Annotated in this window: 102 protein-coding genes, 2 tRNA genes and 2 pseudogenes (2 of these 106 only partly in view); 66 read left to right on the top strand and 40 right to left on the bottom strand. The window is 69.7% G+C overall.

What is annotated here, in order from left to right; translation table 11 throughout:
• The 4 genes from ABZ855_RS23470 to ABZ855_RS23455 form a co-directional block, all read left to right on the top strand.
• Positions 1–1,343, top strand: partial view of a 2Fe-2S iron-sulfur cluster-binding protein gene (locus ABZ855_RS23470; protein WP_360809824.1) — the 3' portion only. 313 nt of this gene lie to the left of the window's left edge; only the last 1,343 of its 1,656 coding nucleotides appear in the window; the start codon falls outside the window, past its left edge; its stop codon occupies positions 1,341–1,343.
• Positions 1,340–3,649: a molybdopterin cofactor-binding domain-containing protein gene (locus tag ABZ855_RS23465; RefSeq protein ID WP_360809743.1), complete on the top strand. Its 2,310-nt coding sequence runs from the start codon at positions 1,340–1,342 to the stop codon at positions 3,647–3,649. The genes ABZ855_RS23470 and ABZ855_RS23465 overlap by 4 nt, the downstream gene beginning before the upstream one ends.
• Entirely contained in the window at positions 3,646–3,801 is a 156-nt protein-coding gene (locus ABZ855_RS23460; RefSeq protein WP_360809741.1) for a hypothetical protein, read from the top strand. The genes ABZ855_RS23465 and ABZ855_RS23460 overlap by 4 nt, the downstream gene beginning before the upstream one ends.
• A gap of 160 nt (positions 3,802–3,961) precedes the next feature.
• Entirely contained in the window at positions 3,962–4,945 is a 984-nt protein-coding gene (locus ABZ855_RS23455; RefSeq protein ID WP_360809739.1) for an SUKH-4 family immunity protein, read from the top strand.
• Between the two features lie 61 nt (positions 4,946–5,006).
• On the opposite strand, the gene ABZ855_RS23450 is transcribed toward ABZ855_RS23455, so the two are convergent.
• Positions 5,007–5,081, bottom strand: a tRNA-Cys gene (locus ABZ855_RS23450).
• Positions 5,082–5,297: 216 nt separating this feature from the next.
• Between ABZ855_RS23450 and ABZ855_RS23445 the strand changes: the two genes are divergently transcribed.
• From ABZ855_RS23445 to ABZ855_RS23420, 6 genes are all read left to right on the top strand, one after another.
• The gene (locus ABZ855_RS23445) at positions 5,298–6,758 is read left to right on the top strand and encodes an MFS transporter (RefSeq protein ID WP_360809737.1); all 1,461 of its coding nucleotides are present in this window, start codon (positions 5,298–5,300) and stop codon (positions 6,756–6,758) included.
• Between the two features lie 42 nt (positions 6,759–6,800).
• Entirely contained in the window at positions 6,801–7,001 is a 201-nt protein-coding gene (locus ABZ855_RS23440; protein ID WP_360809735.1) for a CopG family transcriptional regulator, read from the top strand.
• Positions 6,998–7,387: a type II toxin-antitoxin system death-on-curing family toxin gene (locus ABZ855_RS23435; RefSeq protein ID WP_360809733.1), complete on the top strand. Its 390-nt coding sequence runs from the start codon at positions 6,998–7,000 to the stop codon at positions 7,385–7,387. The genes ABZ855_RS23440 and ABZ855_RS23435 overlap by 4 nt, the downstream gene beginning before the upstream one ends.
• A 125-nt stretch (positions 7,388–7,512) precedes the next feature.
• Complete coding sequence (locus ABZ855_RS23430; RefSeq protein WP_360809731.1) at positions 7,513–9,324, top strand: DEAD/DEAH box helicase; 1,812 nt, start codon at positions 7,513–7,515, stop codon at positions 9,322–9,324.
• A 328-nt stretch (positions 9,325–9,652) separates the two neighbouring features.
• A complete protein-coding gene (locus ABZ855_RS23425) occupies positions 9,653–10,294 on the top strand; it encodes a helix-turn-helix domain-containing protein (protein ID WP_319206773.1) in 642 nt (213 codons plus the stop codon).
• Between the two features lie 586 nt (positions 10,295–10,880).
• Entirely contained in the window at positions 10,881–11,672 is a 792-nt protein-coding gene (locus ABZ855_RS23420; RefSeq protein WP_360809729.1) for a S16 family serine protease, read from the top strand.
• A 114-nt stretch (positions 11,673–11,786) separates the two neighbouring features.
• On the opposite strand, the gene ABZ855_RS23415 is transcribed toward ABZ855_RS23420, so the two are convergent.
• Positions 11,787–13,523 (bottom strand): RICIN domain-containing protein, encoded by a 1,737-nt coding sequence (locus ABZ855_RS23415; protein ID WP_360809727.1) that lies wholly within the window; start codon positions 13,521–13,523, stop codon positions 11,787–11,789.
• 295 nt (positions 13,524–13,818) lie between these two features.
• Between ABZ855_RS23415 and ABZ855_RS23410 the strand changes: the two genes are divergently transcribed.
• The gene (locus ABZ855_RS23410; protein WP_360809725.1) at positions 13,819–14,865 is read left to right on the top strand and encodes a LacI family DNA-binding transcriptional regulator; all 1,047 of its coding nucleotides are present in this window, start codon (positions 13,819–13,821) and stop codon (positions 14,863–14,865) included.
• Positions 14,866–14,869: 4 nt separating this feature from the next.
• Here the strand turns inward: ABZ855_RS23410 and ABZ855_RS23405 are convergent, their stop codons facing one another.
• The 3 genes from ABZ855_RS23405 to ABZ855_RS23395 all read right to left on the bottom strand — a co-directional run bounded on the left by ABZ855_RS23405 (position 14,870) and on the right by ABZ855_RS23395 (position 16,219).
• Complete coding sequence (locus tag ABZ855_RS23405) at positions 14,870–15,058, bottom strand: hypothetical protein (RefSeq protein WP_360809723.1); 189 nt, start codon at positions 15,056–15,058, stop codon at positions 14,870–14,872.
• 13 nt (positions 15,059–15,071) lie between these two features.
• Positions 15,072–15,671, bottom strand: coding sequence for a helix-turn-helix domain-containing protein (locus ABZ855_RS23400; protein ID WP_360809721.1), 600 nt, complete (start codon positions 15,669–15,671; stop codon positions 15,072–15,074).
• A 68-nt stretch (positions 15,672–15,739) separates the two neighbouring features.
• Positions 15,740–16,219: an Lrp/AsnC family transcriptional regulator gene (locus tag ABZ855_RS23395; RefSeq protein ID WP_360809822.1), complete on the bottom strand. Its 480-nt coding sequence runs from the start codon at positions 16,217–16,219 to the stop codon at positions 15,740–15,742.
• Positions 16,220–16,356: 137 nt separating this feature from the next.
• Here ABZ855_RS23395 and hppD point away from each other — a divergent pair, with 137 nt between their 5' ends.
• Positions 16,357–17,502, top strand: coding sequence for a 4-hydroxyphenylpyruvate dioxygenase (gene hppD, locus ABZ855_RS23390; RefSeq protein ID WP_360809719.1), 1,146 nt, complete (start codon positions 16,357–16,359; stop codon positions 17,500–17,502).
• Positions 17,503–17,512: 10 nt separating this feature from the next.
• On the opposite strand, the gene ABZ855_RS23385 is transcribed toward hppD, so the two are convergent.
• Positions 17,513–18,958, bottom strand: coding sequence for a tetratricopeptide repeat protein (locus ABZ855_RS23385; RefSeq protein ID WP_360809717.1), 1,446 nt, complete (start codon positions 18,956–18,958; stop codon positions 17,513–17,515).
• A gap of 92 nt (positions 18,959–19,050) precedes the next feature.
• On the opposite strand from ABZ855_RS23385, the gene ABZ855_RS23380 reads away from it, so the two are divergent.
• Positions 19,051–20,457, top strand: a complete 1,407-nt coding sequence (locus ABZ855_RS23380) for an FAD-linked oxidase C-terminal domain-containing protein (RefSeq protein WP_360809715.1) — start codon at positions 19,051–19,053, stop codon at positions 20,455–20,457.
• Between the two features lie 19 nt (positions 20,458–20,476).
• Here the strand turns inward: ABZ855_RS23380 and ABZ855_RS23375 are convergent, their stop codons facing one another.
• Positions 20,477–20,965, bottom strand: a complete 489-nt coding sequence (locus ABZ855_RS23375) for an SsgA family sporulation/cell division regulator (RefSeq protein WP_360809820.1) — start codon at positions 20,963–20,965, stop codon at positions 20,477–20,479.
• A 279-nt stretch (positions 20,966–21,244) separates the two neighbouring features.
• On the opposite strand from ABZ855_RS23375, the gene ABZ855_RS23370 reads away from it, so the two are divergent.
• Together ABZ855_RS23370 and ABZ855_RS23365 are read left to right on the top strand one after the other, a co-directional pair.
• On the top strand, positions 21,245–22,753 hold the full coding sequence (locus ABZ855_RS23370) for an RDD family protein (protein WP_360809713.1): 1,509 nt from the start codon (positions 21,245–21,247) through the stop codon (positions 22,751–22,753).
• Positions 22,754–23,029: 276 nt separating this feature from the next.
• Positions 23,030–23,725: an RDD family protein gene (locus ABZ855_RS23365; RefSeq protein ID WP_360809711.1), complete on the top strand. Its 696-nt coding sequence runs from the start codon at positions 23,030–23,032 to the stop codon at positions 23,723–23,725.
• A 116-nt stretch (positions 23,726–23,841) separates the two neighbouring features.
• Here the strand turns inward: ABZ855_RS23365 and ABZ855_RS23360 are convergent, their stop codons facing one another.
• Positions 23,842–24,129 (bottom strand): hypothetical protein, encoded by a 288-nt coding sequence (locus ABZ855_RS23360; RefSeq protein ID WP_360809709.1) that lies wholly within the window; start codon positions 24,127–24,129, stop codon positions 23,842–23,844.
• Positions 24,130–24,485: 356 nt separating this feature from the next.
• On the opposite strand from ABZ855_RS23360, the gene ABZ855_RS23355 reads away from it, so the two are divergent.
• The 3 genes from ABZ855_RS23355 to ABZ855_RS23345 all read left to right on the top strand — a co-directional run bounded on the left by ABZ855_RS23355 (position 24,486) and on the right by ABZ855_RS23345 (position 28,227).
• Entirely contained in the window at positions 24,486–26,843 is a 2,358-nt protein-coding gene (locus tag ABZ855_RS23355; RefSeq protein ID WP_360809707.1) for an immune inhibitor A domain-containing protein, read from the top strand.
• A 122-nt stretch (positions 26,844–26,965) separates the two neighbouring features.
• A complete protein-coding gene (locus ABZ855_RS23350) occupies positions 26,966–27,328 on the top strand; it encodes a hypothetical protein (RefSeq protein WP_360809705.1) in 363 nt (120 codons plus the stop codon).
• 416 nt (positions 27,329–27,744) lie between these two features.
• The gene (locus tag ABZ855_RS23345; RefSeq protein ID WP_360809703.1) at positions 27,745–28,227 is read left to right on the top strand and encodes a pyridoxamine 5'-phosphate oxidase family protein; all 483 of its coding nucleotides are present in this window, start codon (positions 27,745–27,747) and stop codon (positions 28,225–28,227) included.
• 18 nt (positions 28,228–28,245) lie between these two features.
• Here the strand turns inward: ABZ855_RS23345 and ABZ855_RS23340 are convergent, their stop codons facing one another.
• Together ABZ855_RS23340 and ABZ855_RS23335 are read right to left on the bottom strand one after the other, a co-directional pair.
• Entirely contained in the window at positions 28,246–28,830 is a 585-nt protein-coding gene (locus ABZ855_RS23340) for a nicotinamidase (protein WP_319206801.1), read from the bottom strand.
• Positions 28,831–28,980: 150 nt separating this feature from the next.
• On the bottom strand, positions 28,981–30,321 hold the full coding sequence (locus ABZ855_RS23335) for a nicotinate phosphoribosyltransferase (RefSeq protein ID WP_360809701.1): 1,341 nt from the start codon (positions 30,319–30,321) through the stop codon (positions 28,981–28,983).
• 144 nt (positions 30,322–30,465) lie between these two features.
• Between ABZ855_RS23335 and clpS the strand changes: the two genes are divergently transcribed.
• The 6 genes from clpS (at position 30,466) to ABZ855_RS23305 (ending at position 33,477) form a co-directional block, all read left to right on the top strand.
• Positions 30,466–30,774: an ATP-dependent Clp protease adapter ClpS gene (gene clpS / locus ABZ855_RS23330; RefSeq protein ID WP_053741646.1), complete on the top strand. Its 309-nt coding sequence runs from the start codon at positions 30,466–30,468 to the stop codon at positions 30,772–30,774.
• 42 nt (positions 30,775–30,816) lie between these two features.
• On the top strand, positions 30,817–31,422 hold the full coding sequence (locus ABZ855_RS23325) for a DUF2017 domain-containing protein (protein WP_360809698.1): 606 nt from the start codon (positions 30,817–30,819) through the stop codon (positions 31,420–31,422).
• Between the two features lie 86 nt (positions 31,423–31,508).
• Complete coding sequence (locus ABZ855_RS23320; protein ID WP_360809696.1) at positions 31,509–31,931, top strand: M67 family metallopeptidase; 423 nt, start codon at positions 31,509–31,511, stop codon at positions 31,929–31,931.
• 79 nt (positions 31,932–32,010) lie between these two features.
• Entirely contained in the window at positions 32,011–32,109 is a 99-nt protein-coding gene (locus tag ABZ855_RS23315; protein WP_107090850.1) for a putative leader peptide, read from the top strand.
• A gap of 122 nt (positions 32,110–32,231) precedes the next feature.
• Positions 32,232–32,510: a MoaD/ThiS family protein gene (locus tag ABZ855_RS23310; RefSeq protein ID WP_319206814.1), complete on the top strand. Its 279-nt coding sequence runs from the start codon at positions 32,232–32,234 to the stop codon at positions 32,508–32,510.
• Between the two features lie 16 nt (positions 32,511–32,526).
• Positions 32,527–33,477 carry a cysteine synthase gene (locus tag ABZ855_RS23305; protein WP_360809693.1) on the top strand — a complete coding sequence of 317 codons (951 nt, stop codon included), beginning with the start codon at positions 32,527–32,529 and terminating at the stop codon, positions 33,475–33,477.
• A gap of 27 nt (positions 33,478–33,504) precedes the next feature.
• Here ABZ855_RS23305 and ABZ855_RS23300 read toward each other — a convergent pair whose 3' ends face one another.
• A complete protein-coding gene (locus ABZ855_RS23300) occupies positions 33,505–33,972 on the bottom strand; it encodes a type II toxin-antitoxin system PemK/MazF family toxin (protein ID WP_319206818.1) in 468 nt (155 codons plus the stop codon).
• A gap of 205 nt (positions 33,973–34,177) precedes the next feature.
• Here ABZ855_RS23300 and ABZ855_RS23295 point away from each other — a divergent pair, with 205 nt between their 5' ends.
• On the top strand, positions 34,178–34,930 hold the full coding sequence (locus tag ABZ855_RS23295; RefSeq protein WP_360809690.1) for an MBL fold metallo-hydrolase: 753 nt from the start codon (positions 34,178–34,180) through the stop codon (positions 34,928–34,930).
• Positions 34,931–35,197: 267 nt separating this feature from the next.
• Positions 35,198–38,716: a DNRLRE domain-containing protein gene (locus ABZ855_RS23290; protein ID WP_360809688.1), complete on the top strand. Its 3,519-nt coding sequence runs from the start codon at positions 35,198–35,200 to the stop codon at positions 38,714–38,716.
• A gap of 129 nt (positions 38,717–38,845) precedes the next feature.
• On the opposite strand, the gene ABZ855_RS23285 is transcribed toward ABZ855_RS23290, so the two are convergent.
• Positions 38,846–40,096, bottom strand: a complete 1,251-nt coding sequence (locus ABZ855_RS23285) for a PTS transporter subunit EIIC (RefSeq protein WP_360809686.1) — start codon at positions 40,094–40,096, stop codon at positions 38,846–38,848.
• A 203-nt stretch (positions 40,097–40,299) separates the two neighbouring features.
• Here ABZ855_RS23285 and ABZ855_RS23280 point away from each other — a divergent pair, with 203 nt between their 5' ends.
• From ABZ855_RS23280 to rdgB, 4 genes are all read left to right on the top strand, one after another.
• The gene (locus tag ABZ855_RS23280) at positions 40,300–40,533 is read left to right on the top strand and encodes a PTS glucose/sucrose transporter subunit IIB (protein ID WP_360809684.1); all 234 of its coding nucleotides are present in this window, start codon (positions 40,300–40,302) and stop codon (positions 40,531–40,533) included.
• A 91-nt stretch (positions 40,534–40,624) separates the two neighbouring features.
• On the top strand, positions 40,625–41,362 hold the full coding sequence (gene rph / locus ABZ855_RS23275) for a ribonuclease PH (RefSeq protein WP_360809682.1): 738 nt from the start codon (positions 40,625–40,627) through the stop codon (positions 41,360–41,362).
• Between the two features lie 167 nt (positions 41,363–41,529).
• Positions 41,530–41,961: a hypothetical protein gene (locus ABZ855_RS23270; protein ID WP_360809680.1), complete on the top strand. Its 432-nt coding sequence runs from the start codon at positions 41,530–41,532 to the stop codon at positions 41,959–41,961.
• Positions 41,962–42,025: 64 nt separating this feature from the next.
• Positions 42,026–42,628 (top strand): RdgB/HAM1 family non-canonical purine NTP pyrophosphatase, encoded by a 603-nt coding sequence (gene rdgB / locus ABZ855_RS23265; protein WP_360809678.1) that lies wholly within the window; start codon positions 42,026–42,028, stop codon positions 42,626–42,628.
• A gap of 49 nt (positions 42,629–42,677) precedes the next feature.
• On the opposite strand, the gene ABZ855_RS23260 is transcribed toward rdgB, so the two are convergent.
• The 4 genes from ABZ855_RS23260 to bcp all read right to left on the bottom strand — a co-directional run bounded on the left by ABZ855_RS23260 (position 42,678) and on the right by bcp (position 44,727).
• Positions 42,678–42,750, bottom strand: a tRNA-Leu gene (locus ABZ855_RS23260).
• Positions 42,751–42,802: 52 nt separating this feature from the next.
• A complete protein-coding gene (locus ABZ855_RS23255; protein WP_360809676.1) occupies positions 42,803–43,471 on the bottom strand; it encodes an HNH endonuclease in 669 nt (222 codons plus the stop codon).
• Positions 43,468–44,121, bottom strand: a complete 654-nt coding sequence (locus ABZ855_RS23250; protein ID WP_360809674.1) for an HNH endonuclease signature motif containing protein — start codon at positions 44,119–44,121, stop codon at positions 43,468–43,470. Before ABZ855_RS23250 ends, ABZ855_RS23255 begins: the two co-directional genes overlap by 4 nt.
• 138 nt (positions 44,122–44,259) lie before the next feature.
• Positions 44,260–44,727: a thioredoxin-dependent thiol peroxidase gene (bcp, locus tag ABZ855_RS23245; protein ID WP_360809672.1), complete on the bottom strand. Its 468-nt coding sequence runs from the start codon at positions 44,725–44,727 to the stop codon at positions 44,260–44,262.
• A gap of 143 nt (positions 44,728–44,870) precedes the next feature.
• On the opposite strand from bcp, the gene ABZ855_RS23240 reads away from it, so the two are divergent.
• Entirely contained in the window at positions 44,871–45,203 is a 333-nt protein-coding gene (locus ABZ855_RS23240) for a DUF3618 domain-containing protein (protein ID WP_360809670.1), read from the top strand.
• Between the two features lie 21 nt (positions 45,204–45,224).
• Positions 45,225–45,581, top strand: coding sequence for a co-chaperone GroES (locus ABZ855_RS23235; protein WP_319206838.1), 357 nt, complete (start codon positions 45,225–45,227; stop codon positions 45,579–45,581).
• A gap of 56 nt (positions 45,582–45,637) precedes the next feature.
• Here the strand turns inward: ABZ855_RS23235 and ABZ855_RS23230 are convergent, their stop codons facing one another.
• On the bottom strand, positions 45,638–49,018 hold the full coding sequence (locus ABZ855_RS23230; RefSeq protein ID WP_360809668.1) for a transglycosylase domain-containing protein: 3,381 nt from the start codon (positions 49,016–49,018) through the stop codon (positions 45,638–45,640).
• A gap of 211 nt (positions 49,019–49,229) precedes the next feature.
• Here ABZ855_RS23230 and ABZ855_RS23225 point away from each other — a divergent pair, with 211 nt between their 5' ends.
• The 5 genes from ABZ855_RS23225 (at position 49,230) to ABZ855_RS23205 (ending at position 55,389) form a co-directional block, all read left to right on the top strand.
• The gene (locus tag ABZ855_RS23225) at positions 49,230–50,030 is read left to right on the top strand and encodes an ABC-2 family transporter protein (protein ID WP_360809666.1); all 801 of its coding nucleotides are present in this window, start codon (positions 49,230–49,232) and stop codon (positions 50,028–50,030) included.
• A 106-nt stretch (positions 50,031–50,136) separates the two neighbouring features.
• Positions 50,137–50,943 (top strand): ABC transporter permease, encoded by an 807-nt coding sequence (locus ABZ855_RS23220; protein ID WP_360809664.1) that lies wholly within the window; start codon positions 50,137–50,139, stop codon positions 50,941–50,943.
• 16 nt (positions 50,944–50,959) lie between these two features.
• Positions 50,960–51,979 carry an ATP-binding cassette domain-containing protein gene (locus ABZ855_RS23215; RefSeq protein WP_360809819.1) on the top strand — a complete coding sequence of 340 codons (1,020 nt, stop codon included), beginning with the start codon at positions 50,960–50,962 and terminating at the stop codon, positions 51,977–51,979.
• A gap of 45 nt (positions 51,980–52,024) precedes the next feature.
• Entirely contained in the window at positions 52,025–52,696 is a 672-nt protein-coding gene (locus tag ABZ855_RS23210; protein WP_360809662.1) for a DUF1707 domain-containing protein, read from the top strand.
• A 410-nt stretch (positions 52,697–53,106) separates the two neighbouring features.
• Entirely contained in the window at positions 53,107–55,389 is a 2,283-nt protein-coding gene (locus ABZ855_RS23205) for a hypothetical protein (RefSeq protein ID WP_360809660.1), read from the top strand.
• Between the two features lie 118 nt (positions 55,390–55,507).
• On the opposite strand, the gene ABZ855_RS23200 is transcribed toward ABZ855_RS23205, so the two are convergent.
• The gene (locus tag ABZ855_RS23200) at positions 55,508–56,857 is read right to left on the bottom strand and encodes an SGNH/GDSL hydrolase family protein (protein ID WP_360809658.1); all 1,350 of its coding nucleotides are present in this window, start codon (positions 56,855–56,857) and stop codon (positions 55,508–55,510) included.
• 193 nt (positions 56,858–57,050) lie between these two features.
• Between ABZ855_RS23200 and ABZ855_RS23195 the strand changes: the two genes are divergently transcribed.
• Both ABZ855_RS23195 and ABZ855_RS23190 read left to right on the top strand, forming a co-directional pair.
• Positions 57,051–58,412: a DUF445 domain-containing protein gene (locus ABZ855_RS23195; protein WP_360809656.1), complete on the top strand. Its 1,362-nt coding sequence runs from the start codon at positions 57,051–57,053 to the stop codon at positions 58,410–58,412.
• 97 nt (positions 58,413–58,509) lie between these two features.
• On the top strand, positions 58,510–59,004 hold the full coding sequence (locus tag ABZ855_RS23190; protein WP_360809654.1) for a hypothetical protein: 495 nt from the start codon (positions 58,510–58,512) through the stop codon (positions 59,002–59,004).
• A 50-nt stretch (positions 59,005–59,054) separates the two neighbouring features.
• On the opposite strand, the gene ABZ855_RS23185 is transcribed toward ABZ855_RS23190, so the two are convergent.
• The gene (locus tag ABZ855_RS23185; RefSeq protein WP_360809652.1) at positions 59,055–59,366 is read right to left on the bottom strand and encodes a hypothetical protein; all 312 of its coding nucleotides are present in this window, start codon (positions 59,364–59,366) and stop codon (positions 59,055–59,057) included.
• Between the two features lie 188 nt (positions 59,367–59,554).
• Here ABZ855_RS23185 and ABZ855_RS23180 point away from each other — a divergent pair, with 188 nt between their 5' ends.
• The gene (locus ABZ855_RS23180) at positions 59,555–61,573 is read left to right on the top strand and encodes an FAD-dependent oxidoreductase (protein ID WP_360809650.1); all 2,019 of its coding nucleotides are present in this window, start codon (positions 59,555–59,557) and stop codon (positions 61,571–61,573) included.
• An 871-nt stretch (positions 61,574–62,444) separates the two neighbouring features.
• On the opposite strand, the gene ABZ855_RS23175 is transcribed toward ABZ855_RS23180, so the two are convergent.
• Positions 62,445–63,377: an endonuclease/exonuclease/phosphatase family protein gene (locus tag ABZ855_RS23175; RefSeq protein WP_360809648.1), complete on the bottom strand. Its 933-nt coding sequence runs from the start codon at positions 63,375–63,377 to the stop codon at positions 62,445–62,447.
• 337 nt (positions 63,378–63,714) lie between these two features.
• Between ABZ855_RS23175 and ABZ855_RS23170 the strand changes: the two genes are divergently transcribed.
• The 3 genes from ABZ855_RS23170 to ABZ855_RS23160 all read left to right on the top strand — a co-directional run bounded on the left by ABZ855_RS23170 (position 63,715) and on the right by ABZ855_RS23160 (position 68,171).
• Complete coding sequence (locus ABZ855_RS23170; RefSeq protein WP_360809646.1) at positions 63,715–64,464, top strand: hypothetical protein; 750 nt, start codon at positions 63,715–63,717, stop codon at positions 64,462–64,464.
• Complete coding sequence (locus ABZ855_RS23165) at positions 64,461–67,355, top strand: DUF6493 family protein (RefSeq protein ID WP_360809644.1); 2,895 nt, start codon at positions 64,461–64,463, stop codon at positions 67,353–67,355. The genes ABZ855_RS23170 and ABZ855_RS23165 overlap by 4 nt, the downstream gene beginning before the upstream one ends.
• 243 nt (positions 67,356–67,598) lie before the next feature.
• Positions 67,599–68,171 carry a dihydrofolate reductase family protein gene (locus ABZ855_RS23160; protein WP_360809642.1) on the top strand — a complete coding sequence of 191 codons (573 nt, stop codon included), beginning with the start codon at positions 67,599–67,601 and terminating at the stop codon, positions 68,169–68,171.
• A 22-nt stretch (positions 68,172–68,193) separates the two neighbouring features.
• On the opposite strand, the gene ABZ855_RS23155 is transcribed toward ABZ855_RS23160, so the two are convergent.
• Positions 68,194–68,493, bottom strand: a complete 300-nt coding sequence (locus tag ABZ855_RS23155; RefSeq protein WP_360809640.1) for a hypothetical protein — start codon at positions 68,491–68,493, stop codon at positions 68,194–68,196.
• A 152-nt stretch (positions 68,494–68,645) separates the two neighbouring features.
• Complete coding sequence (locus tag ABZ855_RS23150; protein WP_360809638.1) at positions 68,646–69,311, bottom strand: TetR family transcriptional regulator; 666 nt, start codon at positions 69,309–69,311, stop codon at positions 68,646–68,648.
• 104 nt (positions 69,312–69,415) lie between these two features.
• Here ABZ855_RS23150 and ABZ855_RS23145 point away from each other — a divergent pair, with 104 nt between their 5' ends.
• Together ABZ855_RS23145 and ABZ855_RS23140 are read left to right on the top strand one after the other, a co-directional pair.
• Entirely contained in the window at positions 69,416–70,318 is a 903-nt protein-coding gene (locus ABZ855_RS23145; protein WP_360809636.1) for an SDR family NAD(P)-dependent oxidoreductase, read from the top strand.
• Positions 70,319–70,371: 53 nt separating this feature from the next.
• On the top strand, positions 70,372–71,127 hold the full coding sequence (locus ABZ855_RS23140) for a hypothetical protein (protein ID WP_360809634.1): 756 nt from the start codon (positions 70,372–70,374) through the stop codon (positions 71,125–71,127).
• On the opposite strand, the gene ABZ855_RS23135 is transcribed toward ABZ855_RS23140, so the two are convergent.
• From ABZ855_RS23135 to ABZ855_RS23115, 5 genes are all read right to left on the bottom strand, one after another.
• A complete protein-coding gene (locus ABZ855_RS23135) occupies positions 71,128–71,325 on the bottom strand; it encodes a hypothetical protein (protein WP_360809632.1) in 198 nt (65 codons plus the stop codon). It lies immediately after the preceding gene.
• 123 nt (positions 71,326–71,448) lie between these two features.
• A complete protein-coding gene (locus tag ABZ855_RS23130) occupies positions 71,449–71,931 on the bottom strand; it encodes an NUDIX hydrolase (protein WP_360809630.1) in 483 nt (160 codons plus the stop codon).
• 10 nt (positions 71,932–71,941) lie between these two features.
• Positions 71,942–72,460: a hypothetical protein gene (locus tag ABZ855_RS23125; RefSeq protein ID WP_360809628.1), complete on the bottom strand. Its 519-nt coding sequence runs from the start codon at positions 72,458–72,460 to the stop codon at positions 71,942–71,944.
• A gap of 200 nt (positions 72,461–72,660) precedes the next feature.
• Positions 72,661–72,861 (bottom strand): DUF397 domain-containing protein, encoded by a 201-nt coding sequence (locus tag ABZ855_RS23120; protein ID WP_360809626.1) that lies wholly within the window; start codon positions 72,859–72,861, stop codon positions 72,661–72,663.
• A complete protein-coding gene (locus ABZ855_RS23115) occupies positions 72,861–73,706 on the bottom strand; it encodes a helix-turn-helix transcriptional regulator (protein ID WP_360809624.1) in 846 nt (281 codons plus the stop codon). Before ABZ855_RS23115 ends, ABZ855_RS23120 begins: the two co-directional genes overlap by 1 nt.
• A 202-nt stretch (positions 73,707–73,908) precedes the next feature.
• Between ABZ855_RS23115 and ABZ855_RS23110 the strand changes: the two genes are divergently transcribed.
• Positions 73,909–74,565 carry an ATP-binding protein gene (locus ABZ855_RS23110; RefSeq protein ID WP_360809622.1) on the top strand — a complete coding sequence of 219 codons (657 nt, stop codon included), beginning with the start codon at positions 73,909–73,911 and terminating at the stop codon, positions 74,563–74,565.
• Between the two features lie 4 nt (positions 74,566–74,569).
• On the opposite strand, the gene ABZ855_RS23105 is transcribed toward ABZ855_RS23110, so the two are convergent.
• Positions 74,570–77,731: a DUF3427 domain-containing protein gene (locus ABZ855_RS23105; protein WP_360809620.1), complete on the bottom strand. Its 3,162-nt coding sequence runs from the start codon at positions 77,729–77,731 to the stop codon at positions 74,570–74,572.
• Positions 77,732–77,890: 159 nt separating this feature from the next.
• On the opposite strand from ABZ855_RS23105, the gene ABZ855_RS23100 reads away from it, so the two are divergent.
• The 3 genes from ABZ855_RS23100 to ABZ855_RS23090 all read left to right on the top strand — a co-directional run bounded on the left by ABZ855_RS23100 (position 77,891) and on the right by ABZ855_RS23090 (position 80,077).
• A complete protein-coding gene (locus tag ABZ855_RS23100; RefSeq protein ID WP_360809618.1) occupies positions 77,891–78,418 on the top strand; it encodes a YDG/SRA domain-containing protein in 528 nt (175 codons plus the stop codon).
• Positions 78,419–78,582: 164 nt separating this feature from the next.
• The gene (locus ABZ855_RS23095) at positions 78,583–79,149 is read left to right on the top strand and encodes a dihydrofolate reductase family protein (RefSeq protein WP_360809616.1); all 567 of its coding nucleotides are present in this window, start codon (positions 78,583–78,585) and stop codon (positions 79,147–79,149) included.
• 97 nt (positions 79,150–79,246) lie between these two features.
• Positions 79,247–80,077, top strand: coding sequence for a transglutaminase-like domain-containing protein (locus tag ABZ855_RS23090; RefSeq protein ID WP_360809614.1), 831 nt, complete (start codon positions 79,247–79,249; stop codon positions 80,075–80,077).
• Between the two features lie 84 nt (positions 80,078–80,161).
• Here ABZ855_RS23090 and ABZ855_RS23085 read toward each other — a convergent pair whose 3' ends face one another.
• From ABZ855_RS23085 to ABZ855_RS23075, 3 genes are all read right to left on the bottom strand, one after another.
• Positions 80,162–80,743 carry a dihydrofolate reductase family protein gene (locus ABZ855_RS23085; RefSeq protein WP_360809612.1) on the bottom strand — a complete coding sequence of 194 codons (582 nt, stop codon included), beginning with the start codon at positions 80,741–80,743 and terminating at the stop codon, positions 80,162–80,164.
• Between the two features lie 205 nt (positions 80,744–80,948).
• Positions 80,949–81,752 carry a DUF4253 domain-containing protein gene (locus ABZ855_RS23080; protein WP_360809610.1) on the bottom strand — a complete coding sequence of 268 codons (804 nt, stop codon included), beginning with the start codon at positions 81,750–81,752 and terminating at the stop codon, positions 80,949–80,951.
• Positions 81,753–81,812: 60 nt separating this feature from the next.
• The gene (locus ABZ855_RS23075) at positions 81,813–83,066 is read right to left on the bottom strand and encodes a serine hydrolase domain-containing protein (protein ID WP_360809608.1); all 1,254 of its coding nucleotides are present in this window, start codon (positions 83,064–83,066) and stop codon (positions 81,813–81,815) included.
• A 193-nt stretch (positions 83,067–83,259) separates the two neighbouring features.
• Between ABZ855_RS23075 and ABZ855_RS23070 the strand changes: the two genes are divergently transcribed.
• Positions 83,260–84,966 carry a serine hydrolase gene (locus ABZ855_RS23070; protein ID WP_360809606.1) on the top strand — a complete coding sequence of 569 codons (1,707 nt, stop codon included), beginning with the start codon at positions 83,260–83,262 and terminating at the stop codon, positions 84,964–84,966.
• Positions 84,967–84,975: 9 nt separating this feature from the next.
• Here ABZ855_RS23070 and ABZ855_RS23065 read toward each other — a convergent pair whose 3' ends face one another.
• On the bottom strand, positions 84,976–87,540 hold the full coding sequence (locus ABZ855_RS23065) for a hypothetical protein (RefSeq protein ID WP_360809604.1): 2,565 nt from the start codon (positions 87,538–87,540) through the stop codon (positions 84,976–84,978).
• 253 nt (positions 87,541–87,793) lie between these two features.
• Here ABZ855_RS23065 and ABZ855_RS23060 point away from each other — a divergent pair, with 253 nt between their 5' ends.
• A complete protein-coding gene (locus ABZ855_RS23060; RefSeq protein WP_360809602.1) occupies positions 87,794–88,735 on the top strand; it encodes a hypothetical protein in 942 nt (313 codons plus the stop codon).
• A gap of 261 nt (positions 88,736–88,996) precedes the next feature.
• On the opposite strand, the gene ABZ855_RS23055 is transcribed toward ABZ855_RS23060, so the two are convergent.
• Together ABZ855_RS23055 and ABZ855_RS23050 are read right to left on the bottom strand one after the other, a co-directional pair.
• Positions 88,997–90,016: an SEC-C domain-containing protein gene (locus ABZ855_RS23055; protein WP_360809600.1), complete on the bottom strand. Its 1,020-nt coding sequence runs from the start codon at positions 90,014–90,016 to the stop codon at positions 88,997–88,999.
• Positions 90,017–90,144: 128 nt separating this feature from the next.
• Positions 90,145–91,620 carry a beta-1,6-galactanase gene (locus ABZ855_RS23050; protein ID WP_360809598.1) on the bottom strand — a complete coding sequence of 492 codons (1,476 nt, stop codon included), beginning with the start codon at positions 91,618–91,620 and terminating at the stop codon, positions 90,145–90,147.
• 217 nt (positions 91,621–91,837) lie between these two features.
• Between ABZ855_RS23050 and ABZ855_RS23045 the strand changes: the two genes are divergently transcribed.
• The 4 genes from ABZ855_RS23045 to ABZ855_RS23030 all read left to right on the top strand — a co-directional run bounded on the left by ABZ855_RS23045 (position 91,838) and on the right by ABZ855_RS23030 (position 94,999).
• Positions 91,838–92,680 carry a class E sortase gene (locus tag ABZ855_RS23045; RefSeq protein ID WP_360809596.1) on the top strand — a complete coding sequence of 281 codons (843 nt, stop codon included), beginning with the start codon at positions 91,838–91,840 and terminating at the stop codon, positions 92,678–92,680.
• Between the two features lie 79 nt (positions 92,681–92,759).
• Entirely contained in the window at positions 92,760–93,083 is a 324-nt protein-coding gene (locus tag ABZ855_RS23040; protein ID WP_360809594.1) for a DUF6412 domain-containing protein, read from the top strand.
• A 166-nt stretch (positions 93,084–93,249) separates the two neighbouring features.
• Entirely contained in the window at positions 93,250–94,032 is a 783-nt protein-coding gene (locus ABZ855_RS23035) for a YidC/Oxa1 family membrane protein insertase (protein ID WP_360809817.1), read from the top strand.
• Positions 94,033–94,141: 109 nt separating this feature from the next.
• Entirely contained in the window at positions 94,142–94,999 is an 858-nt protein-coding gene (locus tag ABZ855_RS23030; RefSeq protein ID WP_360809592.1) for a fumarylacetoacetate hydrolase family protein, read from the top strand.
• Here ABZ855_RS23030 and ABZ855_RS23025 read toward each other — a convergent pair.
• The 4 genes from ABZ855_RS23025 to ABZ855_RS23010 all read right to left on the bottom strand — a co-directional run bounded on the left by ABZ855_RS23025 (position 94,986) and on the right by ABZ855_RS23010 (position 99,363).
• On the bottom strand, positions 94,986–96,536 hold the full coding sequence (locus ABZ855_RS23025; RefSeq protein WP_360809590.1) for a condensation domain-containing protein: 1,551 nt from the start codon (positions 96,534–96,536) through the stop codon (positions 94,986–94,988). The genes ABZ855_RS23030 and ABZ855_RS23025 overlap by 14 nt on opposite strands.
• A gap of 184 nt (positions 96,537–96,720) precedes the next feature.
• Complete coding sequence (locus tag ABZ855_RS23020) at positions 96,721–97,608, bottom strand: LLM class F420-dependent oxidoreductase (protein ID WP_360809588.1); 888 nt, start codon at positions 97,606–97,608, stop codon at positions 96,721–96,723.
• A 133-nt stretch (positions 97,609–97,741) separates the two neighbouring features.
• On the bottom strand, positions 97,742–98,284 hold the full coding sequence (locus tag ABZ855_RS23015) for a heme-degrading domain-containing protein (RefSeq protein WP_360809586.1): 543 nt from the start codon (positions 98,282–98,284) through the stop codon (positions 97,742–97,744).
• Entirely contained in the window at positions 98,281–99,363 is a 1,083-nt protein-coding gene (locus ABZ855_RS23010) for a Gfo/Idh/MocA family oxidoreductase (protein ID WP_360809584.1), read from the bottom strand. The genes ABZ855_RS23015 and ABZ855_RS23010 overlap by 4 nt, the downstream gene beginning before the upstream one ends.
• Before the next feature lie 140 nt (positions 99,364–99,503).
• Here ABZ855_RS23010 and ABZ855_RS23005 point away from each other — a divergent pair.
• The 10 genes and pseudogenes from ABZ855_RS23005 to ABZ855_RS22960 form a co-directional block, all read left to right on the top strand.
• A pseudogene (locus ABZ855_RS23005) lies at positions 99,504–99,890 on the top strand (winged helix-turn-helix transcriptional regulator); the annotation flags it as partial.
• Between the two features lie 516 nt (positions 99,891–100,406).
• A pseudogene (locus ABZ855_RS23000) lies at positions 100,407–101,060 on the top strand (ROK family protein); the annotation flags it as partial.
• A gap of 152 nt (positions 101,061–101,212) precedes the next feature.
• Complete coding sequence (locus ABZ855_RS22995; RefSeq protein WP_360809582.1) at positions 101,213–102,028, top strand: hypothetical protein; 816 nt, start codon at positions 101,213–101,215, stop codon at positions 102,026–102,028.
• Between the two features lie 161 nt (positions 102,029–102,189).
• Positions 102,190–102,969: an HAD-IIA family hydrolase gene (locus ABZ855_RS22990; RefSeq protein WP_006373991.1), complete on the top strand. Its 780-nt coding sequence runs from the start codon at positions 102,190–102,192 to the stop codon at positions 102,967–102,969.
• Positions 102,970–103,121: 152 nt separating this feature from the next.
• Entirely contained in the window at positions 103,122–103,742 is a 621-nt protein-coding gene (locus ABZ855_RS22985; protein ID WP_360809580.1) for a hypothetical protein, read from the top strand.
• A gap of 6 nt (positions 103,743–103,748) precedes the next feature.
• Entirely contained in the window at positions 103,749–104,426 is a 678-nt protein-coding gene (locus ABZ855_RS22980; RefSeq protein ID WP_360809578.1) for a class F sortase, read from the top strand.
• A 531-nt stretch (positions 104,427–104,957) separates the two neighbouring features.
• Positions 104,958–105,989, top strand: coding sequence for a glycoside hydrolase family 6 protein (locus tag ABZ855_RS22975; RefSeq protein ID WP_360809576.1), 1,032 nt, complete (start codon positions 104,958–104,960; stop codon positions 105,987–105,989).
• Between the two features lie 343 nt (positions 105,990–106,332).
• Entirely contained in the window at positions 106,333–107,031 is a 699-nt protein-coding gene (locus tag ABZ855_RS22970) for an SDR family oxidoreductase (protein ID WP_360809574.1), read from the top strand.
• Positions 107,032–107,185: 154 nt separating this feature from the next.
• Positions 107,186–108,016, top strand: a complete 831-nt coding sequence (locus ABZ855_RS22965; protein ID WP_360809572.1) for an enoyl-CoA hydratase/isomerase family protein — start codon at positions 107,186–107,188, stop codon at positions 108,014–108,016.
• Between the two features lie 244 nt (positions 108,017–108,260).
• Positions 108,261–109,328: an alkene reductase gene (locus ABZ855_RS22960; RefSeq protein ID WP_360809570.1), complete on the top strand. Its 1,068-nt coding sequence runs from the start codon at positions 108,261–108,263 to the stop codon at positions 109,326–109,328.
• 314 nt (positions 109,329–109,642) lie between these two features.
• Here the strand turns inward: ABZ855_RS22960 and ABZ855_RS22955 are convergent, their stop codons facing one another.
• Positions 109,643–111,211 carry a long-chain fatty acid--CoA ligase gene (locus ABZ855_RS22955; protein WP_360809568.1) on the bottom strand — a complete coding sequence of 523 codons (1,569 nt, stop codon included), beginning with the start codon at positions 111,209–111,211 and terminating at the stop codon, positions 109,643–109,645.
• A 160-nt stretch (positions 111,212–111,371) separates the two neighbouring features.
• On the opposite strand from ABZ855_RS22955, the gene ABZ855_RS22950 reads away from it, so the two are divergent.
• Positions 111,372–111,962 (top strand): TetR/AcrR family transcriptional regulator, encoded by a 591-nt coding sequence (locus tag ABZ855_RS22950; protein ID WP_360809566.1) that lies wholly within the window; start codon positions 111,372–111,374, stop codon positions 111,960–111,962.
• 56 nt (positions 111,963–112,018) lie between these two features.
• Here ABZ855_RS22950 and ABZ855_RS22945 read toward each other — a convergent pair whose 3' ends face one another.
• Positions 112,019–112,979, bottom strand: partial view of a kelch motif-containing protein gene (locus ABZ855_RS22945; protein WP_360809564.1) — the 3' end only. It continues 977 nt past the right edge of the window; only the last 961 of its 1,938 coding nucleotides appear in the window; its start codon lies off the right edge, out of view; its stop codon occupies positions 112,019–112,021.

The raw sequence follows: 112,979 nt of genomic DNA, 5'->3' as shown, positions 1-112,979 counted from the left end.
GCTACGACCAGAGCTCCACGGGGCAGTGGGCCTTCGAGCAGGGCACCGGCGGGCCCGAGGGCGCCGCTCCCGGCGTCCCCGGCCGCGAGGTGACCGGGGAGTGGCGGATCCCTGTCGCCGGTGGTGACCTTCCGGACGAATCCGGCGAGTTCAGTGCCTCGGCGCTGGTCGAGCAGTGGGGCGGCACCCCGCCCGCCACGCTCCCCGGCGGCGCGCCCGCGCCCTGGGCGACGGAGGGTGCGGGCCAGTCCTGGGCGCCCGCGCCCGAGCCGGAGCAGCAGCCGGAGTCGCGGCCGGAATCGGAGACTTCCGATCGGACGACGGGCGCCGGAACGACGTACGCGCCCGAAACCGCGCACGAAACGGGCGGCGCCGGTCGCGCGGCTGACGAGATCGGTCACCCGGCGGACACCTCAGGTCGCACCGCCGCCGAGGCCGGTCACCCGGTCGCCGACGAGGATCAAGGCCCCGCCGCGGTCGTCCACGACCCCGCCGAAGCCCCTGACGGCCCCGCAGAGGCCGCCGTGGAGCCCGACCCGCCCGCCAGGCCGGGAGCCTCGCCGGAGGCCGCTGAGGAGCCCGCGACGGGCGAGCCGGACGCGGACTCGGAGGCATCGGGTGCCACCGCGACCGCCGAGCAGCCCGCCGCCGAGCCCGAAGCGGCCGAGGACGCCCCCGGCCCGCCCGGCGAGGAACACCCCCTCGCCTCCTACGTGCTGCGCGTCAACGGCTCCGACCGGCCCGTCACCGACGCCTGGATCGGCGAGTCGCTGCTCTACGTACTGCGCGAGCGCCTCGGCCTCGCCGGCGCCAAGGACGGCTGCTCCCAGGGCGAGTGCGGGGCCTGCAACGTCCAGGTCGACGGACGCCTCGTCGCGTCCTGCCTGGTGCCCGCGGTCACCGCCGCGGGCAGCGAGGTGCGCACCGTCGAGGGCCTCGCCGACGGCGGACAGCCCTCGGACGTCCAGCGGGCGCTCGCCAAGTGCGGTGCCGTGCAGTGCGGTTTCTGCATCCCCGGGATGGCGATGACCGTGCACGACCTCCTTGAGGGCAACCCCGCCCCGACCGAACTGGAGACGCGCCAGGCCCTGTGCGGCAACCTGTGCCGCTGCTCCGGCTACCGGGGCGTCCTGGAAGCGGTCCGCGAGGTCGTCGCCGGACGCGAGGCGCAGGCCGCCGAGGCCGACGGCGAGGACGGCGAGGCCCGCATCCCGCACCAGGCCGGACCGGGCGGCGGCGGCGTCAACCCGTCCGCGTTCGACGCCCCCGGCTTCGAGCCCGCCCGGAACCACGACTCGCACGCGTATGACCAGACTCACGGCCAGGACGGAGGCCAGACGTGAGCAACGAAGCCGCCACCGCGACCACGGCCGCGGAGGCAGCCCCCGACGCGGAGGCACTCCCGCACGGCCTCGGCGTGTCGCTGCCCGCCGCCGACGCGCGCGCGAAGACGGAGGGCACGTTCCCCTATGCGGCCGATCTGTGGGCCGAGGGCCTGCTGTGGGCCGCCGTACTGCGCTCACCGCACCCGCACGCGCGCATCGTCTCCATCGACACCGCCCACGCGCGCGAGATGCCCGGCGTACGGGCCGTCGTGACGCACGAGGACGTGCCCGGCGTGGAACTGCACGGGCGTGGCCGGGCCGACCGCCCGATGTTCGCCTCCGAGGTCGTACGCCACCACGGGGAGCCCATCGCCGCGGTCGCCGCCGACCACCCGGACACCGCGCGCATGGCGGCGGCGGCGATCTTCGTCGAGTACGAAGTACTCGACCCGGTGACCGACCCCGAACAGGCCTTCGAGGCCGAACCGCTGCACCCCGACGGCAACCTGATCCGGCACATCCCGCTGCGCCACGGCGACCCCGAGGCGGCCGGCGAGATCGTCGTGGAGGGCCTCTACCGGATCGGCCGCCAGGACCCGGCGCCCATCGGCGCCGAGGCGGGCCTCGCCGTACCGCGCCCCGACGGCGGCGTGGAGCTCTACCTCGCCTCCACCGACCCGCACGCCGACCGCGACGCCGCCGCCGCCTGCTACGGCCTGGAGCCGGAACGGGTGAAAGTGGTCGTCACCGGGGTCCCCGGCGCCACCGCCGACCGCGAGGACCAGGGCTTCCAGCTCCCTCTGGGCCTGCTGGCCCTCAAGACCGGCTGCCCGGTGAAACTGACGGCGACCCGCGAAGAGTCCTTCCTGGGCCACGTCCACAGACACCCCACCCTCCTGCGCTACCGCCACCACGCGGACGCCGACGGCAAGCTGGTGAAGGTCGAGGCGCAGATCCTGCTCGACGCGGGCGCGTACGCGGACACCTCCGCCGAGGCCCTCGCGGCGGCCGTGTCCTTCGCCTGCGGCCCCTACGTCGTCCCCAACGCCTTCATCGAGGGCTGGGCCGTACGCACCAACAACCCCCCCTCCGGCCATGTGCGCGGCGAGGGCGCGATGCAGGTCTGCGCGGCCTACGAGGCCCAGATGGACAAGCTCGCGAAGAGACTCGGCGTCGACCCGGCCGAGCTGCGGCTGCGCAACGTGATGGCCACCGGCGACGTACTCCCCACCGGCCAGTCCGTCACCTGCCCGGCCCCCGTCGCCGAACTCCTCCAGGCCGTACGGGACTTCCCGCTCCCCCCGCTCCCCAAGGACACCCCCGAGGACGAGTGGCTGCTGCCGGGCGGCCCCGAGGGCGCAGGCGAACCGGGCGCCGTCCGCCGGGGCGTCGGCTACGGCCTCGGCATGGTCCACATGCTCGGCGCCGAGGGCGCGGACGAGGTCTCGACGGCCACCGTCAAGGTCCACGACGGCATCGCCACAGTCCTGTGCGCGGCCGTGGAGACAGGACAGGGCTTCACCACCCTGGCCCGCCAGATCGTCCAGGAGACCCTGGGTATCGAGGAGGTCCACGTGGCCCCCGTCGACACCGACCAGCCCCCGGCCGGCCCGGGCGCCAGGGGCCGCCACACCTGGGTGTCGGGCGGCGCGGTGGAACGGGCCGCGAAGATGGTCCGCACCCAGCTCCTCCAGCCCCTGGCACACAAGTTCGGCATGTCCACGGAGCTGCTCCAGATCACCGACGGCAAGATCACCTCGTACGACGGTGTCCTGTCGACCACGGTGACCGAGGCGATGGACGGCAAGGAACTGTGGGCCACCGCCCAGTGCCGCCCCCACCCCACGGAACCCCTCGACGAGGCCGGCCAGGGCGACGCCTTCGTGGGCCTCGCGTTCTGCGCGATCCGCGCGGTGGTGGACGTCGACATCGAACTGGGGTCGGTACGCGTGGTGGAGCTGGCGCTCGCCCAGGACGTCGGCCGGGTCCTCAACCCGGCCCAGCTCGCGGCCAGGATCGAGGCGGGCGTCACCCAGGGCGTGGGCATCGCGCTCACGGAGAACCTGCGCTCCGCGCGCGGGCTGATCCGCCACCCCGACCTCACCGGCTACGCCCTCCCGACCGCCCTGGACGCCCCGGACATCCGGATCGTCAAGCTGGTCGAGGAACGGGACGTGGTCGCCCCCTTCGGCGCGAAGGCGGCGAGCGCGGTGCCGGTGGTGACGTCCCCGGCTGCCATCGCCTCGGCGGTACGCGCGGCGACGGGCCGCCCGGTGAACCGCCTCCCGATCCGCCCGCAGGCGGCGGTGGTGACGACACCATGACGACTCCGGCTCCCGGTACGACTCCCGGTCCGGCTCCCGAGGAGCAGCCGCGGTACGAGCCCGGACCGACGCCCGGCAAGGTGCTGGCGTGGGTGCTGCTGTTCGTGGTGGCGGCGGTCGTGGTCGTCGTGGGTGGCGTGTACTTCGGCTGAGAGTCGTTGGCCGAGAGCCGTCGACGGGGGCTCCGTCGCAGGTCAGGGGCCGTTGTCAGTGGTGGCGCGTAATGTTCTGGGCAGTGGGAGGGCCTGCCGGGCCGCGGACGTTTTCGCGTCTCGCCCGGGGCACTGCGAACAACCATGCGCGGGGGAAACCATGAGCACGACGATCACGCCGACCAGGGGCGAACTGCCGACGCGCGTGGGACTGCCGTCCGCCAGGGGTGAGTTGCGGTTCGGCGCACTGCGTACCCGGGCCGCGCGGACAGGGGCGGTGCGCGCCGGGGCCGTCCGGACCGGTGCCGTGCGGACCGGTGCTGTGCGGACGGTGGTGAACCGGCCGACCCCGCAGACCCCGCCGAACTCCCCGAACTCCCCGAACTCCCCGAACTCGACGGGCGAGACCGCTACGAGGCCCTTCTCGCCCTCCGGCTCCGCCCATACGGACCGGCGCCGGTCGCCCTCCCCGCTGGAGACGCTGGTGCGGTTCGCGGCGGCGACGGAGGAACTGGCGGTCGCGCGAGCCCAACTCGCCCTGTCCGCAGGCGGATTCACCGCGCTCACGGCGGCGGAGACGTCCAGGCGTCTGCTGACGGTGTTCGCGCAGGGCACCAGCGGTGATGTCCTGCCGTACTGGAAGATGGCCGCCCTGATCCGCCCGCTGGCCAGGTTCGCCCTCCCCGGTGCGGAGTCGGGCCTCGCCCTCGACCTGCCCGCGCGGCTTCTGGAGCAGGAGTTCGGCCACGCCAAGGTGGCCCGCTTCGAGGACGTCGACTTCCCGGCACCGCTCACCCATGAGCCGACGCGCCGCTTCCTGGCCGGTACGGGACTCCCGGAGGACGGTCTCCACTTCCACCTGGACAGCGACATACCGCTGCCGACACTCGCGGAGTACTGCGCGGACGAGGACACGGCGACCGAACTCCCCGAAGGCGCGGCCGACTTGATCCGTCTGGGCCGCCTGACCGGGGGCAACAGCCTGGTCCTGGACGGCAGAACGGGCACGATCCTCACCTGGAACGAGCCCGGGGCCACCCTGCGCCGGCTGAACACGGACCTCTCGACGCTCGCCTTCACCCTGTGGCTGCTGCGCCGGGCGCGGACGATCGACTTCGACGGCGAGGCGGGCAGGGTGCTCTGACGCCGCGACGGCAACGCCGACACGGCCGACCGCACAAGGCGGTCGGCCGGGCCGAACGGTATGGAGGCCGTGGCGGGAATCGAACCCGCGTAATTCGCTTTGCAGGCGAATCCCTGAACCACTCGGGCACACGGCCGGGTTGGGAGCGGAGGGTGTCCGTTCCGAACTTCGTGACTCGACCGTAGGGGCGGAGAGCGTGGGGGAACAAGGGAACCGGGCTGGCTGCAACGGGACTGCCACACGCCGTTCATGAAGGGGGGGCGTGAACCAGGGGGGCGTACGACCAAGGTCCCGGACGGGCCCCTACCTCCGACAGGGGTCAAGGTCGGGGTTGGCCCTTACGCTGGCTTGCATGACCTCCCTGGAACCGGGCGACACAGGCGTCGCCGTCGAAACGGACACCCCGTCGGCTGCCGTATCCGGTGAGGGGGTGCTCGGGCGTTCCTATCGGGCGCTCAGCGTCGGGATCGTCTCCGTCGTGCTGCTGATCGCCTTCGAGGCGACGGCCGTGGGGACGGCCATGCCCGTGGCGGCGCGGGAGCTGGACGGGGTGTCGCTGTACGCGTTCGCGTTCTCCGGGTACTTCACGACCAGCCTCTTCGGGATGGTGCTGTCCGGTCGGTGGTCGGACCGCAGGGGACCCCTGGGGCCGCTGACCACCGGGATTGCCGCCTTCGCCGCCGGGTTGCTGTTGTCCGGGACCGCCGGGGTCATGTGGCTGTTCATCGCCGGGCGAGCCGTGCAGGGGCTGGGCGGCGGGCTGGTGATCGTCGCCCTGTACGTCGTGGTCGGGCGGGCCTATCCCGAGCGGTTGCGGGCCTCCATCATGGCCGCGTTCGCCGCGAGCTGGGTGGTGCCCTCCGTGGTCGGGCCCCTCGCCGCCGGCGCGGTCACCGAACAGCTGGGCTGGCGGTGGGTGTTCGTCGGGATACCGGTGCTGGTCGTCTTCCCGCTGGCCCTCGCGCTGCCCCAGATACGTCGGCTGGCCGGCGGGGCCGTGAAGGATCAGGCAGGACAGGGGGGTGCGGAGGAGGGGCGGCGTCGTATCCGGCTCGCGCTGGGGATCTCCTTCGGTGCCGGGCTGCTTCAGTACGCCGCCCAGGATCTGCGGTGGGTCTCGGTCGTTCCCGGGGTCCTCGGCCTCTCGCTGCTGGTGCCCGCCGCGCTCGGACTGCTTCCCCGGGGGACCTACCGGGCCGCGCGCGGGCTGCCGTCCGTCGTGTTGCTGCGCGGGGTCGCCGCGGGCTCGTTCATCGCGGCCGAGTCCTTCGTACCGCTGATGCTCGTCACGCAGCGGGGGCTGTCGCCGACGATGGCCGGGTTCTCGCTCGCGGCGGGCGGGGTGACCTGGGCGCTGGGGTCGTCCGTACAGGCGCGGGCGCGGATGGAGCCGTACCGGGAGCGGATGATGACGTTCGGGATGGTGGTGGTCGCCCTCTCCATCGCCGCGGCGCCCGCCGTGCTGATCGACGCGGTGCCGGTGTGGACGCTGGCGGTGGTGTGGGCGTTCGGGTGCTTCGGGATGGGGCTGGTGATCTCTAGCACCAGCGTCCTGCTGCTGCAGCTGTCCGCCCCCGAGGAGGCCGGCACCAACTCAGCGGCCCTGCAGATCTCCGACGGGCTCTCCAACGTGCTGCTGCTGGCCGGCGGGGGCGCGGCGTTCGCCGCGCTGGGCGGGGGGACGCTGAGCCACACGGCGACCGAGGCGTCCGCTTCCCACCCGGCCGCCTTCGCCGTCGTGTTCCTGCCGATGGCGGGGGTGGCGTTGGTGGGGGCTTGGGTGACTACGCGGTTGCGGGTCGCTTCTTCCTGAGTGGTACAGGTATGGCCTCTTTGGGTCGATAGGCTGGGGCTTATGGCTATGAACCTGCGCCTCCGTGATGACCAGACGCAAGCTCTGAAGCTGCGTGCCATGGAGGAGGGCGTGAGTATGCACGCCATCGTGCTGAGGGCTGTGGACGTCTACTTGTCCAGAACGGTTCACGAGACACGGGTCCGTCAGGCCGCCAAGGAACAGACCGTCAAGTGGGCCGAACTGCTGGAGCGGCTCAAGTGACGTACGTCTACCTCTCGGCCGAGGATGTCGTGGACATCGCCGGATTCGCTGTCGAGGGCCGACGCGCGGTTGTGCGCGACGCGGGCCTGGTGGCCGCAGCGGCACATCGCCCCTCGGCCACACCGCTCGGGCAGGAGGCGTACCCCGACGTGTTCGACAAGGCGGCCGCGTTGCTGCAGTCGCTGGCGGTCGACCGACCGTTCGGTGGCGGCAACAAACGCACCGCCTGGACGTCCTGCGTCGTCTTCCTGGCGCTGAACGACGTGCAGCTGCGGCCGGACATCGATGCCGCCGAACGTCTGGTGATCGCGGTGGCCTCCGGCAGCGTGGAGGAGGTCAAGGTCATCTCCGAGGCGCTGCGAGACCTGGCCGAGTCGTCGGTGTGAGCTGAGTCCCATCCCTGGGGGACCCCGCGTCGTACGCGCGTTGGCAGTCCCGGGCCGCCGGTAGGGTGGCCCGGTTGTCATACGTAGCCCGAGCCCTCGGCTCCCGTTCGACCACCCCGGAGACCGTGACTACCACCGCCGCCAGCGCTTCCCCCGGCACCGCCGCGAATCATCACCTCTCGCCCGCCTTCCCCGGCCGCGCCCCCTGGGGCACCGCCAGCAAGCTGCGTGCCTGGCAGCAGGGGGCGATGGAGAGGTATCTCAAGGAGCAGCCGCGTGACTTCCTCGCCGTCGCCACCCCCGGCGCCGGCAAGACGACGTTCGCGCTGACGCTCGCCTCCTGGCTGCTGCACCACCATGTCGTGCAGCAGGTGACCGTGGTCGCGCCCACCGAGCACCTGAAGAAGCAGTGGGCCGAGGCGGCGGCGCGGATAGGGATCAAGCTCGATCCCGAGTACAGCGCCGGACCGCTCAGCAAGGAGTACCAGGGCGTCGCCGTGACGTACGCGGGTGTCGGTGTGCGGCCCATGCTGCACCGCAACCGCTGCGAACAGCGCAAGACCCTCGTCATCCTCGACGAGATCCACCACGCCGGTGACTCCAAGTCCTGGGGCGAGGCCTGTCTCGAGGCGTTCGAGCCCGCCACGCGGCGGCTCGCGCTCACCGGGACACCGTTCCGCTCCGACACCAACCCGATCCCCTTCGTCACGTACGAGGAGGGCAACGACGGGATCCGGCGCTCCTCCGCCGACTACACCTACGGCTACGGCAACGCGCTCGCCGACCACGTCGTGCGGCCCGTCATCTTCCTCTCCTACAGCGGGCAGATGCGCTGGCGGACGAAGGCCGGTGATGAGATCGCCGCCCGGCTCGGCGAGCCGATGACCAAGGACGCCGTGTCGCAGGCCTGGCGTACGGCCCTCGATCCGCGCGGCGAGTGGATGCCGAGCGTGCTGCGCGCCGCCGACAAGCGGCTGACCGAGGTGCGGAAGGCGATTCCCGACGCGGGGGCGCTCGTCATCGCCTCCGACCAGGAGTCCGCCCGCGCCTACGCCAAGCTGATCCGCGACATCACCGGGACCCGGGCGACCCTCGTCCTCTCCGACGACACCGGCGCCTCCGCCCGCATCGACGAGTTCAGCCAGAGCAACGACCGGTGGATGGTCGCCGTACGCATGGTGTCCGAGGGCGTCGACGTGCCCCGGCTGGCGGTCGGGGTCTACGCCACGACCATCTCCACGCCCCTCTTCTTCGCGCAGGCCGTCGGACGCTTCGTGCGTTCCCGGCGGCGCGGCGAGACGGCCTCCGTGTTCCTGCCGACCGTCCCCGACCTCCTCACCTTCGCCAACGAGATGGAGGTCGAGCGCGACCACGCCCTCGACAAGCCCAAGAAGGCCGGCGAGGAGGACCCGTACGCCGAGTCCGAGAAGGAGATGGAGGAGGCGAACCGGGAGGAGGACGAGGACACCGGCGAGCAGGAGCAGTTCTCCTTCGAGGCGCTGGAGTCCGACGCCGTCTTCGACCGGGTCCTGTACGACGGCGCCGAGTTCGGGATGCAGGCGCACCCGGGGAGCGAGGAGGAGCAGGACTACCTCGGCATCCCGGGGCTGCTCGAACCCGACCAGGTGCAGATGCTGCTGCAGAAGCGGCAGGCCCGGCAGATCGCGCACAGCCGTAAGAAGCCCGACGACGAGGCCGACCTCCTCGAACTGCCCGCCGAGCGGCGGCCCGTGGTCTCCCACAAGGAGATGCTGGAGCTGAGGAAACAGCTCAACACCATGGTCGGGGCGTACGTCCATCAGAGCGGCAAGCCGCACGGGGTGATCCACACCGAGCTGCGCCGCGTGTGCGGCGGGCCGCCGAGCGCGGAGGCGACGGCGGGACAGTTGCGACAGCGCATCGCCAAAGTGCAGGAATGGGCGACCCGGATGCGGTGATCGCCGCACCGCCCTTGGGAGTGTCCGGTGAGGGGGCGTACGCGGTCGCTCACACGCCGTGCATTTCGGGAGGAAGCGCAGTAGTCCGTACCGCGGAGTGACCGGATTCTGGACGGAGCCTTCCGCTGAGCGAACCCCCTTCGCTACTGTCCCCGCAACGCACACGCCCCGTGGCAGCGACGCCGCGGAGCGCAGTCGTGAAGCGAGCGTGTCCGGGAGAGCCCCGGCCGCCGCCGATCGGCCGCCTCTGACGCGCGTCGCCAACGGGACCGGCGACGCATCCGCCGCCAGGGAGTTGCCGACCTCACCACGTGAAGGAGTGGGCGTCGTGACCGCGGAGACCTCCCAGACGCTCGACCGGGGACTGCGCGTCCTCAAGCTGCTCGCCGACACCGACCACGGTCTGACCGTGACCGAGCTGTCGACCAGGCTCGGCGTGAACCGGACCGTCGTGTACCGCCTGCTGGCCACCCTGGAACAGCACGCGCTCGTACGCCGTGACCTGGGCGGCCGGGCCCGCGTCGGGCTGGGGGTGCTGCGGCTCGGCCGGCAGGTGCATCCCCTCGTACGCGAGGCCGCGCTGCCCGCGCTCAGATCGCTGGCCGAGGACATAGGCGCGACCGCCCATCTGACCCTGGTCGACGGGACGGAGGCGCTCGCCGTGGCCGTCGTCGAGCCGACCTGGACCGACTACCACGTGGCCTACCGGGCCGGTTTCCGCCACCCCCTGGAGCGCGGCGCGGCCGGCAAGGCCATCCTCTCCGCCCGGCAGCAGCCGCCCACCGACCCCGGCTACACCCTCACCCACGGCGAGCTGGAGGCCGGCGCGAGCGGGGCGGCCGCGCCGCTCATCGGGGTGACGGGGGTCGAGGGGAGCGTCGGGGTGGTGATGCTCGCCGACGCGGTGCCGGAGCGGGTGGGGCCGCGTGTCATGGACGCGGCCCGAGAGGTGTCCGAGGCGCTGCGCTGAACGGCCCGCCGGGCGGGCCTTCGGGGACTGCGGACCCGGGGGCTCCTTGAGGGTGAGGCGTGAGGGCGGGCGGCGCCTGCGTCCGTAGGTAGGGTGCGCTGCCGCCATTCCCGCGGCGGCCTGGTGCGGTCCGCGGCAAGCCCTCGAGGGTCAGGGCCAGGGCGGCCGACTCCGGCCGATCCCGGCGGACCCCGGCCGATCCCGGCCGATCCCGGCGGACCCCGGCGGACCCCGGCCGATCCCGGCCGATCCCGGCGGACCCCGGCCGATCCCGGCGGACCCCGGCGGACCCCGGCCGATCCCGGCCGATCCCGGCCGATCCCGGCGGACCCCGGCCGATCCCGGCCGATCCCGGCCGACTCCGGCCGACTCCGGCTGATCCCAGCCGACTCTGGCTGATCCCGGCCGACTCCGGCGGACCCCGGCCGATCCCGGCGGACCCCGGCCGATCCCGGCGGACCCCGGCCGATCCCGGCGGACCCCGGCCGATCCCGGCGGACCCCGGCCGATCCCGGCCGATTCCGGCGGACCCCGGCGGACCCCGGCCGATCCCGGCCCGAAAGTGGCCCCGCGTTAGATTGACCTCGTGCTCTCTCGCCTCACGCGCCCCCGGGCCGTCGCCGTCTGTGCCCTGCCCGTCGTGGCCCTCCTCGCCACGGCGGCCCTCGCGCCGCTGCCGTTCTCCGTGGCGCAGCCCGGCATGACGGCGAACGTGCTCGGCGCCAACGCGGGCGACCCGGTCATCACCATCACCGGCGCGACCACCCGCAAGACCACCGGCGAGCTGCGGATGACGACGATCGAGGCGACCGGCCCCGACACCCACGTGCGCCTCGGGGACGTACTCGACGGCTGGTTCCGCAGCGACCAGGCCGTGATGCCGCGTGACTCGGTCTACCCGAGCGGCGACAGCACCAAGGAGATCGAGGAGCACAACGCGGCCGAGATGAAGAAGTCGCAGGACGCGGCGGCCGAGGCCGCCCTGAATTACCTGGACGAGGACTCCGGCAAGATCAAGGTCAGCCTCAAGCTCGCCGACGTCGGCGGGCCCAGTGCCGGGCTGCTCTTCTCCCTCGGTGTCATCGACAAGCTCGACGGCGACGGGAAGGGCGGTGACCTGACCGGGGGGCGCACCATCGCCGGTACGGGGACGATCGACGCGGACGGCACGGTCGGGGCGGTGGGTGGGGTGGGGCTGAAGACGCAGGCCGCGCGGCGGGACGGGGCGACCGTTTTTCTGGTGCCGAAGGCTGAGTGCTCGGATGCGGAGTCGGAGTTGCCGGAGGGGTTGCGGTTGATTCCGGTTACGTCGCTCAAGGGGGCTGTGGGGGCGTTGGTGGCGTTGGAGACGGGGCGGGGGGTTGTGCCGGGGTGTTAGCGACTGGCTCCGCCGGGTGCGTGGGTTTTCGGCTGCGGGCCGGTGGGGGCTTGTCGCGCAGTTCCCCGCGCCCCTGAAAGACCTCACCAGCCCCCGCCCGTCTCCGACCTCAGCTCACTGGACCAGTTTCCAGTCCTGTGAGCCGTCCGTCGTCGCGGTCTGCAACGTCAGCGGGGATCCGGCCGACGCGCCCGTCAGGTACAGGGTCGTGTTCTTGAGCGACTGGAATCTGTAGTAGCCGTCCGCCGTCTCCACCAGGTTCCAGCTGCCCGTCGCGCTGTTGTCGACCCACTGGCCGATCCGCTGGCCGACCGTCGCGCTGCCGGTCCAGATCGCCGCCGCGCGGCCGCCCGACCTGTTCAGCAGCGTCGTACCGCCGTTCGGTTCGGTCACCACGTGCCAGGACTGGGTGTCGGGGTTCGCCGCCGCCCCGGCGTCCTCGAGGGTCACGTCGGGCACGTTCGCATTGCCGAGGTTGGCGTCGTTGGTCTTGTTGCCGGTGCCGATCACCTGGCCGGTCTTCCGGTTCCGCAGCTGGTAGTAGGTACCGGCCGACTCGCCCAGGTCGACCTCGGCGTACGCGATCGTGGAGGTGCCCTGGTTGTTGAGGATCGCGACGCGGCCCGTCCTGTCGACGTACTGGAGATTGCGGCTGTAGCCGGCCGGCGAGTTCGTCTGGTACTCCGTCCACACCCCGTCGCTGCGCCCGGTCTCGTTGACCCAGACGTCACCGCTGTTCGAGGCGTTGTACACCAGCCGCCCGTCGGGAATCCGGATGAGGACCGGGCTGCCGCCCTGCGAGAGCGGCTTGGAGCCGGAGACGACCGGGAGGGAACCGACGGACATCCCGGTCGGGCTGCCCCGGAAGAACTTCAGCGGGCTGTCGGCGATCACATACCGGGTGTTGGCCCCGCCGCCCCAGTACTCGAACGTCAGCAGCCACCGGCCGTCCGACGTGGCGACCACGTTGGTCATGCCCGGTCGGCCGCCGCCGATCTCCGTCTTTCCGCCGCCCATGTCCTGCTTGGACCCGGCGACGTCGACGACCGGGGCGCTCCACGCGGTGCTGCTGCCGTCCCACGTCCTGTGGGCGAGGATCTGGCCGTGCGAGTCGGTCGCCGTGTCGTTGGCGGGGTCGAGGGCCGGCACGCCGGTCACCGGGTCGAAGCCGGTGTAGTCGTTCTCGTCGGAGTAGAAACAGACCAGCTTGCCGTCGTAGACCATCAGGTACGGCTCCCAGAGGGGGTCCACCTGCCGGTTCGTGTTCGCCGCCGCGATGTTCTGGCCGACCGCGCCCGCACTGCCGCCCTGCCAGCCGGCGGTCGCGATGACGTTGACCACCTTCCAGCTCCTGCCCTCGTCGACGCTCGAGTACAGGGCGATCGCCAGATCCTTGCGGTCACCGTCGTTGTTCGGCGTCCAGTCGGGGTCGGCCGCCTTGTGCTCCTTGTAGTAGTAGTCGTCCCCCGACACGACGCTCGCCAGCAGCAGGGTGCCCTTCTTGAGCGCACCGACCGTCTGCGGGAGGACGTAGAGATACGGGTTGGTCCAGTTGCTCGTGTACTTGGCGTACCTGGGGTCCGTGGAGAGGTACGCCGGGGCCTTGACCTCGGACAGGGGCTGCCAGCTCGAGCCGTCGTCGTCGCTCTTGTAGACCGGGAGGGTCTGACCGTCGGCGCTGCCCGACTTCGTCACGACGGTGGACTTCTCGAACGACGCGACCAGCCGCCCGCCGGGCAGCTCCGCCGACTTCGGATAGATCGCGCAGTTGCCCCGCCCCTTCAGACACGGCTCGCTGCCGAGTTGGTAGAGGATCCCGCCGGTCGGGTTGTAGGCCTGCGCACTGGCCATGGGCACCGCCAGCAGCGCGCCTGCCGCGACGACACTCCCCAGCGCCCTCGTCAGCCTTCGTCTACTCTGCCTTCTCCGCATCACCGCTCCGATCACTGTGCAACGACTGCACGCATGACTGCGTAGTCAGGCCGGAGTCTGTGGCTCGGATCGAGTCGGCGTCAATACTCGTGTCACAGCTGTTTCATGCGAGTTAAGGTTTCGATTGACGATTTCGAGGGTCGAACCGCACACTGATCACGGCATATTTCTGACAGCGCAGTCTTGAGAGTTCGGAAGAAGGCGGGGAGTTTCCGTGGCCGGTACCCAGGCTCGTGACGGCGTCTCACGGCCACCGGCGACGAGCACCGATGTCGCGCGCCTCGCCGGTGTCTCCCAGAAGACCGTGTCGCGGGTCATGAACAACGAGCCGTACGTCCGTGAGGAGCTCCGGGAGCGGGTGCTGCGGGCGGCCCAGCAGCTCGGGTACCGCCCCAACGGCGCGGCGCGCAGCCTCACCTCGGGCCGGAGCCGCAGGCTGGGCGTGATCTCACTCGGCGCCCGCCTCTACGGGCCCACGACCATGCTCGTCGCGATAGAGCGCTCGGCGCGCCGGCTCGGCTACTCGGTGAGCGTCGCCCACACCACTGAGGACGACGAGCACAGCACCGCCGAGGCCATCGACAGCCTCCTCGAACAAGGCGTCGACGGCATCGTGCTGTCGGAGGCGATCGACGAGGGCAGCCCGGTCAAGGTCTGGCTGGACGTGCCCATCCTCACCATCGGGCGCTTTCCCGGTCTGGTCGCCGCGCGGCGGATCCGCTCGGCGGAGAAGTCGGACCGCAGCGGGTATGTGGCGACCCGGCACCTCATCGACCTCGGGCACACCGAGATCCGGCATGTCTCGGGGCCGGGTCAGTGGTGGGCGTCCCGTGACCGCGCCGATGGCTGGCGCTCGGCGCTGACCGAGGCGGGCCTGCCGGTGGCCGAGCCCGTCGAGGGGGACTGGTCCTGCGCGAGCGGTTACGAGGCGGGCCTGCGACTGGCGGCCGACGAGGCGATGACCGCGGTCTTCGTGGCGAACGACGACATGGCGATCGGCCTGGTCAGGGCGCTGCACGAGCGGGGTCGCCGGGTTCCGGAGGAGGTGAGCGTCGTAGGCATGGACGACATCCCGGCCGCCCGCTTCCAGCAGCCCGCGCTGACGACGGTGGCGCAGGACTTCGACGCGGTGGCCACCGAGGGCATCGATCTGCTGGTCGAGGAGATCACCAACCCCGGCTCGACGGAACGAGTCCTGCACGAGGTGGACCCGCCGTTGGTGGTGCGGGAATCGAGCGGCCCCCCGCCGAGGGGGCTCTAGGTTCTCAGGCGATCCGGGGCCTCGGCGGTGCCGATGCCAGGCGTAGGCCCAGTTCTACGAGGGTCCAGCCGACGCGGGTGCGCAGGTCCCGCGCGGGGCGCCTGGCGGCGAGGGCGAGGCGGTGGGCGTCGGCCTCGGCTCGGAGGTCGGCGGCGCGGAGGGTGTGTGGGGCGAGGTAGCGCTCGGGGTTCATCGGGGTTCGCCTCTCAGGTCGTGTGGGTCGGGAAGACGTGGGTGTGGACGCGTACCGTCTCGGCCTCCGGGGTGCCCTCGGCCGGGGCGTGGGCGCGGTAGCTGTCGACGAGCTCGTGCATCCGGTGGATCAGCTCGAGGGCGGTCTCGGGTGTCAGCCGTAGCGTCATGTCGCTCAGGTCCGAGGACCGTTTCCAGGCGTCGGACCAGTCGTTCGGGTTGCCGAGCCAGGTCGAGATCTCCCGGGTGTGGTTGTTCGCGACCTCGTGGATGAACAGGTCGGCGGCGCCGCGGACAGCGGGGTCGGGGTCCTCGAGCAGGGCTTCGTCGAACTGCACGCCCTCGACCGCGGCCCGCCACCAGCGTTCCCGCCCCTTGCCGTGCTCGGGTGCGTCCTCGACGAAGCCGTGCGCGGCGAGCTGGCGCAGGTGATAGCTGGTCGCCCCGCTCGACTCGCCCAGTTTCGCGGCCAGTTGGGAGGCGGTGGCGGGCCCGCCGCGCCGCAGGGCGTTCAGCAGCTGCATCCGCAGGGGATGTGCGAGGCCGCGCAGTGAACGGGCGTTGAGGAGGTGGGGGGTCGGTTTTTCGGGGATCTCAGGCTGCTGTTCCGGCATGAGTCCAAAGGTAGCGTTGCAAAGAACTGGTTGCAAGGATTTCTTTGCAACCAGTTCTTTGTAAGTTTTCAGTCGCCGTCCCGCTCCGACGCCGCCTGTTCCACCAGCGGGATGATCCGCAGTGGAACCGGGTTCTCCATCACGATCGCCGTCGCCGCCCGGACGATGCCCTCGATACCCACCACCCGGTCGATCACCCGCTGGAGATCCGCGTTCGAACGGGCCACCAGCCGGCACAGCATGTCCCCGTTGCCGGTGGTCGTGAGCAGTTCCAGCACCTCCGGTACGGACGCCAGGTGGGCCCGTACATCCCGCCCCTGCCCCTGGCGGATCTGGAGCGTCGCGAAGGCGGTGACCGGGTAGCCGAGCGCCGCCGGGTCCACCTGCGGCCCGAACCCCCGGATCACCCCGTCCGACTGGAGCCGGTCGAGTCGCGCCTGCGCCGTCCCCCGAGCCACTCCCAGCCGCCGGGACATCTCCAGTACGCCGATCCGCGGTTCCCGCGCGAGCAGCACGATGATCCGCCCGTCCAACTCGTCGATCGCCACAACAGCCCCCACTCGGTCCTGGTCACCCTGGTCATCCTGTACAGAAAGCCCGGCCACACGCCCAATCAGCTGAGCAGAATGTCCAGCTCCAGCACGAACTGTTGCGCATCTTGCCGTGCCGGGGCGAGGCTGCCGTTATGACGCAGACCACACACCTCACTCCCGACACCGCGCGGCAGGCAGACCCCTTCCCGGTCAAGGGAATGGACGCGGTCGTCTTCGCCGTGGGCAACGCCAAGCAGGCGGCGCACTACTACTCCACGGCCTTCGGCATGCGGCTCGTCGCCTACTCCGGGCCGGAGACGGGCAGCCGCGAGACGGCGTCGTACGTCCTGGAGAACGGTTCCGCCCGGTTCGTGTTCACCTCCGTCGTCAAACCCGCCACCACCTGGGGCCACTTCCTGGCCGGACATGTGGCCGAGCACGGTGACGGCGTCGTCGACCTCTCCATCGAGGTCCCGGACGCCCGCGCCGCGTACACGTACGCCGTCGAGCACGGCGCCCGCTCACTGGCCGAGCCGTACGAGCTGAAGGACGAGCACGGCACGGTCGTACTCGCCGTGATCGCCACGTACGGCCAGACCCGGCACACCCTCGTCGAGCGCACGGGGTACGACGGCCCGTACCTCCCGGGGTTCGCCGCCGCCGCCCCGATCGTCGAACCGCCCGCGCGGCGCACCTTCCAGGCGATCGACCACTGCGTGGGCAACGTCGAACTCGGCCACATGGACGAATGGGTCGGCTTCTACAACAAGGTCATGGGCTTCACGAACATGAAGGAGTTCGTGGGCGACGACATCGCCACCGAGTACAGCGCGCTGATGTCGAAGGTCGTCGCCGACGGGACGCTGAAGGTCAAGTTCCCGATCAACGAGCCCGCCCTCGCCAAGAAGAAGTCCCAGATCGACGAGTATCTGGAGTTCTACGGCGGCGCCGGCGTCCAGCACATCGCCCTCAACTCGAACGACATCGTCGAGACCGTACGGACCATGCGGGCGGCCGGGGTCCAGTTCCTCGACACCCCCGACTCCTACTACGACACCCTGGGGGAGTGGGTCGGCGACACCCGCGTCCCGATCGACACCCTCCAGGAGCTGAAGATCCTCGCCGACCGTGACGAGGACGGCTATCTGCTCCAGATCTTCACCAAGCCGGTCCAGGACAAGCCGACCGTCTTCTTCGAGATCATCGAACGCCACGGCTCGATGGGCTTCGGCAAGGGCAACTTCAAGGCCCTCTTCGAGGCGATCGAAAGGGAGCAGGACAAGCGCGGCAACTTGTAGATGCCTGTGGTCAGTCGGGCGGGCCGGACACCACCGGCTCGCCCAGCGCGTCCACTGCCTCCAGCGCCTCCTTCGCCGCCCGCACCCCACCCGGCGAGAAGTACGGGTTGATCCGCAGCGCCTCCTCCAGATGCCGGCGCGCCGGGCCCGTGAGCCCCAACTCCCGCTCGATCATGCCCCGGTGGTACGCGTACGGCGCGCTGCGCACCTCGCCGCCGTGCTCCTTGTCGGTCGCCCGCTTCGCCCAGTCCAGCGCCTCCGCGTCCTTGCCCGACCGGTGCAGCGCCCAGCCCAGCGCGTCCGCGACCTCGAGGCCCGGCTGCCGTGCCCACTCCGACCTCAGCCGCCGTACCGCCGACTCCGGGTCCCCGTGGTCCGCCTCGAGACGGCCGAGCAGCAACTCCCCGTCCACACCGGCGGTTTGCTCCCTCGCGACCCGCGTCCGCAGGGCCGCGTACTGAGCCAGAGCCTCCGCCGACCGGCCCAGGGAGTCGTACAACTCGCCCAGTTCCAGCATGAATCGCGGTGACGGCTGCCTCGCGAGCGCCGACCGGTAGGCGCCGATGGCCTCCGACGTACGGCCCAACGCCGCCAACGCCCGTCCCTCGCCCGCCCGTGCGGAGCCCAGCGCGGGGTCGAGACGCCGGGCCGCCTTGAAGTGGGCCAGCGCGTCCGCCGGTTCGCCTCGCTCCCATGCCAACTCGCCCGACCGGTACCGCCATTCGGCCTCCTCGGCCGGAGTCGCCGCGCGCGCCGCCGCGTCCGCCAGGGCCGCCTGCGCGTCCTCGCGCCGGCCCTCATCCCGGTACACGCCCGCCGCCCGCGCCAGCACCGCCGGTACCGCCGCCCCGGAGCGCAGCTCCCGCAGCCGCTCCAGTGTCCGCCGCACCGCCTTGTAGTCACCGAGGCCCGTGTACGCGTCGAGCAGCGCCGGATACGACGTCCAGCGCTGCGGCGCCTGACGCACCGCCGCCTCGCCCCACTTCCGCGCGGCCGGGAAGTCACGGCGCGCGTTCGACAGCGCCGCCATCCCGGCGAGCCCCTCCGCGTTGTTCGCCGACCGCACGTTCAGCGACGTACGCAGCGCCCGTTCCGCCCTCGGGAAGTCCAGGGGGTCCGCCGTCCGCCGCCCGCGCTCCACATAGGCCGCCCCGAGCTGCGCCCAGGCCTGCCCGTCACCCGCATGGGTGCGTACGAACGTCTCGCGGTCGCCGATGAACGCCGTCAGGTCGGGCAGCACGGCCGGTGCCCCGGCGGTCACCGCCCGTTCCGCGCGGGCCGCCGGACCGGGCGCCGGGGGCTGGGCGGGACGGTCCGGGGGCAACAGCAGCATCAGCGCGCCGCCGAGTACCGCACACCCCGCGAGTACGGCGGTCAGCGGGCGCGGGAGGACACGAACGCCGGCACGAGCGGGGACACGGGCACGGACACGGGCGCGGACTCTCTCCATCTCCATGGCGCTCACTGTGCGTCAGTACGACGACCGGATTCCCGTACCGAAAGCTCCCCGCTTGCGGGGTTCACACCGATGGCCCCGGGTGCGACGCTGTGATCATGAGCCGTATCCAAGCCGCACCCGACGAAGCCCAGGGCAACCTCACGGACCGGCTCCTCGCGGAGCTGCCGGCCGAGGCCGTGCTCACCGATCCGGACGTCACCGCCGCCTACGCCAACGACATGGCGAGCTTCTGCGCGGCGGGCACCCCGGCCGTCGTGGTCCTGCCGCGCACCGTCGAGCAGGTCCAGCACGTCATGCGGGTCGCCACCGAACTGCGCGTCCCGGTGGTCCCGCAGGGCGCCCGTACCGGACTGTCGGGCGGTGCCAACGCGTCCGAGGGCTGCATCGTGCTGTCGCTCGTGAAGATGGACCGGATCCTGGAGATCAACCCGGTCGACCGCGTCGCCGTCGTCGAGCCCGGCGTCATCAACGCCACCCTCTCCCGCGCGGTCAACGAACACGGCCTGTACTACCCGCCGGACCCCTCCAGCTGGGAGATGTGCACGATCGGCGGCAACATCGGCACCGCGTCCGGCGGACTGTGCTGTGTGAAGTACGGCGTCACGGCGGAATACGTCCTCGGTCTGGACGTCGTCCTGGCCGACGGGCGGTTCATGTCGACCGGGCGGCGCACCGCGAAGGGCGTCGCCGGCTACGACCTCACCCGGCTGTTCGTGGGCTCGGAGGGCTCGCTCGGCATCGTCGTCCGGGCGGTGCTGGCGCTGAAGCCGCAGCCGCCCCAGCAGCTGGTCCTCGCCGCCGAGTTCCCCTCGGCCGCCGCCGCGTGCGACGCCGTGTGCCGGATCATGGAGGGCGGTCATGTGCCGTCCCTCCTCGAACTGATGGACCGTACGACCGTCAAGGCCGTCAACGACCTCGCCGACATGGGGCTGCCGGAGACCACCGAGGCCCTGCTGCTCTGCGCCTTCGACACCCACGACCCCGCCGCCGACCTGGCCGCCGTCGGCGCGCTCTGCGAGACGGCCGGGGCCACCGAGGTGGTCCCCGCCGACGACGCCGCCGAGTCCGAACTTCTCCTCCAGGCACGGCGGTTGTGCCTCGTCGCGCTCGAGGCGGTCAAGGGCACCACGATGATCGACGACGTGTGCGTACCCCGGTCGCGGCTCGGTGAGCTGCTGGAGGGGGTCGAGCGGATCGCCGAGAAGTACCAGTTGACCATCGGCGTCTGCGCGCACGCCGGCGACGGCAACACCCACCCCACCGTCTGCTTCGACGCCCAGGACCCCGACGAGTCCCGGCGGGCCCGCGAGTCCTTCGACGAGATCATGGCCCTCGGCCTGGAACTCGGCGGCACGATCACCGGGGAGCACGGCGTCGGCATCCTCAAGAAGGAGTGGCTGGCGCGCGAGCTGGGCCCGGTGGGCGTGGAGATGCAGCGGGCGGTGAAGGCGGCCTTCGACCCGCTGGGCCTCCTGAACCCGGGCAAGCTGTTCTGATGATCCATTCGGGTACGAGTCACACGTACCCGTCCCCGTCCTGGGACTCGTCCGACGGCCACGGGTCGCGCAGCCACAGGTCGTCGGTACAGTCCGCGGTGGCCGCGAGCAGCTCGGCGAGGCCGTCGTCGATGCCGAGCTGATCGGCCTCGGTGCCCGGCGGGACCGCCCGCAGCGTGCGCTCGAGCCATGCCGACACCTGGGCGGTGGGCGCCTCGAGGAGGGCGTCCCCGTCGGGTGAACTCAGCGCCATCAGGACGACGCTGCGCCCCTCGACCTTCGTCGGCCACACCCGGACGTCACCGTGACCGCACGGCCTGAACACCCCCTCGACGAGGAGTTCACGGGCGAACGTCCAGTTCACGGGGTTGTCGGAGCTGATGTGGAAGGCGATGTGGACGGCGAAGGGATCGTTGGTGCGGTAGGTGAGCCGGGCGGGGACGGGGATACTCCGCTCCGGCGACAGGATGAGCTTCAGCTCCAGTTCCCGTTCCACCACGGTGTTCATGGCGTGAGTCATGGCGGGCACTTCCTCTCGTTGCGGTGGGCCCGCATCGGGCCCGTACGAGGAGAGAGCGCGGGGAGGCGTCAGCATTACGCGGGTTCGGAGAGGTTTTTCGGAGAAGTTTTTTCGCGAACGATGCCGGACGGTGTCGGAGCCGTCGCGACAGATGGCAGAAGCTGTCACGAACGGGGTAGGTACGGCCGGAGAGGTAATGGGGTGTGCGCCGGTCTGATAGATGTGGGGCACCCCAAATGACCCCCGAGCAGATACGGGACGACGGACATGAGCGCCCCAACCCCGGCCCCCGGTGACGACAGGCCCCGCGAAGGGTATTACCCGGACCCGTCCATTCCTGGATATGTCCGGTTCTGGAATGGCTCCTCCTGGGTGCCGGGCACCAGCCGGCCGGCGCCGTCCGGCGGCGCGTCCGTCGCGGCGCGGGTCGAGGAGACCGGGCCGCACTTCTTCGACGAGGACCCGCGATCCCCGTCACCGGCGCAGGCGCCGGCCGCCGAGCCGCGCCGGGCGACCCCGGCCGAGGCCCAGCACGGCAGCCGGCCCGAACCGGCGTCCGCGTGGGGTGCCGACCGCTCGCATCAGTCCGGATTCGGCGGCGACCGGGACCGCCACGTCTCCTGGGGCTTCCCCGCACCCGCACCGGCCGCCGACCCGAGGACGCCCGACCCCAGGGCCGCGAGCGAGTCCCCGGTTCAGCCGGACGGGTGGTCGGCCCGTACGGACGGTTCCGCCACGATCCCGCCGGTGGAGCAGGACGCCGGTGACATCCCCGAGTCGGGCACGTTCGTGTTCCGTCGGCCCACTCCGGGCCCGGCCGCCACCGGCGCCGAGCAAGGCGTCCCCGGCACCCGTGGCCCCGTGCCCTCCGAGGGCACCATGACCTTCCGTGCGCCGGCCCCGCGCACGGGGCGCGAGGGCGGGGCGGGCGGCGCGCAGCCGGGGGGCACCAGCTCGCCCGAGGGCGCGCAGGGCCCGGTCACGGCACCCCCGGCCACACCCGCACCGGCGCCCGCACAGGGCCGCGGCTTCGGCGCCGGCAAGGCCGCGGCGGCCCGCGCTGCTGCGGCCCAGGGCGCCAACCCGGCGCTGCTGCCCGCGACCCCGGCCGTCCCCCAGCAGAACACCCCCGGCACCGCGGCGCCCATGGCCCCCGGCACCCCCGGCGGCGGCCAGCCCTCCTGGGCCATGGCACCCCGCCCGGCCGGAGCCGACGAGGGCGGGGAACCGCGCCTCGCGCCCTGGAAGCCGCCCGTCGAAGACGTGTTCCAGGCCGCCGCCCGCCGTCGGGCGGCGGCCCGTCCGGCGGGCCTCGGCAAGCGGCTCATGGCACGCCTCGTGGACACGCTGGTCCTCGGCGCCCTGACCGCCGTGGCCGCCGTACCGCTGGGCACCATGGCCGTCGACCACATCAACGGCAAGATCGACGAGGCCAAGCTGTCCGGCGAGACCGTGACCGTATGGCTGCTGGACGGCACGACCGGCCTCTACCTGGGCATCGTGCTGGCCGTGCTGCTGCTCGCCGGGGTCCTGTCCGAGGCATGGCCCACCGCCAAGTGGGGCCGCACCCTCGGCAAGAAGCTGCTCGGTCTCGAGGTCCAGGACATCGAGGGCCACGAGCCGCCGTCGTTCGGCGCGGCCCTGCGCCGCTGGCTCGTCTACTGCGTCCCGGGGCTGCTCGGCATCGGCGTCGTGGGCGTCCTGTGGTGCCTGTTCGACCGCCCGTGGCGCCAGTCCTGGCACGACAAGGCGGCACACACGTTCGTGGCGGGCTAGGCCAGGCCTGAGGCCCGTCGTCACCTTCCCGCCTGCCTCTCGACGCCGTGCACGCCCTCTCGCCGCACCGGTCACGGACCCACGTACGACCAAGCCGGTGCGAGGGCCTGCGCCCGGCCCGCCGAGAGCACGCACCTGACCCCGCGAGGCCCGCTCTCCGGGCGGACGACAGCAATATGACGACGACAGGCCCTGGCCGGCGCCAACGCCTACCGGGTTACCCCGGACGGCCGCTCGCCGGATGCGGAGGCGGGTGGTTCGCGGTCGACTCGGGCCATGAGCAGCGAACCGCCCCCCGGCGCCGGTCAGCAGCCACCGGATGACGACGACCCGTTCAAGAAGCGGCAACCGCCCCCGTCGTACGGCGCGGGCGATCCGTACGACAGCTCGAGCCCGCCCGAAGGCGGCGGCGATCCCTACGCCGGCTCGGGCCGCCCCGCCAGCGGCTCGCCGTACGGCGGAGGCTCGCCCTATGGAGGCGGCGGCGGGGATTCGTACGGCGGCGCCGCCGACCCCCTCGCCGGTATGCCCCCGCTCGCGGACGGCGCTCGGCGCGTGATCGCGCGGATCATCGACATCATCCTTGTCGGTATCGTCGTATGGCTGCTGACCTGGGGATTCAACGTCCACGAGTACGACGTCGACAGTGACGACATCAACTACGGCCGCTCGGCCGGCCAGTCGCTCATCGCCGCCGTGCTGTACATCGCGTACGACACGATCCTGATGTCCCGGACCGGGCAGACCCTTGGGAAGCGGTGGCTCCGGCTGCGGCTGGCCAACCTCGACAACGGCGCCACGCCCTCCGTGCAGACCGTGTTCGTCCGGTCGCTCGTGCTGTGGATCCCGTTCGCGTTCTGCTGCGCCTGCATCTGGACGGCGATCGCGGGCGGCTGGAGCTTCTTCGACAAGCCGTACAAGCAGGGGCTGCACGACAAGGCGGCCAAGACGGTGGTGGTCAGTACGGGCTGATCGGGCTGATCGGGCTGATCAACTCCGGGGAACGCGACAGCGGTTGGGCGGAGCCTGTGTCACGCAGGCTCCGCCCAACCGCTGTCGGCGTATGAGTCGCAGAAGGAAGGGGCGGTTCAGTCCTGTTGCGCCGAGGCCTGTACCGGGACGCGTTCGCGTCGGGGCGCCGTGGCGGTGGCGGACGAGGCGACGACCTGTGAGGCGGTGGTCCGGGTCCGCCCGGTTCGGGGCACGGTCATGGCCACGAGGAGGCCGAGGGCGAGCCCCACCAGGGCGATCAGCGCGACCCCCGGGCCCGAACTCGTCTGGGACAGCAGCAGCATGGCGAGCGTCGAGAGAATCACGGTGCACGAACCGTAGGCGAGCTGTGCGACGGTCGGGCGAGGCGCAGTCGGACGAGGCATGGCAATCGAGTCCTCGTTGGATTCGGGGGTGAGGGGAGCGTGTCGACCTGGCTTTCCACCGGACAACCGGCGTTCCACCTACCGACTCTAATCGCGTGCATGCCCGACTGGAACGCGCGGTAAGCGTGACCTAACCCACGGCGCCGGAGCACAGGGGGCGCACGGAGTCATGACGTCCAGCAGCTGGACGCGCCCGCGCGCCGGTAATGCATTTGACCTGTCCAAGTCAAGATCTGTCTTTTCTTCTAAACCTCTAGTCAAATTACGTCACTTGACTACACGCGTATACCGCGCGCGGACAGCTTCCGAACCAGGAACCCCCCATCCGCGCGGACGGACGCGGGGGAGGACCTCAAGTGACCAGTAGACCCTGGACGTTCAGAACGGCGGCCGTCGGTGTGGCACTCGCCACAGCCGCCGCCACCTTCTCCACCTTTGCCATCGCCGAGGCCGACTCCGGCCCGGGCAAGGGCACTTCGGCCGTCCCGGCCGCCGACCGCCACGACCCGGCGGAACGGCAGCACGCCGACCACGACCTCGACGGCCCGCTCAGCCAGACCCAGGAGGCCCAGCGCGAGGAAGCCCTCAGGCAGGTCATCTCCGGCGAGGCCACGGCCAAGAGCCGAAACGGCTCGCAGGTCGTGCAGCTCAAGAGCGGCAAGGGCAAGGGCAAGTACGTCGAACTCGGCCGCGAGCGCACCGACAAGATCTTCACGATCCTCGTCGAGTTCGGCGACCAGGTCGACAGCCGCTACGGCGGCACGCCCGGCCCGCTGCACAACCAGATAGCCGCGCCGGACCGTGCCAAGGACAACAGCACGGCCTGGCAGGCGGACTACAACACCGAGCACTTCAAGCAGCTCTACTTCGGCACCGGCAAGAACGTCGAGTCGATGAAGAAGTACTACGAGAAGCAGTCCTCGGGCCGCTACTCGATCGAGGGCACGGTCTCCGACTGGGTCAAGGTCCCCTACAACGAGGCCCGTTACGGCTCCAACCAGGCCGACACCGGCGCCTGGTACGCGGTCCAGGACGGGGTCAACGCGTGGGTCGCGGCGCAGAAGGCAGCCGGCGCGACCGACGCGGCGATCAAGTCCCAGCTGGCCTCGTACGACCAGTGGGACCGCTACGACTTCGACGCCGACGGCAACTTCAACGAACCCGACGGCTACATCGACCACTTCCAGATCGTGCACGCCGGTGAGGACGAGTCCGCGGGCGGCGGCGCGCAGGGCGAGGACGCCATCTGGGCGCACCGCTGGTTCGCGTTCGGCACCGACGCCGGTGCGACCGGCCCCGCAGGCAACCTGCTCGGCGGCGCGCAGATCGGCGACACCGGCGTCTGGGTCGGCGACTACACCATCCAGCCGGAGAACGGCGGCCTCGGCGTCTTCGCCCACGAGTACGGCCACGACCTCGGTCTGCCGGACCACTACGACACCACCAACACCGGTGAGAACTCGACCGGTTACTGGACCCTGATGTCGTCCGGCTCCTGGCTCGGCACCGGCGGCGACAACATCGGCAACCTGCCCGGCGACATGACCGCCTGGGACAAGCTCCAGCTGGGCTGGCTCAAGTTCGACACGGCGAAGGCCGCGAAGAAGTCGAGCCACAAGCTGGGCGTCGCCGAGTACAACACGAAGAACGCGCAGGCGCTGGTCGTCGAGCTCCCGAACAAGACGGTCACCACCGAGATCGTCCCGCCGGCGCAGGGCGCCACCCAGTGGTGGAGCGGCAGCGACAACAACCTCAACAACACGCTGACCCGTTCGGTCGACCTCACCGGCAAGTCCTCGGCCACTCTCACCCTGGACGGCTGGTACGACGTCGAGGCCGACTACGACTACGTCTACACCGAGGTCTCCACCGACGGCGGCGTCACCTTCACGCCGATCGACGGCACGGTCGACGGCGCGGCCATCCCGCGTGACGGCAGCGGCAAGCCGGCGCTCACCGGCACGGTGGACGCGTACAAGAAGCTGTCGTACTCCCTGGACGCCTACGCGGGCCAGAAGTTCGACCTGCGCTTCCGTTACACGTCCGACGGCGGCGTCTCCCAGGCGGGCTTCGCGGCCGACGAGATCACCCTCACCGCCGACGGCGCGACCCTCTTCGCCGACAACGCGGAGAGCGCGGACGCCGCCTGGACGTCGAAGGGCTTCTCGCGCATCGGCGCGTCCTTCACGGACAGCTACCCGCAGTACTACATCGCCGAGAACCGCCAGTACGTGTCGTACGACAAGACCCTCAAGGTCGGCCCGTACAACTTCGGCTTCACGACGACCCGTCCGGACTGGGTCGAGCACTTCCCGTACCAGACCGGTCTGTTGATCTGGAAGTGGGACACCTCCCAGAAGGACAACAACGTCACCGCCCACCCGGGCCGCGGCAAGATCCTTCCGGTGGACGCGCACCCGACCCCGCTGAAGTGGGCGGACGGCACGCTGATGCGCAGCCGCATCCAGTCCTACGACTCGCCCTTCAGCCTGTACCGCACGGACGCGCTCCGGCTGCACAAGGCGGACGTGCTCACGAAGGTCGCCTCCCAGAAGGGCGTGCCGGTCTTCAACGATCACACCTCCACCTACTACGACGCGGCGACCCCGCTGGCGGGTGTGAACATCACTGACACCAACACCAAGATCAAGATCGTCAAGCAGGCCAAGGACGGCTCGACGATCTCCATCCAGGTGGGCCCCGCAGTGAAGTAATTCGTATAACTGCAGGTCAGAGCATGATCGGCCGTGACCCCCTGGCGGGTCGCGGCCGATCGTGTTTAGGTGCCTCCTGTGGCTTTCTTATTGACACCGAGTCCCACGGGGGGTGTGACCGCATGGCCGCAGGAGGTTTCTGCAAGCTGCCCAGTGGCAGCGTGGTGGTGGCGCTGAACCTGCCCAGGCCCGCCGCTGCGACCGGCAGGCCGACCGGCGTGTGCCTGGACGACGTACGCGTCCTGGTGCTGGCCCAGAACCGCGCCAGGGCACTGACCCGCCTGCGCAACCTGGGCCTGCGGGCGGTCTACCTCCGGGGCAACGCGGCCCCGCCCACCCCGGACGAGATCACGGCGGTCCTGCACCACCCCGACGGGCTGATATGGCGTACGGCCCCCGACAACAGCGTCCCGTCGGCCCCGGAACGCACGGAGCTGTGGCATCCGATCAGGTCGTTGCTACGGAGACCGGCGACACGGGTGTGAGAGGCGCGCGGCCGGCAGGGCGTGACGGCGCCCGGGGTCCGGGGTGATGGCGGCGCGGCCGGCACGGGTGTGACGGTGGCGCGCAGGGCACGGGTGCGAGTGGCACGGTCGGCGCGGACGGTGGCGGGGTCGGCGCGGGTGTGACGGTGGCGCGCAGGGCACGGGTGCGAGTGGCGCGGCCGGCACGGACGGTGGCGGGGTCGGCGCGGGTGTGACGGTGGCGCGCAGGGCACGGGTGCGAGTGGCGCGGACGGCGCGGACGGTGGCGGGGTCGGCACGGGTGTGACGGTGGCTTGACGGCAAGGGGGACCGGGGCCCCGAGGCCCGGGGGTGTCGCTCCGCGGGTGGTCCCCCGTCCTGCGACCTAGTCCCGCCGTCGGATGTGACCGCCCCTTCGTACGCCATAGCCTCGCCACATGACAGCAGCTGACGACGCCCGCCCCGACGGCCCCCGCAGCCCCGAGCAGCGCAAGCGCGAGGCGCTCGAACGCCTCGCGAGGGACATCGACGTCTGGGTCGCCACCGCCGACGCCGGCGGCGAGCCGTGTCTCGTCCCGCTCTCCTACCTCTGGGACGGCGAGTCGGTGTGGCTGGCCACCCGCGACACCAACCCGACCGGCCGCAACCTGATCGCCACGGGCCGCGTCCGCCTCTGCTTCGGCCACACCCGCGACGTGGTCCTGATCCACGGCACCGCCCGCATGCTGACCCGCGACGAACTGCCCGCCGTCGTGGGCGACGGCTTCGCCGCGAAGGAGGGCTGGGACCCGCGCGAGGACCACGCGTCGTACGTCTGGTTCCAGGTCACCCCGGAGGTCCTGCAGGCATGGGGCACGGTCCCGGAGATGACCGGCCGAACCCTGATGCGCGACGGCAAGTGGCTGAACCAGGACAGCTGACCGGAGCGTAGGGGCCCCTCAGACGACCGGCTTGCCCGACAGTTCCACGCCTGCCGCCCTCAGTTCCTCCAGTGCCCGTTCCGTCGTTCCCTCGGCCACTCCGGCCGTGAGGTCCAGCAGGACCTGGGTGCGGAAGCCCTCGCGGGCCGCGTCCAGGGCGGTGGCGCGGACGCAGTGGTCGGTGGCGATGCCGACCACGTCCACCTCGTCGATCTCGCGGGCCCGCAGCCACTCGGCCAGGCCGACGCCGTTCTCGTCGGCGCCCTCGAAGCCGCTGTAGGCCGCCGCGTACGCGCCCTTGTCGAACACGGCGTCGATCGCGCCGGAGGCGACCGCCGGGGCGAAGTTCGGGTGGAAGCCGACGCCCTCCGTGCCGGCCACGCAGTGCGCGGGCCAGGAGTGCTGGAAGTCGGGGTTGTCGGCGAAGTGGCCGCCGGGCGCGATGTGGTGGTCGCGGGTCGCCACGACATGGCGGTATCCGGCGGGAGCCTGCCCGATCAGCTCGGTGATCGCGGCGGCTACATCGGCACCCCCGGCCACCGCGAGACTGCCTCCTTCGCAGAAGTCGTTCTGCACGTCTACGACGATCAAGGCGCGGCGCATGGTCGGTGTCCTTCGACTGCCGGTGTGAATATGTGAACTTCCGAGCCTAGAGACTTCGGCTCCACTTCGGGAGGGGGCATTCGGGGCAACCGGGGCAACCGGAGCAACCGGAGTGCGAAAACGCCCGTTGCCCCCTGCGCCCCGGGGTTCTCAGGAATCCAGCTGGACGTACTCCGTCGGAATGACGGCCTCCCCGCGCGACAGCTGCGTCGCCGACAGGGGCAGGTTCGCGCGCGCGACGGCATGCCGGTCCCGTACGACATCCAGCGCCTCCCGGGCGACCACCCGACCGCCCTTCACGAGCTCCACCAGCAGCTGCCGGTCCGCCAGCTCGCCCGGCACCGGTCCCGTACCGATCACCTCGGCCTCCGCGACCCCGTCCCGGTCGAGCCGCCGGGCCGCCCACTTCCGGCCCCCGATCGACGTCTTGCCGCCGCTCGACTTCTTCGCCACCGGGACCAGCGGAGCCTTCGGGTCCGCCGACTCGGCACGGGCGACCAGTTTGTAGACCATGGAGCAGGTGGGGTGGCCGGAACCCGTCACCAGCTGCGTCCCGACCCCGTACGCGTCCACCGGCGCCGCCGCCAGCGAGGCGATCGCGTACTCGTCGAGGTCCGAGGTCACGATGATCCGCGTACGCTCGGCCCCCAGCGCGTCCAGCTGCTGCCGCACCCGGTGCGCGACCAGAAGCAGATCGCCCGAGTCGATGCGCACCGCGCCCAGCTCCGGCCCGGCGACCTCCACCGCCGCCCGTACCGCCTCCGTGACGTCGTACGTGTCCACCAGCAGCGTCGTGTTCCGGCCCAGTGACTCCACCTGGGCCTGGAATGCGTCCCGCTCGCGGTCGTGCAGCAGGGTGAACGCGTGGGCGCTGGTCCCGACCGTCGGGATGCCGTAGCGGAAACCGGCGGCCAGGTCGGACGTGGTCGCGAACCCGCCGACGTACGCGGCCCGGGAGGCGGCCACCGCGGCCAGCTCGTGGGTGCGCCGGGCGCCCATCTCGATCAGCGGGCGGTCACCGGCGGCCGAGGCCATCCGGGACGCCGCCGCCGCGATCGCCGAGTCGTGGTTGAGGATCGAGAGGATCACCGTCTCCAGCAGCACGCACTCCGCGAAGGAGCCCTCGACCCGCAGGATCGGCGAACCCGGGAAGTAGACCTCGCCCTCGGGATAGCCCCAGACGTCCCCGCCGAACCGGTAGGAGGCCAGCCACTCCAGGGTCGCCTCGTCGACGATCCGGCGCTCGCGCAGAAAGCCGAGGACGTCCGCGTCGAAGCGGAAGTTCTCCACCGCGTCGAGCACCCGCCCGGTACCCGCGACGACGCCGTAGCGGCGCCCCTCGGGCAGCCGCCGGGTGAAGACCTCGAAGACCGACCGCCGGTCGGCGGTACCCGCCTGCAGGGCGGCCTGGAGCATCGTCAGCTCGTAGTGATCCGTGAAGAGCGCCGTCGAGGGGACGTCCACCGGCAGCCCAAGCTCCGCTGTGTTCATGAGAGGCGATGCTACCCCCATCTCGTCACTTTGACGATTTCCGGATGTGATGCCGGATGTGATGCCGGATGTGATGAGGTGCGACCGGGGGTGCGCTCGGCCGTGATTTGGCCGGGCACCCCCTTCTGGTGGCAGCATGGGCATGTGACGTCACCCGCTCCCGTAGAGATCGAACGAACCGAGTCGGCGGAGGAGACCTTCGCCGTACCCGAGCCCGACGTCCCCTGGGTCACCATCGTCCACAACGACCCGGTCAACCTCATGAGCTATGTGACCTACGTCTTCCAGACCTACTTCGGCTATCCGAAGGACAAGGCCACCAAGCTCATGAAGGACGTCCACCACAAAGGCCGGGCGGTCGTCTCCAGCGGCAGCCGCGAGGAGATGGAACGCGACGTGCAGGCCATGCACGGCTACGGCCTGTGGGCCACCCTCCAGCAGGACCGGAAGTAACCCGACCCAGCGCGCAGGACCGGAAGTCAGCGAACTCACTTCATGCCAGGACAATTCGAACCGATCCCCGGTGGCGGCGCGGCCGTCGCCCTCGACGACGTCGAGATCTCCATCATCCGGTCGCTGTCCGTCCAGCTCCTCGAGCTGATCGGTCCCGGCGCCGCCGAGGACGCCCCCGACGACCCGCTCGCCGAGCTGTTCGCCGAGGGCCCGACCGAGCCGCCCTCCGACCCGGTCCTCCGCCGCTTGTTCCCGGACGCCTACGGCGACCCCGTCGACGTACCGTCCTCGCCCGAGCAGGCGCAGGAGGAACGCGAGTACGCCGCCGAGTTCCGCCGCTTCACCGAGAACGACTTGCGCACCGGCAAACGCGAGAGCGCCCTCACCGTGATCCGCTCCCTGGACGCGCTGACGCCCGCCGGTGACGGAGGCGCGGTGCTCAAGCTGTCCCACGAGGAGTCCCAGCGGTGGCTGGGCACGCTCAACGACCTGCGCCTGGCCATCGGCTCCCGGCTCGACGTCGTCGACGAGGAGGACACCGACCTCCTCTACCGGCTGCCGGACGAGGACCCGCGCAAGCCGATGGTGATGGCGTACCTGTGGCTGGGCGGCCTGCAGGAGACCCTGGTCGCCACGCTGATGCCCTGACGCGGTCGTCGTTGCGAGGTCCGGCATGTGGACCGTCCCGTACCAAGCCTCGGTACGGGACGGCCCCTCTGCTTATCCTGGCCAGCATGCTGACCATCACCCAGACCCTCGTCGACCAGATCGTCGCCCACGCGCGCAAGGACCATCCGGACGAGGCGTGCGGTGTCATCGCGGGCCCGGCCGGCTCCGACCGCCCCGAGCGTTTCATCCCGATGCTGAACGCGGCGATGTCCCCCACGTTCTACGAGTTCGACTCCGGGGATCTGTTCAAGCTGTACCGCGAGATGGACGACCGAGACGAGGTACCGGTCGTGATCTACCACTCCCACACCGCGACCGAGGCACACCCCTCCCGCACCGACATCTCGCTCGCCCAGGAGCCGGACGCGCACTACGTCCTCGTCTCCACCAGGGACACCGACGGCCTCGGCGACTTCCAGTTCCGCTCCTTCCGGATCCGCGAGGGCGAGGTCACGGAGGAGGAGGTCACGGTCGTGGACGCGTACTGATCTCACCTGTCGGCCCGAAAATGTCCAGAATGCGGGACAGGTCTCCGGGATCCGGACCGGGAATCGATACGATGAGCCCATGGTTTCCTACGACGTGAGCGAGAAGACGCCGGGCACCCCGCTGCTCGTGGCGCGGCTGCACGTCGACCTGTGCAGGCTGGCAAGCGCCATCTGTTGACGCTGTCCCCTGCCGCCGTACGGCCGTGAGCCGCGGCGCCTCACACGCATGACCAGCACAAACCTGCTTTTCGCGCCGCCGCGCGTTCATCGACCTACCACTTCCGACAGGAGCCCCGAGTCATGGCCATCGAGGTCCGCATCCCGACCATCCTCCGCACCTACACCGACGGCGAGAAGGCCGTCCCCGGTGCGGGGGAGACCCTCGCCGAGCTCTTCGCCGACCTCGAGACCCGGCACACGGGCGTCCAGGCCCGCATCGTGGACGACGGCAAGCTGCGCCGCTTCATCAACGTCTACCTCAACGACGAGGACGTCCGCTTCCTCGACGGCATCAACACCAAGCTCGCCGACGGCGACACCGTGACGATCCTGCCGGCCGTCGCCGGTGGCATGGCCTGATCGGCCCCCGGCACCCATGCGCTACGACTCGCCGCTGGCCGCGGTAGGCAACACCCCCCTGGTGCGCCTGCCGCGGCTGTCGCCGTCCGCCGACGTACGGATCTGGGCGAAGCTGGAGGACCGCAACCCCACCGGCTCGGTCAAGGACCGCCCCGCCCTGCACATGATCGAGCAGGCCGAGAAGGACGGCCGGCTCACCCCCGGCTGCACGATCCTCGAACCCACCTCGGGCAACACCGGCATCTCCCTCGCCATGGCCGCCAAGCTCAAGGGCTACCGCATGGTCTGCGTGATGCCCGAGAACACCTCGCAGGAACGCCGCGAACTGCTCGCCATGTGGGGCGCCGAGATCATCCCCAGCCCCGCCGCAGGCGGCTCCAACACCGCCGTACGCGTCGCCAAGGAACTCGCCGCCGAGCACCCCGACTGGGTGATGCTCTACCAGTACGGCAACCCGGACAACGCGGGCGCCCACTACGCCGGCACCGGCCCGGAGATCCTCACCGACCTCCCCTCCATCACCCACTTCGTCGCCGGCCTCGGCACGACCGGAACCCTGATGGGCGTCGGCCGCTACCTCCGCGAGCACAAGCCGGACGTGAAGATCGTCGCCGCCGAGCCGCGCTACGACGACCTGGTCTACGGCCTGCGCAACCTCGACGAGGGCTTCGTACCCGAGCTGTACGACGCCTCCGTCCTCACCACCCGCTTCTCCGTCGGCTCGGCGGACGCGGTCACCCGCACCAGGGAACTCCTCCAGCAGGAGGGCATCTTCGCGGGCGTCTCCACCGGCGCCGCGCTGCACGCCGCGATCGGCGTCGGCAACAAGGCCGTCAAGGCGGGCGAGAGCGCGGACATCGTCTTCGTCGTCGCCGACGGTGGCTGGAAATACCTCTCGACAGGCGTCTACACGGCGGCCACGACGGAGGAAGCGATCCAGACACTGCAGGGCCAGCTCTGGGCGTAGGCCCCTGCGGGGCAGCCGAGCGTCACATCACGAGGCGAGGTGTCGGACCTGGTCCCACAGGGCCGGGTCCACCACACCCGCCCGCCGCCGGAACTCCCCCACATGCACGACCCGCAGCTCGTCCGTCTCCAGGAAACTCGGCCGGCCCTGCGTATCGCCCACCGCACCGGGCGGCAGCGGGATCACTCCGGGCCGCTCGTCGTGGTACTTGCTGGTGATCTTCGCGACCGTCACCCGCCGACCGTGCACCGCGAGCACCAGACACGGCCGGTCCTTGCCCCCGGGGCCGTCCTCAAAGGGCACGTTCGCCCACCAGATCTCCGCGGGCCGCGGCCGTACGGACCGCCCCCGTGGCCCCTTCGGCCCCTCGCCCCGCCCCGGCGGCCTGCCCCCGCGCCTCGGCGGCCGATGCCCGCGCCCCCAGCCGTCCACCAGCGCCGCGACCAGCGCGAGCAGCACGACGGCCGCCAGGGCGAGCCACCATGACGTGTCCATACAGAAACCGTACCGGCGCACTCACCGCGCCGCCCGCGCTACCCGTGCTTCGCGTCCAGCCGAACCGGTGACAGCACAGGTGAGTTCGCCCACAACAGCCCTTGGCGGAGGAGCGACAGGGGGTTTTGCGCCTTACGCTCGAAGGCACCGCAAGAACCCCGTTCACCTTTGTTTGACGCTCCCCGCCCGCGGAGGTTTCTGCTTTATGAAGCTCACCGTCGTCGGCTGCTCGGGGTCGTTCCCGTCCGCGGAATCGGCCTGTTCGAGCTACCTCGTAGAGGCCGACGGCTTCCGGCTGCTCCTCGACATGGGCAACGGTGCCCTTGGTGAGTTGCAGCGCCACTGCGGTCTGTACGACCTCGACGCGATCTTTCTCAGCCATCTCCACGCCGATCACTGCATCGACATGTGCGCGTACTTCGTCGCCCGGTACTACCGCCACGAGGGCGGGCGCTGCGACCCGATCCCGGTCTACGGCCCCGAGGGCACCGAACACCGCCTCACCACCGCGTACGCCGACACCCCCACCGCCTCCTCCATGAGCGAGGTCTTCGACTTCCACACGGTCAAGCCGAGCACCTTCGACATCGGCCCGTTCACCGTCCACACCGAACGGGTGCGGCACCCGGTGGAGGCGTACGGCATCCGGATCGAACACGCCGGGAAGTCGCTCACGTACTCCGGGGACACCGGCACCAGCGACGCGCTGGACCAACTCGCCCGCAACACCGACCTGTTCCTGTGCGAGGCCGCGTTCACCCACGGCAAGGAGAACATCCCGGACCTGCACCTCAACGGCCGCGAGGCGGGCGAGACGGCGAAACGCGCGGGCGCGCGCAAGCTGGTCCTGACCCACATCCCCCCGTGGACCGACCCCCAGGTCAACCTGGCCGACGCCCGAGCGGTGTTCGGGGGCCCGGTGGAACTGGCGACACCGAGGGTGACGTACGAGATCTGAGGGGTTCGTACGTGTAGGAGGGTTCCGGAGCCGAGTCAGGGCGCCGTCGGTTCGACCGGCCGACGGCGACGCGGTCATGGGCCCTTCCCGGCCATGAAGTCCGAATCTCATCACGCTCTGGTCACGTTTCCTTCGCCGCGGGGCGGCCCATATCAGGTAAATCAACAACACTTACCCCGTCTTCGGTAAAGGCCCCCTAAAGATCATCTGTATATCCTTCACGCCACCCTTACGAACCCAACCGGGGGAACCTGAAAAGGAGTTGGAGTGCGAGGCAACAACCGAAGACGGTGGATCACGGCCACCGCAGCGATAACGCTGGCCGGTTTTCTGACGGGCGACCCGCTGGTCTCGTCGCCCGCCACCCAGGGCGTCGACACAAGCCAGGACATAGTGAACAGCCCGGCCCGTGCCGTCACCCTCGGTGACAGTGAGCCGGACATAGCCGAGCTGCTGGGCCTCAGCGAGGAAGAAGCGGCCCGGCGCAACGCCAAGATCAACGGAAAGCGCGTCGAACTCGTCTCCCTGCGCACCGAGACGTCCACCGTGTACGTGAACCCGGACGGTACCTTCACCGCCGAGTCGTTCGCCGGACCGGTGCGGGTCAAGCAGGACGACGGCTCCTGGCAGAACATCGACACGGAACTGTCCGACGAGGGCGCCGCGTTGGAGCCCGAGACCGCCGCCGCCGACATCACCGTCTCGGACGGCGGTGACAAGAAACTGGCCTCGGTCTCCGCAGGCGGTGCTTCGCTGGCGCTGGGCTGGCAGGACACCCTGCCCACGCCGACAGTGCGGGACGACACGGCCTCCTACGACCTGGGCGAGGGCCAGACGCTGACCGTCACCGCCCTCAAGCAGGGCTTCTCCCAGAGCGTGGTCCTGGACTCGGCCCCCAGCGGCGACCTCACCTACCGCATCCCCGTCACCCTCAAGGGCCTGACCCTGTCCGAGGCGGACTCGGGGCACCTGCTGCTGAAGAACGGCTCCGGGAAACTGGTCGCCGAGGCGCCGGCTCCGATGATGTGGGACTCCTCGAAGGACACCAAGTCCGGCGAGTCCCGCCACCTCGCCCCGGTCGACACGGAGATCGAGACCGCGGCCGACGGCTCCCAGACCCTGGTCCTGACGCCCGACGCGGACTACTTCACACGAGACCTGACCTACCCGGTCACCGTCGACCCCGCCACCACCCTCGCCGCCACCACCGACACCTGGGTGGCCACGAACTACACCGACTCGCAGGTCTCCTCGACCGAGCTGAAGTCCGGCACGTACGACGGGGGAGACACGGTCGCCCGCTCCTACCTCAAGTTCGACGTCTCGGACTACGCGGGCACCCACGTCATCGACACCAACCTGGCGCTCTACTCGTACTGGTCCTCCTCCTGCACGGAGGGCACGGGCACGACGGTACGCCGGGTGACCGAGCCCTGGTCCTCCTCCTCCATCACCTGGGCCACCAAGCCCGCCGGCACCTCCACCGGCCAGGTCGTCAACACCGCCGCCAAGGGATACAGCGACGCCTGCCCGGCCGGCACGATGAACTTCGACATCGACACCATCGTCCGGGCGTGGACCAGCGGCTCCGCCGCCAACAACGGGCTGGTGGTGCAGGGCACCGACGAGACCGACTCCTACACCTGGCGGCGCTTCCACTCCGCCAACTACGTGTCCGGCGCCAACGGTTCGACCGAGCCGCACCTGACGATCACGTACAACTCCTACCCCGAGGTCCCAGGCACCACCGCCCTGTCGCCGGCCACCACCAGCGGCAGCACCAAGGTGGTCACCTCGCTCACCCCGGTCCTGTCGACGATGGTCAATGACGCCGACCCACAGCGCCAGCGCGCTCAGTTCGCCATCGAACCCGATCCGGCGTACAACGACACGACCTACACCCTCACCGCCGACACCGCCTACGTCGACAGCATGGAGACCGCCGCTCTCGCCGTGCCCGAGGCAACGCCGCTCGTCGATGGCACCCATCTGCGGCTACGGGCCCGGGCCTACGACGGCACCGACTACTCGACGGCGTGGAGCGCCTGGAAGACCTTCACGGTCGACACCTCCAAGGCCCCCGCGCCCGAGATGCCCACCGAGCTGGTGACCGGTGCCACCCAGACCACGACGCCCCTGCTCACCGGCATCGTCACGGCGGACGGCGGGGGCACCGCGTCCGCCGAGTACCTGCTGTACGACGCGTCCGGGGCAGCCGTGGGCTCCCCCCTCACCAGCAGCGTTCAGGACGGCGACCGGGCCGTCGCCAAGGTGCCGGACGGTCTGCTCACCGACGGCGCTTCCTACACGTGGAAGATGCGCGCCTGCGCGGCCGGCGTGTGCTCCGCCTACACCGCCCCGAAGACGTTCACCCTGGACGTGGCCGAGCAGACCGGAACCTCCGACGGTACGGGCACCGCGCCCGAGGCGGTGACCGACCTCAAGGCCGTGGCAGGCGACCACGGCGCCCTGGTGACCTGGTCCGCGGCGGAGTTCACCGGTGACGAGGACGACGTGGTCACCTACACCGTCACCGCCGTCGCCCCCGGCGGCACGACGGCCGCGACGAAGACCACCATCGGCAGGTCAGCCGTCTTCACCGGCCTCACCGCGGGCGTCTCGTACACCTTCCGGGTCACCGGTCAGAACGACTACGGCACCGGCCCGGCCGCCACGTCCGGCGCCGCACTCCCCGTGGCACTCGCGGACGGGACGTCCGCGTACCGGATAGCCATGGAGGCTTATCACTTCGCTCGGGAGCGCATGGTCGCCGGCAGTTACATCGATGCCAAGGACGCCTCGGACAACAGCTTCTACGGTCCCCAGTTCGTCGACCTCCTCGCCGGGGACGAGGAAACGCTCCTGCGGGAGCGGATCGCCGTCTCCGAGGACGACACGGACAACAACTGGCAGGATGCCTCGTTCAGCGATGTGTTGGCCATCCCGTCGGCCGACGGCCGGACGGTCACCCTGCGCGCGACCGTGACCAGCACCAACGTCATCGTGACCGACGTGAGCACCGCGACCGCCGACCCGACCGACGAGACCGGCAGTTTCGACCTGCGCTACACCCTCACCGCCGGTACGGAACCGGTGCTGCTCTCCGAAGTCACCGCGCCCGCCGCGGAGATGGTGGTGCGGCCGACCGCCGCCGCGCTCGCCGACTTCGGCAACGAGGTAGACCAGGCGCTCCAGGACGAGGACACCGAACCCTCCTTGTTCGACGGCGACTCGGCCGACGACGGAAGCGACAACACAGGCACCGCCTCCACGGTCTCCTACGACGCCCTCCAGGCAGGCTCGTACGCCCGCACCGGCGCGGCGACCTGGGCGGTGACCAACTGGAACAGCAAGGCCATGTACAAGCAGGACTGCACCAACTTCGTCTCGCGGGCAATCCACTTCGGTGGCGGGGTGAAGATGAAGAACACGGGCAGCAAGCCCGAGCGGCTCGAGTCCTGGTGGCGCAAGCCGAACCCCTACGACTTGGGCAAGGACGAGAGCATCACCTGGGTCAACGCGGCCTACCTCAAGGGCTTCACCCAGGTATACATGCTCAGTTCCAAGCGCAACACGAGCAACGCGTTCACCGGCGACATCATCTTCTACGACTGGGAGAACGACGGAAAAATCAACCACACGTCGATCATCAGCAAGATCAGCAACGGCAAGATCTACGTGACCCAGCACAACAAGAACTACAAGTACCGCAGCCTCGCAGCACAGAGGAAGGCTGAGCCGAAGATGAAGATCTGGATCTACCGGATCAAGCCCGAGTGGTACTGACGCCGAAGCAGGGAAGGGCCCGTAGTTCGTGAACGGCGCTGCCTAGCAGGCCGGGCCCTTTTACGACGTCGGCTTTCGAGACCGGTTGTGGTCTCGAAAGCCGACGTCTTCGTGTGTACGACCGGGGACTCACGCCTTGGTGAGATCCTCGACCTCCTCCTCGGGCTCGCGGCCCGGGGTGGGGAGGTTCCATTTGGTGATGGCGAAGCGGAAGACGGTGTAGTAGATCGCCGCGAACACCAGACCGATCGGGATGATCATCCAGGGCTTGGTGGCCAGGTTCCAGTTGAGGAAGTAGTCGATCGCGCCGGCCGAGAAGCTGAAGCCGTGGTGCACGCCCAGAGCCCAGGTGACGGCCATGGACAGGGCGGTCAGCACCGCGTGGATGGCGTACAGCGCCGGCGCGATGAACATGAACGAGAACTCGATCGGCTCGGTGATGCCGGTGACGAACGAGGTCAGCGCGAGGGAGAGCATCATGCCGCCGACGGCCTTGCGGCGCTCGGGGCGTGCGGTGTGCGTGATGGCCAGGGCGGCGGCCGGCAGCGCGAACATCATGATGGGGAAGAAGCCGGTCATGAACTGGCCGGCGGTCGGGTCGCCGTGGAAGAACCTCGGCAGGTCACCGTGCCAGACGGCACCGGCGGGGTCCTTGAACGAGCCGATCTCCTGCCAGGCCACCGTGTTGACGAACTGGTGCATGCCCACGGGGAGCAGCGCGCGGTTGACGGCGCCGAAGATGCCCGCGCCCACCGAGCCGAGACCGGTCATCCACTCGCCGAAGTTGGTGATGACGTCGCCGATGGGCTCCCACACCAGACCGAAGACGACGCCGACACCGGTGCCTATGAAGGCCATGAGGATCGGGACGAGTCGGCGGCCGTTGAAGAAGCCCAGCCAGTCGGGGAGCTTGGTGCGGTGGAAGCGCTGCCAGGTGACCGCGGCGATCAGGCCCATGATGATGCCGCCGAAGACCTTGGGGTCGTTGTAGGTGGCCGCTACGTCCGCACCCTTGGTGATCTTCGCGTCGGAGATGGGGAACGCGGTCAGGACGTTCTTGTAGACGAGGAAGCCCACCAGCGCGGCGAGGGCGGTAGAACCGTCGGCCTTCTTGGCGAAGCCGATGGCGATGCCGACGCAGAACAGCAGCGGCAGGTTGGAGAAGACGGCGTCACCGGCGGTCGCGAACACCTTGGCGACCTTGTCCCAGCCCAGACCGTCCTTGCCGAAAACGTCGTCCTGACCGAGGCGGAGCAGGATGCCCGCCGCCGGAAGTACGGCGATCGGCAACTGCAGGCTGCGGCCGACCTTCTGCAGGCCCTGGAACAGGCCGGATCCCCTCTTCTTCGCGGGGACCGCCGCGGCGGTGGCGGTGCTCATACTTCCTCCAACGGGGGACGTGGTCTACACCAGTCAGTGGTGTAGACCATGTTGTAGCACGGTGAAGGCCGCATAAGGAACCCGCGATTTCACAACAGATGCAGACTGGTGTAGACCAGTCGGCGAACAGTGCGCAGACCGCTCGCGAACATCCGCCAACTGTGGGTTACTGCGACAAAGTGGCTCGGACCAGGGAGTAGGACATGTCCACCAAGGCAGAGAAGATCGTCGCCGGGCTCGGCGGCCTCGACAACATCGAAGAGGTCGAAGGCTGCATCACCCGCCTGCGCTGCGAGGTCGTCGACCCCGCACTGGTCGACGACGCGGCCCTCAAGGCCGCCGGCGCCCATGGCGTCGTCAAGATGGGCTCCGCGATCCAGGTCGTCATCGGCACCGACGCCGACCCCATCGCCGCGGACATCGAGGACATGATGTGAACGCCCTTGCGTAGTACGGGCGTTCACCCCTGAGGGGCCCTCTCCCACCACGGGAAGGGCCCCTTCCGCCGTTACGGCTAGGCTCGTCGCCATGTCACGTATCGACGGCCGCACCCCCGAACAGCTCCGCCCCGTCACCATCGAACGCGGGTGGAGCAAGCACGCCGAGGGCTCCGTCCTCGTCTCCTTCGGCGACACGAAGGTCTTCTGCACAGCCTCCGTCACCGAAGGCGTCCCGCGCTGGCGCAAGGGCAGCGGCGAGGGCTGGGTCACCGCCGAGTACTCGATGCTCCCGCGCGCCACCAACACCCGCGGCGACCGCGAATCCGTCCGCGGCAAGATCGGCGGCCGTACGCACGAGATCAGCCGCCTCATCGGCCGCTCCCTGCGCGCGGTCATCGACTACAAGGCGCTCGGCGAGAACACGATCGTCCTCGACTGCGACGTCCTCCAGGCCGACGGCGGCACCCGCACGGCCGCCATCACCGGCGCGTACGTCGCCCTCGCCGACGCCATCACCTGGGCGCAGGGCAAGAAGCTGATCCGCAACAACCGCCAGCCCCTCACCGGCACGGTGAGCGCGGTGTCGGTCGGCATCGTGGGCGGCGTACCGCTCCTGGACCTCTGCTACGAGGAGGACGTCCGCGCCGAGACCGACATGAACGTCGTCTGCACCGGCGACGGCCGCTTCGTCGAGGTCCAGGGCACCGCCGAGGCCGAACCGTTCGCCCGCGACGAGCTGAACGCCCTCCTCGACCTGGCGGTGGCCGGCTGCACCGACCTGGCCGCACTCCAGCGCAAGGCACTGGACGCGACCCTGGAAAGGTAAAGGAAACGCCAAATAAGGTGGCGGCCACAGCAACCGCACGACGGCTCCACCGCGTCTCCAGGAATACCCAGAAGCATGGGCGTACGGCGATGCCGACGCACCGCCGTACGCCCGACCAGCCAGTACGTCACGCAGTGAGCAGTCAGTCAACGGAGGGAATCCGAACCATGCCCGTCAGTCGCCGACTCCGCAACGCCGCCCGAGGCCTCGGACGGGGGCGCCGTGTGACAGCCGTCGCCGCAACCGTCGCGGCCGTCGCGCTGACCGCCGGGCTCACCACCGGATGCGACGCCGTCAACAAGGCCCTGGACTGCGTCCAGACCGCCGACGCCATCGCCACCAGCGTCTCCAATCTCCAGCAGGCGGTCCAGAACGCGGCGAACGACCCGACCCAGGCCGACGAGGCCCTGGCGTCGATCGACAAGAGCCTCAACGATCTCGGCAACAACACCGACAACACCGACATCAACAAGGCGGTCAACGACCTCAACAAGGCCGTGGACAACGTCCGTACGGCCATCAAGAACGGCGACGCGAGCCCCGACGTCACCGGCGTCACGGACGCGGCCGGCGAACTGACGAAGGTGTGCACGTCGTAGACGAAGGTCCGCACGTCGTAAACAGGTCGCGGACGAGCCCGGGGCGGCCGGGATACTGGACGCCATGACACGCCTGATCCTCGCCACCCGCAACGCCGGAAAGATCACCGAGCTGAGGCAGATCCTCGCCGACGCGGCCCTCCCCATGGACCTGGTCGGCGCGGACGCCTACCCCGACATCCCCGACGTCAAGGAAACGGGCGTCACCTTCGCGGAGAACGCCCTGCTCAAGGCCCACGCCCTGGCCCGGGCGACGGGCCTCCCGGCGGTGGCCGACGACTCGGGCCTGTGCGTGGACGTCCTGAACGGCGCCCCGGGCATCTTCTCGGCCCGCTGGTCGGGCAAACACGGAGACGACCGAGCCAACCTGGACCTGCTCCTGGCCCAGCTCTCGGACATCGCGGACGAACACCGGGGCGCCCACTTCGCATGCGCGGCGGCCCTGGCCCTCCCGGACGGCACGGAGAGGGTGGTGGAGGGCCGCCTGAGGGGAGTACTCCGCCACACCCCGGAGGGCACGGGCGGCTTCGGCTACGACCCGATCCTCCAGCCGGAGGGCGAGACCCGAACATGCGCACAGTTGACGGCAGCCGAGAAGAACGCGATCAGCCATCGGGGGCAGGCGTTCAGGGGGCTGGTGCCGGTGGTGCGGGAGTTGTTGGGCTGACTTACAGGGCCCGGCACCTACGAATCGAAGGTGCCGGGCCCCTTTTCTGTGCGCCCGGTCGGATTCGAACCGACAGACACGACCACCTAAAGATCGCCGCTCAGCCCTTGGCGTACGGGCGCCAGATCCGCAGAGTACTTTACTGGGCTGAGACGCCTGACGGTGTGGACATTTTTAGTCGGCAACCGATCGTTGGCCGCCTCGGCACCATGTGTTGGTGACCGCATGACAGTTGGGGCACAGCAATCGCAGATTTTCCCGCCTGTCGTCGCACCAGTCCCCGTTGATGTGATCGACTTCCAGGGTCATGGGCTTGTCGAGCCACTCAGGCCCGACCCCGCACTCGGCGCACTCCTCCGGTACGCCGACTTCGCGGAGCGCGCGCCGAAGCAGGTGGGTCCGAGTGCGGTGCTTGCCGTCGTGCAGGACCAAGATGTTCTCGGCAGGCTTGACGGGGGTCGTCCCCGCCTTTCCGCGCTGATGCGCCTGCCCCAGAAAGTGGGAGATGTCCAGGCCGTCGCCCGTCACCCACTGAGAAAACAGCCCGCGTGTTGAGGTGTCGTAGGGGCTCAGGCCCAGTGCGCGCAAAGCGCCGGCGATCGATGTCGCTCCCTCGACCGCCTGTCGCAACTCGTCGGTTGTAGGCCTTTGGTGCGCTGTGGTTCGGCCTTGACGCGGCATGTGGGAGACATCGATCGCGAAATGGTCGAAGCGCCGAAAGAGGTAGTGGCGTAGATGGCCGTAGGGTCGTGTGCCGAAGAAGGCAATGACCTCGTCGATGTCGGAACAGTGCGAGGCGGCGTCGGCCAACCTCTCGCGGGTGTACTGCACGCCGCTGTTCATGCTGCGTCACCCCTCGCGCGCATCTTGCCCCGGCCGCGGTAAGAGTCCGTCGTCGAGTGGCAGTTGGGACACAGGAGCCGCAGGTTCCCGATCCGGTTGTCGCGCCAGTTGCCATCCACGTGATCCACCTCGAGGGGGAGTGGCCGGCCACGCCAGACCGCCCCCGTACCGCAGAGTGCGCACCGCTCCGACACTCCCCCCACAGCCGTCATCGCCCACTTGAGGCGGTCGCTGGGGATGCGCCGAGCTTGGTCCCTGGGCTGCTCGATGAGCAGGCCCTCCGGAGTGCGGGGGTGCCGGACTCTGCCGCGCTGCGTCGGCATCTGAAAGTGCGAGATGTCGATGGCGTACGCCTTGATTCTCCGGCTGATGTGCGTGTGATGCCCTCCGACAACCTCCAGCCCGAGACGGCGCAGCACCTCGCACATGTTCGTCGAGGCCGAGACGGCCTCCTGGAGAATCTCCCTGGTCCACTTCACGTCCTGCTCGAAGTGTGAAACGTCCACTCCCAGCTTCTTCATCCGGTCACGGACATAGCGACGTGTCGAACTCTTTGGATCGACCCCCAACCTCACTAATGTCTCCGACAACGTCCGTGCCCCCCGAGCCGCCTCCTCCAGCCTCTCCTTGGTGTACGCACTGGCCGCCATGAGTCCCCCTCCGTTCCGGCCGCGCGTTCGCAGCCCGTACGGAGTAACGAACAGCTCATCGGACAGTCACGCCCGAAACGTGGAGCGGCCCGCACCGGGTCGTCCCAGTACGAGCCGCTCTCCCCGCGGAAATGGGTCTCAGACACCCAGGTCCTTGATGATCTTTGCTACGTGGCCCGTCGCCCGGACGTTGTACAGGGCCCGTTCGATCTTGCCCTCCTCGTCCACCACGAACGTGGAGCGGATGACGCCCATGTACGTCTTGCCGTAGTTCATCTTCTCGCCGAAGGCCGCGTACGCCTCCAGGACCGTCTTGTCCGTGTCGCCGAGCAGGGTGACCTTCAGGTTCTCCTTCTCGCGGAACTTCGCGAGCTTCTCCGGCTTGTCGGGGGAGATGCCGATCACGTCGTAGCCCGCGCCGGCCAGCAGTTCCAGGTTGTCCGTGAAGTCGCAGGCCTGCTTGGTGCAGCCGGGGGTCAGGGCGGCCGGGTAGAAGTAGACGATGACCTTGCGGCCCTTGTGGTCGGCCAGCGACACCTCGTTGCCGTCGGCGTCGGGCAGGGTGAAGGCCGGGGCCACATCACCGGGCTGGAGTCGCTCGCTCATCGGTCAGGTCTCCTCGTACGTCCTCGTCCTGAAAGGTGCCGCTCCGAGCCTAACCGGGGGTGCTGACAGTGCGCTCCGAGGTGGAACTGACAGACTGTCCGGAGCAGTGCATCAACGCATCAGCAGACTTCGGAGGGCGTACGGTGGCGGACACCTCGGACAGCAGCAGAACTCCGGCGCAGATCGAGGCGGACATCAGGCGTCGTCGCGAGACCCTGGCCGAGACGCTCGACGAGATCGGGGTGCGGGTGCACCCGAAGACGATCGTCGGCGATGCCAAGGCCAAGGTCGCTTCCAACATCGATCACACCCTTGGGCGTGCCTACGTCGGTGTGAACCGTGTTGTCGGCGACGTCAAGGGCCAGTTCGTCGACGAGGAGGGCGCGCCCAGGATCGAGCGGATCGTGCCTGTCGCCCTGGTGGTCGTGGGGCTGGTCGGGCTGCTCGCTCTGGGTACCCGGCGGCGCAAGGGCTGAAGAGGCAGGTAGGTTCGGAGGGTGAGCGCCAAAAGCAATGAGAAGAGCATCCATCACGACAAGCTGCCCATCCGGATGCTGCACGACCGGGTGCTCGTGCGGCAGGACGCCACCGAGGGTGAGCGGCGTTCGGGTGGCGGCATCCTGATTCCGGCCACCGCGGCCGTCGGGCGCCGGCTGGCGTGGGCCGAGGTCGTCGCGGTCGGGCAGAACGTTCGTACGGTGGAGCCGGGGGATCGGGTTCTGTACGACCCGGAGGACCTCGCCGAGGTCGAGGTGCGCGGGGTCGCCTATGTGCTGATGCGCGAGCGCGATCTGCATGCCGTCGCGGCCGACCGCTTCGAGGGGTCCGAGGACTCGACCGGCCTGTATCTCTGACCCACATTTCCAGGAGGGGCTGGTGACCATGGTCACCAGCCCCTCTGTCGTCTGCGTCAGTTCCTTCTCGGGGTCAGCACGCCGCCGTTCGTCACCCCTGGCGTCGCTCCTCCCGCGTCGCCGCCCGGGTCCGTCCCGCCGCCGGCGTCGGTGTTTCCGCCGCCGGCGTCGGCAGCGCCGCCGTTGTCCGTCCCGGTGCCGCCCGGGTCGGTGGCGCCGCCGGTGTCCGCCGTACCGCCGTTGTTGGCCGTGCCGCCGGTGGCGGGCGCGCCGCCTGTCGTCGGGCCGCCGGTGGTGGCCGTGCCGCCGTCCGTCGTCGTGGCGCCGGTCGTCGTGCCCCCCGTGGTCGGTGTCGAGCTGGGGGTTTGCGAGGGACCGCCGGTGGTGCCGTTGGTGGTGGCGCCGCCGTTGTCCTGGCCGGCGTCCATGCCGGGGTCGGGCTGCGGGTTGACGGGCGGGAGGGGCTGTTCGTCGGCGCCCTCCTGGAGCTGGAGGTCGAAGTCCTTCACCTTCTTGCCCTTCAGGGCCGACTTGGTGAACTGGGCCCAGATCTCGGCGGGCGCGCCGCCGCCGTTGACGCGGGGGAGGCCCATCGCGCCGTACAGCGACTTGTGCTTGCCGGTCTCGGGGTCCTGGCCCATGACGGCGACGACCGTCGCGAGGTCGGGGGTGTAGCCGGCGAACCAGGCCGCCGTGTCCTCCTCGGCCGTGCCGGTCTTACCGGCCACCGGGCGGTCGGCGTCCTGGGCGGCGGTTGCCGTGCCCTCCTCGACCACGCTCTGCAGGACGGCCGTGGTCGTGTCGGCGGCCTCGCGCGACACCACCTGCTTCGTCTTCTGCTTGGGGAGCTTCACCGTCCCCTCCGTGCCGTCCTTGGTGATCTTCTCGATGATCGTGTACGTGCCGTGCCTGCCGTGGTTCGCGAGCGTGGCGTACGCCTCGGTCATGTCGAGGACGCTGGCCGTCGACGTGCCGAGGGCGATGGACGGGTACGGGTTGAGGTCGGGCGTGTCGGACGGGAGACCGAGGTCGATCGCCGTCTGCTTGACCTTCGCGGGGCCGACGTCCACGGCCATCTGCGCGTACACCGAGTTGACGGACTTGTTGGTGGCCGTACGTACGGTGATCTGGCCGTACGAGCCCTGGTCCTCGTTCTCGGGGTTGTACTCCGGGCCGCTCCAGCCTTCCACGGGGCGTTTGTTGGTGCCGTCGTAGTAGGTGTTCGGGGTGATCGTCCGGCCGTCCTGGGTCACCGAGCCGTTCTCGACGGCGGAGGTGAACACGAACGGCTTGAAGGTGGAGCCGTCCTGGTAGTCGCGGCGGGTCGCGTTGTTGACGTACTGCTTGGTGTAGTCGATGCCGCCGTACATCGCGACGACCTTGCCGGTGGCGGGGTCGATGGCGACGCCGCCCGCGCGGACGTAGTTGTCGACCTTGTTGTTCTTCTTGTCGAGCTTCTTCATCACCTTGTCGTTGACGGCCTTCACGAAGGCGTCCTGCTTGGGCTTCTGCAGGGTGGTGGTGATGCGGTAGCCGCCGGCCTGGAGTTCGCTCTCGGTGAGGATCTTGTTGTCGAAGAGGTAGTCGTTGACGGCCTTGACGAGGTAGCCGCGCTGGCCGGACATGCCGGTCGAGACGATCGACTGCTTCGGCTCGGGGAAGGTGATGGAGTTCCGCTCGGACTGTGTCAGCCAGCCCTTCTTGACCATGCCGTCGAGGACGTACGCCCAGCGGGCGAGTGCGGCGGGCCTGTTCTCGGGGTGGGCGATCACGTCGTACTCGCTCGGCGCGTTCAGCAGTGCGGCGAGGTAGGCGCCCTGGCCCGCGGTCAGGTCGATGGCGTCGACGCCGTAGTAGGCCTGGGCGGCGGCCTGGAGACCGTAGGAGTTGCGGCCGGCGTAGCTGGTGTTGAGGTAGCCCTCGAGGATCTCGTCCTTGGTCTTGACCCGGTCCAGCTTGATCGAGATGAAGAACTCCTTCACCTTTCGGGTGACGGTCTGCTCCTGTGCGAGGTAGTAGTTCTTCACGTACTGCTGGGTGATCGTCGACCCGGACTGCTTGCCCTTGCCGGTCACCGTGTTCCAGCCGGCGCGGATCATGGCCTTGGGGTCGACCGCGGACTCGGTGTAGAAGTCGCGGTCCTCGGCGGCCAGTACGGCGTGCTGGGCGGCCTTGGAGATCTGCGACAGGGGCACGTTCTCGCGGTTGACCTCGCCGTCGCGGGCGAGCTGGCTGCCGTCGGCGTAGAGGTAGACGTTGCTCTGCTTGGTGGCCGCGGCGTTCGCCGCCGGGATGTGCACCATGTAGTAGCCGAGCGCGAACAGGCCGATGACCAGCAGCACCCCGAGCACGAACGTGCCGAGCACGAACCGCCAGGTAGGCACCAGCCGCCGCCACCCGGTACGCCGAGGCCGCTTGCCCTTGCCCTTGCCCTTAGGGGCACCCGCAGCAGCCTGCGCGGCGCCCTGCCCCGGCTGCCCCTTCTCACCCGTCTGGCCCAGCTGAGCCGCCCCAACGACCCCACCCGTCTGGCCCTGCTGGCCCGCCCCAACCGCCCCGGCCACCCCAGCCGTCTGGACCGTCTGGCCCTGCTGGGCCGTCCGAGCCGCATGGGCAGCCTGCACCTGCTGGGCCAACCGAGCCTGCTTGGCCGCGCGAGCCTCCTTGGCGGTGAGGGCCTGCGCGGCCGCGTCAGCCTGCTGTGGCACCTGGGCCTGCGAGGCGGCTTGCGCCTGCGCGGCGGCTTGCGCCTGCTTGGCCGTCTGGGTGTGCGCGGGTCCCTGGGCCTGCTGCGGCACCTGGGCCTGCTTGGTCGTCTGGGCCTGCGAGGCGGCCTGGGCCTGCGAGGCGGCCTGTGCCTGCTTGGCCGTGTGGGCGTGCGCGGCGGCCTGGGCCTCCTGCGGCGCCTGGGCCTGCGCGGCTTCCTGCACTTGCTGGGCCATTCGAGCCTGCTTGGCCGCCCGTGCCTCCTTGGCGGTGAGGGCCTGCGCGGCTGCGTCAGTCTGCTGTGGCACCTGTGCCTGCGAGGCGGCCTGTGCCTGCGCGGCGGGCTGGGCCTCCTGCGGCGCCTGGGCCTGCGCGGCTGACTCAGCCTGCTGTGGCACCTGGGCCTGCGCGGTGGCCTGGGCCTGCTTGGCCGGCAGGGTCTGCGCGGTCGCCCGTGCCTGCGCGGTCGGCTGGGACTGCTTGGTTGGCTGGGTCTCTGCGGTTGCCTCAGCCTGCTTTGTCGGCTTGGCCTGCTGCTGCGGGCGGGCCTGCTCCGGCTTTCCGGTCTCCGTCACCTCGGGTTCTACGTCCGGTTCCGAGGCCGGTGTTGCGTCCGATTCCATGACCGGTTCCACATCGCGATCCACGTCGGATTCAACGTCGATCCGCACGTCGGGTTCTGCGGGTGCCCGGTCCTTCGTCGGTTGCTGCGGCTCTGGCTGGTCGCTCATGTGGTGCACGGACTCCTGTTTCGCGTCGTACGTTCCCGTACGACCTCTCACGCGTTCAAACCTCTACAACGCCCCCTCTTGAAGACTGTCGCACCGCCCGTTCAGTTCCCTGACCTCTGCATCCAACCCGTCCTGCCGAAAACGCGTAGCGAGCGGGCAGGCCCGCCCACTAGGCTCCTGCGCTTCGGTCCGCAAACGAAAGGCTGGTGTCGTGGGTTCTGGGCGGTTGTACGCGGCCGTCGCGGCCGGGGGTTTCCGACGTTATGCCACGTACCGGACGGCCACGCTGGCGGGGATGTTCACCAACACCGTCTTCGGGGTGATCCTCGCCTACACGTACATCGCGCTCTGGGACGAGAGGCCGCACCTCGGCGGGTACGACCAGTCCCAGGCTCTCACCTATGTGTGGCTGGGCCAGGCGCTGCTGATGACGATGTGCGTGATGGGTTCGGGCTTCGAGGACGAGCTGATCGAGCGTATCCGTACGGGTGACATCGCGATCGACCTGTACCGTCCGGCCGACCTGCAGTTGTGGTGGCTGGCCCAGGACATGGGCCGGGCCATGTTCCATCTCCTGGGCCGGGGGCTGGTCCCGGTGGCGGTCGGCGCGTGGCTGTTCGACCTGACGCTTCCCTCCGACCCGCAGACCTGGCTGGCGTTCCTGGCGGCGGTCGCGCTCGGGATGCTGGTCAGCTACTCGTTCCGCTTTCTGGTGGCGCTGACCGCGTTCTGGCTGCTCGACGGCGCGGGCATCATCCAGATGGCATGGCTCGCGGGCGTCTTCTGCTCGGGCATGGTGCTGCCGCTGAACGTGTTCCCGGGGCTGCTCGGCGAGATCGTACGGGCGTTGCCGTGGGCGGCGCTGATCCAGGCGCCGGCGGACATCCTGCTGGGGGAGAAGGATCCGCTGGGCACGTTCGCGTTCCAGGCCGGGTGGGCGGTGGCGCTGCTGGCGGTGGGGCGCTTGTTGCAGGCGGTCGCTACTCGGCGGGTGGTGGTTCAGGGTGGTTGACGTGGGGGACGTGGGGGACGTGGGTCTCGGGGGAACTCGAACTCTCGGGGGAACTGGAACTCTCGGGGGTGCCTGGGACGACGGGCCGCTCAGCCGCAGGGAGCGTGTGGTCGACGGCGTACGGGCCTATCTGATGATCGCCGCGATGTGGATCCGTTCCACGATGGCCTACCGGGCCTCCTTCGCGATGACCACGCTCGGGAACTTCGTGGCGACCGGCCTGGACTTCCTGGCGATCATGCTGATGTTCTCGCAGATCGACCGGCTCGGCGGCTACTCGCTGCCCGAGGTCGCGTTCCTGTACGGGCTGTCGGCGGTCGCGTTCGGGATCGCCGACCTCGTCGTGGGGTCGATGGACCGGCTGGGGCGCCGCGTCCGGGACGGCACCCTGGACACGCTGCTCGTCCGGCCGGCGCCGGTGCTCGCGCAGGTCGCCGCGGACCGGTTCGCGGTGCGCCGCGTCGGGCGGATCACCCAGGGGCTGCTGGTGCTCGGCTACGCCCTGCTCACCCTCGACGACGTCCACTGGACGACGGTCAAGGTGCTGATGATGCCGGTGATGGTGGTCAGTGGCGGGGCGATCTTCTGCGCGGTGTTCGTCGCGGGAGGGGCCTTCCAGTTCCTGGCGCGGGACGCCTCCGAGGTGCAGAACGCGTTCACGTACGGCGGCACGACGCTGTTGCAGTATCCGCCGGGTCTGTTCGCGCAGGACCTGGTGCGCGGGGTGACGTTCGTCCTCCCGCTGGCCTTCGTCAACTGGGTGCCCGCGCTGTATGTGCTGGGCCGGCCCTACCCGCTCGACCTGCCGGAGTGGGTGGCGTTTTTGCCGCCGCTGGTGGCGGCGGGCTGCTGCGCGCTCGCCGGCCTGGCGTGGCGGGCGGGACTTCGTACGTACCGGAGCACGGGGAGTTAGGCGAGTGGACAGCCAGATGGACGGTTCCTTCAGCAAATCCGCCAACGAGCCCTTGAACGAGTCCTTCATCGCGCTGGACGGTGTCGAGAAGGTGTTCGACGTGCGTAAGCGCACCGGGTTCATGCGCAGTGAGCGGCGGGAGGTGCGGGCGGTCGACTCGATCTCCTTCCGGGTGGCTCGCGGGGAGATGGTCGGCTACATCGGCCCGAACGGTGCCGGGAAGTCGACGACGATCAAGATGCTGACGGGCATCCTCACCCCGAGCGGCGGCCGGCTGCGCGTCGCCGGTATCGACCCGTCCCGTGAGCGCACACGGCTCGCGCGGCGGATCGGGGTGGTGTTCGGGCAGCGTACGACGTTGTGGTGGGACCTTCCGCTGATCGACTCGTACCGTCTGATGCACCGCATGTACCGCATCCCTGACGCCCGTTACCGGGAGAACCTGGACCGCTGCGTCGAACTCCTCGAGCTGGGCGACCTGTTGGACGTGCCGGTCCGTCAACTGTCCCTGGGGCAGCGGATGCGGGGTGACATCGCGGCGGCTCTGCTGCACGACCCCGAGGTGCTGTACCTCGACGAGCCGACGATCGGACTGGACGTCATCTCGAAGGCGCGGGTACGTGAGTTCCTGCGCGACCTGAACACCGAGCGCGGTACGACGGTCCTGCTCACCACGCACGACCTGCAGGACATCGAGCAGCTCTGCTCGCGCGTGATGGTCATCGACCACGGCCGGCTGATGTACGACGGTCCGCTGACCGGTCTGCACGAGGTGGGCGACAGTGAGCGGACCCTGGTCGTGGACCTGGAGCGGGAGCTGCCGCCGATCGACGTGCCGTCGGCGCGGGTCGTACGGGTGGAGGGTCCGAGGCAGTGGCTGGCGTTCCCGGCGTCGGAGTCGGCGGCTCCGCTGGTCGCGCGGATCGCGGCGGAGTATCCGCTGGTGGACCTGTCGGTGCGGGAGCCGGACATCGAGGCCGTGATCGCGAAGATGTACGCCGAGCAGGCGGAGAAGTCGGGGAGGGCGGTGTCGTAGCCGCCGCCCTCGCGGGGAGCTGCTGGTACCTCGTAGGCTGCTTGTATGACGGACGACCTTCCGGAGCTGCGCGCTTCCGACGCCGATCGTGAACGAGTCGCCGAGGTGTTGCGGGACGCCCTTGCGGAGGGGCGGCTCGACATGGCGGAGTTCGAGGAGCGGTTGGACGCGACGTATCAGGCGCGTACGTACGGTGAGTTGGCGCCGATCACCCGTGACCTGCCCGGGGCCGGGGTGAGCGCGCCCGCGGTGAGCATGGTCAAGCAGCCTGTGGGGGGCGGGAGTTGGGCTGAGCGGGTGGTCGGGGGTGAGGGCACCTCGCGGTGGGGGGTCGCGATCATGGGCGGGTTTCAGCGCAAGGGGCGCTGGACTGTGCCGCGGGTGTTCAACTCGGTCGCGTTCTGGGGTGGTGGGGAACTCGATCTGCGGGAGGCGAACTTCGCGGACCATGAGGTGGTCATCAACTGCGTCGCGATCATGGGCGGGGTGGATGTGATCGTGCCGCCGGGCGTCGAGGTCGTCGTACGCGGCATCGGCATCATGGGCGGGTTCGACCACAGGGAGGAAGGGGTGCTGGGGGATCCCGGTGCTCCGCGGGTGATCCTCCAGGGGTTCGCCTTCTGGGGCGGGGTGGGCGTGACCCGCAAACTCCCGAAGGCGGAACGCCAGCGCCTGAAGGCGGAACGCCGCGAGACCCGGCGGGAGCTGGACAGCTGAGGCGGGCTGGGGCGGGCGGAGATCGCGCAGCCCGGCGCTGAACGGGGTGCCGCCGCGCCCACCCGTGCCGCCCCTAGCGGCACGCCTGCCCGCGGCGACAGGCCCGCCTTCAAGGGGCGCGGGGAACAGGCTTTTAGGGGCGCGGGGAACTGCGCGACCAGCCCCCACCGGGCCCGCGTTGTCAGGGGCGCGGGGAACTGCGCGACGAGCCCCCACCGGGCCCGCGTTGTCAGGGGCGCGGGGAACTGCGCGACCAGGCCCCACCTGGCCCGCACCTCAGAACGCACCCCACACTCCTCCCCCCTCCTCCCCACCCCTTCAGACCCCGTGGTCACTATGATGCGATCTCCAATGTGATCGGAACATGCCACTCCCGGTGAACCGCCGGGACGGGCAGAAAACGGGGGATCATGGAAAACCAGCTCCGCAGACATCGCGCACGCACCACCCTCTCCGCACTGGTCGGCCTCCTCGCCGTCCTCGCCTCGATGCTGGTGACGGCGGGCACCGCGCAGGCGGCTCCTCCTGAGCTGCCCGGCGGCAAGCCGAACTGGGTCGTCTCCGTGGGGGGCCTCGGCGACCACCGGGATCCGGGCAACTGGGTCCGGCTCGGTTACTACGTCTTCTCCACCAACGGCACAGTCGAGACGAACTACTGGTACTGGACGCAGGCCGGCCAGCCCAAGCGGGTGAACACCGTGAAGGCCAACTGCGACGGCCCCGTTCCCCACTGCTACGTCAGGACGGTCGACGGCTTCGACGGCGACCCGACGGGCGGATACCGGGGCGTGTTCGGCTACGAGTCCGATGGAAAGCTCAAAGTGACCTGGGAGACCGACCTGGTCGGCCGCTCGCTCGACGAGCCACTCGTCGAGCACTGGAACCTCGAGGCCGGGCTGGGGTCAACGGGTGGCGTCGCGCGCATCACCAGCCCGACGTACTACACCAACACGGGCACCGACGCCGTTCCCGACGCGAAGGCCCCCGACCCCAACATCTTCTCCAGCTACGACGCCACGTTCGGCGTCGGATACGGCAGCAAGAGCTCACTCGACTCGAGCACGCGCGTGAGCATGAACGAACTCCTCACCGGCCCGCAATACCGGAACACGCGGTACCGGGGCACGTTTGTCAGGGTCAACGGCCAGAACCTCGGCCGTGAGTGGTCGGGCGGCAACTGGACCTTCAGCGGCGTCGGCGGCGACAACCGGACCAACCCCTGGCAGAAGTGCGACGGCGCTCAGTGCCTGGGATTCGTCCAGCACGGCACCAGCTGCGGCAAGAGTGACGAGAGCGCGGACGCGGACGTGAATCCGGACAAGGATCGCGCTCGCTACATCGCGGAGATCGGCGGCGGTCGGCGCAACACCGAGGAGTACTGGTGCATGCTCCTCGCACAGGGCGCGGACTGCTACCAGAACAACTCACATCCGCGGCCGATGCTCCAGATCATCGACGACTCCGGCACGTTCCGTGGGTGGGTCGGAGCAGAGGCGTTCACCCATGTGAACGGCGGCACGCCGGACACCGACTGGGGCCAGTACTACTGGGGCGTCTTCGACCAGGTGTCCTCCGACCTCAGGCCAGGAATCCCGGACAACTGGGACGGCTCGCAGGCGCTCCCCGAGTTCAGCCTCTCCTACGGCGCCAGCGTGGCCACCGGGGACGTCCGCTGGCTCGACCGCTCTGTGATCTTCAGCGGACGGAACTTCGTCGCCAGCGGCTGCCGTTACGTCGAACTGATCGCCTCGGCGGCGAACGGAACCACGAGAAGGGGAACGTCGAGCCCGCTGTGCGTGGGGACGGAAGCCGACGGCACACGCGCTTTCCGGGGGACACTCGACTTCTCCGACGTGACCGGCGGCGCGACCAGCATGCAGATCACGTACTGGGTGTCCGAAAACGGCGGCAATACGTACGCCACGAAGGGTGTGGTCCAGTGCACCCGGGCCCTGGACAGCGGCGACCGCTGCGTCAACTCCTCTCGTGAGCCGGTCACCGAGTTCCGGCTGTCGTACGGCAACAGTGTGGCGGCCGGTGCGGTGACCTGGTTGAACCGTTCGGTCACGTTCGAGGGCAACAATCATGTTGCCAGTGGCTGCCGCTATGTCGAGTTGGTCGCGACGGGTGCCGACGGGTCGAGTCACCGGGCGACGACCAGTAAGTTCTGTGCTTCGGGCGGGGACCGGGCGTTCGGGCCGCAGACCATCGATCTCTCGGCGGTGGAGGGTGGCACGACGGGTGTGCGGATCACCTACTGGGCGTCCGAAGACGCCGGCGTCACCTACGCGACGAAGGGCGTCGTCCAGTGCACCAAGGACGGCTGCGAGAACTCCTCTCGTGAGCCGGTCACCGAGTTCCGGCTGTCGTACGGCAACAGTGTGGCGGCCGGTGCGGTGACCTGGTTGAACCGTTCGGTCACGTTCGAGGGCAACAATCATGTTGCCAGTGGCTGCCGCTATGTCGAGTTGGTCGCGACGGGTGCCGACGGGTCGAGTCACCGGGCGACGACCAGTAAGTTCTGTGCTTCGGGCGGGGACCGGGCGTTCGGGCCGCAGACCATCGATCTCTCGGCGGTGGAGGGTGGCACGACGAGTGTGCGGATCACCTACTGGGCGTCCGAAGACGGCGGTGTCACCTACGTGTCGAAGGCCGTCGTCGGCTGCACCAGTGACGGCTGCGTAGCCGCCTAGGCAGCCGTGTCGGGCGCGAGCGTTGTGACACACGCCCGTGCTCGACATGACGAAGACCTCCGATGCGGTGGAGCTGTCCAAGGCAGCACCGCATCGGAGGTCCTGGTCTCGAACATCCTTACAGCCGCGCCGGCGCCGCCCCCTTCAACTCCTGCAAGTCGAACACCTCCGCCATCCGCGCATACCCGGCGTCACTCGGATGCAGGTGATCCCCCGAGTTGAATCCCGGCCGGAACCTCCGAGGGTCCTGCGGATCCCGCATCGCCTTGTCGAAGTCGACGTACGCGTCGTACACCCGCCCCGCCCGAATCTCCGCGTTCACGGCCTGCCGCAGCCCCTCGGTCGTCGCCGAGTACCCATGGAACCCCCCGAAGGGCATCAACGTCGCCCCCACCACCCGCAGACCCCGCCCATGCGCCTCCGCGACCAGCTGCCGCAGCCCGGCGACGATCGACGACGCCTTCAAGGCCTTGGGGTTGCGGGAGCGCAGGATGTCGTTGACGCCCAGGTCGATGACGACAACCTTGACGTTCGGATGGTCGAGCACGTCCCGCCCGAACCGTTCCAGCCCGCTCGCGTTGGGCGCCGGAATGCTGAGACCGCCCGGCTTCAGGACCCGGTTGCCGCCGATGCCCTGGTTGAGGACGCTGTAGTGCGGCACGTCCGCACCGGCCTCCGCCGCCGCGTGGAGGCGGTCGGACAGGACGTCCGGCCAGCGGCTGTTGGTGCCCACGCTGGACGTCGTGCCGGCGGTGAGCGAGTCACCGAGGAAGACGACCGTGCCGTCGGCCTCGTTGCTGAAGACGTCCAGGGCGGTGACGTACCGCCAGGCCTCGACCTGCTCGGTGTAGGCGGCGGCGTAGGGGTCCTCGGTGCGGTCGCCGAGCGCGGCGTACGAGATCTGCCGGGCGTGCGGGTGGTAGGTGACCGGGCCGGACGGGATCGCGGAGTACGTCGTCACGAGGACGTCGCTGTCGCGCGGGACGACGATCCGTACCGCGTCACTGACGATCTGCTGCCCGGCCGGGATGGTCACCGAGGGGCTGCCGCCGAAGGTGAGCCGGCGCATGGTGCCGGCGTCGGCGGACGCGCTGTTCGCGGCGGCGGCGACGGCGATCGAGGCGTGAGCGATGGTCAGGGGCTGCGTGCCGTACAGGTTGGAGAGGGTGGCCCGGGCACTCGTACCGCCGGCCGAGGTGTGCACCACGTTGCGCAGGGAACGGCCGGCCAGGCCCTGGACGGCCGTTCCGGGCTCGCCGCCGACCGGGGAGGCGGACCAGGTGCCGACCCAGGTGCCGGCGGACGCGGGGGCGACGGAGTTGCCCGAGTCGCCGCGGGCGCGGCTGACGGTCTTGGCGTGTGGAGCGGTGCCGTCGTCGAGGGTCGCCCCGACGTGGATGGCGGTGGATACAGCCACGACGAGTGTGATCATCGCGGCGAACAAGCCATAACCGTGGCGCCTGGTCATGGGGTGCGTGACTCCTAGTACGGCGGGGAGCGTGGGGCTCCGGTGGGCTGCGCCCATGATGCGGGATGGGCCTGTGGGGGTCGGCCGAATCGTCGGACTCACCCCCTCCGGATATACGTGGGGAACTCCTGTTCCGTTCCGGGAGTAGGTCAAGAAGGGACAATGTGTGGGGGATCACTGAACGGTGGAGCGAATGGAACGCAGGAGAACGGGATCAGAGGATGCGTCCGGAGGCGCCGATGGGGCTGGGGTGACCGAAGGGGCCGCCCCGGGTACCGTCCCCGGTCGTGCCATGAACGCCTTCGGTCCCGCCGACGAGGAACGCATGCGCGGGGTACGTCGGATGAAGCTCACCGCGACCGGGCTGCTGGCCTTCGTCGCCGTCGTGTACGTCCTCGCCAAGTGGGCCGGTGAGCAGGGCGCCGGAGGCTGGACGGGGTATGTCGCGGCGGCGGCAGAGGCGGGCATGGTCGGTGCGATGGCCGACTGGTTCGCGGTCACCGCCCTCTTCCGCCGCCCCCTCGGCCTGCCCATCCCGCACACGGCGATCATCCCCACCAAGAAGGACCAACTCGGCGTATCCCTCGGTGAGTTCGTCGGCGAGAACTTCCTCTCCCAGGACGTCGTACGCCAGCGCCTGCGTGCCGTGGGCATCGGCAGCCGGCTCGGTACCTGGCTGGCGGAGCCGGAGCACGCGGACCGGGTCACGGCCGAGCTGTCGGCGGCGCTGCGCGGTGCGCTCACCGTCCTGCGCGACTCCGACGTCCAGGCCGTCGTCGGCGAGGCCATCACCCGGCGGGCCGACGCCCAGGAGATCGCGCCCGGCATCGGCAAGATGCTGGAGAGGGTCGTCGTCGACGGCGGCCACAAGCGGGTCGTCGACCTCATCTGCGTACGCGCGCACGACTGGCTGGTGCTGCACGAGGAGGAGGTCATGGGCGCCGTACAGGGCGGCGCGCCAGGCTGGACGCCCAAGTTCGTGGACAAGAAGGTCGGCGAGCGCGTCTACAAGGAACTGCTGCGTTTCGTCACCGAGATGCGCGACGCGCCCTCCCATCCGGCGCGCGGCGCCCTGGACCGTTTCCTCACCGACTTCGCCGCCGACCTCCAGTCCGACACGGACACACGCGCGCGTGTCGAGCGGCTGAAGACCGAGGTGCTGGGGCGCGGCGAGGTCCAGGACCTGATCGCGTCCGCCTGGACGGCCGTACGATCGATGATCGTTTCGGCGGCGGAGGACGAGCGCAGCGAACTGCGGCTGCGCGTGCGGGCGTCGCTGCTGTCGCTGGGTTCGCGGATGTCGGTGGACGCCGGTCTGCAGAGCAAGGTTGACGGCTGGGTCGAGGGCGCGGCGGTGTACGTCGTGACGACCTATCAGGGCGAGATCACCTCCCTGATCACGGACACGGTCGCGGGCTGGGACGCCGAGCACACGACGAAGAAGATCGAGGCCCACATCGGCCGCGACCTGCAGTTCATCCGTATCAACGGCACGGTGGTCGGCTCGCTGGTCGGACTGCTGATCTACGCGGTGTCGCGGGCGGTGGGGGTGTAGGCAGGGTGTAGGCAGGGTGCAGGCCGACGCCATAGGTACCCGTACCTGAGTACGCGTACTCTGTCGGACCGCCTCCCGAGAGGTAACCCTCGTACTTATGACCGATATGACGGGGAACAGCACCACCATCTGGAAGCTGCTCAGGCCGTTGCGGACGCGCCCCTGGGCCGAGCGATGGCTGACCCGCGCCGTCGGCGCCGCGGTCGCCTCGGCGTCGTACGTCGTCTGCGTGCCCTGGGAGTTGCGCAACCGGGCGCAGCACGTGGGCTCGATCGATGAGACGACCCCGGTGACGGGCGTGGGGGTCGTCGTCCTGGGCGTCCTGCTGCTGCTCCTGGGCGCGTACTTCGGGTATCGCGACCGGCGGGGCTGGCCCCTGCTGCTGGTGGCGGTCCCCCCGGCGACCCTGATGTACGTCTCTTTGAGCACCCAGCCCGGCCCACCTGACGGATTCGCCAACGCCTGGCCCCTGACCTGGGCCTTCTTCACGCTGGTCATGGCGGCGGCGGTGCTGGTCGCGGCGAGCGTGGGGCGGGCGTTCCAGGTGGAGGAGGAGTCCCTGGAGGGGCTGATGTCGGCGGGGCGCGGCTGAGTCTCAGTCGGGTGGCCGGGAGGGTTTCAAACGGGCGTTCGGGAGAACGTCTAGTGCCGGTCGGCGACGGCCCAGGAGGCGAGGGCGACGGCTCCGGCGACCCCGAACACGGCGGGCCAGGCGCCGACCTTCTTGGCCAGGGGGTGCGATCCGGCGAAGGCGGCGACATACGCGACGGTCAGTGCCCCGGCGGCCGTGACGCCCGCCTGCTCCTGCCACTGCTGGGCGGCGACGGTCCCCGCGACGGCCAGTACGGCCCCGCCGAGCTGCCGGTTCCGGCTCCAGCGGGCGACGGCGTACCCGCCGACGAGACCGCCGGCGGCCACGAGCGCCGTAGGAACCTTCGTCTTCGCCATGGCCATGGTTGCCTGCCTCCCGCTGAGTCGTAGTCGTACGGGGCGAGGCTAACTCCTGTGGCCCGGCATCCCCTTCGCCGGGGTGACGGCCCGTCGATGTGAGTGGTCCGAGGTCATCGGTTCGAGTGGTTTGCCGTCCTCGTCCGTGTGAACGCGCCTACGCCGTACGGCTCATGCGCCAAGAGTGAAACGTGATGAGCACACAGAATTCTTCACACGCGTCCCAGCCCGCATCGCCGCCCTCGCGTCGTGCCGTGGTCACCGTGACCGGTGCCTCGGCGCTCGCCGCCGGGCTCGCCGTGACCTCCGCCGGATCCGCGACCGCACTGAGCCCAGCCACCGCTCCCGCCACCGCTCCCTTCATCGCTCCCTCCACCCCGACGCCGCCCGGTATCGACCGCCAGGCGTACCGGACCGTCGCCCGTGCCATCGCCGTCTACGACGAGCACGACAACTCCCTTGTCCCGGCGTACCTCAGGGCCATCGAGAACGGTCTGCCCACCGGCCGGGCGAAGGCGACGAAACGTGTCCTGGTCATCGGCGCGGGACCGGCCGGCCTGCTCGCCGCCGACCTGCTCAACCGGGCGGGCCACGACGTCGTCGTGATCGAGGCCAACGGCAACCGCGTCGGCGGACGTATCAAGACCTTCCGCAAGGGCGGCCACGAGAACGGCGAACAGCCGTTCGCCGACCCCAGGCAGTACGCCGAGGCCGGGGCGATGCGCCTGCCCGACAGCCACCCGCTCCTCATGGCGCTGATCAAGAAGTACGACCTCGCGCGCCAGGAGTTCTACCTGGTGGACGTCGAGGTCGACAACCCGGGGCGGAAGGCCAACCGCACCTGGATCCATGTCAACGGCGTGCACATGCGCCGCGCCGACTACGAGAAGCACCCCGAGAAGATCAACGACACCTTCGGCGTCACCGGCCCAAATCGAACGAAGACCGCCGCCGCGATTCTCACCGAGGCACTCAGGCCCGCCCGCCAGCTGGTCCAGGACAAGGAGGGCACCGCCCTGGTCAACGGGTGGATCACGGTCCTGGAGAAGTACGGCCACTGGTCCATGTACCGGTATCTCACCGAGGTCGCCGGGCTCGACACCAGGACCATCGACCTCATCGGCACCATCCAGAACCTGACCTCGCGGCTGCACCTCTCCTTCGTCCACAGCTTCCTGTCCAGCGTGCTGATCGCGCCGAGCACCAAGTTCTGGGAGCTCAAGGGCGGCACGGCGACGCTCGCCGACGCCCTGTACGCGCCGGTGAGGGGGAAGGTCAGGCTCGACAGGCGCGCAGTACGCATCGAACGAAGCGGACACGGCGACAGCTACGGGCACGGTGGCAAGGTGCGGGTGCACACCGTGTCGGAGGACTGCCAGGACGGCAAGGGAGGTGCCACCGAGGTCTTCGAGGGTGACGAGGCGATCATCACCGTCCCCTTCTCCGGGCTGCGCCACGTGACCTTCGACCCGCCGCTCTCGTACGGCAAGCGCCGGGCCGTCACCGAGCTGCACTACGACGCCGCGACCAAGGTGCTGCTGGAGTTCTCCCAGCGCTGGTGGGAGTTCACCGAGGAGCAGTGGCGCCAGGCGCTGGACTCCATCGAGGACGGGCTCTACGACAGGTACCGGGCGGGCAGGGTACGGGACGCGAGGCACCTCGGCGCGCACGCGTCCGTGAAGAAGCTGGGGGTGACGATCCCCGACGGCCTGAAGGAGTGCTTCACCGCCTTCAGGCCTGGCAGGCCCGGCTCGGGCGGCGAACCGGAGGCCGCCCACGTCCGTGGCGGCGGCTCGGTGAGCGACAACGCGAACCGCTTCATGTACTTCGAACACGCGAGCCCCATGGAGGGCAGCGACGGCGGCATCGTGCTCGCCTCCTACAGCTGGTCGGACGACGCCCTCAAGTGGGACGCGTTCGCCGACGAGGAGCGCTATCTGCGCGCGCTCGCGGGAGTCCAGGCGGTGTTCGGCCGCCGGTGCGAGGTGTTCTTCACCGGCAAGTGCAAGACGCAGTCCTGGATGCGCGACCACTACGCCTACGGCGAGGCGTCCGTCCTCTTCCCCGGCCAGCATGCGGAACTGTTCCCGGACGTCCCCACGTCCGAGGGGCCGTTGCACTTCGCGGGCTGCCACACCTCCATCAAGCCCGCCTGGATCGAAGGCGCACTCGAATCCGCCGTCCGCACGGCACTGAAGGTCCACACGGGCTGACGGGAGCCGATCGGCCGAGGTTGGTCCAGGCGCTCGAAGACCGGCCTGGACCAGCCTCAGGACCTGGCGATCCCGCGCTCGGCTAGTGTGCGCGAATGTCAAACACGCGTACGTACGGCAGCTACCGGACGGGCGGTCTGTGGGCTGCGGCCGGGATCGCGTTCGGGGCGGTGGTCGTCGGCTCGGCGGTGGCGTTGTTCGGCATGCTGGAATTCGACGAGCGGTGCCAGCAGGGTCTGGTCACGGGGCCGGGCGCCCTCCGCCACGTACGGAACCAGGCCTTCCCGCCGGCCACCGTCTGCGAGTTCGAGCGCGGGGACGTCGCCTCCGTCGGAGGCGGGCCGGTGCTCGGCGGGCTGCTGTGGCTCAGCATGGTCGTCCTGGTCGTATGCCTGTTCGCCGCGCTGATCGCGGAGTGGTTCGAGCCACGGCTCGGCGGTCCCTGGGTGACGCCGATCTCCAGGGTGGCGAAGCTGCGTCGTACGGGGACGGCGTTCTTCGTGACCGGCTCCGCGTTCCTGATGTTGCTACGCCCTGGCCGGCTGGAGACTGCTCGCGGGCCCGTCGTCGGCGTGCGAGTCAGGCGCGGACTGGGGGACCAACCCGCCGAAAACCCTGTCGTACAGCTTCCTTCCACCCCAGGCGACGTGCCAGTACACCAGCGGTCTGACGCGGCGCATGAACCCGGACTGGGTGGCTTCCCTGGCAACGGAGTTGGCGGTTCCGGCGCTGGTGGCGGGGGTCGGCTTCGCGCTGGCGTGGTGGCGGTGGCGGTGGCGTGCGGGCCGGTCGGACGACTCCGGTCGGGAGGGTGCTTCCGGCCGGGAGGGGCCTCCCGGTCGGGCAGACGCTCCCCGCACCGGCCTCCCGCTCACGTGACGTCGATCTCGAGGACCACCGGACAGTGGTCGGAGGCCTTGGGCTTGTCCGTTCCGACGCCGAAGAGGCGGGGGCCCATGTATTTGGCCGCGCGCAGGGGCAGTCCCTTGCGGAAGATCTCCGGGACCGTGGTGGTCGCGGCGGCGAGTGAGGCGGACGGCAGCAGGTAGTCCAGCTGCCGGTATTCCTCCTGGGCGGCCCAGTAGTGGGTCCACTGCTCGTCCGACGGCAGTCGGGTCACCACGTTCTCGACCTGGTCCCAGCCGACCAGGTCGGCGATGGCCGGGCTTCCTTCCTCGTTCGTCTCCATGTAGTCGTTGAAATCGCCCAGGACCACGAACGGATGGTCGCCCGGGGTGCGACCGAAGCGCTCGGTGACGAGCTCCATGACCTTCGTGGCCTGCTGCAGTCGCTTCTCGCGGGTCTTCAGCCGCCCCTCGCTCATCGACTTGAAGTGGTTGACGAAGAGCGTCACCGTCTTCTTCCTGTCGCCCGCCCCGACCTCCACGTCGACTTCGAGACAGTCCCGGGAGAACAGCGCCGTCGTGGGGCTCGACGGGTCGAGGAAGTGCTGGTGGGAGCGGATGTGGGTGATCGGGAACCTGGAGAGCACGGCCACGTCGATCAGCCGCGGGTCGTTTCCGTCGACCCCGGCGACGTACGGGTAGGCCGCACCGAGCGAAAGTGCGCGGAAGTGCTTGAGCGTGTCCACGTTCTCCACTTCCTGGAGTGCGAGAACGTCCGCTCCGACCTCGCGCAACGCGGCTCCGGTGATGGCCTTGTCCTCCTGTCCCAGCTCGTCGAACCGGGTCTGATCGACAAGCCAGCCCCGCTTGTTGGCGTCCGCGGGATTCACATGGTCCTTGAAGCGCCAACGGGCGAAGAGGTTCTCGACGTTGAACGTGGCCAATCGCAGAACGGTCATCCGGACCTCCGGGCGAGTCGGATCCACCCCGTGCATCCCCCGAACTCCCCCGAACTCCAGCTTCCTCCGACGCCCCCGACTCGCAACCCCAGGCAGGACCGGCCCGACTCGCGACCCCGCAAGGATGCGCGCATCCTGGAACGGAGGGGGCGTTCGCGCGGAAGCGGGGGCCGCGGGAGGCGGGGGCCGTGTCAGTCCCCGGTCGTAGCGTGTGCGCGTGACGCAACTCCCGCGACTGCCGCAACCTCCGCAACCTCGGCAACTCCCGAGCCGCCGCCCGCGACTCCCGAGACACCCGCAACTCCTCCAGACGTACGCCTACTTACGCCCCTCGGCCGTGCGCGCCTCCACGGCCGGACGCACCCTCGCGCTGGAGACCTCCGGCGGGGCCACCCCGGCCGGAGACGCGGCCAACCCCCTTTTCTTCAGCGGGTTCCTGACCGCGCCGACCGCCGCAGCGACAGCTCTGCTCGCCGTCGCCGACGTGGCCGCCACCCGCTACCACCGGCCGGGCGCCAACGCCTCCCTCGACCCGGTGGTGACGGCCGACGGCGACCGGCTGCGGTTCGAGTCCTTCTCCGGCTGCTGCGGGGTCTACGCCCGCCTGGACGTCCTCGCGCCCGGCCTCGACGACGGTGACGACGTCGGGTACGGCACCACGAACGTGGACGTCAACCCGCCGCTGCGGCGGGCGCCGGCCGGGCTCGGCGGGCTCGACCCCCTCCAACTGACCGTCGGACCCGAGGAGTTGACGGTCAGCACCTTCGACGGCGAGTTCACGGAGAAGAAGGTCCCGCTGCCGGAGCGCCGGCTGCGCGGCTTCGCCGAGGCCCAGGTGCTCGCGGCGGGCTTCACCCTGCGGGCCGAGGTGCCCGCGGCGGAGGCGGCCCCAGCCCCAGCCCCGGCCCCGGCCCCGGCCTCAGCTCCGGCCCCGGCCTCAGCTCCGGCCCCAGCTCCAGCTCCAGCTCCAGCTCCAGACCCAGCCCCGGCCCCAGCCCCGGCTCAGGTTCCAGCCCCAAGCGCGGCCACTCGTCCAGGAACGGCCACCCGCACAGCGACCACGCCACGATCGGAGACCCCACGATGAACCTGGTCCACCTCGCGGAAGCCGGCGACGTCGACGAAGTACTCCAAGAACTCCGCTCCCTGGCGCCGGACGAGCGCGCGGCCCAGGCCGACGCGCTGGAGGCCCGGCGGGCGACGCTGCGAGGCGGCTGGTTCCACGACGTCCCCGAGGCGGAGAAGGCCGCCCAGCTCGCCGCCGAACTCGGTTCCCGGACCGACCCCGCGGACGCGGCCGAGTGGATCCTGCGGCCCGAGAACGACAGACACGCGCCCCGCCTGCCCCTCGGCGGCGCCTGGATGCTCGACGTCGTGAACCTGCACCCCGTCACCTGGCGGACCGAGCTGGCCGCCCGTCTCGCGGAGCAGTTGCCGCCGGGCAACGCCCTCAGGGCCGACCTCGTCGAACACCTCGTCCACGACACGGGCTGCCCCCTCCCGACCACCGACGGGTTCATCAGCGGCTGGCTGAGCTGGCGCGCCGGCACCTGGGAGCATCCCGCGCACCTGCGCGGCGGGGCCCGTCCCGGCGCCACCCTCCTGGAGCGGCTGCGCGCGGACGCCTTGTCCCCGACGCTCCTCCCAGCGGCGCTGGACCGACCGGGCGTGCACCTCGACGCGACCTCGTTCCACCACCTGCTCACCACCAGAGGCCTGCCGTACGTCATGCAGGACACCAGGCTGGGCGTGTTCCTGAGCCTCGCCGCCGAGGGCCTGGTCGACCGTGCCGTGCTGGTCCGGCGCGTCCTCGCGGACCTGGCGGACCCCGGGACGTGGGGCCGGGACGCGGCGGTCGCGCTGACGCAGCTTGCCCTCACCCCGGCGGAACACGCCTCCGTAACCCGCGAACGCGTCGCGCTCGCCGAGCCGTTGCTCGCCCGCCTGCTCGAGGACGGCACGCGTACGGAGACCACGCCGCCGCTGGAGTTCCTGCGCGCCCTGGCCCTCACCCCGGCCGAGAACGCGCCCGCCCTGCGCGACCACATGGCACTCCTGGACCTGTCGTCGCCGGTGGCCGCCTACGCCCAGGAGGTCCTGATCGCCCTGGACGAGGCCGGGCTGCTGGAGCCCGACGTACTCACCGAGATGTGCGTACGGGTCCTGCCGCGCCCGGAGAAGAAACTGGTCCGCGCCCAGCTCACCCGCCTCGACCGCGCGGCCCGCGAAGACCCCACGCGCGCCGCCCGGACGGTACTGGACGCGGCGAAGACCCTGGACCACCGGGACGTCGCCCTCCAGGAGCGCGCCCTCGACGTGATCGCCCGGCACCTCGGGTCCGCGGGCGACTCCGTACTCCCCGAGCTGCGCACGGCGGCCGAACGAATCAACCCGGGTCTGGCGGACCGGGCGGCGGACCTGTTCGGCACGACACCGGCTCAACCGACCGACCGGCTCACCGACCGGCTCACCGACCGGCTCACCGACCGGCTCACCGACCGGCTCACAGACCAGTACGCCGACCGGCTCACCGACCAGTACGCCGACCTGTTGCCGACGGTACTCGACCCCCGCCCGGTTCCGGAACCGCCGGCGACCGCCGAGGAGGTCGCCGAGGAACTCGCGGCGGTCGTGGCGAACGACAAGGACGTGGTGACGTTCGAGCGCGCCCTGGACGGCCTCGTCCGGCACGCCCATCTCGACCGCGCCGCGCTGGCGCGGGCGCTGACACCGGTCATGCGCAAGGAACCCCGCGACGCCTACGACTGCACCCAGTCCGACGTGTACGACGTGGCGAGGGCGTTGCGGGGCGACGAGCCGAGACGGCGTGACTTCACCACCCGCCTCAAGTACCACGCCTATTCGCCGGCGGGGGCGCTGCTGAGGGCGCGCCTGGCCGAGGCGCTCGACATCATCGAGGCGGGCGCGCAGCCGTTCCTGCTGGCCGTACCGACCGACGCGACGGGCGCGCTGGAGGCCGCCGTACTCGTGCGGCGCCTCTCGGTGCTCGACGGCCTGGGCGTCACACCGGCACCGGTGGACCTGGCCCAGGCGCTGCTGCGCGTCACCCCGACTGCCGACGAGACAGTGCTGGACGCGGTAAGCCGGCTCGGGTCGGACGCCGGGCGACGGCTGGCCCGCCGACTGCGCGAGGGCGGCCTGCCGCACCGGGACACGGCCCCCGCGAACTGGCCCGACGGGCATTCGGGCGGGCACTCGTCGGACTGGGTGACCCATGTCCACCCCGGCCCTGCGCCCGACCCAACGCCCGACCCAACGCCCGATCCCACGCCCGATCCCACGCCCGGCCCCACGCCCGACGCCTCACCCGACCCCACCCCCGGCTCACCGCTGCTCGGCCCGGCCGAGGAGGCCCTGCTCGGCCCGTACGACAAAGGCGGCCTCCACGACCCGATGGTCCCCTTCTGGCTCGCCCAGCTGCCCCACCACCGCGAACTCGTCCTGGCCCGCGACTACTTCAGGCACCGCGTCTCCATGCGGGGCTGGGCCCACGCCCTGCCGTTCGCCGCGGAGTCGGGCGGCGAGGCGGGGTTCGCCGTCCACCTCGCACTGGCGTGCACCCTCTCCTACGACCGACTGGACGAACGCGAAGCGGCGGTGGACGCCCTCCTCGTACTCGCCGCCCGGGGCCAGCTGGACACCAGCCTGCTGGGACTCCAGCTGGCCCAGACGCTGCGAGGCGGCGAGACCGAGGCGAACCGGCTAGCGGCGTCCCTGCGTACGGCCGCCGAGACCGGCGCGTACGGCACCACCTGGTCGATCCTCGCGGCCACCCTGCCCCGCCTGCTGCACGACCCGGTGGTCCGGGGCACCGGAGCCCTGCTCGCTCTCGGCGTCGACTGCGCGTCGCGCTGCGCGGCCAAGGGCGAGATACCCGAGGTCACGACGGCAGCCGCACGGACGGGATCGAGCCAGGTGGTGAAGAACGCGCGGTTGCTGCGGGAGGTGCTGGGCTGAGAGATCCTGCCGGACTCCGAGAGCGGGGACAGCGCGCCGACCGATGAGTTTCTGCGTGATCCGAAGTCAGAGGTCATGGTTGGTTGGTGCGCGGCAGCCGCTGGTTGCGGGTTTGCAACTTGCGGGTTTGCGGGTTGCGGGTCGCTGCGCGCCAGCCGAACCTGCTGAGACCGAACCGAACGCACCGAACGAACCGAACGAACCGAACGAACCGAACCGGACACGAGACACCGAGGAACCCAGATGCGCACCCTGATCAGCACCGCCTTCGTCTCCCTCGACGGCGTCATGGAGGCCCCGGGCGGCGAGTCCGGTTACCGCAACGCCGGCTGGACCTTCAAGGACGTCGAGTTCCTGCCCGAGGCCTTCGAGATCAAGGGCCGTGAGCAGACCGAGGCCACCGCGATGCTGCTGGGCCGGACCAGCTACGAGTCGTTCAGCCCCGTGTGGCCCGACATGGAGGACTTCGCCGAGTACAAGGTGATGCCGAAGTACGTCGTCTCCACCACCCTCACCGAGGACGCCCTGGTCTCGAACTGGGGCGACACCACCATCCTGCGCTCCCTCGACGAGGTCGCCGCGCTGAAGGAGACCGAGGGCGGCCCGATCATCGTCCACGGCAGCGCCACCCTGAACCACGGCCTGTCGGACGCGGGCCTGATCGACCGCTACCACCTGCTCGTCTTCCCGCTCCTGCTCGGCGCGGGCAAGCGCCTGTTCAGCGCAACGGACAAGGACACCCAGAAGCTGAAGCTCGTCGAACACGAGGCGTACGCCAACGGCCTGCAGAAGAACGTCTTCGACGTGGTCCGCTGACGCCTGCAGGTGAATGGGTGGATCACTCCGGGCAGATCCGGTTGCACTTGCCGTCATCGTTGTTCGGCCACTCGCAACACGCGTGGTGAGCGGAACGCACGGCGAGCGTGTCGCGATCGACGAACTCCGTGATGATGCGGCGGTCCTCAACCCGCGTGACACCTACCTGCCTGCTGAAGTCGATCTTCAGTATCTCGAGCTCCAGCCGTCTGCACGCCACCGCGTACCTGGCAGAGGCCTCGGGGTACTTGGCGAACAGTTTGTCGACTTCCGCGAAGAAGTCAGGGTCGCGCTCCGGCCCACATGCGGGCTTGGTGTCCATGGTCAGACTCCCTGGCGTCGAGTGCGTCGAGTGCGTCGAGTGCGTCGAATGCGTCGAGTACTCGGAGCCCCCTGACCATGGTCCCTCGGTGCTGAGCCCGGTGCCACCGGGCCAAGGGGGCGGCTCCTGCCGCCGAACCGGCTCCGGGCGGTTCACGCGCGTGGCAGCACGCCCAGGAGCGTCGACGTGAAGGAGAGCCGCAGAGCGTCCCGCAGCTCCAGGTTGAACACGCCGAGAGCGGGTTCTTCCGCGTAGGCGGCGAGGACGCTGGGCGGCGGCGGGACGTACGACGACAGGGCGCCCGCCGAGACCAGGATCAGCAGGCAGAACAGCTGTGTGTCCTCGCCGAGTTCGGGCACGTGGCGGCGCAGCAGCTCGCCCATGGCCTCGGTCCTCGTGAGGTAGGACCGCTTGTGCCGCTTGACCACCTCGACCGAGACGTTGTGCTCGAGCACGCCGCCCTGGGCGCCGAAGAGGTCGCACAGCACCACGTTGCCCGCCAGCGACCGGCTGAGGATCTCCGCCAACTGGCCCGCCCGCACCTCCGGCGCCGCGTGCGCCTTGATGCCCGCGGCCAGCTCGTCCGCCAGCTCGGCGAGCCAGCTCTCCAGGAAGACGTCAAGGAGTTCGAGCAGCACCGCCTCGCGCGACTCGAAATATCGCAGGACGTTCGACTTGGCCAGGCCCACCCGCCGGCTGAGCTCATTGAGGCTCACCTCGGCCACGGGCATCTCGTCGAGCATCGCCGCCGCGGTGTCCAGGATCGCCCGGCGGCGGATCTCCCGCTGCTCCTCGCTTCGCGCCCGCTGAAATGTCACACCCTCACTCTAACTTAAAGACCACCGGTCTCTTGACATAAGACCGCCGGTCTCTTAAGTTGATCGCAGCAGATAACAGACCGGCGGTTCTTTAGGAGTGGGCGATGAGTGGCAACTGGACCGAGCAGGACATCCCCGATCAGCGTGGCCGGGTGGCGATCGTGACCGGCGCCAACACCGGGCTGGGCTTCGAGACCGCCCGGATGCTCGCCGAGCGCGGGGCCGCGGTGGTTCTGGCGGTCCGCGACCTCGAGAAGGGCAAGCGGGCAGCCGCCCGCATCACCGGCGACGTCACCGTCCAGGCCCTGGACCTGACCTCCCTCGACTCGATCAGGTTCGCGGCGGCCGACCTGCGCGCCGCCCACCCGCGCATCGACCTGCTGATCAACAACGCGGGCGTGATGTACACCCCGCGACAACTCACCGCCGACGGCTTCGAGCTGCAGTTCGGCACCAACCACCTCGGCCACTTCGCCCTGACCGGCCTGCTCCTGGACCGGCTGCTGCCCGTCCCCGGCTCCCGCGTCGTGAACGTCAGCAGCGTCGGTCACCGCATCCGGGCCACCATCCACTTCGACGACCTGCAGTGGGAGCGCTCGTACGGTCGCGTCGCCGCGTACGGCCAGTCGAAACTCGCCAACCTGATGTTCACGTACGAACTGCAGCGCCGCCTCGCACCACACGGAACCACGACCGCGGTGGCCGCCCATCCCGGCGTGTCCAACACCGAGCTCGTCCGCAACGTGCCCTCCGCGCTGCGCCTACCCACCACCTGGCTCGCACCCCTGTTCACCCAGAAGCCCGAAATGGGCGCCCTGCCCACGCTGCGCGCCGCCACGGATCCGGCGGTCGCCGGCGGGCAGTACTACGGCCCCGGCAACCGAGGTGAGTTCCGGGGCTACCCGAAGCTGGTCACCTCCAGCCCCGACTCCCACGACCAGACAGCCCAGCAGCGCCTGTGGACCGTCTCCGAGGAGCTCACCGGGGTGAGGTTTCCCGTGGGGTGAGGCGGGCGGTGACTCCATGTCAATGTCAGACCTGGCTGTTACGGTCCGTCGACATGGCAGAAAACGACCGCAAGGCAGCTGACGACGACATGCGAAATCGGCCGACTGGGCCACTGGCAGAAGACGACGGAATCGCATGGCTCGGCGAGCGCTGGACGAGCGACACGCCGGACCCCATCCTCGGCCGCCAGGCGGGTCTCGTGTTCGCGGAGGGAACCGCGCCCCAGGACCTGGCGGTGGTCTTCGGAGCCGTGCCCTGGGAGATCCCCGAGCCGGTGAGCGCAGAGGCCAAGGCCATCTACGACCGAACCCACCCCCACACCCAGGTCCCCGACGAACCCAGCCTGACGGTCTACGGCAAGGAGGGCCGCTGGTCCTTCCTCGCCGGGAACTTCGACTTCCTGCTTCACTCCCGAAAAGGGTTCGCGCTGCCGCAGGGCACCGGCCGGGTCGTCCTCCTCTACAACATCATCGCCAGAGGCATGTACCTGATGGTCTACTTCGAAAACGGTCAACGGGTGTGGAGCGACGAGATCTACGGCCACTTCGACGAGGAGACAAAGGGAAACGGCGGCCACTACTTCGACTACGCCCCGAAGATGTCCTTCCTCAACTGGGCCATGCACGACGCGGGTTGCCGCCCAGAGGTCCACTACGTCGACGGCCGACCGGTCTTCGAGGACGAGGGCTGGATACCCGACTGGCGGCAACGGTTCCTCAAGGGCTTGGAGATCGCGTTCGGGATCTCGGTATGCCGGGAGAGGTTTGATGGGGGTGGGTATCCGCTGGCCAATGTCTACTGGACCTGATCAGTCCGGAGCCGGCGCGGCGGTAAGGACCTTCCGAAGGATCACGGTCGCGTACGCCTCGGTCTGGAGGGTGCCCCAGATCATGTCGGGCACGTACGACTTGCCGTGCCGTGTCCGCTGGTACCAGGCGATGATCTCGTTCTGGATGTCTTCGGTGCCGGTGGACAGGCGGTGTTGCCAGGGGACTGAAATGGTCACCGTGCTCCTCCTTGAGGCTCGCGCCGTGAGACTTCCCCGCATCCGCGTGGTCCGGCAGTCGCTTCTGCTGCTTGTCGGCGACCTGGAAGGTTTCCTGTGACAGCGCGGGTGGCGTTTCCGTGCTTACGACGCTGTTTCCGGCGCCGTTCCGTGTTCCAAATACGCGGTCATGCCGTTGGCGCGGGCCTCGATGCCGGCGGTGATACGGCGTACGAGTCGGGGGATGGTGAGTGCCGGCAGTTCTCCGGCGTCGTGGAAGGCGTAGCTGCGGACCTCGTTGGCCTGTAGCGCGATGTGCTGGCACTCGTCGGCGGTGAGGCGGCCTCCGTCGAAGAGATAGAGGACCTTGTCTCCCTCTCCCGGGTTCGGCGCCCAGTCCACGACGAGCAGGTGGCCGATAGCGGGCTTGATGCCCAGTTCCTCATGGACTTCGCGCACGCAGGCTTGCAGGGGTGATTCTCCCTGCTCGACGTATCCGCCGGGGATGTCGAGGTAGTCCTTGTACGAAGGTTCGACGAGCAGGATCCGGTCGGCGTCGTCGACGAACAGAGCGCCGGCTGCCATGCGCGGGCGGGCCATCTTCGCTTCGTGCTCGTTCTCGCTCACGGGATGGACTCTAGCCGCCGACGACGCCGAGCCTGCGGGCCAGGTCTGCCACGGGCTGGGATGGGCGGCCTCGGGTGCCGCGGATCCAGCCGATGACCAGTCCCCGGCTGAGGTAGTGGTGGCGTACCTGTTCGGGGCCGGCTCGTTCGGCGTCCAGCAAGGTCGCCAAGGCTTCGTCGGTCCGGTTCCAGGCGCTCAGTGCTCGGGCGACTTCCAGGCTGTGCCTGACGCGTCGTTCGGCGGGCAAGCCGCTGGTGTCGATGCGTTGGCCGAGGTCCGCGGCTAGCTGGATGTCTCCGAGCTCGCCGGCGCTGGCGACGCAGTGGATGGCCACGTTGGTCGGGCCGAAGGCCGTCCACAGGTGGTTGGCGTCGGTGCCCAACCCGTGTGCGGCTTCGTCGGCTTCCCGGAGGAAGGTCTGCGTCGTTGCCCGGTCTTCTGCCCGGGCGGCCGCCATGGCGCCGGCGAGGAAGAGCGTCCCGTAGACCGAGAGGTACTCGTCGTTCGCGGTGCCCAGGCCGGGCTGCATGACTGCCGCCGCCTCGTTGACCAGGGGAACCCTAGCGCGAGGCATTGCAGCGGATCAGCCGCGGGCGGCTCGGTCGGCGAAACGGCTGGCCGGTCGTCCCTGAACTGTCATTGGAGGGTCGGACGATGTACGGGCGCGGTCGCTGGTTGACGCGGTGGGAGGGTCGCTGACGTAAGGGTCTGTTCCCTCCAAGCCCCCGTTCAGCCTTCCAGCGTCCAGTTCCGCAACGCTCTCATGAACACCCCCCATGCCTGCCCTCGAACAGCGACCACAGGCCCTATGCCATGCTTGGAGTCGCGGATCAGAGCACCCCTCTCCGTACGCGCGCACTCGACACACTCCGTCCCGCTGCCCCCGCTGTATGAGGACTTGAACCACGAGGGGGCGGAGGGGGCGGTCATCAAGACTCCTTGTTTATCCGGGAGATGAGCGCTGCCGAAGAGTCGAGATCGAGTGCTTGTGCGCTCAGGTACTGGAACGCCAACCTATAGCGGTCCAGTTCCTGAGGCTTCTCCATGAAGAGCCCGCCACCGAGTAGGTCTACGTAGACCACATCCAGCTCGGGCTTCGGTCCGCGCAGGATGGCAAAGCTGCCAACTGCCGCTGCATGGGCTCCCGTTGAGAACGAGAGCAGCTGGACGGTGATGTTCGGGCGCTCGGCCATGGTGAGGAGATGCTGCAACTGTTCGCGCATGACCTCACGTCCGCCGACGTTGCGTCGGACCGCCGCCTCGTCGATTACGCACCAGATGTGCGGCGGCTCGTCCCGTTCGAGGAGCTCCTGCCGCTTCATGCGAATGTCCACCATGTGCTGCACCTCCCGCTCCGCGCACTCAACCTCTGAAGCCCGATGCACAGCCTCGGCGTACCCGCGAGTCTGCAGCAGACCGGGGATGTACATGCAGGCGTAGTGGTCTTCGCGTAGGACCTCGTCCTCGAGCGTGAGCATGAGGTTCATGGAGTCAGGGATGGGGTCAGCAAGTGACCGCCACCAGCCCTGGATGCGGGCCCCCTTCGCAAGTTCCACGAGAGCCAGGCGCTCCTCGTCGGAAGCTCCGTACTCGCGGCAAAGCGCGTCCACGGCCGGCCACTTGACTGTGCCTTCCTTTGTCTCGTAGCGACTCAGCGTCGCCTTCGAGATGCCGACGCGTGTGCCTGCCTCTTCAAGCGTCAACCTCTTGAGCTCGCGGAGGCGGCGCAGATCCGCGCCCAGCTGGCGCCTTCGCGTCGTGGGTCCAATCGGCATGCGTACAGCCCTTCGTATCGATCCTTCAGATCGTCCTGGGTACGTGGACGGGACGGCAAGGTGGTGTGCGCCGGGGGCGTGAGCTGCTTCAGTGCGCTCCTTTCCCTGCGTGATGAGAGTTCCATTTTGAGAGTTCCAATGCAACTCTGAGTGTGTGACCGACTGCAACGTGTAACACGTTGAGGCTGAGAGGGAGTTGGGGATGGACTGCACCACGTGCATGCCAAGGAAGCCTTGGGACCTGGCATTTCTGGCGGAGCCTGAGGAAGTGGCAGTGCTTCGGCGTCTCGTACGAGTCCACTTGGGGCTGTGGGGGTTGTACGAGCTCATCGATGCGGCCCAACTCTGCGTCAGCGAGCTCGTCTCCAACGTGATCGCCCACGTTGGTCCGGGCACTCCCACCACCCTTGCCGTCTCGATGAAGGGCACTCGCCTACGCATCGAAGTTCACGACCCTGACACACGTGCGCTACCGACGCTCCGCAACGAAGGCGTCGACGCCGAATGCGGGCGAGGCATGGAGCTCATCACCTTCATGACTGACCGCTGGGGCGTGCAACTCCTTGCTGACCGAAAGGTGACGTGGTGCGAGATCGCCACCAACCTGACCTCGCCCCACGGCCATCACTCAGGGCCCCACGTGACACGAGCAGAGGAGATGCTCAGCGTTGGCAGCGTGGAGATGCCCGTACGTCGCTTCGGTCGGCTCAGCTCAGTTACCGCAGAGGAAGCAGCGATCGGGGCTATCGCTGACCTTCTCCACTGGCTCCGGGCGCACGGCCGTGATGCTGACGACGTTTTGGACCGAGCCCAGATGCATTTCGAAGCTGAAGTTGGTGTGCTGGGCAACTCGACGTGAGGCGCTACCCGGCTGCGATGGCCGAGTACGTCCACACGTCCGCCGGAATCTCGTGCGCCAGCTTCCACGTGATCGCCATCGGTTTGCTGCCCGTGTGCTTCTGGTACTCGGCCGGGCCAAGCAGCATCCACGGTTGAGCACCGCCGATGTCGGTGCTCTTGTAGCGACGGACGAACAGCAGAACATGGCTGCCCTCAGCGACATGACGCTGATAGCGCAGACCAGTGGGGGAGGACTCAGACGTCTGGTTCTGAGACTCCCAGTGAAAGAGGGTCTCGCTCTGTGCATAGTCGTGGTACCGCGTCTGCGGCGAGAAGTCCTTCTCGTCCTTCTCCAACGTGATGAGGAGGGCATCCGTCTTGACCGAGTCGCACCACTTCACGCCCTCGCGGAAGTCGGCCGGCATAAAGCCGCCGATGTACGACTGCCCCAACGCAGGCAGGATCTCTTCGCGGCTGTACGAAGCGTGCACGGTGAGCGGGATGCCGCTCAGGCGGCCCTCAGCGGGGAGGGGGATCGGTACGTGCTCGGTGTGAGCCAGGTTGTACGCCAGCACCTGGCGCAGCTCACTACGGACCGCGTGCTGCCTGCGCAGAGCCCCAAATCCGGCATCGTAGTTGGCGTATCCCTTCCGGATGATGCCGCCGAGCGGCCACAACTGGAAGAAGAGCATGCGGGCGTAGGCCTGGCCTAGCTCATCGAGGGCGCTGTAGGCAGGAGCGTCGTCCTCCAACATCCGTGTGTACGCGGCAACTCGCGCTGGATCGTCCACGTGGAGGAACGCGGAGACACGCTTGAGGAGCGCGGCCTCACCTTCCGGTGCTTCACCCTTCAGGAGGCCAGAGCGGCGGAGTAGACCTGTCCACGAGTTTCCGTTGCCTCGGTAGAGCTCCTTGAGCTCGCGTCCGCTTTCGTCGAGGTAGCGGCTGAGTTCAGGCTCGGCGTAGTCCGCCACTTCGCGTGCCAGGGCAGTGACGTTGACGCCGATCTGCTCCTTGATGTTGGCAATGATGACTTTCTTGGCCTTCTCCTCAAGGAGGATCTCGCAGCCAGATGGGAGCTGCGAGAAGTCGCGCTCGATGTTGTCCAAGAGCCGCTTGCGGGTCAGATTCGTCAGGGCACGGAACTGGTTCTCGAAGCGGAACTCCTTGCGGTGCTGGCCGATGAAGTCCAGCACGGTCAACACAGCCTTGTTCTCGGTACGCCGAAGACCTCGGCCGAGCTGCTGCAAGAACACCGTCGTGCTGGAGGTTGGGCGTAGCAGAAGCAGGGTGTCTACGTCGGGGATGTCCAGGCCTTCGTTGAATAGATCGACCGAGAAGATGACCTGCAACGCCCCGGACTTGAGATCAGCAAGTGCCTGCCTGCGCGCATCAGCAGGGGTCCCGGCTGACAACGCAACGGCGTTGAGGCCGGCCTCGCGGAAGCACTCCGCCATGAATTGCGCGTGCACAACATCAACGCAGAAGCCCAACGCGCGCATGCTATGTGGGTCGGCGACCTTCTCCTCAAGGGCTTGCAGGACCAGTAGGGCCCGCGGACGGTTCTCGGATACCGCAGCACTCAGAGCGCTTGCGTCGTACGCCCCGCGATGCCACTTCACAGCGCTCAGGTCGGTGTTGTCGCTGATGCCGAGATAGTGGAAGGGGCTGAGTAGCTCGTTCTCCAAGGCCTCCCACAGCCGCATCTCGGCAGCGATGCGCCCATCGAAGAACTCGTCCTGGATGTTCTTGCCGTCCATGCGCTCGGGAGTTGCTGTCAGGCCAAGCAGCTCCAGCGGCTCGAAGTGGTCGAGAATCTTGCGGTATGTCGGTGAAGTCCCGTGGTGGAACTCGTCGATCACGATCACGTCAAAGTGATCAGCAGCGAGCCGGTCCAGCGCTCGGGGGTTCAGCGACTGCACGCTGGCGAAGACATGCGTCCAGCGTTCCGGGATCTCCCCGCTGTGCAGGAGCTCGCCGAAGTTCGCGTCCCCCAAGACATCTTGGTAGGTCCGCAAGGACTGCTGGAGGATCTCCTTGCGATGAGCGACGAACAGTAGGCGCAGGTCACGGCCGTGCTTCTTGCGCAGCTGCTTGTAGTCCAGCGCCGCCATGACGGTCTTCCCAGTGCCCGTCGCAGCCACCAGCAGATTCTGGTGCCGGTCGTGCACTTCCCTCTCGACTTCCAGCCGCTCCAGCATGTCGCGCTGGTGCGGGTAGGGACGTACTTCTAGACCGGACAGGGTGATTCTGCGATCCGCGGCGGGTGTAGAGGAGTTTCCACCGGCGATCGCCAACGCTTCCTGAAGTCGAGCGCCATCGGCAGCCGGGTCGTACAACTCGAAGGTCAGATCGCTCCAGTACGCCTCGAAGGTCGCATCGAACTTGCGCAGTACCTCAGGCGTGGCGATGGACGACAGTCGAACGTTCCACTCCAAGCCGTCGAGCAGCGCGGCCTTGGAGAGGTTGGAGCTGCCGACGTACGCGGTGTCGTAACCGCTGTTCCGGCGAAACAGCCACGCCTTGGCGTGAAGCCGTGTCGATCGCGTCTCGTAGCTGACCTTGACCTCGGCGTTGAAGTCCTGCACCAGCCGATCCAGTGCCCGGCGCTCGGTGGCTCCGATGTAGGTCGTTGTGATGACGCGTATCGGTACGCCCCGTTCACGGGCTGCCTGGAGAGAGTGCTCGATGATGCGGAGACCGTGCCATTTCACGAAGGCGCAGAGCAGGTCGACGCGATCGGCGGTGGCAAGCTCGGCACGCAACTCGAAGCCGAGGCTGGGGTCTTCGGGTGAGTTGGTGATGAGGGCGGTGTCGGAGAGCGGGATGCCGGGACGTACGGCGAAGACGCCCGGGGCCTCTTGCCGAGTCAGGGCAAGAAGCTGACGCGGGCCGGCTGCGACCAGGTCCACCCACTCCTGGGCCCCCTTGAGCGTGCTGATGGACTCCAAGATGTGGTTCGCCGCGTGCACGCGCTCTTCGGCAGGAATGCCCTGGAGCACTCGCCGTACGGTTGTCGCGACGTGCCTGGCCAGGACGTGCGGTACCGATTCTGCTCCCAGCGTGTCGCTGACCGGATGCCATCCGAGGCTCGCGAGCTCCTTCAACTGCTGCTCGCACCGCAGCGTGATGAGCTCCTCGTACACGCCTGCGACAGGGTGTGACAGGCCTCCCGACTCAGACACGCAGGCTCCTTCATCGCTCAGACGGCTATGCCCATGTGTAACAGAACCCAGTGACACTGCGCCCCGAAGTCGCTGCCGCCAGGAGCCTCTTGCGCCACAGTCGAACAATTTTGGATACAAGTTTGACAAGAGTGATCGACTTGACCCCAGTATGTGGGGGTGGAAATCGAACGAGGTATCGGTCACGTCCAGGGTGTCCCGGTAGGGGCTGTCTTCCATCGGCGAGCAGATGTGCTGCAAGCCAAGTTGCACCGTACGAACCAGAGGGGCATCTCTTGGGTCGTAGACGAAGTGGATGGTGTTGAAGTCGGTGACGCGATCGTCTTAAACGGTGGGTACGAAGACGATGAGGACCACTGGGACTGGGTGAGATACACCGGCGCGTCCGAAAGTAAAGACAGGGAAGCCGGTAAAGGCAGGCTGCTGCGTAGCCAATCTTGGTCCTATCAGGACAATGCGGCGCTCAAGCGTAGCTTCGAGCGGAAGTATCCGATCCGCGTGATACGCGGCTATAAGGGAGAACCCCAGTACTCGTTGGCCGATGACTACCGGTACGACGGGCTGTACGAGATCACGGCCATTCGTACGGCGGCCTCGAAATCGCCTGCGCCGGATGGATCGGAGATCAAGATCTGCCAGTTTGACCTCAAGAGGCTGCCGGAAGACCTTCAAGTTCCGGCTGTGTAGTCACGCCGCCGACCTGGCTGATACGACATCGAGGCGTCGAAGTTTTGTGATCCTGGAAGCCCCTTGGGCTGTAAGGGGGATTCCAGGATCAGCTCCCGCACCGATGAGTTTCCCCCGCCGCGCCAGTCTGCCCACCTACGACCGATTCACGAAAGGCTGGCCCCATGCGGAAACTGATCTACGGCATGAACGTGTCCCTGGACGGCTACATCGCCGCGCCCGGCGACGACATCAGTTGGGGCGGGCCGCCGAGCGACGAGCTGTTCCAGTTCTGGTCCGACCAGTTGCAGGCGACCGATCTGACTCTGTACGGGCGCAAGCTGTGGCAGACGATGAGCTCTCACTGGCCGACCGGCGACCAGCAGCCGGGCGTCACCCCGGCGGAGATCGAGTTCGCGCGTCGCTGGCGGGACATGTCGAAGGTGGTGTTCTCCTCGACGATCGACAAGGTCGACTGGAACACCCGTCTGGTCACCGGCGACGCCGTCGCCGAGATCACCCTGCTCAAGGCCGAGGACGGCGGCCCGATGGACATCGGCGGCGCGACCCTCGCCGGGGCGGCCATGCGGGCCGGGCTGATCGACGAGTACGTACTGGCCACCACGCCGGTCCTGGTGGGCGGCGGCACGCCGTTCTTCAGCGCGTTGGACAACTGGGTGAACCTGAACATGGTGGAGACGCGGACGTTTCCCGGCGGCGTGATCCTGACCAGATACGAGACGAGGCGCTGAGCGCAAACCGTCACGCGACTCGACCGCCTGCCGGGTTTACGCGAACGAGAGGCTGAGCCGGTTCTGATGTCAGCCCCGGCCTTTACTATGCCCGGTTATGACCGATGACGTGCTCAACTACTCTCGGCCCGGGCCCTTCACGAGCCTGGACTCGATACAACTCCGGCTCCTCGAGGGGCTGCCGGACGATCCTGTGGGCATCTGTGCCGCCGTGCAGAGCCTGGTCATCCAGCCCGCCGATGCCGTGGCGGCAGGGGTTCCCGAGGACCGGCTCGCCGAGAAGAACATCCGGCCGGTCAACAAGCTGATCACCGTGCTGACTGCCCTTGATCCAGCGCCACTTCATCAGCCCCGTACGCCCGAGACGCGCGTGATCGGCACCTGCCGTCACTTTGCCACCATCGCCTGCGCGATCCTGCGGGCGCGAGGTATCGCCTCCAGAGCCCGGTGTGGCTTCGGCACCTACTTCATCGAGGATCGCGGCGTCGATCACTGGATCACCGAGTACTGGGACGAAGACCAGCACCGCTGGGTACGTGTCGACACCGAGCACCTTGGCAAGAACTACGTCGACCGTCCGGACGACCTTGCCCCGGGGGAGTTCCTCACCGGGGGCGAAGCGTGGATCCAGTACCGCGACGGGTTGATCGACCCGGACCTGTTCGGGGTGGCCGGCACTGATCACGCCTGGGGGCCGGCCGAGATCAGCGGCAACGCCGTCCGCGACCTCGCCGCGCTCTGCAAGCAGGAGACGCTCAACTGGGACGAGTGGGGCCGCATGACCGCGGCCTATGAGGGCAAGACCGGCCCTGATTACGACCAGCTGATCGACGTGGTTGCCGACGCCTGTTCCAAGGACGATCCGCCGACCCTGACACGCCTGCTCGCCGACGAGGATCTGGCCGTTCCGCAGCGCATGGTCGATTGAGCAGAGCCGGGGGCCGGACTCCGAGCACCCACCGCGCCAGTCCCCGACTCTGCCCGAAAATTCCTACAGCCACGACAGCTTTCGTCAGGTGGCGTGCAGCATAGGCCGATAGATCAGCTCCTGGATGCCTCCGCCCAGCGTCCGGCTCTCGAGCAGCTCCAGGTCGAAGTCCGCCGCGCCCTCGAAGATCGGGCTCAGTCCGTGCTGGCCGGTGATCACGGGGAAGAGCGTCACCTGGACGCGGTCGACCAGGCCCGCCGCCATCAGGGACCGGTTCATCGCCAGGCTGCCGTGCGAGCGCAGCGGTACGTCGGACTCCTTCTTGAGCCGAGCGACGACGTCCACGGCGTCGCCGCTCGCGAGAGTCGCGTCCGACCAGTCGAGAGGGCCCTCCAGTGTGGTCGAAACCACTGTCGCGGGCAGGCTCGTCATCCGTGTGACCCATGGGTCACGTACGTCGGAGTCCTCGGTGCTCGCGGCCAGCATGCGCGTGAACGCCCGGAACGTGTTGGCCCCGAAGACCATCCGCTGGTCCTCGCTGTACTGGGCGAGGCGGTGGTCGAGGAACTCGGGGCCCTGCTTGCCCCAGTAGCCGGTCCAGTTGCCGCCGGCGGCGCCGAAGCCGTCGAGGCTGGAGAAGATGTCGAAGGTGTAGGTGGCGGTCATGGTTGTTCTCCTCGAGGGCGGTCGAAAGGTCCTGTAGATCCTGCGGATCGTGTCAGTCGTGTTGATGGAGACCGTGAGCCACGCCAAAACTCATCGCCGTTGGTCTGGGAGCACCTGCTCGATCTACGTCCCACCGCGCATCAGTCAACGACCCACCCGAGCCAGGCGAACGAGGCAGCCCGGGGGTCATTCCCGGAGGTCATTCCTAATCCCACCAGAACGACCAGGAAGTCCGTCCCACGAGGTCCGTCGCGTACTCGGGGAATGGTGTGGGCGGGTCATCGACGATGTTGTCCGCGGTCGACAGCACGTGCTCCAAAGCGAGGAGGTTCGCGTGCTCTGCCTCAACGGGAGGCCGCGCGACCGATACGTGCAGCTCGCTGCCGAACATTGCCACTACCTGGGCACCGAAGCGGTCTTCCCAGCTCCGCAGGAGTGCACACAGCAGAGGCAGTGGTACCTCGGCGGACCAGCCGATCAACGCCAGTGCGTCGCTGCTGCGATGGGCGGGGACGAGAACGAGGCAGCACTCATCCAGCCCGTACCGGCCCGTCTTCATGAGCCCGGCCAGCAGGTTTGACGCAGCCACAGCTGGCGTCGGGTCTGCGGACGTCGCCGGCATCGCCGGTGTCAGACCCGGCCACTGTTCAAAGGGCGGTCCGGGGTCGTGCGGCCATGGCTCGATTCCCTCGAATCCCTCGATTCCCTCAGGTACCGGGGCCGGAGTCGGATCCGTCCACCAGGGCAGCCGTTTGCGGCGGTACTCGGCGAAATCCGTGGCCAGTACATCCTCCAGGCGGACCCTGTCGACGTGGTCCAGGCTGAGCGGACTTCCCATGGAGTCGGGCCAGCACAGGAGCGGAACCAGGCCCCGTGCTCTGGCCTCGCTCAGCAAGCGAGGCCACAGCCGTTCAACGTCTTCAGGGAATTCCTCAGAGACCCATATGTCTGTGGAGCCACATGACAGGAATCGGCCGGGAGGCAGACCATTGGGCAGGGTGAACGACATGGTCGCACCGTAGACCGTGGTGCTGACAGCGCTGCCACCCGCAGAGCCAAGGACATACACCTACCGCGGAGCGATCGCCCCGTCATACACATTGCCCGGCGTCGCGATCCCCGTGACCGCCCGGGCGAGCAGGGTCGACGGTTCCTGGCCCTCGCTCGGGATGTCCGTGTTGATCATGATGACCAGGGTGGCCTTCTGCGACGGCAGATGGACCGTCACCGTCTGGTAGCCCGGGATCGAGCCGTTGTGGCCGATCCAGCCGCCGGTCCTGAAGATGCCGAGGCCGTAGCTGAGGCCGGGGAGGCCGGTCGGCAGGGTCTTGAGGCGCTCGGCCTGGGTCTGGGGGGTCAGCAGGGTTCCGGTGGCGACGATGTCCGCCCAGCGGCGCAGATCGCGCAGGTCGGAGATCATCGCCCCGGCCGCCCACGCCCAACTGGGGTTCCAGTCCGTGGCGTCGGCGACCGCGCCGCTCAGCGTCTGGTTCGTGTAGCCGCGCGGATGCGGCTCGGGGAACTCGGGTCCCTGCGGGAAGAGGGTGTGGTGCAGGCGCGCCGGCTGCAGCACCCGCTCCTCGATGAAGTCGGCGAGCCGCTGACCGCTGACCTTCTCGATCACCAGGCCGAGCAGCACGAGGTTGGTGTTGGAGTACTGGAACTCCGTACCCGGCGCGAAGGTGTTCTCGTGTTTGAAGCCGTACGCGAGCACCTCCCGGGGTGTGAAGTAGCGCTGCGGGTCGCTCAGCAGGTCATGGACGAAGTCCGGGTCGGACGTGTACGGGAACAGACCGCTGCGCATCTCCGCGAGGTGGCGCAGGGTGATGTGGCGGCCGTTGGGTACGCCGGGGACGTGCCGGGAGATCGGGTCGTCCAGCCGGATGCGGTGGTCGTCGACGAGTTCGAGCAGCGCGGTGACCGTGAAGGTCTTGGTCTCGCTGCCGATCCGTACGTAGCCGTCGGTGGTCATGGGCCGGCGGGTGGCGGTGTCGGCGACGCCGGTCGCGCGGACGTAGCTTCCCTTGCCGGGCAGCCACAGTCCGACGACGACTCCGGGGATGCCGGCATGTCGGCGGACGTCCTCGATCGCCTTGTCCAGCCGGGCGGTCACCTCGGGGGAGAGGGTGCTCGTAGGGCAGTTGTCCTGCTCCTGGCCGTAGGGACCGTGCTGAGGGTACTGACCGTGCTGACCGTCGTCCCGGCAGTGCTGGTCGGCCGTCGCGGGCCGAGCGGTCGCGGCGGGGACCGCCGCCGTCCCGATCAGCGCACACGCCGCGAACAGTGCCGCGACGAGCATCCTGCGGTGGGGGGTATGTCGCATCCGGGGTGCCTCTTCCAACTCGGGCGGGCTCGGACGGCAACATCACCATCGGCGACTCCTCGCGGCTGACCCCTTCCGGTCCCGTACCGGCGAGTCCACTCGTTCGGAGCCGCTCGCCGGTGGCCGCGGCGGCCCGTCCCCCGAATGGCTCGCTGATGCGACAGGCGTCAGGGCAGGACCTTCACTGGAAGACATGCCCTCCCTCGACGAGACACCGACGCAGAAACAGATACGGATACAGATGCGGACGAAGGCGCAGGCGCCGGCACAGGCGTTCACCCGGCGCCTGCGCCTCGCGGCCGCGCTGGGCGTGGTCGCCGCCCTGGCCGGCAGCGGCTGTACGACCGATGCCGACACGGATGCCGACACCTCCGCCGTCCGCAAGGTCGCGGCGGAGGCCTCGCCGCTGCCCACCGTCCCGCCGGCCCAGCCGCCGCCGCGCCTCACCCGGGCCAAGGTCGACGCCGCGGTGGACAAGCTCGACGGCGTCGTCCAGGACGCCATGCGCAAGACCGGTGTGCCGGGGATCGCCGTCGGCGTGGTGTACGACGACAAGGTGCTGTATCTCAAGGGCTTCGGCGTACGGAAGGTCGGCGCGGAGGCCAAGGTCGGACCCGACACCGTCTTCCAGCTCGCCTCGGTCTCCAAGCCGATCGCGTCGACGGTGGTCGCCGGTGCCGTGGGGGACAAGACCGTCGGCTGGGACGACCCCGTCGTGAAGCACAGTCCCGGCTTCGCCCTCAAGGACCCCTGGGTCACCCGTCACGCCACGCTCGCCGACCTGTTCTCGCACCGCACCGGCCTGCCCGACCACGCCGGGGACATCCTCGAGGACCTCGGCTTCGACCGCTCGTACATCCTGGAACGTATGCGGTACGAACCCCTGACCCCGTTCCGTGCCAGCTACGCGTACACCAACTTCGGGCTGACCGAAGCGGGCGTCGCCGCCGCGCGGGCGGCCGGCACCAGCTGGGAGAAACTGTCCGCCGACAAGCTGTACCGGCCGCTCGGCATGGACCGCACCAGCTCCTCCTTCGCCGACTACGAGAAGGCCGAGAACAAGGCCGTCACCCATGTGAAGAAGGGCGACACCTGGCAGGCCGAGTTCGTACGGAACGCCGACGCCCAGAGCCCGGCGGGCGGGGCCAGCTCCACCGTCCGGGACATGACGAAGTGGCTGCGCCTGCAGCTCGGCAACGGGGTGTTCGAGGGGCGGCGGGTCATCGACGCCGAAGCCCTCGCCGAGACCCACCTCCCGCACAGCCTCTCCGAGCCGCCGCACGGGCCGGCGGGCAGATCCGGGTTCTACGGGCTTGGCTGGAACGTCAGTTACGACGACCAGGGCAGGCTGAAGCTCGGCCACTCCGGTGGCTTCGCGTTGGGCGCGGCCACCAACGTCGCGCTGCTGCCCTCGGAGAAGCTCGGCATCGTCGTCCTCACCAACAGCGCGCCCGTCGGCGTACCCGAGTCGATCTCCGCGACCTTCCTCGACACCGCGCAGACGGGTGGGCCCACGGTCGACTGGCTGACGTTCCTCGGCCCGCTCATCGAGGGGACCCTCGCGGGCGAACGCTCCGAGACCGACTACGCCAAGCCCCCGGCAAAGCCGGCCAAGGCCAGGGCGGACGACGCCTACACCGGAAAGTACGCCAACGACTACTACGGACCGATGACCGTCAGCGCCGCCCCGGGCGACGACCTCGTCATGCAACTCGGCCCGAAGAAGCAGCGGTTCACCCTGCGGCACTACGACGGCGACACCTTCTACTACAGCACCACGGGCGAGAACGCGGTCGGCCTGTCCGGCGTGACCTTCACGGTCGGCTCCGACGGCCGGTCCGACAAGGTCAGGGTCGAGAACCTCGACACGAGCGGCCTCGGCACGTTCACCAGGGAATGAGTGTGAGTGTCAGCGGGTCGTCGTACCCCCGCAGTTGCCCCCGCAGACCCCCAACTCCTCCCTGCCTCCCACAAGTTGCCCCAACAGCCGATCCCGCAACGGAATCAACCGCTTGTCCGTCGAGTACCCCCGGTGGCCCTCGATCGGCGGGAACACCGGCTGTTCCTCGGTGCGTGGGCACAGGTCGAAGGTCGTGCCCTCGCCGCGTTCGGCGTCGTCGCTCCACTGGACGTCCACGCATCCCATGTCCATCGGGCCGCCCAGGGGGTCGGTGTCCCGCCAGACGTTGATCCACGCGCCGAGGCGTTCCCTGGTGCCGCAGGGGGCGAGCCAGCGGATCGAGTCGGCGCAGACGAAACCCGGGTACTGGCGTACGAAGTGCTTGCGTACCGGGCAGCCCGAGCTGAGCAGGCCGATGCGCAGCCGTTCGTCGGACTCCAGCTGCCAGACAGCGGCCAGCACGAGGACCGCCCCCATCGACTCGGCCCGGATCAGCACCAGCCGGTGGGGGTCCCGCAGGAGGAACCGCAGTCGGCGTACCAGCTCGGGTACGGCCCGCACCGTCCACGACGGCGGGGCGAACGGGTGTACGGCGCGCGGCCAGAACGCGCCGAACGCCCAGGCCAGACCGGCGTTCTGGCGCATCTCCGGGCGGAGGGCCAGCGTGCGGAACGCCAGCACCATGAGCGTGGCGAGGGCGGCGAGCAGCGGGATGCTGGCCATGCCCAGCAGGTCGTAGACGAAGCTGCTCGCACCGTCGCGGGGGTCGTCGACCCAGTCGACGCGGTCGAACAGCACGATCAGGGTCACGACGGCGAGTGCCGTCAGCCCCGTCAGCCAGTCCAGTTCCCGCAGCAGATAGCAGTGCCGCCGCCGGGCCGCGGTGACCTCGCTCAGATGCCGCCGGTCGTCCTTGTCCAGGCGTGCCCGAGGGTGATCCGGCTCCTCGGACCCCGGTCGGCCGGCGCGGGTGGGCAACGGCAGCAGTCGTACGACGACACTGATCGCCGCCCAGCACACCGCCGTGATCAGCAGCACCGGCAGCAGGATCATGCCCATGCGTTTCACGGGCTCGGTGACCACCGGCCCCTCGTGTTCGCCGGCCAGCCCGGAACTCGCCCACTGGCCCAGCGCCACCGTGTAGATCCAGCCGAGGAAGCAGGCGTGCACGGCGACGGCCACTCCCGCGTGCCCGAACAGGGCCATGCCGCGCCTGCTGCCGCCCGTGGGCAGGAACACGCTGCCGAGCAGCAGCAGGAGGATCCCGATGCCCTGCGTCACCAGGAGGAGGGTCGCCTGTCCGTCGATCCCGGGCAGCCGGCCCGTCACCGTCCAGTCCCGGTCGGGCCACAGGCAGTAGAGCACCGCCGCCACGTTGACGCCGCCGCAGCAGATGCCCGCGAGGACGGGGTAACGCGTCGGCCAGAGCGGCAGTACGGCCACCTCGTCGCCGTCGCCGTCGCCGTAGCCGTCGTCGGCGTCGTCGTCGGCGGGGCGGGTGAACTTCTTCCCCTCCAGGTACGGGACCCGTGCCACCCACGCGGCCCGCCATGACGCTTCCGGCAGTCTGATCCCGAACTTGCGGTGCAGCACCGGCACGGACATGACGACGACCAGGGACATCGCGGAGATCACGCAGAACAGCACGATCCCCAGGACTTTCGCGAGGCTGCCCCGCGGACTCTCGTGCAGGGGAGTCCAGGTGAGGAGCGCCGCCGTGGTGAGCAGCCCCGCCCACACGTGCTGGGCCGCTATCCCGGGGTCCCTGCGGTTGTGCTCCCAGAAGCCCCGCAGTTCCAGCGGATGTCCGTCCTCACCCTCGGCGGAGCGTCTGCGCCGCGCGTCCTCCGTCTCGCGCGCGCTCACGGTCTCCAGCACCGGCAGGTACTCCTGCTTGGTGTCCCGGGCCACCAGGAGCAGCACGAACACCACGACGGCGGGTACGAGAGCCGCCACCGCCAGCGCCGCCTGCGAGCCGCCCGGCAGGCCCCGTACCGCCGCCACCGCCTGCTTGCCGCACATCGCGGTCGCCGCCTCCGGGGAGCACTGCCAGGCGAACTGGTCCATGGCCACCTGGCCGAAGGTGCCGACCACCAGCACGGTGAGCGTCAGCGCGAGGAGCCGTGCCCCGAACTCGTACAGCGCGCCCGCTGCCTTGGTCAGCCGTCCGTCCGCGCCCGACGGCCAGCGCGGTTGCATCCAGGCCACCCGGTTGACCAGCAGAAAAGGCAGCAGGAACAACCAGAGTGCCCGAGAGGCGCCGCCGATGGTGAGCCTCGTCCAGTCGTAGACCTCGCGGACGAGCGGCTGCCCCCGTGTGCCCGGTACGACCCCGGTGTCGGGCTGTCCGGCCCGGTACAGCCCGGCCTTGTTGTCGCCGGAGATCCGGTCGACTCCCTTGGGCCACAACAGCGCGTCCCGGTCCACCGGACCCAGCCCCGGCACCAGCAACTCGACGACCTCGACGACCTCGACAGCCGCGACGACGCCGGCCTCCGGCTCGTCCACCCCGGCCGCGCCCGCCGCCGTCCCGTCCGTCGTCGTCCTGATCCCGGCCTTCGCGACGTCCCCCATCGCGGGACCCCCGTCCCCCGTCGTGCCACACGTGTGCCTGTGGACACGGTGACAGGACAAGAGATGTCACGCAATGGCGTCGAAGTACGAGAAAAACTCACCCTCCGTACAGAGTTGACCAGTTGGCGGGCAGTCGAAGGGGCAGTAGGCGCTCGCCCTCGCCACCGGCGTGGATTCTGTGGATTCTTACGCAAGGGCCTTACCGGCCGCGGTTACGATCCGCGTCCTCGACGTGATGGCGATGGGGGACCTGATGCGCATATTCCGACGCGGAGACCGTCGTGACGGGACGGACGTGCCGCGCGACGCCGAGTTCACCTTCCTTTCCGAGGCGGAGGGCGCCCGGCTTCGTACCCTCGTCCGTGAGGCCTTCGATCAGCGGGGGATAGAGGTGACGGTCGAACCGGGGCGGGTGATCACGCACCTGGGCTGGCGGCTCGGCCTCGACAACATCGCGGCCGTGTGCCACAACGACAGCCGTGGCCCCCGGCGTTGGCAGGCGCTCGTGGACGAACACGTCGATCGTGTCGTCCGTTCGCTGAACGGGCCGCAGGCCCTCAAGGCCCTGCCCCGCGAACAGCTCCTGGCCCTGCTCCACCCCCGGTTCATCCCCAGCGATCCCGCGAGACTGAAGGCCTTCGGGTACGGTCCCCCGTCGGTCCCGGGGCTGCTGGAGGTGCTGGCGCTCGACCTCCCGCAGACCGTCGACATGCTGACCGGGGACGCCCTCTCCGAGCTCGGTGAGATGACGGCCCTCCGCGACCGCGCGTTCCAGAACCTCCGGGCCGTCCGCGTCGACAAGCACGAGGTGCTCCGGGACAAGGACGGCACCCGCGTCCACGTGCTGACGGGCGGCTCGTACTTCGTCGCGAGCCTCGCCCTCGTCCTCGACGAGGTCGTACGCCGCTACGACAAGGACGCCTCGGCCGCGCCGCACGGAGTCCTGGTCGCGCTCCCGCACCGGCACCAACTCGCCTTCCACGTCGTGCGCGACGCGGGAGTGGCCCCCTCGCTGCACGCCCTGGCCGGCTTTGCCGCCCGGGGGTACGAGGAGTCGCCGGGCGCACTGAGCCCCTCGGTGTTCTGGTGGCACGAGGGAAGGTTCACGCAGGTCGCCACGCAGGACGGTGCGCGCCTGAACATCGAGCTCAACCAGGAGGCCATGGAGTTGACCGCCCGATTCATGAGCGCCTAGCAGGCAGCCGAGACAGCGGCTGCTGCGGTCTCCTCGGTCCAGACGACGAGGAGGTGCGCGGTGGACGACGTGGTCTCGCCCGGAGGCATCCTGCGCCATGCGGCGGCGCGCTACGCCGACCCGACGGCCCCCCACCTGGTCAGGGCCCGACCAGGTGCGAGGCCGTCGCCCCGGCCGGCCGGGGCCCGACCAGGTGCGAGGCCGTCGCCCCGGCCGGCCGGGGCCCGACCAAGCCCACCTCACCCCACCTCACCCCACCCCCTACACCGTCACCCGCCCATGGCACCCCTCGTAAGCCGCCCCCGACCCGCACCAGCACACCGCGCCCCGCTGCGGAGGCCAGCTCACCGCCAGGCCCCGGGCCGCCAGCGTCGTCGCGTACTGCGGCAGCAGCTCGGTCTCTCCCGGGGACGCGCCCTCGGACGCCGCGAACGCCTCGTACGAGGGGACCGTGCCCGTCACGATTCCCAGGTTCGCCGTGCCGGAAGCGGACAGCTCCCGCAGCGAGGCCTCTATCGTCGCGAGGTGCTCCTCGTGGGAGGGGTATTCGTCCGTCAGGCCCGGATACGCGGCGACCAGCTCCGCCAGCTCGTCCGTCGGCCAGTGCAGCACCGCCACCGGGAACGGGCGGGACAACGCCTCCCTGAACGCGCCCAGTTCCGCCCGGAGACGGGAGATCTCCGCCTGCAGCTCCGCCGGATTGTCCGAGCCGAGGGACCACACCCGCTTGGGGTCGTGCAGCTCGTCCAGCGACACCGGCGACGAGTGCAGGGTGTCCGCGAGCCGGTCCCAGTCGTCGTGGGCCACGCCCAGCATCCGGCGCACGCGGTGGCGGCCGTAGAGGAGGGGATGGGTCGAGTACGGGGGTTCCTGCGCGTCCCCGACCAGCAGACGGGCACCCTCCGTGAACGTCTCCTGGGCCGCCTCCAACTCGTCGTGCGACTCCAGGGACTCCGCGACGATCACCCAGGGCGCGGGGTCGCGCGGGCCGGCCGCGCGGACGCCGTCGATGATCGCCCGGGCCTCCGCCTCGTGGCCGTACTCCCACAGGTTCGACGCCTTGAGGGCCCGTACGAGATGGGGGTTCTCCAGGGTGGTCGGAGATTGCAGCAGACGGTCGTAGAGGGCCGTCGCGGCGGGGCGGTCGCCGGCCAGTTCCAAGTGGGCCGAGGCCTGCACGAGCAGGTGTTCGGCGTCCTCGGGATAGAGGCCGGCGGTCCGCTCCAGGCGGGCCGCTTCGGCGATGTGGTCGACGTTTTCCGGAGGCGTGTCGGGGCGCATGGGATCACCGTACTGCCGACGACCGACAAAGAAGAGGGGCGGTCGGGAGAGTGGCCGACGGTGTGAGGGGAGGCACTGCGGCCCTGTGCCTCCCCTTCTCGGGAACCCTTCGGGAACTCCTCAGCGGCTCAGATGGTCACGCCGTCCACCTGCAGCGTCTGCACCGCGCCCGCCGCGAACGGCACCGCCACCGTCTTGCCGCTCAGGAACCGGTCCGAGCGGGCCGTGTAGAGGTCGCTGCCGCCACCCGTCACCGTGGTCCAACGGGGGACCACGCCACCCGAGCCGCCCGTCACCGTGGTGAAGTTGCCGAGGTTGAAGGTCAGGGTCTGGGCCGACGTGGCCTTGTTGAGGGCCACGATCACCAGCCGCTTCGCGCTCGCGTCGTACGCCGCCACCGCGTAGTCGACGCCCGTGTCGAGGATCGTCATGCCGGGGCGGATGTGACGGCTGAACTGGGCCATCACATAGTGCTTCGTCTGGACGGTCGTCGGCTGGAGGGTGTTCTCGTCGTAGGCGACCATCGCCCAGCCCGCCGTCGGGTCCATGACCTGCCAGTACACCCAGGCCGTCGGGTGCAGCCAGCGGAAGTCCAGGAGGAGGTTCGACGCCAGGGTCAGACCGGTCCCGTCCTTGTCACCGGTCTCCGAGTTCCACAGCTTCTTGCCGGACGTCGTCACCACGTCCGTGTAGAGAAGGTCGCGGCGGCCCCCGGAACCCTGGTAACCGTGCACGTTGACCTGGTTGACCAGGGCCTTCGTCGACGAGTTGAACGCCGCCCAGGTCGAGCGGGCCACGTCGTAGTTCGTCTCGTCCGAGGCCGAGATCCTGATCCCCGTCAGACCGCGCTTGTCCAGCTCGCTCCGCATGTACGGGAGCACGGCGGCCTGGACCGACGCGTCCATGTGGCAGCCCTCCTGCGTGCCGGTGGCCGTCCACCAGTTCGCCGAGGGCTCGTTGAACGGGTCCACCGTCGCGAAGTTCACGCCCCAGTTGTTCTTGGCGTAGAGGGCCACGGCGGCCAGGTGCGAGGCATGCTGGCGGTAGTTCCAGGTCTGGAGGTTGTTGCCGCCGCCCGAGGCGCCCGACGGGTTGTGGTTCGAACACATCCACCACATCGGCGAGTTGGCGAACAGTTCCGTCGTCGCGCCCCGCGCCACGGCCTTCGTCAGCGCGGCCCGCTGCTTGGCGTCCGCCGACCAGTTCCAGGCCGAGGATGTCGGGTCCTCGTTGTTCCAGTCCTGCCAGTAGCCCTCGATCTGCTTGAACGCCGGGATGTTCGGCGACGCCACCATGGTCGTGCCGCCGACGCTGTTCCAACTGGACGCGCCGAGGTTGTAACGGGCGATGTTCAGGCCGAGACCGGGCAGCGACTTCCCGCTGTACGTCACCGACTTGGTGGTGAAGAAGAGGTCCGCGAAGTCGTCCCGGGCGCCGAACACGTTCGCCCACCAGGCGAGCGAGGTGCCCCAGCCCTCCCACGTCCCGTACTTGGCAGCGGGGTTGACCGTGATGGTCGCGTCGGCTCGTGCGGTGCCCGTGGCCAGGGCACTGCCGAGGACAGTGCCACCTGCCGCAGCCAGCAGGGATCTGCGTCGGATCATGACTTCTCCGTCCGGATTACGACCTTCCGTTCATGTCACGAGGAAGCATCAGGTGCGGTGGGTGGGGTTGTCGATAGTTCTGACAGCGCTTTCTAAAACCGCTGAACGAAGGGGGGCCCACCGCGGCCCCACCGCAGACCCACCGCGGGCCTGGTCACTTCGAGAGGTCTGGCCTATCGTGCGGGCGACCCACGTGAGGCGTGGAGGAGGCGTACGCATGCGGGCTCGGGCTCCTGCGGCACAGGTGGTACGGCACCGCACACTCCGCCGGCGCGCCTTCCGCCGCCGCGCGCTGTGGACCTGCGGCGAACTCCTCGTCACCCTCGGCACGGTCCTCGCGCTGCTCGTCGTCCACCAGCTGTGGTGGACCAACCGCCAGGCCGAGCAGGGCGCCCGGCAGGAGGTACGGGCCCTGGAGCGGGAGTGGGGCAGCTCGGCGGGCGGCGGCTCCGATCCCGCCGACGACACGGACGGCACCGACGGCACGGACGGCACGGGCGCGACGGGTGCTTCCGGCTCCGGCGGCTCCGGCGGCTCCTCGGGCTCCTCCGGCGGCGCAGGAACCGGCAGCACCCGCCGCACCAACTCCGGCTCGGCTCAGCCCAGTTGGTCCCAGGCGTACGCCATCCTCACCATCCCCCGCCTCGATCTGCGCGTCCCCGTCGCCGAGGGCGTCAGCAAGCCGGACGTCCTGAACAAGGGGTACGTCGGCCACTACCCGGGCACGCAGCAGCCCGGCCAGGCCGGGAACTTCGCCCTCGCCGGGCACCGCAACACCCACGGCGAACCCTTCCGGTACATCAACCGGCTGCGACGCGGGGACGCCGTCCAGGTCGAGACGGCCGACGCGGTGTACACGTACACCGTCGACCGGACACTCCCGCAGACCTCCGCCCATGACGACGGCGCGATCAGGGCCGTACCCCGCTCCACCGTCAGACCGGCCTACGGCTACCGCACCCCCGGCTACTACCTCACCCTCACCACCTGCACCCCGGAGTACACGTCCCGCTACCGTCTGGTCGTCTGGGGCAAACTCACGTCGATGCGACTCCGCTGAGCCCGAGACCGGGCATCCTGTATAACGAATGGCAGGACATGTGTCCGACGTAGGTATGGGCGAGAGAGGGGGCGTGCGCATGATCCGGAGCTGGAATCCGGTCCGGGTGAACCCGCGTACCGCCGCCGCGCTGTTCCTGCTCCTCGTCGAGGTCGCGCTGCTTGACGCGGGCAGTCTCTCCGCCGCCGTCGCCCTCGCGGCGACCGCCGCCGCCGGGTCCGCGTTCGTCGCCTGCTCGCTCATCGCCTCGCGCCTCGCACCCGCCGTACCGCCCACCCGGGTTCGTACGGCCATCCGCGACCGGGCCCGCCGTACGGCCTTCCTGCCGCAACGCGACCCGGACGCCCGAGGCCGAACCCGCCCCCGCGCCCCCGGACACGCCACCCCGGCGACCACCGCGTAGGGCAGGCACAGCACAGCACAGCACAGCACCGACAGCTGTCAGCCGACACCCCCGCGCGGGTCGTCATACCGATCACCCATACCGAACTCCGCGTCCATGGAGTCCCGGTACATCCCGGTACGACGAGACAGACCCCCGGAGGGCTCACTCACCCATGTCCACCTTCCTGACCGCTTTCGCGAACCTGGTCGAGCATCTCGCCGACCTGCTCCAGCCCCTCTTCCACGGCTCCTCGGCCGCCGCCGCGATCATCCTGTTCACCGCGTTCGTACGACTCCTCGTGCACCCCCTGTCCCGTGCGGCGGCGCGTGGACAGCGGGCGCGTGCCGCACTGCAGCCGAGGGTCGCCGAGCTGCGGAAACGGCACGCGAAGGACCCGAAGAAGCTCCAGCAGGCCGTCATGGCGCTGCACGCGGAGGAGAAGGTCTCGCCACTGTCGGGATGCTTCCCGAGCCTGTTCCAGCTGCCCGCGTTCTTCCTGCTCTACCACCTCTTCTCCAACCCGGAGATCGGCGGCCGGACCAACGGCCTCCTCACCCACCGGCTGCTCGCCGCGCCGCTCGGCGACCGCTGGGCCGACGCGCTCACCGGGGACGGGCTCCTCGGGCCCGCCGGGCTTGTCTACCTCGGTCTGTTCGCCCTGGTCGCGGCCGTCGCCACCTTCAACTACCGGCGCATGAAGCTGGTCATGGCGGCCAACCCGATGACGGTGAACGTGGGTGGCGGCGGCGAGGCGGTGCCCGGACTGGCCTCCGCCGCCAAATTTGCGCCCTTTGTGTCCTTCTTCACACTCTTCTCCGTGGCCGCCATGCCCCTGGCCGCCGCGCTGTACATGGTGACCAGCACGACCTGGAGCGCCGCCGAACGGGCACTGCTGTACCGCTGGCAGCTCACCCCGCAGACCAGTGACCGGGCCGGTGCCCGGACCGGTACACAGTCCAGTACGTGAACCGGGTATTGCGGACCGGACGCCCAGCTTGGACGATCGACCAGTCCTCCGATGAATGGTGACCGGGGGAGGTAACAGCGGGACAGAGGGACAGAGGGAGAGAGCGACCATGAAGCTGCTGCGAGTCGGTACGGCGGGGTCGGAGCGGCCCGCGCTGCTCGACGCCGAGGGAACCCTGCGGGACCTGTCGGGGATCGTCGCGGACATCGACGGGCCGCTGCTCGCCGACGACGCCGCCCTCGGCCGGATCCGCGCCGCCGCCGACGCCGGTGAGCTGCCCGAGCTGGACGCGACCGGGCTGCGGATCGGGCCGCCGCTGGCCGGCGTCGGCAAGATCGTGTGCATCGGGCTCAACTACCACGACCACGCCCGCGAGACCGGCGCCGAGCCGCCCGCCGAGCCGGTGATCTTCTTCAAGGCGGCGGACACGGTCGTCGGTCCCTACGACACCGTGCTCGTGCCGCGCGAGTCGACGAAGACCGACTGGGAGGTGGAACTCGCGATCGTCATCGGACGTACCGCCCGCTACCTCGGCTCGCACGAGGAGGCGCTCGCGCACGTCGGCGGGTACGCGATCTCGCACGACGTCTCCGAGCGCGAGTTCCAGCTCGAGCGGGGCGGGACCTGGGACAAGGGGAAGAACTGCGAGACGTTCAACCCCCTCGGCCCCTGGCTGGTGACCGCGGACGAGGTCCCCGACCCGCAGGCTCTCGGACTGCGGCTGTGGGTCAATGGCGAGCTGAAGCAGAACGGCACGACCGCCGAGCAGATCTTCGGGGTCGCCGAAGTCGTGCGGTACGTCAGCCAGTTCATGACCCTGTACCCGGGTGATGTCATCAACACGGGTACGCCGGCGGGCGTCGCGCTGGGTGAGCCCGAGCCCCAGCCGTTCCTTAGGGCGGGGGATGTGGTCGAGCTGGAGATCGATGGGCTGGGTCGGCAGCGGCAGTCGTTCAAGGACGCGTGAGCGCTCCGCTGGGTTGGGGGGAATCGGGTGCGGGTTCGGTGGGGGCTGGTCGCGCAGTTCCCCGCGCCCCTGAATAGGCGCTTCGCGCCTCCTCAGGGCGCGGTGCCTCGCGTGCCACCGAGGTGATCAGGTCTCGCAGTCCTGCCACGTACAGGCGCATGTTCTTTTGCGCCACGTCTGTGTCCGGGTAGCGGGCGGCGAATTGGAGGCCCTCGTGCAGGCGGGTGATCCAGGCGCAGACCTGGTCGCCGTACGACACTCGGATCAGGCCGTACGCCTTCAGGTCATCCCACCTCTCCGAGCCCGCGATGTCCCGGGTGTCCACGAAGGAGACGATCGAGTACAGGTCCGGTGAGGTGGGCCGGAAGTCGGAACCCAGCAGTTTCAGCACCCGGGCGATCGGCATCCTCGACAGGGGCCGCTTCGCCCGGAGCGCGGTGCGGACCAGGTCCAGGGCGCCGTCGAAGTCCGACACCTCGCCCACCGGGATCTCGAGCGGCGCGCCGCCCACGTACCAGCCCACCGAGTCCGACCACTCGGACCTGGCCCGGGTGTGGAAGGGCACGACCGTCCGGTACACCTGCTGCCCGCTGATCTCGCGCACGATGAGCGCGGTGGCCGCGAGGACGCCGACCATGCTGCCCCCGTACGGACGGCAGTACGCCTCGAACGCCGCCGCGTCCGCGTCGTCGGTGAGCCACTCCCGCATCAACTTCTGTGTGGGCAGCGGCCCTTCGGGGTCGAGGCCGAGGTCGACGGGGAAGTTCGGCAGCTTGCCGTCGCACCGGGCGATGAACTTCCGCCACTCGGCGACGATCGAGTGGCTCTCGTCGATCCCGTCGGCGTGCGTACGCTCGCTCGCGCAGAAGTCGACGTAACTGGCGACGGGGGCCGTGTCCAGCGCCGTGCCGTCGAGGCCCGCTGTGTAGAGCTGGTGGATCTCGTGGGCGATGCGGAAGATCGAGTACGAGTCGACGTTGGTGTGGTCGAAGGCCATGTACACGCTGGTGCTGTCGTCCCTGACGACGGCGCTGTAGATGAAGTTCGGCCAGGTCAGCGCGTCCGCCGCGATGTCGAACCGATCCTGCAGATAGCGCGGCAGCGCGGCCCCGTCCGCGAAGACGCCGACGTCCTCGCGGTGCAGGACGACGTCGTCGGGGGCGAGGGTGAAGCGCCGCAGCTCGTCGTGGGCGGGGCCGGCACCCCCGTCGGACCCGGGGGTGCCGAGCGGGCCGTGTGCCCAGCGGAAGCCGCTGCGCAGCGTCTCGTGCCGAAGCGTCCAGGTGCGCAACGCCTCCTGGAGGACATCGAGATCGACCCGCCCGGGGATGTCGAAGGCCGTGCCGAGCCAGGTCGGTACGAAGAGGCCGTCCTCGCGCACGGTTCGCGCGGTCCGGACATGGGCCTCCTGGACGTACGCGGGTGGGCGGGTGTCCTCCGGCAGTTGGGCGACGCCCTCGACGGTCGTCGGATGCAGGGTCCAGGTCACGAGCCGTCCGGGCCGGATCTCGCAACGGTGGATATCGGTCAATCGCACGGGACTTCTCCGTTCGCATGCGTGTCACCGTGCTCCTGGAACCCGCTCGATGACACGTGCAGACAAACGACCGACCGCGTCCGGAGGAAACGCGCACCCCTCGGGACCTGGGCAGATCCCCTCCAGTCCCTTACGTCTCTCTCACGTCTCCCGGACTTCCTGGGACCCCCTGCCTCTTCTCCGGTTACTTCAGGAGGTCGGCCAGGCGGCGCCAGCCCTCGCGGGGGAGGACGCCCCCGGGGCGGTTATCGACGACCTGGAGGGTGACATGGTCCGCGCCAGCCGTGTGGAAGGCGTCGACGCGCTCACGTATCCGGCTGTCGTCACCCCACGCGAACACCGCGTCGACGAGACGGTCACTGCCGCCGTCCTTGAAGTCGTCCTCGGTGAAGCCGATACGGAGGAAGTGGTTGGTGTAGTTGGGCAGCGTCAGATACATGGCGAGGGTGCCTCGGGCGGTCGTCCGGGCGCGGTCCGGGTCGGAGTCCAGTACGACCTTCAACTCTGGTGCCAGCAACGGGGTTTCGCCCAGCGCGGCGCGGGCCTGCGCGGTGTGCTCGGGGGTCACGAGGTACGGGTGCGAGCCGGCGGCGCGGTCCCGCGACAGCTCCAGCATCTTCGGGCCGAGCGCGGCCAGCAACCGGCGTTCGGCGGGCCGGCCCGCCGCGTCCAGGGCGTCGAGGTACTCGACCATCGAGGCGTACGGGCGACGGTACCGCTTCGCCATCCCGGCGTGACTCACCCCGAGGCCGAGCAGGAAGCGGCCGGGGTGGCTCGCTTCCAACTCCGCGTAGGCGGACGCCGTTTCGGCGGCCTCGTAGTCCCAGATGCTCTGGATGCCGGTCGCCACGATCAGCCGTGAGGTCGCCTCGACGAGCGGAACGGCGTGCCGTACGCCCGGGTTGCCGCCCAACCAGAGGGCAGGGAAGCCCAGTTCCTCCAGTTCGGCGGCGGCCTCGGCGCGCTCGGTGGCTCCCTCGGGATCCTCCGCGCGCATCGCGAAACTCCAGATGCCGTACCGCCCGACGGTTTCCTTCAGTGTGCCGAGCTGCGAGGCGCTGACCTGGTTCATCGGTTGTCTGTCCCTCCGAGTCCGGATGCCGAGCTACGGCTCCGTGAAACGGAGGGACCCTCGAGATAATTCCGGGCGCATTCCTGGCGTATTCCCGGCGCATCCCCGACGAATGTCCGGGGAGCGCCTTCTACTACACCTTGAGGAACGTCTCCAACGCCTCCACCACCATGCGGTGGTCCTGGAGTTGGGGCAGCCCCGACACCGTCACCGAGCCGATCACGCCGACGCCCTCGACCGTGATCGGGAACGAGCCGCCGTGGGCCGCGTAGGTGTCGGGGTCGAGCCGTGAGTCCGCCTCGAACGTGGTGCCCTTGGCGCGGAACCGGGCGCCCACCAGATAGGAGGAGGCGCTGTACCGCTCCACGACCCGGCGTTTGCGGTCGATCCAGGCGTCGTTGTCGGGGGTCGAGCCGGGCAGCGCGGCGTGGAAGAGCTGCTGGCCGGCCCGGTGGATGTCGATGGCCACCGGCGCCTGCCGCTCCCGCGCCAGCTCCACGAGCAGCGAACCCAGTGTCCAGGCGTCCTCGTGCGAGAACTGCGGGAACACCAAGTGCCGTTCCTGCGCTTCGAGTTCCTCGACGCTCGGGGTGAGTTCGGGCGCGATGCGCGGCCCGAGGGACGGTTGTCCGGTCACCTTGTGGCCGAGGTGCTGGCCGGGCTTCTGGCTGGTCATCGCAGGGTCACCGTCACCTTCTCGTTCGCGGAACGCCGAGCCGCTTCCAGTACGTCGAGCGCGGCTGCCGCCTCCAGCGCGGTCACCGGGTTGGGGCCGCCGTCGCGCAGGGCCGCGGCGATCGCAGAGTAGTACTTCTCGTACGCGCCGGGCAGGGTCGGCTCCGGCCGCCCACCGCCCGTGAGCGGGGACTCTCCGGCCCCGACCCGCCCCCACATGCTCTCGGGCTCGAGCCCCCAGCCGGCGTCCCCGGGCCGCCCGCCCGACTTCAGGGTGTCCTCCTGCGGGTCGAGGCCGTACTTCACATATCCGGCGCGCGAGCCCAACACCCGGAAGCGCGGGCCGAGTTGAGCGGTGGTCGCGGAGACGTACAGCTGGGTGCGGACGCCGCTCGAGTGGGTGAGCGCGATGAACGTGTCGTCGTCGGTCTCGGCGCCCTGGCGGCGGATGTCCGTCTCGGCGTACACGAAGTCGACGGGGCCGAAGAGGACCAGTGCCTGGTCGACGACATGGCTGCCGAGGTCGTACAGCAGTCCGCCGAACTCCGCCGGGTCGCCGGACTCGCGCCAGCCGCCCTTGGTCTGCGGACGCCACCGCTCGAACCGCGACTCGAACCGCCACACGTCACCCAGTTCGCCCTCCGCGAGCAGCTTGCGCAGGGTGCGGAAGTCGTGGTCCCAGCGGCGGTTCTGGAAGACGGAGAGGAGTAGTCCGCGCTGGTCGGCGAGGGTGGCGAGGTCTCGCGCCTCGGCCGCCGTGCCCGCCACGGGCTTGTCGACGACGACGGGCAGGCCGGCCTCGAGGGCGGTGGTCGCCAGCGGGACGTGCGTCTTGTTCGGGGACGCGACGACGACGAGGTCCAGCTCGTCGGCGCGGGCGAACAGCTCGTCCGGGGCGCCGGCGATCCGTACGTCCGGGAACCCGGCGCGGGCCTGCGCCTGCCGCTCCGGGTTCCCGGTGACGACCGTGTCGAGGACGAGGCCCTCGGTGGCGGCGATCAGCGGGGCGTGGAAGACGGAGCCCGCGAGGCCGTAGCCGACGAGGCCGACGCGGAGGGGTGTGCCAGTCGTACCAGTCATGCCGTCCACTTTCGCAACGCTGTTGCCAAAGTGCAAGCAGCGAGGACAATGTTCACGTGACGAGCGTGAGCAGCGTGAACAGGACGAACGCCCTCCCGAACCGAGGCGGGGATCCCGCCGCCGCGGCACCGGGGGTCAACCTGCCGGCCCTGCGCAGCCACAACACCGCGCTCGTCCTCGACCTCCTGCGCGCGGCCGGCCCGGAGGGCATCAGCCGCCTGGAACTGGCCGAGCGGACCGGTCTGACCCCCCAGGCGGTCAGCAAGATCACCGCCCGCCTGCGCGCCGAGGGCCTGTCCACGCAGGCGGGCCACCGAGCCTCGACAGGCGGCAAACCCCGCACGGTACTGCGCCTGGTCCCGGAGGCGGGCCACGCGGTGGGCGTCCACCTGGACCGCGACGAGGTGAGGGTGGTGTTGGTCGACCTGGCGGGAACGGTGGTGGGGGAACGCAGGGCACCCCTGAACCTGGGCGCGGGCGCGGAGACAGTGATCGAGGGGGTGGCGGCGGAGGTGGGGGCGCTGCTGCTCGGCTGGGGGGCGGGAGGGCCTGGTGGGTCCGGGGCTGGTGGTTCCTGGGAGTTCAGGGGGGCTGACGGGGTCGGTGTGGTCGGTGTGGGCGGGGAGTCCGGCGGGTCTGGTGGGTTCGGCGGGTCCGGCGGGTCTGGTGGGTCCGGGGAGTCCGGTGGTTCCGGGGTGGCCCGTAGGTCTGGTGGGGCCGGCGTGGTTGGGGAGCTCGACAGGTCCAGCCAGGGCGAAAGGCCCGGCGGGGCCGGGGGTGTCGGTGGGGTTGGCGGGTTCCGGGGTTCTGCGGGGCTCGGCTGGTCGAGCGGGGACCCAGGGGTCGGCGGACCCGAGGGGCCCGGCGAGCTGGGCGGTTCCGGCGGACCCGAGGGTTCTGGTGAGCTCGGCGGGTCCGGGGGGTCCGGGGGGTCCGGGGGATCCGGTGGGTCCGGGGGGTCGGGCGGGTCCGGGGGGTCCGGTGGGTCCGGGGGGCGCGGGGGGTCCGGTGGGCCCCGTCGGGTGGGGTTCCAGGTCGGGGTTCTGCTTGGGGTTGGCGTTGCTCTGCCTGGGCCCCTCGATCACGCCCGGGGCGTGCTGCATCGGGTGACCGGGTTTCCTCAGTGGGACGGGTTTCCGTTGCGGGACGCCCTGGCTCGGCGGCTCGGGATGGCGGTCGCCGTCGACAAGGACACCAACGTCGCCGCGCTCGGGCTGGCGGTCGGGGGAGAGGGCGGCTCCTTCGCCTATCTGCATCTCGGTACGGGGCTCGGCGCCGGTCTGGTGATCGGCGGGGCGCTGCACCGGGGGGCCAGGACCGGCGCCGGGGAGTTCGGGCACCAGGTCATCCAGCTCGACGGGCCCCCCTGCGGCTGCGGCGACCGCGGCTGCATCGAGGCGCTGTGCCTCGCCGCGGTGGCTCGCGGCGACCTGGACGAGGCCGCCCGGGTGCTCGGCGCCGGCGCCGCCAACCTCGTGGGGCTGCTCGACATCGACCGGGTCCTGCTGGGCGGCCGTACCGTCGCCGAGCAGCCGGAACGGTTCGTACGAGGAGTCGCCGCCGTTCTCGCCGAGCGCGCCCGGCGCGAGGGCGCCGACCGGGCGGTGCCCGTCGAGGTCGCCCCCGGCGGAGCACGCGGAGTGGCGGAGGGCGCGGCCCAACTCCTCCTCGGACCACTGTTCGGGCGGGCGGAGTAAGGGGAGGGGCGGGCGGGGAAACGGGAGGACCCCGTGTCCCTGGTCGGTCTCCGCCGATCGGGCGCATTCGCGGGCCCGTTCGGGTCGTGGCCCCGCCCGCCCCGGAGCGGTGTCGCCCGACACCCCCACCTCTCCGGCATGGTCATGTGTTCATGCGACTGTGTACCTGCGTCACCAACACCATCACCGCAACGGTCACCGCGACCGCGACAGCCGCCCTCCTCGCCGCACCCGGAGCCCTGGCCGTCCCCGCGCACGCGGCCGGCTGTGCCGCCGCCACTCCCACCGACCGTGACTTCCCCCTCACCACCCGCATCCACGGCGGCCCCGCCGCCTACGAAGCCGGTGGCGAGCACCGGACCTGGCGGCTCGACCTCACCAACAACACCGCCCGCACCTGCACGGACATCCACCCCGTCCTCGTACTCGTCGACGAACGCCGTGCCCTGACGGCGGCTCAGCCCCGCCTGGAGTTCTACGACGGGCACCGCGCCCGCCCCTACCCCGTCCGGTTCGAGGCCACGGACGCCGACGAGACCATCGGGGTCTTCGACGGCGACGGATTCCCCGGGTTCACCGTCGGGCCGGGACGGACCCTCTCCGTGGAGGTGCGGCTCGCCATCGGCGCCGGAGCGGTGGCCAACGACATCGTCGCCAACGCGGCCGTCGTCCAGCGGCACGCCGACGACGGCGACTGGGTCGGCCAGTCCAACGACTACCGCTTCCGCGTCCTCGCCCCGGACCAGGCGTCGACGTCGGAGCCGCAGAAGGAGTCGGATCCCGCGTCGCGGCCGCCCTCGGCCCGTCCCGTACCCGGCGTACGGGACGGGCCGGCGCACACCGGTGAGCTGGCCGGCACCGGTCGCCGCGAGACCGCGCTCCGCCTCGCCGGTATCGCGTGCGCGCTGCTGCTGACCGGCGGCGGTGTCGTGCTGATCGCCCGGGTCCGAGGCGTGGGACGGACCTGAACCGGCCATTCCCCCAAGATCCGGCCTGTGACAGTCTGGGGCGCACGCGCCATCTCGTACGCGTGTACGGCAACGATGCGCAACAACCGCAACAGGACGCATCGCAACGCATCGCATCGCATCGCAACGCGACTAGCAGTGCAGGAGCAGGAGACCCGGACATGGCAGACCGCAAGCCCATCGACTCGTGGCTCACCGACATGGACGGTGTGCTCATCCACGAGGGCGTGCCGATCCCCGGCGCCGATGCCTTCATCAAGAAGCTGCGCGAGTCGGGCAAGCCGTTCCTGGTGCTCACCAACAACTCGATCTACACCCCGCGCGACCTCCACGCCCGCCTGCGCCGTATGGGCCTCGAGGTGCCCGTCGACAACATCTGGACCTCGGCGCTGGCCACCGCCAAGTTTCTCGACGACCAGCGCCCCGGCGGCACCGCCTATGTCATCGGCGAGGCGGGCCTGACCACCGCCCTGCACGACATCGGGTACATCCTCACCGACCACGAGCCCGACTACGTCGTCCTCGGCGAGACCCGCACCTACTCCTTCGAGGCCATGACCAAGGCCGTACGCCTGATCGAGGGCGGCGCCCGTTTCATCGCCACCAACCCGGACGAGACCGGCCCCTCCACCGAGGGTCCGCTGCCCGCGACCGGTGCCGTCGCCGCGCTGATCACCAAGGCGACCGGCCGGAAGCCGTACTTCGCGGGCAAGCCCAACCCCCTGATGATGCGGACCGGACTGAACGCGATCGGCGCTCACTCCGAGACGAGCGCGATGATCGGCGACCGCATGGACACCGACGTCCTGGCGGGCATCGAGGCCGGCATGCAGACCTTCCTGGTCCTCACCGGCCTGACCGGCCCCGACCAGGTGGAGAACTTCCCGTACCGCCCGTCCAAGATCGTCGACTCCATCGCGGACCTCGTCGACCGCGTCTGAGCCCGCCCCCTGGCAAGACCTTCGGGCGGCCCTTCGGCGGCCCTTCGGGTACGCCTCCAAACCCGTCGCAACCCGTACGGAGCAGCCGTACCCGCTCCGGAGATGCGGACCGCCGCCCGGAGGAGGAGTCTCCAGGTGTCTGGAGGTTCACGATGAGTTCCATGCGACTCACTCTCTGTGCCGGTGCCGTGGTCGCCGCCGCGCTCACCGCCGTGCCCGTGGCGTACGCGGCCGGCGGGGGCGTCACGGTGACCCCGGCCTCCCCGGCGCCAGGCACCGACGTACGGCTGGTCGTGCGCGGCTGCACGGGGAAGACGGGGACCGCGAAGTCCGCGGCGTTCGTCGCCGATGTGCTGCTCGCGGCGCAGGGGCCGGACGGCGCGCTCGTCGGCGGGTCCCGCGTCCGCTCCTCGCTCGCACCGGGCACGTACGACGTCACCGTCGGCTGCGACGGACAGCACGGCAAGGTCAAGGGCGCGCTCGCCGTGTTCGCGAAGGGAGGGCCGGGTGCGGGGGCCGGAAAGCCGTCCCCCGGCCGTCCCTCCACGAACCCCTCGGCCGGGCCCTCGCGCGGCGCCGCCTCACCCGTCGCTCCCGTGCCCGCCGGTGGCGGTGGCGCGGCGGAGGAACTCGCCGCCGCCGAGCGCCTCGCCGACGACGCGCGCGGCGCGGGCCCCGGCACCCGGCAGGCCGTGGTCGGGCTGGTCCTCGCGGGCGTCGCGGCGGTCGTCGTGGCGGTGCGCGGTTTCCGCCGGGGCCGTGGGACGGACTGACCCGTCATGTCCTACGCCGACCACGACCACGAACGCTCCTCCGGCACCGCGCGCCTGACCATGGGCGTGGCCTGGGCGCTGCTGCTCCTCGGGCTGTGGCTGTGGGGCCGCGAGGTGACCGACGTACGCCACGGCATATCCGCGCCCACCACCGGCGACGTAGCCGCCGTGGGCCGCCCTCCGGACCCCGAACTCCCGCCCGCGCACGAGCCGTTGAGCGGTGCCCTGCCGCAGCGCGTGGACATCCCCGCACTGGGCGTGCAGGCCCCGGTGGTGGCCCGCGGCCTCGACCGGCGCGGCGCGATCGACCCGCCGCCCTTCGACCAGGCGGGCGTCGTGGGCTGGTACGGATCCGGTACCCGGCCCGGCGCCGCCGGTGCCGCGCTGCTCGTCGGGCATGTCGACACCGAGAGCCGCCCCGCCGTCTTCTACAAGGTCAGCACCCTGCGGCCGGGCGCGACGATCCGCGTCACCCGGTCGGACGGCAAGGTCGCCGAGTTCACCGTCGACGACATCCGGGTCCTGCCGCGCGAGCGCTTCGACGCCCAACAGGCTTACGGCACGCGGCAGTCGGGCCGCGCGGAGCTACGGCTCATCACCTGCGGCGGTACGTTCGACCGGGCCACCCGCACCTACACGGCGAACGTGATCGTGTCGGCGTACCTGACAGGAATGGCAGCCTGAACAGCCTGAACAGCCTGAACCCGTGTCTCCGGAGAGCCCCCATGCCCCCGCCCTGCCCGGTCGGCGACCCGCTCCCCCCATGGCCGCCGACCGGGCCGGCCCTCGACCGCGCGCGCTCGGGCTGCGGGAGTAACCCGGCGACCGGCGCGGGAGGTTCCGTCCCCGCCCCCGAAACGCGGACGGTGAACTGTTGGCCCGGGCTGGGCCGCCCGGGCACGACTGTAGAACGTATGAGCGCCCAGGCCTAGGGGAGATTAACGCCAAGTCCCCGTGTGGTGGCTCTGCGTCATTCACGCAGGTACGCGGGTAGTGGACGGCTCAACGAACTGTCCCTCAGCCCCGCCCTCAGCTGCCGCCCCGGGCCCCGCCGTTCGGGGCCGGAGACGTCCGGATACCCCGCCCGAACACGCTGTAACAGCTAGCCGACAACGAACGGACGATCTCGTGGGCGCCCGGCCACCTATGTCAGGATTGAGGCTTACGCCACTGCATCCAGGGGGGACCAGGACAGTGCACCCGAGGGGGAGTTCGATGTTCGGCAGTAAGGGGGCGCCCTGGGGGAGGGCGTCCGTGGCGGTGCTGGGGGCGGCACTGCTGTTCACCGGTTGTTCCTCGTCCGCCGACAAGGGGGACGGCGACGAGCCGGCCAAGGAGGCGGCAGCCAGGATCACCCAACAGCCCAAGGGGACCAACCCGTTCTGGGTGAACCCCGACGGCAACGCGGCGGAACAGGTCGCCGCGTACGTCAAGAACGACAAGACGACGGACGCCGAGCAGATCCGGAAGATCGCCGAGCAGCCGACCGGCGAGTGGATCAGCCCGGAGAGCCCGGAGGCGGAGGCCCGAGGCTTCACGGAGGCCGCGCAGAAGGCGGACCGCTCCGCACTCCTCGTCCTCTACAACATCCCGCACCGCGACTGCGGCCAGTACTCCAGCGGAGGCGCCGCCGACGGCGACAGCTACCGCGCCTGGATCGACGGCGTCGCCAAGGGCATCGGCGACCGTGCGGCCACGGTGATCCTGGAACCGGACGCGATCCTCCACCTCGTGGACGGGTGCACGCAGGACGAGTTCCACGAGGAGCGGTACGACCTGCTGAGCGGGGCGATCGACACGCTGTCGGCGCTGCCGAACACCAAGGTGTACCTGGACGCCGGGAACGCCGGGTGGACGCATCCCGACCAGATCTTCGAGCCCCTCAAGTGGGCGGGGATCGAGAAGGCGGACGGGTTCTCCGTCAACGTGTCCAACTTCTACTCCACGGCGGACTCCATCGCGTACGGCAAGGAACTGTCGGCGAAGGTGGGCGGCAAGCACTTCGTGGTCGACACGTCCCGCAACGGCAACGGGCCCTACACCGGCGGGAAGGCCGAGGAGAACTGGTGCAACCCGCCTGGGAGGGCACTGGGGGAGTCTCCGACGGTGAAGACGGCTGATCCGCTGGTGGACGCGTATCTGTGGGTCAAGCGGCCGGGGGAGTCGGACGGGGAGTGCAAGGGGGGGCCCAAGGCCGGGCAGTGGTGGGCTTCTTATGCGCTCGGGCTTGCGAAGGCCAGCAAGTGACTTAGGGGGTGGGGGGTTCTGCGCGTGGTCGGCTGCGGGCCGTCCGTGGCTTGTCGCGCAGTTCCCCGCGCCCCCTAAAAGCGACTCGGCGCTCCTTGTCAACAGGGGGTGCCGATCACCTACCTAGGGGCGCGGGGAACTGCGCGACAAGCCCCCACCGGCGCGCCGCCTTGCCCGCATCGTTCAGCTCCTTGACTGCTCAGCGTCATTCACCAGTGCGGTTGGTTGCGATCACCCACTCGGCCTGTTTACTCTTACGATCGTAATTTAATGGACCTGGGCCCGCGTCGGGTCGTGCCCTCAGCGCTCTGGTCATCTCCTCTCCACTTCACCGGGAACCTTCATGGACCTCTCCGCCAGCACCGCCCTTGTCACCGGAGCGAACCGGGGCTTCGGCCGGGCCCTCGCCGCCGAGCTGCTCAGTCGCGGCGCCACCGTCTACGCCGGTGCCCGCAACCCCGACCAGGTCGACCTGCCCGGCGCCAGGCCGATCGCGCTCGACATCACCGACCCCGCCTCCGTCGCGGCCGCCGCCAAGGCCACCGGCGATGTGACCGTCCTGGTCAACAACGCGGGCTCCTCCACCGGCGCCGACCTGCTCACCGCCGACCTGGACGACATCCGCCTGGAGATGAACACCCACTACCTCGGCACCCTGACGGTGGCCCGCGCCTTCGCACCCCAGATCGCGGCCAACGGCGGCGGGGCCATGCTGAACGTCCTGTCCGGCCTGTCCTGGGTCAGCTTCCCGGAATTCGGCGCCTACTGCGCCGCCAAGTCCGCGGAGTGGTCGCTCACCAACACCCTGCGCGTGCAACTCGCCGACCAGGGCATCCGCGTGGCCGGTCTGCACGTGGGTTACATGGACACCGACATGGTCCGTACCGTCGACGCGGAAAAGTCCGACCCCGCCGACATCGCGCGCATAGCCGTGGACGGCATCGCCGCCGGCGCCTACGAGATCCTCGCCGACAACGCGGCCCGCCAGGCACAGGCAGCCCTGTCCGGGGGCGTCTCGGTGCTCTACCCGCAACTCCCCTGAGTAATCAGGCGATAGCTCCGTGGTCACCGACCGCGATCACGGCCACGCAAGCCCAAACCCAAGCCGAAGCCCGCGCCCAAACCCAAACCCAAACCCAAACCCAAACCCAAGCCGAAGCCCAAGCCCCCTACGAAACACGAAACGGAACCACGCCATGAGCCAGCCCAGCACGATCCGCCTTGAGCGGACGACTCCGCGGACCGCGAAAATCACGTTCTCGAATCCTCCCGTGAACCTGGTGGTTCCCGAGTCGATCGTGACACTGCACAAGATCATCGCGGACCTCGAGAACGACCCGGACATCCAGGTCGTCGTCTTCGCCAGCGAACTCCCCGACTTCTTCATCAACCACTTCGACGCCGGCGCGGCCGCCGACCTCCCCCTGCCCGAGCACGAGGACGACAACCCGCTGTGGACCGACATGGTCCTGCGGCTGACCAAGGCTCCGTTCGTCAGCATCGCGGCCATCCGGGGCCGTACCCGGGGCGCGGGCAATGAGCTGGCCCTCGCCTGCGACCTGCGCTACGCCAGCCGCGAGAAGGCGTTCTTCGGCCAGCCCGAGGTCGGCCTCGGCCTCGTCCCCGGCGGTGGCGGCGGCGAACGCCTGCCCCGTTCGATCGGTCGCGACCGCGCACTGGAGGCGATCCTGACCAGCGCCGACTACGACGCCGACATCGCCGAGCGCTGGGGCTGGGTCACCCGGACCCTGCCCGACGCGGAGCTCGACGCCTTCGTCGACGCGACGGTCGCCCGTCTCGCCTCCTTCGACCGGCAGGCAATCGCGACCGCGAAGTCCCAGGTGAACCGGGCGACGCTGCCGCCGGACGCCCACCTGGTCGCGGCTTTCGGCGAGTTCGCCGGCACGCTCACGCAGCCGGGCTTCGGCGCGCGTGCGGTCGGGCTCGGCGCGCTGGTCGCCGAAAAAGGCCTCGACGTCGAGTACCAGTTGGGCGAGTACATCGGCCGGGTCAGCGAAGCCCTCTGAGCGCCCCGGCCGCACCCGCGACCGACCGGGTGCCGGGCACGGAGTGCGGTTCCAGTATCCCGAGCGGTTCCTGAAGTACGCCCTTCACGGCAGTACCTGCCATTCCTGTGCCGCCCGTCACCCAGTAAAACAGTATGAACGTAATGCAATCCATCCATGCTCCTGGCGGATGTCCCCTCGGTCTCGCCACCGGGAACGCCCGGCCCACCGGATGTCCGCCACCACCAACCTGAGGAAGCAACGCATGCTCGACAGCCTGTGGACCCCGACCGTCGCCGGAAAGATCTCTCTGCCGCACCGGCTGGCGATGTCGCCCCTGACCCGCAGCAGGGCCACCCCGGACGGCGTGCCGACCGATCTCAACGCCGAGTACTACGCCCAGCGCGCCTCGCACGCCCTGATCATCACCGAGGGCACCCAGCCCTCCGCCGACGGCCAGGGCTACCCGGTGACCCCGGGCATCCACACCGACGAGCACATCGCCGGCTGGCGCAAGGTCACCGACGCCGTGCACAAGGCCGACGGACGTATCGTCATCCAGCTCATGCACGTCGGACGCATCTCCCACCCCGACAACACCCCCCACCACCGGCAGCCGGTGGCCCCCTCCGCGATCAGGCCGGCGGGCCAGATGTTCACCGCCTCCGGAATGCAGGAGATGCCGGAGCCGCGCGCCCTGTCCACCGACGAGGTCGCCGCCACGGTCGACGACTTCCGGCGGGCCGCCGCGGCCGCCATCGAGGCCGGCGCCGACGGCGTCGAGATCCACGGCGCCAACGGCTACCTGGTCCACCAGTTCTTCTTCCCCACCACCAACCAGCGCACCGACCAGTACGGCGGCTCCCTCGACAACCGCATCCGCTTCGCGGTGGAGGTCGCCACCGCCGTGGCCGACGAGATCGGCGCCGACCGCACCGGCATCCGGCTCTCGCCCGGCAACCCGTTCCAGCTCGGCGACCTCACCGAGGACGACACCCACGAGCTGTACCCGCACCTCGTACGCGCCCTCGCCCCCCTCGACCTCGCCTACCTGCACCTCGCCCACGGCGGCGACGAGGAACTCCTGCACACGCTCCGCAAGCTGTGGCCCACCACGCTGATCCTCAACCGCGCCGGCACCGACATCGCCACCCGCGCCAAGGACATCGACAACGGCATCGCCGACGTCATCACCGTGGGCTCGATGGCACTCGCCAACCCCGACCTGGTCGAGCGCATACGCGCGGGCGCACCCCTGAACGACCCCGACCCCGCCACCTTCTACGGCGGCGGCGCGGCCGGCTACACCGACTACCCCACCCACACCGCCTGACCAGAGCGCTCAACACCCGGCGCCCGTGGGAGTCCCTTCCTCGGGCGCTTCGGCGTATGCACGGCAGGCACAGCCAGGCAGCGGCAGCGGTGAACACCGCTCACGACGAGTGCGGTGCGCCGTCGATGACCACGAGGTCCCGCTACCACGCGGCACTACCCGCCCCGCCGTCTGAGACATGACCACGGAAAGCGCGTCGGTGGGCCGGCGGTTGGACGCCGACGGCGGCGTGCGGACGCCGACGGCGGCCTGCGGATGCCGACATGGCGCCCACCCGGCCGTGTGCGCGCTACCGGTACCGACAGCCGGCCCGCTCAGGAGAGCCGGCGTTTGAGGATCTTGCCGGTCGGGGTCAGGGGCAGTTCGTCGGCGAACTGGACGACGCGCGGGTACTTGTACGCGGCGAGCCGCTCCTTCGCCCAGGCCATGAGCTCGTCCTCGGTCGTGCCGCTTCCTGCCTTCTTGACCACGACGGCCTTGATCTCCTCGCCGTGGGACTCGTGCGGTACGCCGATCACGGCGACCAGCGAGACCGCGGGATGCTCCATGAGCACCTCCTCGATCTCGCGCGGGTAGACGTTGAAGCCACCCCGGATGATCATGTCCTTGGACCGGTCGACGATGTAGTAGAAGCCGTCCTCGTCCTTGCGGGCGAGGTCGCCGGAGCGGAACCACCCCTCCTTGATCGCCTCGGCCGTGGCCTCGGGCCGCTTGTAGTAGCCCTTCATGACGTTGTGTCCCCTGATGGCGATCTCCCCGATCTCCTCGGGGCCGCCCTCCACATCCGACCAGTCGTCGCGGATGAGCCTCATCTCCACGCCCGGAATGGGCACCCCGATCGAGCCGACACGGGGTTCCTCCCCGAAACGGGAGAAGGACGCGATCGGCGAGGTCTCGGACAGCCCATAGCCTTCGAGGATCGTCACACCGAAGCGGTCCTTGAACTCCTTGTGGATCTCGACGGGCAGCGCTGAACCGCCGGCCGCGGCCACGCGGAGGTTCGCCGCCAGGCGGGCCACGTCGACCGTCTCGTCGAGTGCCGCGAGCAGCCCCCAGTACATCGTCGGGACCCCGGCGAAGAACGTCACGTCGTGGGCGGTCATGAGACGCAGGGCCGCCTGCGCCTCGAACCTCGGCTGCATCACGATCGTGCCGCCGAACGCGAAGGCGCCGTTCTGGATGACGGTCTGGCCGAAGGAGTGGAACAGCGGCAGTACACACAGGTAGGTGTCGGGGCGCCCGGGATCGGCGTCGAACAGGTCGCGGCCGGTGAGCGCGTTGTCGTACACATTGCGGTGGCGCAGCTCCGCGCCCTTGGGGTGCCCGGTCGTACCGGAGGTGTAGAGGACCACCGCGGTGTCGTCGTCGTCGCGCTCGACCGTACGGAACGTCACGGGCTGCTCGGCGACGACCGTCCGATACGACTCCGGCGTCCCTCCCTCGGCCGGCGCGGCGGCACCGCTCTCGATCAGGAAGAACTCGGTGCAGCCCTCGGTCGCCCGGAACCCCTCCCACGCGGCCTGTCCGATCGGCAGCTCCGGCGTGCCCTCGAAGGCGAAGTACGCCTTCGCGTCGGAGTCGGCGAGGTGATAGGCGACCTCCCGGGCTTTCAGCAGCACGTTCAGCGGCACGACCGCGGCGCCGGCTTTGAGGATGCCGAAGTAGACGGTGGAGAAGTGCGGGAGGTTGGGACAGGACAGGGCGACCTTGTCGCCCGGCCGGATCCCGCGCGCGACGAGCAGGTTCGCGACACGGTTGGCGGCCGCGTCGAGGGCGGCGTACGTGATGTGGTCTTCGCCGAAGACGATCGCGGTGCGCTCGGGGTGTCGGGACGCGGAGTCCGTCAGCAGTCGTGACACGTTGCGGCTCGGGCTGAGCATCATCGCTCTCCTGGTTCTGCGGGCGGGGGCGGTCGGGCCGGGCCTGCCGTCTGCTGGACGATAGATCGACAACAGTCACCTGTCGATCGTAATATTACGTACATCAGACAATAGATTAGGCTGGGATGCGAGGCAATGGTCCGGCAAAGCTGGGGAGGAAGCTGTGGCGCGTTACACCAAGGAGCACAAGCAGGTCACGCGGCAGCGGATCATCGAGCGGGCCGGCCGCCGGTTCAAGCAGGACGGCATCGACGGTTCCGGCATCTCCACGCTGATGTCGGACGCCGGACTCACCAACGGCGCGTTCTACGCCCACTTCGAGTCCAAGGACGACCTCGTCGCCCACGTCGTCGCCGAGGAACTGCGCGCGCAGGTGCAGCAGTTCGACGCGCTGCGGCCCGGCCGTGAGGGACTGGAGGATCTCATCCGCGCGTATCTGTCGCCCGAGCACCGGGACAACCCCGGCCTCGGTTGTCCGAACGCCGCCCTGCTGGACGAGATCGGCCGCTGCGGTGACGGAACCAAGGACGCCTACACCCACGGTGCCAAAGCCATCGTGGACGAGTTCGCCGCCCGCCTGGCACCCGGGGACCCGCAGTCCGCCCGCGGCCGGGCCGTCGGGCTCTTCACCATGGCGGTGGGAACACTGCAGCTGTCCCGCGCGCTCTCCGACCGGAAGTTCTCCGACGAGGTCCTCGAGCAGGGAATCGAGAACGCCCTCGCCATCATGGGATGCACGTCAGTACGGCTCTGACGATACGGAAGCGGGCGCCCTTCGAATGAAGGGCGCCCGGTGTTCTGCCGGGTGGGTCAAGGCACCTTGACCCACTGGGCCTTGCTCGGAGTCCCCTGGCCGTCCGTCACGAACAGCATGTACCAGCCCGATTCCACCAGGTTCCGGTTCTTCGGGACTGTCACCGTGAGGGTGTCCTTCGTCTTCTTCAGCTCGAGGGCGATGGAGCGCTGGTCGACATCCGTGACGTGCGTCGACGCGCTCGGGCGGATCAGACGCGCCGTCTTGATCGTCGACGCCTGCGCCGACTTGAAGGTGCCCGACGCGCCCCTGGCGATCGTCTGCGGGCCGCCCGACAGCGAGGGCTGCGCGTCGTGGTACAGGTACGGCGGCGTGTAGATCTCGATGCGCTGTTCGAACTTGCCCGGCTTGGTGTCGGCCTTGTCCGCGTACAGGGAGTCCGAGCCGAAGAACATGATCCGCCCGTCGGGCAGCAGAATCGAACCCGAGTGGTAATTACGCCCCACCAGCGGGTCGGCGACCCTCCGCAGCTTCCCGGTCGTCGCGTCGTACATATGGGCCTGGAGGATGTTGGAGGCGCCACGGCCCCGGTAGTCCTCCGAGCCGCCCGAGATCATCACCGTGTCGTCGGGGAGGATCGAGTACTGCGGGTAGCGCGTGCCCTTCTCCAGGGACGGCCCGTCCGTGAACTTCGGGTCCGCCGCCAGGAGGTCGATCAGACGGGTCTTCTTGCTGGAGAGCTTGGACTCGCCGACCCCGCCCCCGCCGATCACCATGTACTTCTCGTCCTGCGCCGGCGGCAGCAGCACCGTCCCGGCGGTCTCCAGCATGTTGGGGTCGCTCAGCCCCTTCAGCTTGGTGAACTTGTTCGTCGCCACGTTCCAGATTCCGGGGTCACGGCCGACGTTGTCGGGTCCGTAGCCCGCGTTCGCGCCCGAGTAGAACATCTCGCCGTTCTGCATCAGCGAGATCGCCGGGTACGTCGGGAACTGGCGGGTGTGCGTCGTGTACGTCCAC

The organism is Streptomyces sp. NPDC047042 (genome assembly GCF_040644035.1).
In the GTDB taxonomy this organism is placed as follows: domain Bacteria; phylum Actinomycetota; class Actinomycetes; order Streptomycetales; family Streptomycetaceae; genus Streptomyces.
This window is presented reverse-complemented; position numbering and strand designations above follow the sequence as displayed.

What these genes read in the sequence shown, in the direction of transcription:
- ABZ855_RS23460 (WP_360809741.1), top strand. Translation starts at nt 3,646, where the DNA reads ATGACGACTCCGGCTCCCGGTACGACTCCCGGTCCGGCTCCCGAGGAG.
- ABZ855_RS23455 (WP_360809739.1), top strand. Translation starts at nt 3,962, where the DNA reads ATGAGCACGACGATCACGCCGACCAGGGGCGAACTGCCGACGCGCGTG.
- ABZ855_RS23445 (WP_360809737.1), top strand. Translation starts at nt 5,298, where the DNA reads ATGACCTCCCTGGAACCGGGCGACACAGGCGTCGCCGTCGAAACGGAC.
- ABZ855_RS23440 (WP_360809735.1), top strand. Translation starts at nt 6,801, where the DNA reads ATGGCTATGAACCTGCGCCTCCGTGATGACCAGACGCAAGCTCTGAAG.
- ABZ855_RS23415 (WP_360809727.1), bottom strand. Translation starts at nt 13,523, where the DNA reads ATGGCCAGTGCGCAGGCCTACAACCCGACCGGCGGGATCCTCTACCAA.
- ABZ855_RS23405 (WP_360809723.1), bottom strand. Translation starts at nt 15,058, where the DNA reads ATGAACCCCGAGCGCTACCTCGCCCCACACACCCTCCGCGCCGCCGAC.
- ABZ855_RS23400 (WP_360809721.1), bottom strand. Translation starts at nt 15,671, where the DNA reads ATGCCGGAACAGCAGCCTGAGATCCCCGAAAAACCGACCCCCCACCTC.
- hppD (WP_360809719.1), top strand. Translation starts at nt 16,357, where the DNA reads ATGACGCAGACCACACACCTCACTCCCGACACCGCGCGGCAGGCAGAC.
- ABZ855_RS23385 (WP_360809717.1), bottom strand. Translation starts at nt 18,958, where the DNA reads ATGGAGATGGAGAGAGTCCGCGCCCGTGTCCGTGCCCGTGTCCCCGCT.
- ABZ855_RS23375 (WP_360809820.1), bottom strand. Translation starts at nt 20,965, where the DNA reads ATGAACACCGTGGTGGAACGGGAACTGGAGCTGAAGCTCATCCTGTCG.
- ABZ855_RS23370 (WP_360809713.1), top strand. Translation starts at nt 21,245, where the DNA reads ATGAGCGCCCCAACCCCGGCCCCCGGTGACGACAGGCCCCGCGAAGGG.
- ABZ855_RS23365 (WP_360809711.1), top strand. Translation starts at nt 23,030, where the DNA reads ATGAGCAGCGAACCGCCCCCCGGCGCCGGTCAGCAGCCACCGGATGAC.
- ABZ855_RS23360 (WP_360809709.1), bottom strand. Translation starts at nt 24,129, where the DNA reads ATGCCTCGTCCGACTGCGCCTCGCCCGACCGTCGCACAGCTCGCCTAC.
- ABZ855_RS23350 (WP_360809705.1), top strand. Translation starts at nt 26,966, where the DNA reads ATGGCCGCAGGAGGTTTCTGCAAGCTGCCCAGTGGCAGCGTGGTGGTG.
- ABZ855_RS23345 (WP_360809703.1), top strand. Translation starts at nt 27,745, where the DNA reads ATGACAGCAGCTGACGACGCCCGCCCCGACGGCCCCCGCAGCCCCGAG.
- ABZ855_RS23340 (WP_319206801.1), bottom strand. Translation starts at nt 28,830, where the DNA reads ATGCGCCGCGCCTTGATCGTCGTAGACGTGCAGAACGACTTCTGCGAA.
- ABZ855_RS23335 (WP_360809701.1), bottom strand. Translation starts at nt 30,321, where the DNA reads ATGAACACAGCGGAGCTTGGGCTGCCGGTGGACGTCCCCTCGACGGCG.
- ABZ855_RS23325 (WP_360809698.1), top strand. Translation starts at nt 30,817, where the DNA reads ATGCCAGGACAATTCGAACCGATCCCCGGTGGCGGCGCGGCCGTCGCC.
- ABZ855_RS23320 (WP_360809696.1), top strand. Translation starts at nt 31,509, where the DNA reads ATGCTGACCATCACCCAGACCCTCGTCGACCAGATCGTCGCCCACGCG.
- ABZ855_RS23315 (WP_107090850.1), top strand. Translation starts at nt 32,011, where the DNA reads ATGGTTTCCTACGACGTGAGCGAGAAGACGCCGGGCACCCCGCTGCTC.
- ABZ855_RS23310 (WP_319206814.1), top strand. Translation starts at nt 32,232, where the DNA reads ATGGCCATCGAGGTCCGCATCCCGACCATCCTCCGCACCTACACCGAC.
- ABZ855_RS23305 (WP_360809693.1), top strand. Translation starts at nt 32,527, where the DNA reads ATGCGCTACGACTCGCCGCTGGCCGCGGTAGGCAACACCCCCCTGGTG.
- ABZ855_RS23300 (WP_319206818.1), bottom strand. Translation starts at nt 33,972, where the DNA reads ATGGACACGTCATGGTGGCTCGCCCTGGCGGCCGTCGTGCTGCTCGCG.
- ABZ855_RS23295 (WP_360809690.1), top strand. Translation starts at nt 34,178, where the DNA reads ATGAAGCTCACCGTCGTCGGCTGCTCGGGGTCGTTCCCGTCCGCGGAA.
- ABZ855_RS23285 (WP_360809686.1), bottom strand. Translation starts at nt 40,096, where the DNA reads ATGAGCACCGCCACCGCCGCGGCGGTCCCCGCGAAGAAGAGGGGATCC.
- ABZ855_RS23280 (WP_360809684.1), top strand. Translation starts at nt 40,300, where the DNA reads ATGTCCACCAAGGCAGAGAAGATCGTCGCCGGGCTCGGCGGCCTCGAC.
- rph (WP_360809682.1), top strand. Translation starts at nt 40,625, where the DNA reads ATGTCACGTATCGACGGCCGCACCCCCGAACAGCTCCGCCCCGTCACC.
- ABZ855_RS23270 (WP_360809680.1), top strand. Translation starts at nt 41,530, where the DNA reads ATGCCCGTCAGTCGCCGACTCCGCAACGCCGCCCGAGGCCTCGGACGG.
- rdgB (WP_360809678.1), top strand. Translation starts at nt 42,026, where the DNA reads ATGACACGCCTGATCCTCGCCACCCGCAACGCCGGAAAGATCACCGAG.
- ABZ855_RS23255 (WP_360809676.1), bottom strand. Translation starts at nt 43,471, where the DNA reads ATGAACAGCGGCGTGCAGTACACCCGCGAGAGGTTGGCCGACGCCGCC.
- ABZ855_RS23250 (WP_360809674.1), bottom strand. Translation starts at nt 44,121, where the DNA reads ATGGCGGCCAGTGCGTACACCAAGGAGAGGCTGGAGGAGGCGGCTCGG.
- bcp (WP_360809672.1), bottom strand. Translation starts at nt 44,727, where the DNA reads ATGAGCGAGCGACTCCAGCCCGGTGATGTGGCCCCGGCCTTCACCCTG.
- ABZ855_RS23230 (WP_360809668.1), bottom strand. Translation starts at nt 49,018, where the DNA reads ATGAGCGACCAGCCAGAGCCGCAGCAACCGACGAAGGACCGGGCACCC.
- ABZ855_RS23215 (WP_360809819.1), top strand. Translation starts at nt 50,960, where the DNA reads ATGGACGGTTCCTTCAGCAAATCCGCCAACGAGCCCTTGAACGAGTCC.
- ABZ855_RS23210 (WP_360809662.1), top strand. Translation starts at nt 52,025, where the DNA reads ATGACGGACGACCTTCCGGAGCTGCGCGCTTCCGACGCCGATCGTGAA.
- ABZ855_RS23205 (WP_360809660.1), top strand. Translation starts at nt 53,107, where the DNA reads ATGGAAAACCAGCTCCGCAGACATCGCGCACGCACCACCCTCTCCGCA.
- ABZ855_RS23200 (WP_360809658.1), bottom strand. Translation starts at nt 56,857, where the DNA reads ATGACCAGGCGCCACGGTTATGGCTTGTTCGCCGCGATGATCACACTC.
- ABZ855_RS23195 (WP_360809656.1), top strand. Translation starts at nt 57,051, where the DNA reads ATGGAACGCAGGAGAACGGGATCAGAGGATGCGTCCGGAGGCGCCGAT.
- ABZ855_RS23190 (WP_360809654.1), top strand. Translation starts at nt 58,510, where the DNA reads ATGACCGATATGACGGGGAACAGCACCACCATCTGGAAGCTGCTCAGG.
- ABZ855_RS23185 (WP_360809652.1), bottom strand. Translation starts at nt 59,366, where the DNA reads ATGGCCATGGCGAAGACGAAGGTTCCTACGGCGCTCGTGGCCGCCGGC.
- ABZ855_RS23180 (WP_360809650.1), top strand. Translation starts at nt 59,555, where the DNA reads ATGAGCACACAGAATTCTTCACACGCGTCCCAGCCCGCATCGCCGCCC.
- ABZ855_RS23175 (WP_360809648.1), bottom strand. Translation starts at nt 63,377, where the DNA reads ATGACCGTTCTGCGATTGGCCACGTTCAACGTCGAGAACCTCTTCGCC.
- ABZ855_RS23165 (WP_360809644.1), top strand. Translation starts at nt 64,461, where the DNA reads ATGAACCTGGTCCACCTCGCGGAAGCCGGCGACGTCGACGAAGTACTC.
- ABZ855_RS23160 (WP_360809642.1), top strand. Translation starts at nt 67,599, where the DNA reads ATGCGCACCCTGATCAGCACCGCCTTCGTCTCCCTCGACGGCGTCATG.
- ABZ855_RS23155 (WP_360809640.1), bottom strand. Translation starts at nt 68,493, where the DNA reads ATGGACACCAAGCCCGCATGTGGGCCGGAGCGCGACCCTGACTTCTTC.
- ABZ855_RS23145 (WP_360809636.1), top strand. Translation starts at nt 69,416, where the DNA reads ATGAGTGGCAACTGGACCGAGCAGGACATCCCCGATCAGCGTGGCCGG.
- ABZ855_RS23140 (WP_360809634.1), top strand. Translation starts at nt 70,372, where the DNA reads ATGGCAGAAAACGACCGCAAGGCAGCTGACGACGACATGCGAAATCGG.
- ABZ855_RS23125 (WP_360809628.1), bottom strand. Translation starts at nt 72,460, where the DNA reads ATGCAGCCCGGCCTGGGCACCGCGAACGACGAGTACCTCTCGGTCTAC.
- ABZ855_RS23120 (WP_360809626.1), bottom strand. Translation starts at nt 72,861, where the DNA reads ATGACCGCCCCCTCCGCCCCCTCGTGGTTCAAGTCCTCATACAGCGGG.
- ABZ855_RS23115 (WP_360809624.1), bottom strand. Translation starts at nt 73,706, where the DNA reads ATGCCGATTGGACCCACGACGCGAAGGCGCCAGCTGGGCGCGGATCTG.
- ABZ855_RS23110 (WP_360809622.1), top strand. Translation starts at nt 73,909, where the DNA reads ATGGACTGCACCACGTGCATGCCAAGGAAGCCTTGGGACCTGGCATTT.
- ABZ855_RS23095 (WP_360809616.1), top strand. Translation starts at nt 78,583, where the DNA reads ATGCGGAAACTGATCTACGGCATGAACGTGTCCCTGGACGGCTACATC.
- ABZ855_RS23090 (WP_360809614.1), top strand. Translation starts at nt 79,247, where the DNA reads ATGACCGATGACGTGCTCAACTACTCTCGGCCCGGGCCCTTCACGAGC.
- ABZ855_RS23085 (WP_360809612.1), bottom strand. Translation starts at nt 80,743, where the DNA reads ATGACCGCCACCTACACCTTCGACATCTTCTCCAGCCTCGACGGCTTC.
- ABZ855_RS23080 (WP_360809610.1), bottom strand. Translation starts at nt 81,752, where the DNA reads ATGTCGTTCACCCTGCCCAATGGTCTGCCTCCCGGCCGATTCCTGTCA.
- ABZ855_RS23075 (WP_360809608.1), bottom strand. Translation starts at nt 83,066, where the DNA reads ATGCGACATACCCCCCACCGCAGGATGCTCGTCGCGGCACTGTTCGCG.
- ABZ855_RS23070 (WP_360809606.1), top strand. Translation starts at nt 83,260, where the DNA reads ATGCCCTCCCTCGACGAGACACCGACGCAGAAACAGATACGGATACAG.
- ABZ855_RS23065 (WP_360809604.1), bottom strand. Translation starts at nt 87,540, where the DNA reads ATGGGGGACGTCGCGAAGGCCGGGATCAGGACGACGACGGACGGGACG.
- ABZ855_RS23060 (WP_360809602.1), top strand. Translation starts at nt 87,794, where the DNA reads ATGCGCATATTCCGACGCGGAGACCGTCGTGACGGGACGGACGTGCCG.
- ABZ855_RS23055 (WP_360809600.1), bottom strand. Translation starts at nt 90,016, where the DNA reads ATGCGCCCCGACACGCCTCCGGAAAACGTCGACCACATCGCCGAAGCG.
- ABZ855_RS23050 (WP_360809598.1), bottom strand. Translation starts at nt 91,620, where the DNA reads ATGATCCGACGCAGATCCCTGCTGGCTGCGGCAGGTGGCACTGTCCTC.
- ABZ855_RS23045 (WP_360809596.1), top strand. Translation starts at nt 91,838, where the DNA reads ATGCGGGCTCGGGCTCCTGCGGCACAGGTGGTACGGCACCGCACACTC.
- ABZ855_RS23040 (WP_360809594.1), top strand. Translation starts at nt 92,760, where the DNA reads ATGATCCGGAGCTGGAATCCGGTCCGGGTGAACCCGCGTACCGCCGCC.
- ABZ855_RS23030 (WP_360809592.1), top strand. Translation starts at nt 94,142, where the DNA reads ATGAAGCTGCTGCGAGTCGGTACGGCGGGGTCGGAGCGGCCCGCGCTG.
- ABZ855_RS23020 (WP_360809588.1), bottom strand. Translation starts at nt 97,608, where the DNA reads ATGAACCAGGTCAGCGCCTCGCAGCTCGGCACACTGAAGGAAACCGTC.
- ABZ855_RS23015 (WP_360809586.1), bottom strand. Translation starts at nt 98,284, where the DNA reads ATGACCAGCCAGAAGCCCGGCCAGCACCTCGGCCACAAGGTGACCGGA.
- ABZ855_RS23010 (WP_360809584.1), bottom strand. Translation starts at nt 99,363, where the DNA reads ATGACTGGTACGACTGGCACACCCCTCCGCGTCGGCCTCGTCGGCTAC.
- ABZ855_RS22995 (WP_360809582.1), top strand. Translation starts at nt 101,213, where the DNA reads ATGCGACTGTGTACCTGCGTCACCAACACCATCACCGCAACGGTCACC.
- ABZ855_RS22990 (WP_006373991.1), top strand. Translation starts at nt 102,190, where the DNA reads ATGGCAGACCGCAAGCCCATCGACTCGTGGCTCACCGACATGGACGGT.
- ABZ855_RS22985 (WP_360809580.1), top strand. Translation starts at nt 103,122, where the DNA reads ATGAGTTCCATGCGACTCACTCTCTGTGCCGGTGCCGTGGTCGCCGCC.
- ABZ855_RS22980 (WP_360809578.1), top strand. Translation starts at nt 103,749, where the DNA reads ATGTCCTACGCCGACCACGACCACGAACGCTCCTCCGGCACCGCGCGC.
- ABZ855_RS22975 (WP_360809576.1), top strand. Translation starts at nt 104,958, where the DNA reads ATGTTCGGCAGTAAGGGGGCGCCCTGGGGGAGGGCGTCCGTGGCGGTG.
- ABZ855_RS22970 (WP_360809574.1), top strand. Translation starts at nt 106,333, where the DNA reads ATGGACCTCTCCGCCAGCACCGCCCTTGTCACCGGAGCGAACCGGGGC.
- ABZ855_RS22965 (WP_360809572.1), top strand. Translation starts at nt 107,186, where the DNA reads ATGAGCCAGCCCAGCACGATCCGCCTTGAGCGGACGACTCCGCGGACC.
- ABZ855_RS22960 (WP_360809570.1), top strand. Translation starts at nt 108,261, where the DNA reads ATGCTCGACAGCCTGTGGACCCCGACCGTCGCCGGAAAGATCTCTCTG.
- ABZ855_RS22955 (WP_360809568.1), bottom strand. Translation starts at nt 111,211, where the DNA reads ATGATGCTCAGCCCGAGCCGCAACGTGTCACGACTGCTGACGGACTCC.